General features: G+C 70.5%; 112 protein-coding genes (2 of these 112 running past the window's edge). 49 read left to right on the forward strand and 63 right to left on the reverse strand.

Annotated elements, in window-relative coordinates:
• On the reverse strand, positions 1-1,400 hold the 5' portion of the coding sequence (gene betC / locus LG391_RS29145) for a choline-sulfatase (RefSeq protein WP_225771673.1). The gene continues 190 nt to the left of window position 1, outside the view; the window shows 1,400 of its 1,590 coding nt (coding positions 1-1,400); its start codon is at positions 1,398-1,400; the stop codon falls past the left edge of the window.
• 120 nt (positions 1,401-1,520) lie between these two features.
• Between betC and LG391_RS29150 the strand changes: the two genes are divergently transcribed.
• Positions 1,521-2,441 carry a choline sulfate utilization transcriptional regulator gene (locus LG391_RS29150; protein WP_225771674.1) on the forward strand — a complete coding sequence of 307 codons (921 nt, stop codon included), beginning with the start codon at positions 1,521-1,523 and terminating at the stop codon, positions 2,439-2,441.
• 182 nt (positions 2,442-2,623) lie between these two features.
• Here the strand turns inward: LG391_RS29150 and queC are convergent, their stop codons facing one another.
• From queC to queE, 3 genes are read right to left on the reverse strand one after another with little or no spacing between them, the layout of a single operon-like run.
• Entirely contained in the window at positions 2,624-3,352 is a 729-nt protein-coding gene (queC, locus tag LG391_RS29155; protein WP_225771676.1) for a 7-cyano-7-deazaguanine synthase QueC, read from the reverse strand.
• Positions 3,339-3,695, reverse strand: coding sequence for a 6-carboxytetrahydropterin synthase QueD (queD, locus tag LG391_RS29160; RefSeq protein ID WP_225771678.1), 357 nt, complete (start codon positions 3,693-3,695; stop codon positions 3,339-3,341). The genes queC and queD overlap by 14 nt, the downstream gene beginning before the upstream one ends.
• Positions 3,692-4,324 carry a 7-carboxy-7-deazaguanine synthase gene (queE, locus tag LG391_RS29165; RefSeq protein WP_225772062.1) on the reverse strand — a complete coding sequence of 211 codons (633 nt, stop codon included), beginning with the start codon at positions 4,322-4,324 and terminating at the stop codon, positions 3,692-3,694. The genes queD and queE overlap by 4 nt, the downstream gene beginning before the upstream one ends.
• A 386-nt stretch (positions 4,325-4,710) precedes the next feature.
• Here queE and LG391_RS29170 point away from each other — a divergent pair, with 386 nt between their 5' ends.
• The gene (locus LG391_RS29170) at positions 4,711-5,298 is read left to right on the forward strand and encodes a hypothetical protein (protein WP_225771680.1); all 588 of its coding nucleotides are present in this window, start codon (positions 4,711-4,713) and stop codon (positions 5,296-5,298) included.
• A 75-nt stretch (positions 5,299-5,373) separates the two neighbouring features.
• Here LG391_RS29170 and LG391_RS29175 read toward each other — a convergent pair whose 3' ends face one another.
• The 8 genes from LG391_RS29175 to sucC form a co-directional block, all read right to left on the reverse strand.
• Positions 5,374-7,578, reverse strand: coding sequence for a xanthine dehydrogenase family protein molybdopterin-binding subunit (locus LG391_RS29175; RefSeq protein WP_225771682.1), 2,205 nt, complete (start codon positions 7,576-7,578; stop codon positions 5,374-5,376).
• Between the two features lie 15 nt (positions 7,579-7,593).
• On the reverse strand, positions 7,594-8,049 hold the full coding sequence (locus LG391_RS29180; RefSeq protein WP_225771683.1) for a (2Fe-2S)-binding protein: 456 nt from the start codon (positions 8,047-8,049) through the stop codon (positions 7,594-7,596).
• Between the two features lie 125 nt (positions 8,050-8,174).
• Entirely contained in the window at positions 8,175-8,756 is a 582-nt protein-coding gene (locus LG391_RS29185) for a TetR/AcrR family transcriptional regulator (RefSeq protein ID WP_225771685.1), read from the reverse strand.
• 70 nt (positions 8,757-8,826) lie between these two features.
• Complete coding sequence (locus LG391_RS29190; RefSeq protein WP_225771687.1) at positions 8,827-9,333, reverse strand: hypothetical protein; 507 nt, start codon at positions 9,331-9,333, stop codon at positions 8,827-8,829.
• A gap of 81 nt (positions 9,334-9,414) precedes the next feature.
• Positions 9,415-10,665 carry a 2-oxoglutarate dehydrogenase complex dihydrolipoyllysine-residue succinyltransferase gene (gene odhB / locus LG391_RS29195; protein ID WP_225771689.1) on the reverse strand — a complete coding sequence of 417 codons (1,251 nt, stop codon included), beginning with the start codon at positions 10,663-10,665 and terminating at the stop codon, positions 9,415-9,417.
• A gap of 62 nt (positions 10,666-10,727) precedes the next feature.
• Positions 10,728-13,658, reverse strand: coding sequence for a 2-oxoglutarate dehydrogenase E1 component (locus LG391_RS29200; protein WP_225772064.1), 2,931 nt, complete (start codon positions 13,656-13,658; stop codon positions 10,728-10,730).
• Positions 13,659-13,963: 305 nt separating this feature from the next.
• Complete coding sequence (gene sucD / locus LG391_RS29205) at positions 13,964-14,839, reverse strand: succinate--CoA ligase subunit alpha (protein WP_225771691.1); 876 nt, start codon at positions 14,837-14,839, stop codon at positions 13,964-13,966.
• A complete protein-coding gene (gene sucC, locus LG391_RS29210) occupies positions 14,839-16,035 on the reverse strand; it encodes an ADP-forming succinate--CoA ligase subunit beta (RefSeq protein WP_225771693.1) in 1,197 nt (398 codons plus the stop codon). Before sucC ends, sucD begins: the two co-directional genes overlap by 1 nt.
• 187 nt (positions 16,036-16,222) lie before the next feature.
• Between sucC and LG391_RS29215 the strand changes: the two genes are divergently transcribed.
• The 3 genes from LG391_RS29215 to LG391_RS29225 all read left to right on the forward strand — a co-directional run bounded on the left by LG391_RS29215 (position 16,223) and on the right by LG391_RS29225 (position 20,635).
• Complete coding sequence (locus LG391_RS29215; protein WP_225771695.1) at positions 16,223-16,837, forward strand: glutathione S-transferase family protein; 615 nt, start codon at positions 16,223-16,225, stop codon at positions 16,835-16,837.
• Between the two features lie 272 nt (positions 16,838-17,109).
• On the forward strand, positions 17,110-18,723 hold the full coding sequence (locus LG391_RS29220; RefSeq protein ID WP_225771697.1) for a M20/M25/M40 family metallo-hydrolase: 1,614 nt from the start codon (positions 17,110-17,112) through the stop codon (positions 18,721-18,723).
• A 313-nt stretch (positions 18,724-19,036) separates the two neighbouring features.
• On the forward strand, positions 19,037-20,635 hold the full coding sequence (locus LG391_RS29225) for a M28 family metallopeptidase (RefSeq protein ID WP_225771699.1): 1,599 nt from the start codon (positions 19,037-19,039) through the stop codon (positions 20,633-20,635).
• Between the two features lie 47 nt (positions 20,636-20,682).
• On the opposite strand, the gene ugpC is transcribed toward LG391_RS29225, so the two are convergent.
• From ugpC to LG391_RS29255, 6 genes are all read right to left on the reverse strand, one after another.
• Positions 20,683-21,765 carry a sn-glycerol-3-phosphate ABC transporter ATP-binding protein UgpC gene (gene ugpC / locus LG391_RS29230; protein WP_225771701.1) on the reverse strand — a complete coding sequence of 361 codons (1,083 nt, stop codon included), beginning with the start codon at positions 21,763-21,765 and terminating at the stop codon, positions 20,683-20,685.
• Entirely contained in the window at positions 21,765-22,613 is an 849-nt protein-coding gene (gene ugpE / locus LG391_RS29235; protein ID WP_225771703.1) for a sn-glycerol-3-phosphate ABC transporter permease UgpE, read from the reverse strand. The genes ugpC and ugpE overlap by 1 nt, the downstream gene beginning before the upstream one ends.
• Positions 22,610-23,494: a sn-glycerol-3-phosphate ABC transporter permease UgpA gene (gene ugpA, locus LG391_RS29240; RefSeq protein WP_225771705.1), complete on the reverse strand. Its 885-nt coding sequence runs from the start codon at positions 23,492-23,494 to the stop codon at positions 22,610-22,612. The genes ugpE and ugpA overlap by 4 nt, the downstream gene beginning before the upstream one ends.
• A 7-nt stretch (positions 23,495-23,501) precedes the next feature.
• On the reverse strand, positions 23,502-24,803 hold the full coding sequence (gene ugpB / locus LG391_RS29245) for a sn-glycerol-3-phosphate ABC transporter substrate-binding protein UgpB (protein ID WP_225771706.1): 1,302 nt from the start codon (positions 24,801-24,803) through the stop codon (positions 23,502-23,504).
• 148 nt (positions 24,804-24,951) lie between these two features.
• Positions 24,952-26,448 carry a glycerol kinase GlpK gene (gene glpK, locus LG391_RS29250; RefSeq protein WP_225771708.1) on the reverse strand — a complete coding sequence of 499 codons (1,497 nt, stop codon included), beginning with the start codon at positions 26,446-26,448 and terminating at the stop codon, positions 24,952-24,954.
• Between the two features lie 94 nt (positions 26,449-26,542).
• Positions 26,543-27,106, reverse strand: coding sequence for a RecX family transcriptional regulator (locus tag LG391_RS29255; protein ID WP_225771710.1), 564 nt, complete (start codon positions 27,104-27,106; stop codon positions 26,543-26,545).
• A gap of 335 nt (positions 27,107-27,441) precedes the next feature.
• Here LG391_RS29255 and nhaA point away from each other — a divergent pair, with 335 nt between their 5' ends.
• A complete protein-coding gene (gene nhaA / locus LG391_RS29260; protein WP_225771712.1) occupies positions 27,442-28,662 on the forward strand; it encodes a Na+/H+ antiporter NhaA in 1,221 nt (406 codons plus the stop codon).
• Here nhaA and LG391_RS29265 read toward each other — a convergent pair.
• The 3 genes from LG391_RS29265 to LG391_RS29275 form a co-directional block, all read right to left on the reverse strand.
• A complete protein-coding gene (locus tag LG391_RS29265; RefSeq protein WP_255646921.1) occupies positions 28,628-29,545 on the reverse strand; it encodes a lipid kinase in 918 nt (305 codons plus the stop codon). The genes nhaA and LG391_RS29265 overlap by 35 nt on opposite strands.
• Before the next feature lie 264 nt (positions 29,546-29,809).
• Positions 29,810-30,229 (reverse strand): Cu(I)-responsive transcriptional regulator, encoded by a 420-nt coding sequence (gene cueR / locus LG391_RS29270; protein WP_225771714.1) that lies wholly within the window; start codon positions 30,227-30,229, stop codon positions 29,810-29,812.
• A 129-nt stretch (positions 30,230-30,358) separates the two neighbouring features.
• Positions 30,359-30,910, reverse strand: a complete 552-nt coding sequence (locus LG391_RS29275; protein ID WP_225771715.1) for a MarR family winged helix-turn-helix transcriptional regulator — start codon at positions 30,908-30,910, stop codon at positions 30,359-30,361.
• 148 nt (positions 30,911-31,058) lie between these two features.
• Here LG391_RS29275 and LG391_RS29280 point away from each other — a divergent pair, with 148 nt between their 5' ends.
• The 3 genes from LG391_RS29280 to LG391_RS29290 all read left to right on the forward strand — a co-directional run bounded on the left by LG391_RS29280 (position 31,059) and on the right by LG391_RS29290 (position 32,738).
• Positions 31,059-31,394 (forward strand): cupin domain-containing protein, encoded by a 336-nt coding sequence (locus tag LG391_RS29280; protein ID WP_225771717.1) that lies wholly within the window; start codon positions 31,059-31,061, stop codon positions 31,392-31,394.
• A gap of 30 nt (positions 31,395-31,424) precedes the next feature.
• On the forward strand, positions 31,425-31,835 hold the full coding sequence (locus LG391_RS29285) for a VOC family protein (protein ID WP_225771719.1): 411 nt from the start codon (positions 31,425-31,427) through the stop codon (positions 31,833-31,835).
• A 120-nt stretch (positions 31,836-31,955) separates the two neighbouring features.
• Complete coding sequence (locus tag LG391_RS29290; protein ID WP_225771721.1) at positions 31,956-32,738, forward strand: thioredoxin family protein; 783 nt, start codon at positions 31,956-31,958, stop codon at positions 32,736-32,738.
• A gap of 78 nt (positions 32,739-32,816) precedes the next feature.
• Here the strand turns inward: LG391_RS29290 and LG391_RS29295 are convergent, their stop codons facing one another.
• Both LG391_RS29295 and LG391_RS29300 read right to left on the reverse strand, forming a co-directional pair.
• Positions 32,817-33,137 (reverse strand): hypothetical protein, encoded by a 321-nt coding sequence (locus LG391_RS29295; protein ID WP_225771723.1) that lies wholly within the window; start codon positions 33,135-33,137, stop codon positions 32,817-32,819.
• Positions 33,138-33,398: 261 nt separating this feature from the next.
• Positions 33,399-34,274: a LysR substrate-binding domain-containing protein gene (locus LG391_RS29300; protein WP_225771725.1), complete on the reverse strand. Its 876-nt coding sequence runs from the start codon at positions 34,272-34,274 to the stop codon at positions 33,399-33,401.
• A gap of 115 nt (positions 34,275-34,389) precedes the next feature.
• Between LG391_RS29300 and LG391_RS29305 the strand changes: the two genes are divergently transcribed.
• Positions 34,390-35,298 (forward strand): PhzF family phenazine biosynthesis protein, encoded by a 909-nt coding sequence (locus LG391_RS29305; protein ID WP_225771727.1) that lies wholly within the window; start codon positions 34,390-34,392, stop codon positions 35,296-35,298.
• Between the two features lie 21 nt (positions 35,299-35,319).
• Positions 35,320-35,712, forward strand: a complete 393-nt coding sequence (locus tag LG391_RS29310; protein ID WP_225771729.1) for a RidA family protein — start codon at positions 35,320-35,322, stop codon at positions 35,710-35,712.
• Positions 35,713-35,748: 36 nt separating this feature from the next.
• Here LG391_RS29310 and LG391_RS29315 read toward each other — a convergent pair whose 3' ends face one another.
• Both LG391_RS29315 and LG391_RS29320 read right to left on the reverse strand, forming a co-directional pair.
• A complete protein-coding gene (locus LG391_RS29315) occupies positions 35,749-36,336 on the reverse strand; it encodes an ActR/PrrA/RegA family redox response regulator transcription factor (RefSeq protein ID WP_225771731.1) in 588 nt (195 codons plus the stop codon).
• Positions 36,333-37,730 (reverse strand): ActS/PrrB/RegB family redox-sensitive histidine kinase, encoded by a 1,398-nt coding sequence (locus LG391_RS29320; RefSeq protein WP_225771733.1) that lies wholly within the window; start codon positions 37,728-37,730, stop codon positions 36,333-36,335. Before LG391_RS29320 ends, LG391_RS29315 begins: the two co-directional genes overlap by 4 nt.
• On the opposite strand from LG391_RS29320, the gene LG391_RS29325 reads away from it, so the two are divergent.
• Together LG391_RS29325 and LG391_RS29330 are read left to right on the forward strand one after the other, a co-directional pair.
• Positions 37,719-38,501 carry an ABC transporter ATP-binding protein gene (locus LG391_RS29325; RefSeq protein WP_225771734.1) on the forward strand — a complete coding sequence of 261 codons (783 nt, stop codon included), beginning with the start codon at positions 37,719-37,721 and terminating at the stop codon, positions 38,499-38,501. The two genes, LG391_RS29320 and LG391_RS29325, sit on opposite strands and share 12 nt — an antisense overlap.
• An 11-nt stretch (positions 38,502-38,512) precedes the next feature.
• The gene (locus LG391_RS29330; protein ID WP_225771736.1) at positions 38,513-39,343 is read left to right on the forward strand and encodes an ABC transporter permease; all 831 of its coding nucleotides are present in this window, start codon (positions 38,513-38,515) and stop codon (positions 39,341-39,343) included.
• A gap of 10 nt (positions 39,344-39,353) precedes the next feature.
• On the opposite strand, the gene LG391_RS29335 is transcribed toward LG391_RS29330, so the two are convergent.
• From LG391_RS29335 to LG391_RS29345, 3 genes are all read right to left on the reverse strand, one after another.
• The gene (locus LG391_RS29335) at positions 39,354-39,947 is read right to left on the reverse strand and encodes an exopolysaccharide biosynthesis protein (protein WP_225771738.1); all 594 of its coding nucleotides are present in this window, start codon (positions 39,945-39,947) and stop codon (positions 39,354-39,356) included.
• A gap of 145 nt (positions 39,948-40,092) precedes the next feature.
• Positions 40,093-40,392, reverse strand: a complete 300-nt coding sequence (locus tag LG391_RS29340; RefSeq protein ID WP_225771740.1) for a YkgJ family cysteine cluster protein — start codon at positions 40,390-40,392, stop codon at positions 40,093-40,095.
• A 23-nt stretch (positions 40,393-40,415) separates the two neighbouring features.
• Positions 40,416-40,661, reverse strand: coding sequence for a hypothetical protein (locus tag LG391_RS29345; protein ID WP_225771742.1), 246 nt, complete (start codon positions 40,659-40,661; stop codon positions 40,416-40,418).
• 371 nt (positions 40,662-41,032) lie between these two features.
• On the opposite strand from LG391_RS29345, the gene LG391_RS29350 reads away from it, so the two are divergent.
• Positions 41,033-41,248: a hypothetical protein gene (locus LG391_RS29350; protein ID WP_225771744.1), complete on the forward strand. Its 216-nt coding sequence runs from the start codon at positions 41,033-41,035 to the stop codon at positions 41,246-41,248.
• Between the two features lie 35 nt (positions 41,249-41,283).
• Complete coding sequence (locus tag LG391_RS29355) at positions 41,284-41,541, forward strand: hypothetical protein (RefSeq protein WP_225771746.1); 258 nt, start codon at positions 41,284-41,286, stop codon at positions 41,539-41,541.
• Positions 41,542-41,551: 10 nt separating this feature from the next.
• Here the strand turns inward: LG391_RS29355 and LG391_RS29360 are convergent, their stop codons facing one another.
• Positions 41,552-42,508 (reverse strand): threonine dehydratase, encoded by a 957-nt coding sequence (locus LG391_RS29360; protein ID WP_225771748.1) that lies wholly within the window; start codon positions 42,506-42,508, stop codon positions 41,552-41,554.
• An 86-nt stretch (positions 42,509-42,594) separates the two neighbouring features.
• Here LG391_RS29360 and LG391_RS29365 point away from each other — a divergent pair, with 86 nt between their 5' ends.
• Complete coding sequence (locus tag LG391_RS29365) at positions 42,595-43,962, forward strand: PLP-dependent aminotransferase family protein (RefSeq protein ID WP_225771750.1); 1,368 nt, start codon at positions 42,595-42,597, stop codon at positions 43,960-43,962.
• Positions 43,963-44,074: 112 nt separating this feature from the next.
• On the opposite strand, the gene LG391_RS29370 is transcribed toward LG391_RS29365, so the two are convergent.
• The gene (locus LG391_RS29370; RefSeq protein WP_225771751.1) at positions 44,075-44,572 is read right to left on the reverse strand and encodes an LEA type 2 family protein; all 498 of its coding nucleotides are present in this window, start codon (positions 44,570-44,572) and stop codon (positions 44,075-44,077) included.
• Positions 44,573-44,672: 100 nt separating this feature from the next.
• Between LG391_RS29370 and LG391_RS29375 the strand changes: the two genes are divergently transcribed.
• Positions 44,673-45,194: a cupin domain-containing protein gene (locus LG391_RS29375; protein ID WP_225771753.1), complete on the forward strand. Its 522-nt coding sequence runs from the start codon at positions 44,673-44,675 to the stop codon at positions 45,192-45,194.
• Between the two features lie 9 nt (positions 45,195-45,203).
• On the opposite strand, the gene LG391_RS29380 is transcribed toward LG391_RS29375, so the two are convergent.
• Positions 45,204-45,557, reverse strand: coding sequence for a YciI family protein (locus LG391_RS29380; RefSeq protein ID WP_225771755.1), 354 nt, complete (start codon positions 45,555-45,557; stop codon positions 45,204-45,206).
• 351 nt (positions 45,558-45,908) lie between these two features.
• On the opposite strand from LG391_RS29380, the gene LG391_RS29385 reads away from it, so the two are divergent.
• A complete protein-coding gene (locus LG391_RS29385) occupies positions 45,909-47,027 on the forward strand; it encodes an efflux RND transporter periplasmic adaptor subunit (protein WP_374200800.1) in 1,119 nt (372 codons plus the stop codon).
• A 5-nt stretch (positions 47,028-47,032) separates the two neighbouring features.
• Positions 47,033-48,991, forward strand: coding sequence for a MacB family efflux pump subunit (locus LG391_RS29390; RefSeq protein WP_225771759.1), 1,959 nt, complete (start codon positions 47,033-47,035; stop codon positions 48,989-48,991).
• A gap of 6 nt (positions 48,992-48,997) precedes the next feature.
• Here the strand turns inward: LG391_RS29390 and LG391_RS29395 are convergent, their stop codons facing one another.
• From LG391_RS29395 to LG391_RS29410, 4 genes are all read right to left on the reverse strand, one after another.
• Complete coding sequence (locus LG391_RS29395) at positions 48,998-50,761, reverse strand: adenylate/guanylate cyclase domain-containing protein (protein WP_225771761.1); 1,764 nt, start codon at positions 50,759-50,761, stop codon at positions 48,998-49,000.
• A 49-nt stretch (positions 50,762-50,810) separates the two neighbouring features.
• Positions 50,811-51,266, reverse strand: coding sequence for a PaaI family thioesterase (locus tag LG391_RS29400; RefSeq protein WP_225771763.1), 456 nt, complete (start codon positions 51,264-51,266; stop codon positions 50,811-50,813).
• Between the two features lie 3 nt (positions 51,267-51,269).
• Positions 51,270-52,304 carry a nicotinate-nucleotide--dimethylbenzimidazole phosphoribosyltransferase gene (gene cobT, locus LG391_RS29405; protein ID WP_225771765.1) on the reverse strand — a complete coding sequence of 345 codons (1,035 nt, stop codon included), beginning with the start codon at positions 52,302-52,304 and terminating at the stop codon, positions 51,270-51,272.
• Between the two features lie 77 nt (positions 52,305-52,381).
• The gene (locus LG391_RS29410; protein ID WP_225771767.1) at positions 52,382-52,834 is read right to left on the reverse strand and encodes an NUDIX hydrolase; all 453 of its coding nucleotides are present in this window, start codon (positions 52,832-52,834) and stop codon (positions 52,382-52,384) included.
• A 150-nt stretch (positions 52,835-52,984) separates the two neighbouring features.
• Between LG391_RS29410 and LG391_RS29415 the strand changes: the two genes are divergently transcribed.
• Positions 52,985-54,649: a Na/Pi cotransporter family protein gene (locus LG391_RS29415; RefSeq protein WP_225771769.1), complete on the forward strand. Its 1,665-nt coding sequence runs from the start codon at positions 52,985-52,987 to the stop codon at positions 54,647-54,649.
• Position 54,650: 1 nt separating this feature from the next.
• Positions 54,651-55,490 (forward strand): carbon-nitrogen hydrolase family protein, encoded by an 840-nt coding sequence (locus LG391_RS29420; RefSeq protein WP_225771771.1) that lies wholly within the window; start codon positions 54,651-54,653, stop codon positions 55,488-55,490.
• Here LG391_RS29420 and LG391_RS29425 read toward each other — a convergent pair.
• The 3 genes from LG391_RS29425 to LG391_RS29435 form a co-directional block, all read right to left on the reverse strand.
• Entirely contained in the window at positions 55,436-56,056 is a 621-nt protein-coding gene (locus LG391_RS29425; RefSeq protein WP_225771773.1) for a TetR/AcrR family transcriptional regulator, read from the reverse strand. The genes LG391_RS29420 and LG391_RS29425 overlap by 55 nt on opposite strands.
• Positions 56,057-56,136: 80 nt before the next feature.
• Positions 56,137-56,637, reverse strand: a complete 501-nt coding sequence (locus LG391_RS29430; protein ID WP_225771775.1) for a helix-turn-helix transcriptional regulator — start codon at positions 56,635-56,637, stop codon at positions 56,137-56,139.
• A 417-nt stretch (positions 56,638-57,054) separates the two neighbouring features.
• Positions 57,055-59,289, reverse strand: coding sequence for a calcium-binding protein (locus tag LG391_RS29435; protein WP_225771777.1), 2,235 nt, complete (start codon positions 59,287-59,289; stop codon positions 57,055-57,057).
• Between the two features lie 571 nt (positions 59,290-59,860).
• Here LG391_RS29435 and LG391_RS29440 point away from each other — a divergent pair.
• The 4 genes from LG391_RS29440 to LG391_RS29455 are packed head-to-tail and all read left to right on the forward strand — an operon-like array spanning position 59,861 to position 63,411.
• Positions 59,861-61,246 carry an MATE family efflux transporter gene (locus LG391_RS29440; RefSeq protein ID WP_225771778.1) on the forward strand — a complete coding sequence of 462 codons (1,386 nt, stop codon included), beginning with the start codon at positions 59,861-59,863 and terminating at the stop codon, positions 61,244-61,246.
• Positions 61,247-61,286: 40 nt separating this feature from the next.
• Positions 61,287-62,036 (forward strand): adenosylcobinamide-GDP ribazoletransferase, encoded by a 750-nt coding sequence (gene cobS / locus LG391_RS29445; RefSeq protein WP_225771780.1) that lies wholly within the window; start codon positions 61,287-61,289, stop codon positions 62,034-62,036.
• A complete protein-coding gene (locus LG391_RS29450; RefSeq protein WP_225771782.1) occupies positions 62,033-62,662 on the forward strand; it encodes a histidine phosphatase family protein in 630 nt (209 codons plus the stop codon). Before cobS ends, LG391_RS29450 begins: the two co-directional genes overlap by 4 nt.
• A 53-nt stretch (positions 62,663-62,715) precedes the next feature.
• Positions 62,716-63,411 carry a lipid-binding SYLF domain-containing protein gene (locus LG391_RS29455; protein ID WP_225771784.1) on the forward strand — a complete coding sequence of 232 codons (696 nt, stop codon included), beginning with the start codon at positions 62,716-62,718 and terminating at the stop codon, positions 63,409-63,411.
• 133 nt (positions 63,412-63,544) lie between these two features.
• On the opposite strand, the gene LG391_RS29460 is transcribed toward LG391_RS29455, so the two are convergent.
• Positions 63,545-64,201, reverse strand: coding sequence for a sulfite oxidase-like oxidoreductase (locus tag LG391_RS29460; protein ID WP_225771786.1), 657 nt, complete (start codon positions 64,199-64,201; stop codon positions 63,545-63,547).
• A gap of 134 nt (positions 64,202-64,335) precedes the next feature.
• On the opposite strand from LG391_RS29460, the gene LG391_RS29465 reads away from it, so the two are divergent.
• Positions 64,336-66,576: a mechanosensitive ion channel domain-containing protein gene (locus LG391_RS29465; RefSeq protein WP_225771788.1), complete on the forward strand. Its 2,241-nt coding sequence runs from the start codon at positions 64,336-64,338 to the stop codon at positions 66,574-66,576.
• Here the strand turns inward: LG391_RS29465 and LG391_RS34790 are convergent.
• A complete protein-coding gene (locus LG391_RS34790; protein WP_255646924.1) occupies positions 66,549-66,677 on the reverse strand; it encodes a hypothetical protein in 129 nt (42 codons plus the stop codon). The two genes, LG391_RS29465 and LG391_RS34790, sit on opposite strands and share 28 nt — an antisense overlap.
• A 400-nt stretch (positions 66,678-67,077) precedes the next feature.
• Between LG391_RS34790 and LG391_RS29470 the strand changes: the two genes are divergently transcribed.
• From LG391_RS29470 to LG391_RS29480, 3 genes are all read left to right on the forward strand, one after another.
• Positions 67,078-67,479 (forward strand): Fur family transcriptional regulator, encoded by a 402-nt coding sequence (locus tag LG391_RS29470; protein ID WP_225771789.1) that lies wholly within the window; start codon positions 67,078-67,080, stop codon positions 67,477-67,479.
• Entirely contained in the window at positions 67,457-67,702 is a 246-nt protein-coding gene (locus LG391_RS29475; protein WP_225771791.1) for a hypothetical protein, read from the forward strand. The genes LG391_RS29470 and LG391_RS29475 overlap by 23 nt, the downstream gene beginning before the upstream one ends.
• 143 nt (positions 67,703-67,845) lie before the next feature.
• Positions 67,846-69,396 (forward strand): adenylate/guanylate cyclase domain-containing protein, encoded by a 1,551-nt coding sequence (locus tag LG391_RS29480; protein ID WP_225771793.1) that lies wholly within the window; start codon positions 67,846-67,848, stop codon positions 69,394-69,396.
• A gap of 3 nt (positions 69,397-69,399) precedes the next feature.
• Here LG391_RS29480 and LG391_RS29485 read toward each other — a convergent pair whose 3' ends face one another.
• The 4 genes from LG391_RS29485 to LG391_RS29500 form a co-directional block, all read right to left on the reverse strand.
• Positions 69,400-70,080 carry an exopolysaccharide biosynthesis protein gene (locus LG391_RS29485; protein ID WP_225771795.1) on the reverse strand — a complete coding sequence of 227 codons (681 nt, stop codon included), beginning with the start codon at positions 70,078-70,080 and terminating at the stop codon, positions 69,400-69,402.
• 76 nt (positions 70,081-70,156) lie between these two features.
• A complete protein-coding gene (locus LG391_RS29490; RefSeq protein ID WP_225771797.1) occupies positions 70,157-70,807 on the reverse strand; it encodes a ThuA domain-containing protein in 651 nt (216 codons plus the stop codon).
• A gap of 23 nt (positions 70,808-70,830) precedes the next feature.
• Positions 70,831-71,934: a Gfo/Idh/MocA family protein gene (locus LG391_RS29495; protein ID WP_225771799.1), complete on the reverse strand. Its 1,104-nt coding sequence runs from the start codon at positions 71,932-71,934 to the stop codon at positions 70,831-70,833.
• An 11-nt stretch (positions 71,935-71,945) separates the two neighbouring features.
• The gene (locus LG391_RS29500) at positions 71,946-73,169 is read right to left on the reverse strand and encodes an ROK family protein (protein WP_225771801.1); all 1,224 of its coding nucleotides are present in this window, start codon (positions 73,167-73,169) and stop codon (positions 71,946-71,948) included.
• A 228-nt stretch (positions 73,170-73,397) separates the two neighbouring features.
• On the opposite strand from LG391_RS29500, the gene LG391_RS29505 reads away from it, so the two are divergent.
• From LG391_RS29505 to LG391_RS29535, 7 genes are read left to right on the forward strand one after another with little or no spacing between them, the layout of a single operon-like run.
• Positions 73,398-74,669, forward strand: coding sequence for an ABC transporter substrate-binding protein (locus LG391_RS29505; RefSeq protein WP_225771803.1), 1,272 nt, complete (start codon positions 73,398-73,400; stop codon positions 74,667-74,669).
• Positions 74,666-75,598 carry a carbohydrate ABC transporter permease gene (locus LG391_RS29510; RefSeq protein ID WP_225771805.1) on the forward strand — a complete coding sequence of 311 codons (933 nt, stop codon included), beginning with the start codon at positions 74,666-74,668 and terminating at the stop codon, positions 75,596-75,598. The genes LG391_RS29505 and LG391_RS29510 overlap by 4 nt, the downstream gene beginning before the upstream one ends.
• Positions 75,598-76,449, forward strand: a complete 852-nt coding sequence (locus tag LG391_RS29515; protein ID WP_225771807.1) for a carbohydrate ABC transporter permease — start codon at positions 75,598-75,600, stop codon at positions 76,447-76,449. Before LG391_RS29510 ends, LG391_RS29515 begins: the two co-directional genes overlap by 1 nt.
• Before the next feature lie 29 nt (positions 76,450-76,478).
• Positions 76,479-78,467: an aldo/keto reductase gene (locus LG391_RS29520; protein WP_225771809.1), complete on the forward strand. Its 1,989-nt coding sequence runs from the start codon at positions 76,479-76,481 to the stop codon at positions 78,465-78,467.
• Positions 78,468-78,525: 58 nt separating this feature from the next.
• Positions 78,526-79,785 (forward strand): ABC transporter substrate-binding protein, encoded by a 1,260-nt coding sequence (locus LG391_RS29525; protein WP_225771810.1) that lies wholly within the window; start codon positions 78,526-78,528, stop codon positions 79,783-79,785.
• A 40-nt stretch (positions 79,786-79,825) separates the two neighbouring features.
• Positions 79,826-80,758 carry a carbohydrate ABC transporter permease gene (locus tag LG391_RS29530; RefSeq protein ID WP_225771813.1) on the forward strand — a complete coding sequence of 311 codons (933 nt, stop codon included), beginning with the start codon at positions 79,826-79,828 and terminating at the stop codon, positions 80,756-80,758.
• A gap of 8 nt (positions 80,759-80,766) precedes the next feature.
• Positions 80,767-81,600, forward strand: coding sequence for a carbohydrate ABC transporter permease (locus LG391_RS29535; RefSeq protein WP_225771815.1), 834 nt, complete (start codon positions 80,767-80,769; stop codon positions 81,598-81,600).
• Positions 81,601-81,624: 24 nt separating this feature from the next.
• Here LG391_RS29535 and LG391_RS29540 read toward each other — a convergent pair whose 3' ends face one another.
• The 5 genes from LG391_RS29540 to tauA all read right to left on the reverse strand — a co-directional run bounded on the left by LG391_RS29540 (position 81,625) and on the right by tauA (position 85,818).
• On the reverse strand, positions 81,625-82,149 hold the full coding sequence (locus LG391_RS29540) for a hypothetical protein (RefSeq protein WP_225771817.1): 525 nt from the start codon (positions 82,147-82,149) through the stop codon (positions 81,625-81,627).
• A gap of 134 nt (positions 82,150-82,283) precedes the next feature.
• Positions 82,284-83,132: a taurine dioxygenase gene (tauD, locus tag LG391_RS29545; RefSeq protein ID WP_374200803.1), complete on the reverse strand. Its 849-nt coding sequence runs from the start codon at positions 83,130-83,132 to the stop codon at positions 82,284-82,286.
• A 43-nt stretch (positions 83,133-83,175) separates the two neighbouring features.
• The gene (gene tauC / locus LG391_RS29550; RefSeq protein WP_255646926.1) at positions 83,176-83,925 is read right to left on the reverse strand and encodes a taurine ABC transporter permease TauC; all 750 of its coding nucleotides are present in this window, start codon (positions 83,923-83,925) and stop codon (positions 83,176-83,178) included.
• 88 nt (positions 83,926-84,013) lie between these two features.
• Positions 84,014-84,793, reverse strand: a complete 780-nt coding sequence (gene tauB / locus LG391_RS29555) for a taurine ABC transporter ATP-binding subunit (RefSeq protein WP_225771821.1) — start codon at positions 84,791-84,793, stop codon at positions 84,014-84,016.
• Positions 84,794-84,813: 20 nt separating this feature from the next.
• Positions 84,814-85,818 carry a taurine ABC transporter substrate-binding protein gene (gene tauA, locus LG391_RS29560; RefSeq protein WP_225771823.1) on the reverse strand — a complete coding sequence of 335 codons (1,005 nt, stop codon included), beginning with the start codon at positions 85,816-85,818 and terminating at the stop codon, positions 84,814-84,816.
• A 412-nt stretch (positions 85,819-86,230) separates the two neighbouring features.
• On the opposite strand from tauA, the gene LG391_RS29565 reads away from it, so the two are divergent.
• Both LG391_RS29565 and LG391_RS29570 read left to right on the forward strand, forming a co-directional pair.
• Positions 86,231-86,941, forward strand: a complete 711-nt coding sequence (locus tag LG391_RS29565) for a M48 family metallopeptidase (protein ID WP_225771825.1) — start codon at positions 86,231-86,233, stop codon at positions 86,939-86,941.
• A gap of 22 nt (positions 86,942-86,963) precedes the next feature.
• Positions 86,964-88,163 (forward strand): multidrug effflux MFS transporter, encoded by a 1,200-nt coding sequence (locus tag LG391_RS29570; protein ID WP_225771827.1) that lies wholly within the window; start codon positions 86,964-86,966, stop codon positions 88,161-88,163.
• On the opposite strand, the gene LG391_RS29575 is transcribed toward LG391_RS29570, so the two are convergent.
• Positions 88,126-88,422, reverse strand: a complete 297-nt coding sequence (locus LG391_RS29575; protein ID WP_225771829.1) for a YciI family protein — start codon at positions 88,420-88,422, stop codon at positions 88,126-88,128. The genes LG391_RS29570 and LG391_RS29575 overlap by 38 nt on opposite strands.
• A 118-nt stretch (positions 88,423-88,540) precedes the next feature.
• Between LG391_RS29575 and LG391_RS29580 the strand changes: the two genes are divergently transcribed.
• Entirely contained in the window at positions 88,541-89,317 is a 777-nt protein-coding gene (locus tag LG391_RS29580; protein ID WP_225771831.1) for an SDR family NAD(P)-dependent oxidoreductase, read from the forward strand.
• Positions 89,314-89,733, forward strand: a complete 420-nt coding sequence (locus tag LG391_RS29585; protein WP_225771833.1) for a metallopeptidase family protein — start codon at positions 89,314-89,316, stop codon at positions 89,731-89,733. Before LG391_RS29580 ends, LG391_RS29585 begins: the two co-directional genes overlap by 4 nt.
• Before the next feature lie 4 nt (positions 89,734-89,737).
• On the opposite strand, the gene LG391_RS29590 is transcribed toward LG391_RS29585, so the two are convergent.
• The 3 genes from LG391_RS29590 to LG391_RS29600 are packed head-to-tail and all read right to left on the reverse strand — an operon-like array spanning position 89,738 to position 92,234.
• Positions 89,738-90,850 (reverse strand): AI-2E family transporter, encoded by a 1,113-nt coding sequence (locus LG391_RS29590; protein WP_225771834.1) that lies wholly within the window; start codon positions 90,848-90,850, stop codon positions 89,738-89,740.
• A gap of 44 nt (positions 90,851-90,894) precedes the next feature.
• Entirely contained in the window at positions 90,895-91,491 is a 597-nt protein-coding gene (locus LG391_RS29595) for a uracil-DNA glycosylase family protein (protein ID WP_225771836.1), read from the reverse strand.
• Positions 91,488-92,234 carry an NAD-dependent deacylase gene (locus LG391_RS29600; protein WP_225771838.1) on the reverse strand — a complete coding sequence of 249 codons (747 nt, stop codon included), beginning with the start codon at positions 92,232-92,234 and terminating at the stop codon, positions 91,488-91,490. Before LG391_RS29600 ends, LG391_RS29595 begins: the two co-directional genes overlap by 4 nt.
• Positions 92,235-92,309: 75 nt before the next feature.
• Here LG391_RS29600 and LG391_RS29605 point away from each other — a divergent pair, with 75 nt between their 5' ends.
• The 3 genes from LG391_RS29605 to LG391_RS29615 all read left to right on the forward strand — a co-directional run bounded on the left by LG391_RS29605 (position 92,310) and on the right by LG391_RS29615 (position 95,133).
• Positions 92,310-93,137 (forward strand): EcsC family protein, encoded by an 828-nt coding sequence (locus tag LG391_RS29605; protein WP_225771840.1) that lies wholly within the window; start codon positions 92,310-92,312, stop codon positions 93,135-93,137.
• Positions 93,138-93,249: 112 nt separating this feature from the next.
• Positions 93,250-94,281, forward strand: coding sequence for an isopenicillin N synthase family oxygenase (locus tag LG391_RS29610; protein ID WP_225771842.1), 1,032 nt, complete (start codon positions 93,250-93,252; stop codon positions 94,279-94,281).
• A 33-nt stretch (positions 94,282-94,314) separates the two neighbouring features.
• Positions 94,315-95,133, forward strand: a complete 819-nt coding sequence (locus LG391_RS29615) for a MetQ/NlpA family ABC transporter substrate-binding protein (protein WP_225771844.1) — start codon at positions 94,315-94,317, stop codon at positions 95,131-95,133.
• Here LG391_RS29615 and LG391_RS34970 read toward each other — a convergent pair.
• Together LG391_RS34970 and LG391_RS34975 are read right to left on the reverse strand one after the other, a co-directional pair.
• Complete coding sequence (locus LG391_RS34970; RefSeq protein ID WP_308013074.1) at positions 95,114-95,674, reverse strand: LysR substrate-binding domain-containing protein; 561 nt, start codon at positions 95,672-95,674, stop codon at positions 95,114-95,116. The two genes, LG391_RS29615 and LG391_RS34970, sit on opposite strands and share 20 nt — an antisense overlap.
• A complete protein-coding gene (locus tag LG391_RS34975; protein WP_308013073.1) occupies positions 95,671-96,021 on the reverse strand; it encodes a LysR family transcriptional regulator in 351 nt (116 codons plus the stop codon). Before LG391_RS34975 ends, LG391_RS34970 begins: the two co-directional genes overlap by 4 nt.
• A gap of 126 nt (positions 96,022-96,147) precedes the next feature.
• On the opposite strand from LG391_RS34975, the gene LG391_RS29625 reads away from it, so the two are divergent.
• Complete coding sequence (locus tag LG391_RS29625; RefSeq protein WP_225771846.1) at positions 96,148-97,134, forward strand: aldo/keto reductase; 987 nt, start codon at positions 96,148-96,150, stop codon at positions 97,132-97,134.
• Positions 97,135-97,181: 47 nt separating this feature from the next.
• Complete coding sequence (locus tag LG391_RS29630) at positions 97,182-97,646, forward strand: low molecular weight protein-tyrosine-phosphatase (RefSeq protein WP_225771847.1); 465 nt, start codon at positions 97,182-97,184, stop codon at positions 97,644-97,646.
• Here the strand turns inward: LG391_RS29630 and LG391_RS29635 are convergent.
• Entirely contained in the window at positions 97,643-99,193 is a 1,551-nt protein-coding gene (locus LG391_RS29635; RefSeq protein ID WP_225771849.1) for an MFS transporter, read from the reverse strand. The two genes, LG391_RS29630 and LG391_RS29635, sit on opposite strands and share 4 nt — an antisense overlap.
• Before the next feature lie 181 nt (positions 99,194-99,374).
• On the opposite strand from LG391_RS29635, the gene LG391_RS29640 reads away from it, so the two are divergent.
• Positions 99,375-100,247 (forward strand): LysR family transcriptional regulator, encoded by an 873-nt coding sequence (locus LG391_RS29640; RefSeq protein ID WP_225771851.1) that lies wholly within the window; start codon positions 99,375-99,377, stop codon positions 100,245-100,247.
• Here LG391_RS29640 and LG391_RS29645 read toward each other — a convergent pair.
• The gene (locus tag LG391_RS29645) at positions 100,244-101,179 is read right to left on the reverse strand and encodes a LysR family transcriptional regulator (RefSeq protein WP_225771853.1); all 936 of its coding nucleotides are present in this window, start codon (positions 101,177-101,179) and stop codon (positions 100,244-100,246) included. The genes LG391_RS29640 and LG391_RS29645 overlap by 4 nt on opposite strands.
• Positions 101,180-101,283: 104 nt before the next feature.
• On the opposite strand from LG391_RS29645, the gene LG391_RS29650 reads away from it, so the two are divergent.
• On the forward strand, positions 101,284-102,147 hold the full coding sequence (locus LG391_RS29650) for an NmrA family NAD(P)-binding protein (protein WP_225771855.1): 864 nt from the start codon (positions 101,284-101,286) through the stop codon (positions 102,145-102,147).
• A gap of 21 nt (positions 102,148-102,168) precedes the next feature.
• Here LG391_RS29650 and LG391_RS29655 read toward each other — a convergent pair whose 3' ends face one another.
• From LG391_RS29655 to LG391_RS29680, 6 genes are all read right to left on the reverse strand, one after another.
• Positions 102,169-102,513: a hypothetical protein gene (locus tag LG391_RS29655; RefSeq protein ID WP_225771857.1), complete on the reverse strand. Its 345-nt coding sequence runs from the start codon at positions 102,511-102,513 to the stop codon at positions 102,169-102,171.
• A gap of 76 nt (positions 102,514-102,589) precedes the next feature.
• A complete protein-coding gene (locus LG391_RS29660; RefSeq protein WP_225771859.1) occupies positions 102,590-103,471 on the reverse strand; it encodes a carbohydrate ABC transporter permease in 882 nt (293 codons plus the stop codon).
• On the reverse strand, positions 103,468-104,358 hold the full coding sequence (locus LG391_RS29665) for a carbohydrate ABC transporter permease (RefSeq protein ID WP_225771861.1): 891 nt from the start codon (positions 104,356-104,358) through the stop codon (positions 103,468-103,470). The genes LG391_RS29660 and LG391_RS29665 overlap by 4 nt, the downstream gene beginning before the upstream one ends.
• 152 nt (positions 104,359-104,510) lie before the next feature.
• On the reverse strand, positions 104,511-105,785 hold the full coding sequence (locus tag LG391_RS29670) for an ABC transporter substrate-binding protein (protein WP_225771863.1): 1,275 nt from the start codon (positions 105,783-105,785) through the stop codon (positions 104,511-104,513).
• Between the two features lie 66 nt (positions 105,786-105,851).
• Entirely contained in the window at positions 105,852-106,796 is a 945-nt protein-coding gene (locus tag LG391_RS29675; protein WP_225771865.1) for a carbohydrate kinase family protein, read from the reverse strand.
• Positions 106,793-108,178: a 6-phospho-beta-glucosidase gene (locus tag LG391_RS29680; protein ID WP_225771867.1), complete on the reverse strand. Its 1,386-nt coding sequence runs from the start codon at positions 108,176-108,178 to the stop codon at positions 106,793-106,795. The genes LG391_RS29675 and LG391_RS29680 overlap by 4 nt, the downstream gene beginning before the upstream one ends.
• 129 nt (positions 108,179-108,307) lie before the next feature.
• On the opposite strand from LG391_RS29680, the gene LG391_RS29685 reads away from it, so the two are divergent.
• Together LG391_RS29685 and LG391_RS29690 are read left to right on the forward strand one after the other, a co-directional pair.
• Positions 108,308-109,078 (forward strand): GntR family transcriptional regulator, encoded by a 771-nt coding sequence (locus LG391_RS29685; protein ID WP_225771869.1) that lies wholly within the window; start codon positions 108,308-108,310, stop codon positions 109,076-109,078.
• Between the two features lie 117 nt (positions 109,079-109,195).
• On the forward strand, positions 109,196-109,686 hold the 5' portion of the coding sequence (locus LG391_RS29690; RefSeq protein WP_225771871.1) for a peroxidase family protein. It continues 1,285 nt past the right edge of the window; only the first 491 of its 1,776 coding nucleotides appear in the window; it begins with the start codon at positions 109,196-109,198; its stop codon lies beyond the right edge, outside the window.

The raw sequence follows: 109,686 nt of genomic DNA on the forward strand, positions 1-109,686 counted from the left end.
CGGCGCAGCGCCGCATCCACGAAGCGCCGCCGCCTCTGGCTTTCCAGCACCTGCTCGCGCAGGCGCGGCAGGTCCCAGCGCGCCGCCACCTCCGCCCGGAAGGCCGCGACCCGCGCGGCCTCGGCCGGGTCGGCGGCGCGGTTCACCCGCTCGCCCGGATCGGTGGTCAGGTCGAAAAGCTGGTCGGGATCGGCCGGGCTGTGGATGAACTTCCAGCCTTCGCGCCGGATCATCACGATCGGCGCCACCGCGCCTTCGGCCAGGTATTCGCCCAGGACCAGGTCATGCCCGCCGGCGCCGGCCAGATGCGGCAGCAGGCTGCGCCCGTCCAGCGGCGTCGGGGGCGGCGGCGCGCCCTCCGGCGTTGCGAGGTCGACCAGGGTCGGCAGCAGGTCGGCGGAGGACACGGCGGCGCCGACCCGGTGCGGCATGAAGCGGCCGGGGGCATGCACGATCAGCGGGATGCGGCAGCCGCCCTCCAGGAAGCTCATCTTGTACCAGAGGCCGCGCTCGCCCAGGAACTCGCCGTGGTCGGACAGCAGGATGGTGACCGTGTCCTCGGCCAGGCCGGTACGGCGCAGCGCCTCCATCACCCGGCCGAACTGCTCGTCGACATAGGCGATGGCGCCGTAATAGGCGCGCCGGGCGCGGCGGGTCTGCTCGGCGGTGATCGGCGTCCGGTCCAGCTCGCACACCGCGCGCAGCCGGCGCGAATGCGGGTCGTCGGCCGGCGCGTCCTCGGGCAGCGGGATGTCCTCGTCGCGATGCAGGGTCCAGTACCTCTCCGGCACGGCGAAGGGATCGTGCGGATGGGTCAGCGACACGGTCAGGCAGAAGGGCCGGCCGTCGCCGTTCCGCGCCAGGTCGTAGAGGCGGCGCTCGGCCGCGAACACCACCTCGTCGTCGAAATCCAGCTGGTTGGTGCGGATGCAGGGGCCGGCGTCGATCACCGACGACATGTTGTGATACCAGCTCGGCCGCGCCTCCGGCCGGTCCCAGTCCGGCGTCCAGCCGAAATCGGCGGGGTAGATGTCGGTGGTCAGCCGCTCCTCGAAGCCGTGCAGCTGGTCGGCGCCGCAGAAATGCATCTTGCCCGACAGGATGGTGCGGTAGCCGAGCGCCCGCAGCGCATGGGCGAAGGTCGGGATGTCGGAGGGGAACTCGGCGGCGTTGTCATAGGCACCGATCGCCGAGGGCAGCCGGCCGGACATGAACACCGCGCGGGAAGGCCCGCAGAGCGGGCTGTTGCAGTAGGCGGCGTCGAACACTACCCCGTCGCGGGCCAGCGCCGCCATCACCGGCGCCTGCACCACGGGGTTGCCATAGGCCGGCAGGGCGAAGGGGGTGAGCTGGTCCGCCATCAGGATCAGGATGTTCGGTCGCCGCGCCTCTGTCCCCACGATCCGCCTCTCCATGCCTATGCAACGCCGGGGACCGCGCCCCGGTTCAGCCGACAGGATGGGGTGCGGCCGAAAGGATCGTGAAGACCGCGGCCGTTCATGGAGGTATTATCCCGCTTTATGGCAACCCGCCGTCGCGACCTGCCGCCGATGCCGGCGCTCCTGGCCTTCGAGGCCGCGGGGCGGCTGTCGAATTTCAGCGCCGCCGCGCGCGAGCTCGGGGCCACCCAGCCGGCCGTCTCCCATCAGATCGCCGCATTGGAGGCGCGGCTGGGCACGGCCCTGTTCCGGCGGCTGCACCGCGGCGTGGCTCTGACCGCGGAGGGCGAGCGGCTGCTGCAGGTGGTGACCCGGTCGCTCGACGCCATCGCCGACACGGCGGCGGAGATCCGCCAGGCGCGAGACCCGGGCGGGTTGACCGTCGCCACCGATTTCGGCTTCGCGACCTACTGGCTGCTGCCGCGGCTGGAGCGGCTGCGGGCGGCGCTGGGCGGGGTCGAGATCCGCATCCTGGCCAGCCAGGACGTGCTCGACCCGCGCGACCGCGCCGTCGATGCGGTGATCGCCTTCGGGTCGGGACGCTGGCCCGGCTGCACGGTCGACCGGCTGTTCCCGGAAAGCGTGGTGCCGATCTGCAGCCCCGGGATGATGGCCCGGCTGCCGCGCCTCACGGCGCCGGCCGACCTGCTGGACCAGCCGCTCCTGCATCTCGATAGCCCGGACCCGGCGCGCTGGCTCGACTGGGCCGGCTGGTTCCGGGGGCAGGGGGTGGAGGGCGCGCCGCGCGGCCGGTCCGTGCGCCTCAACAATTACCCGCTGGTGCTGCAGGCGGCGCTGGCCGGGCAGGGGGTGGCGCTGGGCTGGCGGCCACTGGTCGACGACCTGCTGGCCGCGGGCCAGCTCGTCGCCTGCCTGCCTTCGCCGTACCGCACCCAGCGCGGCTACTTCCTGGCCCAGCCCCTGGCCGACCGGCCGGACCCGCTGCGCGCCGCCTTCCGCGACTGGCTGGTGGCCGAGGCGGCGGGCCGTGCCCGTGGTTGATCTCAGAGAGGCAGATGGGCCGGAGCCGCCCCCTCACCCGAAATCGCTATGCGATTTCGACCTCTCCCCTGGGGAGAGGTGAAGCGGGCTCGGTTTAAAAATCCCTCTCCTCGGGGAGAGGGAGGGGCCCGGCGCGTAGCGACGGGAGGGTGAGGGGGATCGGACCACGCCGTCGAGCGAGCCTAGGGAGTGGCCCGGAACCGGCGCCAGCCTTCGGCGCGCAGATGGCAGGCCGGGCATTCGCCGCAGCCGTAGCCCCAATCGTGCTTCAGGCTGCGGTCGCCGCGATAGCAGCTGTGGGTCTCGTCGCGGATCAGCCCGACCAGCGCCTCGCCGCCCAGCGATTCGGCCAGGCGCCAGGTCTCGGCCTTGTCGATCCACATCAGGGGCGTGTGCAGGACGAAGCGGCTCTCCATGCCCAGGTTCAGCGCCAGCTGCATCGCCTTCATGGTGTCGTCGCGGCAGTCCGGATAGCCGGAATAGTCGGTCTCGCACACCCCGGCGACCAGGTGGCGGAGGCCGCGGCGATAGGCCAGGGCGGCGGCGAAGGTCACGAACACCAGGTTGCGGCCGGGCACGAAGGTGTTGGGCAGGCCGTTGTCCTGCATCGCGATCTCGACGTCGCGGGTCAGCGCCGTGTCGCTGACCTGGCCGAGGACGGACAGGTCCAGCATGTGGTCTTCGCCCAGCCGCCTGGCCCAGTCCGGGAAGCGGTGGCGCATCGCCTCCAGCACGACGGGCCGGACGTCGAGCTCGACCCGGTGCCGCTGGCCGTAGTCGAAGCCGACCGTCTCGACCCGGCCGAAGCGCGCCAGGGCCCAGGCCAGGCAGGTGGCGGAATCCTGCCCGCCGGAGAACAGCACCAGCGCGCCTTCGGCGGCGCCCCTGTCGCCCTGGTCAGCGTCCATCATATTCCGCCCAGCAGTTCGGGGTCTCGTAGACGGCGACGGCGGCCAGCAGCGGCAGGGCCGGCCGGACCCGGTCCCAGATCCAGATGGCGATGTGCTCGGCCGTCGGGTTCTCCAGCCCCTCGATCTCGTTCAGGCAGTAATGGTCCAGCCGGGCCAGGATCGGCGCGAAGGCAGCCTCGACGTCGAAGAAGTCGACGACGAAGCCGGTCTCGGGATCGACCGGCCCCTCCAGTCGCAGCTCGACCCGGTAGGAGTGGCCGTGCATCCGGTGGCAGCGATGCGTCGCCGGCACGTTCGGCAGCCGGTGCGCCGCCTCGAAGGTGAAGGCCTGGGTGATCCTCATGGAATCCCGATCAGCTTGTGGGTCTGCAGGCTCAGCCGCCATTGCGGGTGCGACAGGCAATAGGCGACCGCCGCCTCGGTGTTGGCGATGCGGTCGGGCCCGTCCATCGGCTGCAGCCAGAAATGGGTGAAGTCGAGATCCGCCACCGCCTCGGGCGGCAGGTCCGGCTGGGGATAAACCAGCTTCAGCTCGTCGCCGCGGCGCGCGGCCAAAGGCGCGCCGGCCTTGGGGCTGACGCAGACCCAGTCCAGCTCCGCCGGCGGGTCGATGGTGCCGTTGGTCTCGACCGCGGCGCTGAAGCCGCGGGCATGGATGGCGTCCAGCAGGGCGCGGTCCAGCTGCAGCAGCGGCTCGCCGCCGGTGAAGACGACGAAGCGCTCCGCCTCCGGCCCGTCCCAGCAGGCCTCGATCGCCGCGGCCAGCGCCTCGGCGCTGTCGAAGCGGTCGCCGCCCGGCCCGTCGGTGCCCAGGAAATCGGTATCGCAGAAGCGGCACACCGCCTCGGCCCGGTCCTGCTCGCGGCCGGTCCACAGGTTGCAGCCGACGAAGCGGCAGAACACCGAGGCGCGCCCGGCATGGCGGCCTTCGCCCTGCAGGGTCTTGAAGATCTCTTTGACGACGTAGCCCATCATGCTGGTCCAGCGCGGCTCCCGGGCGGTCCGCACCTGGGACCGTTGCCGCGCGGCGCGGTTTTAGACGTTTTCGCCGCGCCGGTCAGGTGCGAATTGCCGCGGGCGGACATTGCCCCGGTCCTCGGCCAGGGCGGCACGACTCCACTGGCACCGAAAGGGCCGAGGGTCGCCATAAGGATCAATTGACCAATAAATATAATTCAATATGAATGTAAGTGGTTCTGAAAACAGATATCGTCAATGCTTAAGGAATTTTCCGATAAAGGAATGTTTTATTTTCTGAATCAAAGGGTTGTCGTGCCTGCCATATCGGGTTATGCGATATTACGTCTGCATTGCTCCGAATGCAGATCTTGTTGAAAGCGATATGGGAGATCCACGATATGGCACTCGATCTTCTCGGCGGCCTGCTTGGCGCTGTGGGGCAGCTCCTGGGCGGCGACAGCGGCAATCCGGTCGACGGTCTGGGCGATGGCCTGGGAGTCGGCCTCGACAAGGGAACGGAGGCCGGGAACAACGGCCTCCTGGGGGTTGTCGGCGGGGCGGCCGGCGGCATTGTCGGCCTGCTGATCGGTGCGGCCGACAATCTCGGGGATTCGCTCGACAAGATCCCGGTGCTCGGCGAAGTGCTCGGCGGTGTGTTGCATCTCGGGAGCGATCTCGTCAACGGGCTGGCCGTCACCGCGGTCGCGATCGTGGACGGCGCCCTCAGCCTCGGCGATGCCCTCGACCTCGGCCCGATCAGCCAGGTGCTGAACGGCGACACCGGAGGGCTGGCCGGCGGGCTCGGGACCGGCCTGCAGCTCGGGGTGGAATACGGGGCCGAGGTCAGCGGGGCCGGCCTGGCCGGGAGTGTCGGCGGGATCGTCGGCGGCCTGCTCGGCTTCGCCAACGGCACTCTCGAGAACATCGGCATCGACCTGGGGCTGGGCGGCGACGACCTGCCGTCGCAGGGCGACTATCTGCTGTAAGCCGGGCGCCTGAAACACATCGAGGCCCGCGCCGGGCGCGGGCCTCGATTCCGATGGTCGGCCGGACCCGGCCGTTCAGCTGCTGGTCAGCTTCGACAGGTCGAAGGGCAGCGAGCGCAGGCGCTGGCCGGTCGCGGCGAAGACCGCGTTGCCGATCGCCGGCGCCAGCCCGGGCACGCCCGGCTCGCCGATGCCGGTCGGCGCCTCGGCCGACGGCACGATATGCACCTCGACCTTCGGCATCTCCGACATCCGGGTCGGCTCGTAGGTGTCGAAATTGGCCTGCTCCACCTCGCCGTCCTTGAGCGTGATCCTGTTGCGCAGGACGACCGAGAGGGCGAAGCCGACCGACCCCTCGACCTGGGCCCGGATCACGTCGGGGTTGACCGCGATGCCGCAATCGACCGCCGCCACCACCCGGTCGACCTTCAGCGCGCCGCCCTCGACCGAGACCTCGGCCACGGTGGCGACATAGGTCTCGAACGACTTGTGCACGGCGACGCCGCGGCCCTTGCCGGCCGGCAGGGGCCGGCCCCAGCCCGCCTTCTCCGCCACCAGCGACAGCACGCCGGCATGCCGCGGCTGGTCGCGCAGCAGCGCCAGGCGGAAGGCGACCGGGTCCTGGCCCGCGGCATGGGCCAGCTCGTCGATCACCGTCTCCATCGCGTGGGCGGTGTGGGTGTGGCCGACCGAGCGCCACCACAGCACCGGCACGCCCTCCTTGGCGTTGTGCACCGTCGCGGTCAGGTCCGGCACCGCATAATGGGTGTCCGACGCGCCTTCGACGCTGGTGGCATCGATGCCGTCCTTCACCGCGAAGGCTTCGAAGGAGGTGCCGATCATGATCGACTTCCCGACGATCACGTGCTCCCAGCCGCTGATCTTGCCGTCCGCGTCCAGCCCGGCCCGGACCTTGTGGTAGACCATCGGCCGGTAGTAGCCGGCCCTCATGTCGTCCTCGCGGGTCCGCATCAGGTGGATCGGCGCCTTCATGCCAGTGGCCTTGAGGATCATCGCCGCCTCGGCCGCATAGTCCGCGGTCGGGGTGGCGCGCCGGCCGAAGGAGCCGCCGGTGTAGGCGGAGTTGATCGTCACCTGCTCCGGCTTCAGCCCCAGGATCGCGGCGATGGTCGCCTGCTCGACGGTTTGGAACTGGGACCCGGCCCACCAGATCGCGCCATCCTTGGTCGGCTCCAGCACGCCGTTCAGCGGCTCCATCGGCGCATGGGCGAGGTAGGGGAATTCGAACTCCGCCTCCACCAGCTTGGCCGCCTTCTTCAGAGCGGCCTCGGCGTCGCCGCGCTTGGCCGCGGGTAAGCCCGGCGTCTGCGCCAGGGCCTTGTAATCGGCCATGATCGCGTCGGTCGAGCGGCCCTCGGCCTGGGCAAAGTCCCAGTCGATCTTCAGCGCCTCGCGGCCCTTCATCGCCGCCCAGCTGTCCTTGGCGACGACCGCGACGCCGGTCGGGATGGTGACGACGTCGACCACGCCCGGCACCTGCTTCGCCGCCGTCGAATCGACGCTCTTGGCCGTGCCGCCGAAGCGCGGCGGATGGGCGACCAGCGCGGTCAGCTGGCCGGGGCGGCGGACGTCGATCGAGAAGCCGGCCTTGCCGGTGATCTTGGCCGGCGTGTCCAGCCGCGGCACATGCCCGCCGACCAGGGTGAAGGCCTTCGGGTCCTTCAGCGTGACGTCCGCCGGCGGGGTCAGCGCCGCCGCCTTGCCGGCGAGCTCGCCGAAACGGGCGGATCTGCCGGAGGCGTGCGCGACGACGCCCTTCTGCACGGTGATCTCGCCGGCCGGGACCTGCCACTCGGCGGCGGCGGCCTGCACCAGCAGGGCGCGGGCCGCGGCGCCGGCCTTCCGCAGCTGGTCCCAGGAATTGGCGATCGAGGTCGACCCGCCGGTGCCCTGGATCGGGCCGAAGGCGAGGTTGTTGTAGAGCTTGGCGTCGGCCGGGGCGAATTCGAAGCGCATCTGGCCCCAGTCGGCATCGATCTCCTCGGCCACGATGGTGACGAGGCCGGTGGTGACGCCCTGGCCCATCTCGCAGTGCTTGATCAGCACGGTGACGGTGTCGTCGGGGGCGACCCGGACGAAGGCGTTGGGGGCGAGGTCGCCGGTCGCGGCCATGGCGCGGCGGGCGAGCGGCAGATGGGCCGCGATCACCAAGGCGCCGCCCAGGGCGCTTGCGCCCTTCAGGAAGGATCGGCGGTTCGGCCTGGCGAGATCGTCAGCGGCCCCGGATGCGGCCGGGGCGACGATTGGCTGAGCAAACATGGGATCCTCTCCGGTTCAGGCCAGCTGCGCCGCGGCGTCGTGGATCGCGGCGCGGATGCGCTGATAGGTGCCGCAACGGCAGATGTTGCCGTCCATCGCGGCGACGATGTCGTCGTCGGTCGGCTTCGGCGTCTGGCTCAGCAGGCCGATCGCCGACATGATCTGGCCGGACTGGCAGTAGCCGCACTGCACCACGTCCAGCTTGGTCCAGGCGGCGCGCACGGCCTCGGCGACCTTGCCCGACACGCCTTCGATGGTCGTGATCTTGCTTTCGCCGACGTCGCCGACGAAGGTCTGGCACGACCGCACCGGCTGGCCGTCGAGATGCACGGTGCAGGCGCCGCACAGGGCCTGGCCGCAGCCGAACTTGGTGCCGGTCATGTCGAGGTGGTCGCGAAGGGCCCAGAGCAGCGGCATCTGCGGATCGATGTCGAGCTCGTGGTCCGCGCCGTTGATGTTCAGCTTCACCATGGTCGATGTCCCAATGTGGATGCGGTGCGGGGAACCGGGCACCGCGCCGGGCATGACGTCCGCGTTGGCCGCGGATCTAGGGTGTCTGCGCTAGATCGAACGTTCGATCTAATTCGATCAAAAATTTACGGGTGGCGGGCGACGGCGCGCCAGCACCCTTCCGCGATGTCGTCCAGCGTCGCATCGTCCAGCGGCGCGTCCGGGGCCCGCCGCGCCAGCCGCGCGGCCACGCCGAAGGACAGGTCGTAGACGATCTCCGACGGCAGCGGCTTGAACGGGCTGCCACCGTCGACGAAGCCCAGCCGCCGGGCCAGGACGGCGAAGTTCTCGTCCTCCTTGGCCAGCTCCTGCAGGTCGGTCGGGCAGTGATAGGGCGAGTTCTCGTACTGCTCGAGGAACCGGGCCTCCAGCCGGTGGGTGCGGTAGAAGTCGTAGGCGTTGCGCCAGGTCCGCTTGAACGCCTCCTTGGGGGAGACGCCGTCGACGCCGCCCTGCAGCATGGCCCGGGCCTTCACCGCCTTGACCTCGCGGTAGAGGTCGCGGATCAGCTCGTCCTTGCTGGCGAAGTAGTGGTAGATCACGCCGGGACTCGCGCCCGACCGCTTGGCGACCTGGGACATCGGCGTGTCGTGGAAGCCACGCTCCGCCACCAGCTCCAGCGTCGCCTTCAGGATCGCTTCCCGCTTGCTGTCGGTATCGGGGAACACGGAACCACACTCGATCGAACGTTCGTTCTAGTTGGTTAGCCGGTCCGTCCAGGTCAAGTCAAGGCACGCCTCAGCGTTTGGCGCAGTCGAAGATGGCCTCCAGCGCGGCGCCGGAGCCGGCGAGGGTGAAGGGCTCCGTGATCTCCGGCTCCGCCAGGCCGACGGTCAGCGCCTTGCCGCGGCGCAGGGTCTCGACCAGGGCCTTCATCTGGTCGGTGGTGAAGGCCTTGGACGGGCTCCAGTCGAAGCTGGTCGCAACCTCTTCGACCGTGACGGCCATCGGCACCGCCGTGGCCTTGCCGTCGACGGTGAAGGTCACCGGCACCGACTTCGCCTCGAGCGCCAGCTTGCGCGGCAGCGAGAACACGACATAGGCGCCGATACGGCTGGCCTGGCTGCCCTGCGGCGCGATGTCGTCGGCGCAATAGACGCCGAGATGGGCGCCGCCGGCATTGGTCAGCCCGGCATAGGCCGTGCCCATGTGTACGCCGGTGCCCCAGCCCTCGGCCTCCTGGGCCGAGGCCGGCGCTGCGATGGTGAGCAGGACGGGCAAGGCGAAGAGAGAAGCGCGGATCAAGCCGGGGCTCCCGAAACGAAGAAGGGCACGTTGCCTTCTAGCATGACGCGCAGGAGCGCGTCGGCGTGCCCTTCCGGTCGATCACATGTCGAGCAGGATGCGCTGCGGATCCTCCAGGCACTCCTTGACCCGGACCAGGAAGGTCACGGCCTCGCGCCCGTCGATGATGCGGTGGTCGTAGGACAGGGCCAGATACATCATCGGCCGGATCTCGACCTTGCCGCCGATCGCCATCGGCCGCTCCTGGATCTTATGCATGCCCAGGATGCCGGACTGCGGCGGGTTCAGGATCGGCGTCGACATCAGCGAGCCGTAGACGCCGCCGTTCGAGATGGTGAAGGTGCCGCCGGTCAGCTCGGCCATCGACAGCTTGCCGTCGCGCGCCTTGCGGCCCAGCTCGCCGATCGTCTTCTCGACCTCGGCGAAGGACAGGGCGTCGGCGTCGCGCACCACCGGAACCACCAAGCCGTTCGGCGTGCCGACGGCGACGCCGATGTCGTAGTAGTTCTTGTAGACCAGATCGTCGCCGTCGATCTCGGCGTTGACCGCCGGCAGCTCCTTCAGCGCCACGATGCAGGCCTTCACGAAGAAGGACATGAAGCCCAGCTTCACGCCGTGCTTCTTCTCGAAGCTGTCCTTGTACTGGTTGCGCAGCGCCATCAGCGCCGTCATGTCGACCTCGTTGAAGGTCGTCAGCATGGCGGCGTTGTTCTGCGCCTGCTTCAGCCGGGTGGCGATGGTCTTGCGCAGCTTGGTCATGCGCACCCGCTCCTCCCGGTCCTTCTGCGGCCGCGGGCCGCTCTCCGGACGGGTGAAGGCGGGGACCTCGATCACGGTGCCCGAGGCGGCAGCGGCCGGCTTGGCGCCGCCGGAAGCCGCGGCCTGCGCGTCCTCCTTCAGGATGCGCCCGCCCTTGCCGCTGCCGGCGATGGCGCCGGCGTCGAGGTTGTTCTCGGCGATGATCTTGGCCGCCGACGGCATGGCGATCGGCGCATCGCCGCCATTGGTCTTGGCCGGGGCCGGCGCGGCCGCGGGAGCGGCGGCGGGGTTGGCCGCCTCGGCCTTGGCCGCCGGCTTGGCGGCCGGGGCGCCCGAGCCCTCGCCGATGCTGCCCAGGAGGGCGCCGACCTCGACATTGGCGCCTTCCTCGGCGGCCACCGATTCCAGCACGCCGGCCGCGGTCGCGTTGACCTCGAGCGTCACCTTGTCGGTCTCGAGCTCGACCAGCGGCTCATCCATGGCCACGGCCTCGCCCGGCTTCTTCAGCCAGCGGGCGACGGTGGCCTCGGTCACCGACTCGCCCAGGGCGGGCACCTTGATCTCGACGCTCATAGAGTCTCCATTCCTTCCGGTCCGTTCGGGCACACGGGCCATTTGGACTAAGTTGGCCGGGATCAGCCGACCGACAGGGCTTCGTCGACCAGCTTGGCCTGTTCCTGGTTGTGGCGGCGCAGCAGGCCGGTGGCCGGGGCCGCGGCCTCAGGCCGGCCGGCATAGCGCGGCCGGGCGCTGCGATGGCCGATCTCGGCCAGCGCGGCCTCGATCTTGCGGTCGACGAAGTACCAGGCGCCCTGGTTCTCGGGCTCCTCCTGGCACCACACCACCTCGGCGTTCGGATACTTCGCCAGCTCCGCCCCCAGCGTCTTGCGCGGGAACGGGAACATCTGCTCCAGCCGGATGATGGCGACGTCCTTCAGGCCGCGCTCCTCGCGCTCCTTCTTCAGGTCGTAATAGACCTTGCCGGAGCAGATCACGACCCGCCGCACCTTGTCGCCGGCCACCAGCTCCGCCGTCTCGCCCAGCACGCGGTGGAAGGTCGAGCCGTTGGTGAAGTCGTCCAGGGTCGAGACGCAGTCCTTGTGGCGCAGCAGCGACTTCGGCGTGAACACCACCAGCGGCTTGCGGAAGTCGCGGTGGATCTGCCGTCGCAGCGCGTGGAAGTAGTTGGCCGGGGTGGTCAGGTTCACCACCTGCCAGTTGTCCTCGGCCGACTGCTGCAGGTAGCGCTCGATGCGGGCCGAGGAATGCTCCGGCCCCTGGCCCTCATAGCCGTGCGGCAGCAGCATCACCAGGCCGGACATGCGCAGCCACTTCTGCTCGCCGGAGGAGATGAACTGGTCGATGATGGTCTGGGCGCCGTTGGCGAAGTCGCCGAACTGCGCCTCCCACAGCGTCAGGGCCCGCGGCTCGGCCAGCGAGAAGCCGTATTCGAAGCCCAGCACCGCGAATTCCGACAGCGGGCTGTCGTGCACCTCGAAGGCGGCCTGGCCCTCGCGGATGTGGTTCAGCGGGACGTAGCGCTCCTCGGTCTCCTGGTCGACCAGCACCGAATGGCGCTGGCTGAAGGTGCCGCGGCCGGAATCCTGGCCGGACAGGCGCACCGGGATGCCCTCGGCCACCAGCGTGCCGAAGGCCAGCGCCTCCGCCGTGGCCCAGTCGATGTCGCGGCCGGTCTCGATCATCTGCGCCTTGGCCTTGAGCTGGCGCACGACCTTGGAGTTGACGTTGATGCCGGGCGGAACCGTGCTGATCGCCTTGCCGACCTCGCGCAGCAGCGCGTCCGGCGCGGCGGTGGTGCCGCGGCGATCATCGCCCACGGCCGCGGTCAGGCCCGACCAGGCGCCGCCCAGCCAGTCCGCCTTGTTGGGCTTGTAGGTGGTCGAGCCCTCGAACGCTTCCTCCAGATGCTTCTGGAAGTCGCGCACGACCGCCTCGGCGCTCTCGGCCGTCAGCAGGCCTTCCTCGATCAGCTGCCGGGCGTACAGTTCGCGCACCGGCGGGTGCTTGGCGATGGTCTTGTACATCAGCGGCTGGGTGAAGGCCGGCTCGTCGCCCTCATTGTGGCCGAAGCGGCGGTAGCAGAACATGTCCACCACCACGTCGTGGCCGAACTTCTGCCGGAACTCGATGGCGATGCGCGAGGCATGCACCACCGCCTCGGCATCGTCGCCGTTGACGTGGAAGATCGGCGCCTGGACGGTCCGCGCCACGTCGGTGCAGTAGGGCCCCGACCGGGAATAGACCGGCGCGGTGGTGAAGCCGATCTGGTTGTTGATGACGAAATGGACGGTGCCGCCGACGCGATAGCCCTTGAGGTCGGACATCATCAGCGTCTCGGCCACCACGCCCTGGCCGGCGAAGGCGGCGTCGCCGTGGATCAGCAGCGGCAGCACCGCGGTGCGGTCCTCGTCGCGGCGCTGGGTCTGCTTGGCGCGGACCTTGCCGATCACGACCGGGTTGACGCATTCCAGATGCGACGGGTTGGCGGTCAGCGACAGGTGCACGGTGTGGCCGTCGAAGTCGCGGTCCGACGAGGTGCCCAGATGGTACTTCACGTCGGCCGAGCCCTGGACGTCGTCCGGGTTGGCCGGGTTGCCCTGGAACTCCGAGAAGATCGCGGCGAAGGGCTTGCCCAGGAAGTTGGCCAGCGTGTTCAGGCGGCCGCGATGGGCCATGCCGATCACGATCTCCTCGAGGCCCAGCTGGCCGCCGCGCTTCAGCACCTGCTCCAGCGCCGGGATCATCGCCTCGCCGCCGTCCAGGCCGAAGCGCTTGGTGCCGGTGTACTTGACGTTGAGGAAGCGCTCGAAGGTCTCGGCCGCGGTCAGGCGCTCATAGATGGCGCGCTTGCCCTCGGGGGTGAACTCGGTGCGGTTCTCGATGGTCTCGATCCGCTCCTGGATCCAGGCGCGCACCGCCGGATCCTGGATGTGCATGTACTCGACGCCGATATGGCCGCAATAGGTGGCGCGCAGCCGGGTCACGATCTGGCGCAGCGTCGGCGTGTCCAGGCCCAGCTGCCCGGCGACGTAGATCGGCCGCTCCATGTCGGCTTCGGTGAAGCCGTAGGTGGCGGGGTCCAGGTCCGGGTGCGGCTTGTTGTGCACGGTCAGGCCGAGCGGGTCGAGATCGGCCAGCAGGTGCCCGCGGACGCGATAGGCGCGGATCAGCTGCATCGCGCGCAGCGTGTCGTGCGCGGCGCGGCGGATGGCATCGGCATCCGGGGCCGCGGCAGGTGCCGCCGCCGGCGCCTTGCCGGGCTTCGCACCCCCCTTGGTCGAACCGGGGGCCGGCGCTTCAGTCGGCGGCTCCAGTGCGAAGGCCTCGCCCAGGCCGTTCAGCTTGACCGCGGGGACGGCGCCGTTCTGCGGGCTCCAGGACGGTCCGGTGTCGACCTCCGCCTCGCCCTCGCCGAGGCCGGCGAAGAAGGCGCGCCAGCTCTCGTCCACCGAGGCCGGATCGGCCCGGTAGCGCTCGTGCAGCTCGGCGATGAAATCGGCATTCGGGGCGAACAGGAAGGAGCTTTGCTCCGACGGGCTACCCATCATTTCCAACGGCCGGTCTCCGGCCGTTTCCCTGGCGGTCGGTGGCCGCGTTGACGCCGCGGCCGGGCGGTCCCTGGCGGGACGGGGCTCCAAGTGGCGCGCAACCTACGCCGAAAGTCCAAGAGATGAAAGATATGTCGGGCGCGGAATGAGCAATTTCCGGCGTCATTACGACAGATCACCCACGCAAAGAACGCAAACGCGACATCTGGACCGACACGACTGGTCCGAATCGGCAGAGTCCGGACATGAAAAGGCCCCGACCGGCAGGACCGGTCGGGGCCGAATCCCGGCTGCGAAGGGGATCAGCCCTTCATCGCCGCAAGCATGGTCTTGCCGAGTGCGGCCGGTGAGTCGGCGACGGCGATGCCGGCGGCCTTCAGCGCCTCGATCTTGTGGTCGGCGGTGTCGTGGCCGCCGGAGATGACGGCGCCGGCATGGCCCATGCGGCGGCCCGGGGGCGCGGTACGGCCGGCGATGAAGCCGACCACCGGCTTCTTGGTGCCGCTGTCCTTCAGGAACTCGGCGCCCATCACCTCGGCGTCGCCGCCGATCTCGCCGATCATGATGATGCCCTCGGTCTCCGGGTCGCCGAGGAACAGCTCCAGCGCGTCGACGAAGTTGGTGCCGTTCACCGGGTCGCCGCCGATGCCGATGCAGGTGGTCTGGCCGAGGCCGGCCGCCGTGGTCTGCGCCACCGCCTCATAGGTCAGCGTGCCCGACCGGCTGACGATGCCGATCTTGCCGCGCTTGTGGATGTGGCCCGGCATGATGCCGATCTTGCACTCGCCCGGCGTGATCACGCCCGGGCAGTTCGGCCCGATCAGCCGGGTGGCCGAGCCCGCCAGCGCCCGCTTGACCTTGACCATGTCCAGGACCGGGATGCCCTCGGTGATGCACACCACCAGCGGGATCCCGGCGTCGATCGCCTCCAGGATCGCGTCCGCGGCGAAGGGCGGCGGCACGTAGATCACGGATGCGTTGGCGCCGGTCTGGTCCACCGCCTGGGCCACGGTGTCGAACACCGGCAGGTCGAGGTGCCGGGTGCCGCCCTTGCCCGGGGTGACGCCGCCGACCATGCGGGTGCCGTAGGCGATCGCCTGCTCGGAATGGAAGGTGCCCTGGGCCCCGGTGAAGCCCTGGCAGATCACCTTGGTGTTCTTGTCGACGAGAACGGCCATCACGCGGCCTCCTTCACGGCACGGACGATCTTCACTGCGGCGTCGCCGAGGTCGTCGGCCGACAGGATCGGCAGACCGCTCTCGGCCAGGATCTGCTTGCCGCGCTCGACATTGGTGCCCTCCAGCCGCACCACCAGCGGCACGTGCAGCGACACCTCGCGCGCGGCCTCGACCACGCCCTCGGCGATCACGTCGCAGCGCATGATGCCGCATAAGATGTTGGCCAGGCTGCCTTCGGCCGTGGCGTCGGACACGATCAGCCTGCAGGCTGTCGTCGCCCGCTCGCCCGTGGCGCCGTGGCCGACATCCAGGAAGTTGGCGGGCTCCCCGCCCTCCAGCATGATGATGTCTATGGTCGCCATGGCGAGGCCGTCACCGTTGTCCATGCAGCCGATGTTGCCGTCGAGCTTGACGTAATTCAGCGACGCCTTCTCCGCCTCGGTCTCGGTCGGGTCCTGCTCGCTCTCGTCGCGCAGTTCCTCGACCTCCTTGTGGCGGAACAGGGCGTTGTCGTCGAAGCCCATCTTGGCGTCGAGCGCGATCAGCTGCCCCGCACCCGTCACCACCAGCGGGTTGATCTCCACCAGCGACGCGTCGAGCTCGGTGAAGGCGCGGTACAGCGCCTTCAGGAAGCCGACCGCGGCATTGACCTGCTTGCCCTCGAGGCCGAGGCCGAAGGCCACCTTGCGGGCATGGAAGTCCGACAGCCCCGTCGCCGGGTCGATGGCGATGGTCAGGATCTTCTCCGGCGTGGCCTCCGCCACCTCCTCGATCGCCATGCCGCCCTCGGTCGAGGCGATGATCGTCACCCGGCCGCTCTTGCGGTCGACCAAGAGCGACAGATACAGCTCGCGGGCGATGTCGCAGCCTTCCTCGACATAGATCCGGCCGACCTCCTTGCCCGCCGGCCCGGTCTGCACCGTCACCAGCGTCCGGCCCAGCATCGCCCCGGCATTCGCCGCGACGTCCTCGACCGACTTCACCACCCGGACACCGCCCTTGCCCTGCGGATCCTCCTGGAAGTGGCCCTTGCCCCGGCCGCCCGCATGGATCTGCGCCTTGACGACGTAAACCCCGCCGCCGAGACCCTCCGCCACACGCACCGCCTCCTCCGGCGTGTACGCCACCCCGCCGCGCGGCACCGGCACGCCATAGCGCCCCAGCAGCCCCTTCGCCTGATATTCGTGGATGTTCATGGACCGTCCGTCCTGGGTGAGAGCGCGGCGCCTGAGGCCGCCCGCGAAACGGGCCGCACAATAGCATCTGAATCTCAGGGGGCAACCGAGTCGCTGCAATGCAGCAAACCGCGGGATGCAAGCCGTTGATCCCCGCCGGTTTCGCGCCATCATGGTTGCGATGGTCCGGATGCGGGAGGATGCGGCGATGTACAGGCTGTACTGGAACAAGGACACCGGCGCCTTCGCCCCCGACATCGTGCTGCGGCTGGCCGGCGCGCCCTGCGAGCGGATCCGCGTCGACCACAAGGCCGGCGAGCACCGCCATCCCGACTATCTGCGCCTGAACCCGATGGGCGAGATCCCGACACTGGTGCTGCCGGACGGCACGGTGCTGACCGAATCGGCGGCGATGATCCTGCATCTGGTCGACGCCCATCCCGGGGCCGGGCTGGCGCCGTCGCCCGGCAGCGCCGACCGCGCCCGGTTCGACCGCTGGCTGGTGTTCATGGCGGTGAACCTGTATGGCGCCGTGCTGCGCCAGGCCTATCCCGAGCGCTTCACCACCGACCCCGCCGGCGCGCCGGGGGTGCGGGAGGCGGCGGACCGCGCCGTCGACCGCTACTGGGCCCTGATCGCCGATGCGCTGGTGCCGGGCCCCTTCCTGCTCGGCGAGCGCAGGACGGCCGCCGACCTTTACCTGCTGCTGCTGCTGACCTGGTACGATTTCCGCGAGGAGATGACGCCGCTCAGCACCCTCTGGGACCGGCTGCTGGCCGATCCCGCCGTGGCGGAGACCTGGTCCGACTACTTCTCCGGCTGAGTGGTTGTGGCAGTCATCGGATATCGGTCCAAGATTTTGTCTGGCAAATGGTCGAGTTGATGTCGGCAAGTTCAAGATCTGAAATGGCTGTTAATGTATAACATCAAGTGATTGAAGGACATTCCAAGCAAATTGATCTAAATCTGTAATGTTGACGACTGTCCCGGCGCTGCCGGACAGTGCTGCAACGTGGGGGGCTGGCCGGACCGAGGCCATTTGTTTGCGATCCGGGCGGCCACAAGCCCCACCGCAACACACAAGGGGGACCCATCGTGAGACTGCGTCATCTGGCGGCCGCCGCACTGGCGTCCGTCGTCGCCCTTCCCGTGTCTTCCGCCCTGGCCCAATCGGGGGCCGCGATCACCAAGGCCTCCGCCAGCACTCTGTCGCTGGGCAACCCGCTCGGCGACCTGATCACGGCGCTGATGAGCGCGGACCTGCAGCGGGCGGTCACCGTCAACGGCATCCGCCAGCACCTCGCCGCGCTGCAGCGGATCGCCGACGCCCATGATGGCAACCGTGCCGCCGGCACCTCCGGCAGCATCGCCACGGTCAACTACCTCAAGCAGCGGCTGCAGCGCGCCGGCTACCGGGTGACCGTGCAGAACTTCGACATCCCGTTCTACCAGGAGCTCAATCCGGGCACCTTCGCCGAGCTGACGCCGACCCCGAAGACCTTCGTCGACCTCACCGATTTCACCACGATGCCATTCTCGGGATCGGGCGACGTCACCGGCCGGCTGGTGCCGACCAACGACATCGAGATCCCGCCTGCGCCGGCGCCGAACTCGACCAGCGGCTGCGAGCCGGCGGACTTTCCGGCCGCGGTGTCCGGCCAGATCGCGCTGGTGCAGCGCGGCACCTGCGACTTCAGCGTCAAGGCGGCCAACGCCAAGGCGGCCGGCGCCAAGGCCGTGGTGATCTTCAACGAAGGCCAGCCCGGCCGGACCGATCTCTACCCGACGGCCGCCATGGACGTGCCGATCGATATCCCGGTGCTGAAGGCTACCTTCGACGTCGGCGCCGACCTCTATGCCCAGACCCAGGCCGGCCCGGTGACGGTGCACATCACCACGGACACGCTGTCCGAGATCCGGCCCACCTCGAACGTCATCGGCGAGACCTGGTTCGGACGGCCGGACACGGTCGTGGTGGTCGGGGCGCATCTCGATTCGGTGCAGGCGGGCCCGGGCATCAACGACAACGGCAGCGGCACCGCCGCCAATCTCGAGGTCGCCGAGCAGCTGGGCCGCCGGCAGCTGCTGCTGCGCAACAAGGTGCGGTTCATCTTCTTCGGCGCCGAGGAGCTCGGCCTGCTCGGCTCCGAGCACTATGTCGCCTCGCTCAGCGACACCGAGCGCGCGAAGATCAAGGCGATGCTGAACTTCGACATGGTCGGCTCGCCGAACTATGTGCGCTTCGTCTATGACGGCAACGGCTCCGACACGCCGGATCCGGGCCCGAACGGCTCGGGGCTGATCGAGAACGTCTTCCTGGCGCATTTCGCTCAGAAGAACCTGGCCACCGCTCCCACCGCCTTCGACGGCCGGTCCGACTACGGCCCGTTCATCGACGCCGGCATCCCGGCCGGCGGCCTGTTCAGCGGCGCGGAAGGGATCAAGACGGCGGCCGAAGCGCGGATCTATGGCGGCACTGCGGGCCAGCCCTATGATTCCTGCTATCACGAGGTCTGCGACACCATCGCCAATATCAGCAACGCGGCGTTGGACCAGTTCAGCGACGCCATTGCCAACTCGGTCGTGGTGTTCGCCCAGCGGCGCGACCCCGTGGTCGACCCGGCCGGGCCGGCCGCCTCGGCCGCCAAGCGGATCGCCCGGACGGCGACGAAGGGCGCGCTGTACAAGGGCCCGCTGATGATCCGCTGACGCAAGGCGGCAGAAAGATGGGTTCGGGGTCCGGACGGCGACGTCCGGACCCCGTTCTATTTTAACGGAGATAGTAATTTGTCAGGCAAAATCTCGACTGAGACCCGAAACCTGCAGATTTGTCAGGCTAAATTTCGACTCCATCAAATTTCTGCAAATACAGTCTAAAAGAAGATTCAACAATTCCATTGACGTGTTTCCGGAGGATGCTGGACAGTGCTGACCCAAGTGGGGAGGCTGGCCGGAACACGGCCATTCGATTGCGATCCGGGCGGCCATAAGCCCCACCGCAACGACTTGAAGGGGGACCATCGTGAAACTGCCTCATCTGGCGGCCGCCTTGCTGGCGGCCGCCATCGCGATCCCTGCGTCTTCGACCCTGGCCGCAACCACCAGTGCCGCCCCGTCGGCCGCCGCCCAGCGCGGCCTGATCGGCGACCTGATCACCGCGCTGATCAGCGCCGACCTGCAGCGGGCGGTCACCGTCACCGGCATCCGCCAGCACCTGACCGCGCTGCAGGCCATCGCCACCGCCCATGGCGGCAACCGCGCCGCCGGCCTGCCGGGCTACAAGGCCTCGGTCGACTATGTGAAGCAGCGGCTGCAGCGCGCCGGCTACCGGGTCACCGTCCAGCCGTTCCAGTTCGATTTCTTCCAGGAGACCGGCACGCCGGAGTTCGCGCGGGTGTCGCCGTCGCCGCGGACCTATGCGCACCACACCGACTTCGCGACCGCGCTCTACTCCCTCTCGGGCGAGGTCACCGCCCGGGTGGTGCCGACCAACAACATCGTCCTGCCGCCCACGCCGGAGCCGAGCTCGGCCAGCGGCTGCGAAGCCGCCGACTATCCGCCGGAGACAGCCGGGGCGATCGCGCTGATCCAGCGCGGCACCTGCACCTTCGCCCAGAAGGCGGAGATGGCGGAGGCGGCCGGCGCCGTCGGGGTCATCTTCTTCAACGAAGGCCAGCCGGGCCGGACCGAGGTGGTCGAGGGCGTGGGCCTCGGCGCGCCCCGGCCGTATCCGGGGGTCTTCGCCAGCTTCGAGGTCGGCAACGAGCTGTACACCCAGGCCCAGTCCGGCCCGGTCACCGTCCGCATCAAGGTCGAGGCCATCAACGAGCCGCGGACGACCTGGAACGTCATCGCCGACACCTGGTTCGGCAACCCGAACAGGATCGTCACGGTCGGCGCGCATCTCGATTCGGTGCAGGTCGGCCCGGGCATCAACGACAACGGCAGCGGCACCGCCGCCAACCTGGAAGTCGCCGAGCAGGTCGGCCGCCGCCAGCTGCTGCTGCGCAACAAGGTGCGCTTCGCCTTCTGGGGCGCCGAGGAGCTCGGGCTGCTCGGCTCGACCCACTATGTCGAGACGCTGAGCGACGCCGAGAAAGCGAAGATCCTGCTGAACCTGAACTTCGACATGGTCGGATCGCCGAACTTCGTGCGCTTCGTCTATGACGGCAACGGCTCCGACACGCCCGATGCGGGCCCGGACGGCTCGGGCCTGATCGAGAACGTGTTCCTGGCGCATTTCGCGCAGAAGAACCTCGCCACCAGCCCCACCGCCTTCGACGGCCGGTCCGACTATGGCCCGTTCATCGAGGTCGGCATTCCGGCCGGCGGCCTGTTCAGCGGCGCCGAGAACGTCAAGAGCGAGGCCGAGGCGCGGATCTATGGCGGCACCGCCGGCCAGCCCTACGACGCCTGCTACCACGCGCCCTGCGACGGCATCGCCAACATCAGCAACACGGCGCTGGACCAGTTCAGCGACGCGATCGCGAACTCGGTCATCGTGTTCGGGATGCGGCGCGACCCGGTGGTCGACACCGGGGAGTTCGCGGCCTCGGCCGCCAAGCGCGCCGCCTCGGCCAGGCGCAGCCCGCTGTTCAAGGGCGCGCTGACCATCCGCTGAGGGCAGCGGTTTGATGATCGGGGTCGGGCTGCATGCCCGGCCCCTTTTTATCCGAGGGCGCGCCCGGTGTCGGGGTCGAACAGGTGCAACTGGTCCTCGGGCACGGCGAAGGCCAGGCGGTCGCCGCCGCGCACCGGCACCACGCCGGGCAGCCGGGCCAGCAGCGTCGCGCCGTCGCTGAACCAGCCATGCACCACCGTATCGGCGCCCAGCGCCTCGACCAGCCCGACCGCGACCTCCAGCCGGTGCTCCGGGTCGGACGCGCCGTCGAGGTCCAGATGCTCCGGCCGGATGCCGGCCAGGACCTTCCGCCCGCCCAGCCCCGCCGCCCGCTGGGTGGCGACGCGCTGGCCGCCGGGCAGCACCACGCCGCGTCCGTCCGCCGCGACCTCGGCCGGCAGGAAGTTCATCGAGGGCGAGCCGATGAAGCCGGCGACGAAGACCGAGGCCGGCTTCAGATAGATGTCGAGCGGCGGGGCGACCTGCTCGGCCGCGCCGCCATTCATCACCATGATCCGGTCGGCAAGGGTCATGGCCTCGACCTGGTCGTGGGTGACGTACAGGCTGGTGACGCCGAGCCGCGACTGCAGCCGCTTGATCTCGATCCGCATCTGGGTGCGCAGCTTGGCGTCCAGGTTGGACAGCGGCTCGTCGAACAGGAACACGGCGGGCTCGCGCACGATGGCGCGGCCCACGGCGACGCGCCGGCGCTGGCCGCCGGACAGCTGCCGCGGCTTGCGCTCCAGCAGGGCCGACAACTCGAGCGTCTGTGCCGCCTCCCGCACCCGCCGGTCGATCTCGGCCTTCGGCAGGCCCTGGATGCGCAGCCCGTAGGCCATGTTGTCGTAGACCGACATGTGCGGGTACAGGGCGTAGTTCTGGAACACCATGGCGATGTTCCGGTCCTTGGGCTCTAGCCTGTTCACCACCCGGCCGCCGATCGCGATCTCGCCGCCGCCGATGCTCTCCAGCCCCGCCACCATGCGCAGCAGGGTGGACTTGCCGCAGCCGGACGGGCCCAGCATGACCAGGAACTCGCCGTCGGCGATGGCGCAGTCGATGCCCTTGATCGTCTCCTGCGCGGCGCCGGGATAGGTCTTGCGGACCTGGCGGATCTCGACGGTGGCCATTATTTCTCGCTCTCGATCAGGCCCTTCACGAACCATCTCTGCATCAGCAGAACGATCACCACCGGCGGGATGATGGCCAGGATGGTGGTCGCCATCACCAGGTTCCATTCGGTGTCGGCGTCGGTGAAGGAGATCATCTTTCGCAGGGCGATGATGATCGTGTTCATGGCGTTGTCGTTGGTCACCAGCAGCGGCCAGAGATACTGGGTCCAGCCGTAGATGAAGGTGATCACGAACAGCGCCGCGATGTTGGTGCGCGACAGCGGCAGCAGGATGTCGCGCAGGAAGCGCAGGGCCCCGGCGCCGTCGATCCGCGCCGCCTCCACCAACTCGTCCGGCACGGTCAGGAAGAACTGGCGGAACAGGAAGGTGGCGGTGGCCGAGGCCATCAGCGGCACGGTCAGCCCGGCATAGGTGTCGAGCAGGCCGAGATTCACGATGACCTGGTAGGTCGGCACGATGCGCACCTCGACCGGCAGCATCAGCGTGACGAAGATCATCCAGAAGAACACCAGCCGCAGCGGGAAGCGGAAGAACACGATGGCGTAGGCCGACAAGAGCGAGATGGTGATCTTGCCGACCGCGATCGCCAGCGCGACCACCGTGGTGTTCCACAGCACCCGGACCATGTCGACGCCGCCGATCCGCCCCGATCCGCCGAACAGCGCGCCGCCGTAATTGGCCAGGAACTCGCCGCCCGGCACCAGCGGCAGCGGCGGCGACAGGATCGCCCGGGTCGGGTAGGTCGAGGCGATGAAGGTGTAGTAGACCGGGAAGGCGACCAGCGCGATCCCGACGATCAGGACGAAATGGGCCAGCAGGGTGCCGAGCGGGCGGTTCTCGATCATGCGTAATGCACCCGGCGCTCGACATAGCGGAACTGGACGAAGGTCAGCGCGATCACCAGCGCCATCAGGATCACCGACTGCGCGGCCGAGACACCCATCTGTTGATTCACGAACCCGTCGTTGTAGACCTTGTAGACCAGGATCTCGGTCGACTTGCCCGGGCCGCCCGAGGTCACGGCGTGGATGATGCCGAAGGTGTCGAAGAAGGCGTAGACGGTGTTGACCACCAAGAGGAAGAACGACACCGGCGAGATCAGCGGGAAGACGATGGTGCGGAAGCGGTGGGCCGGCCCGGCGCCGTCGATCGCCGCGGCCTCGATCAGGCTCTTCGGGATCGCCTGCAGCCCGGCCAGGAAGAACAGGAAGTTGTAGCTGATCTGCTTCCAGGCGGCCGCGGCCACCACCAGCGTCATCGCCTGGCCGCCGTTCAGCAGCGGGTTCCAGTCGAAGCCGGCCTGGCGCAGCAGCACCGCCAGCGTGCCCATCGACGGGTTGAACAGAAACAGCCACAGCATGCCGGCGATGGCCGGGGCGATGGCGTAGGGCGACAGCAGCAGGGTGCGGTACAGGCCCTGGCCGCGCACCACCCGGTCGGCCATCACCGCCAGCAGCAGCGCCACCACCAGGGCCGAGACCGCGACCGCCAGCGAGAACACGACGGTGACCTGCAGCGAGTTCAGATAGGCCGGGTCGGCCAGCACCCGGCCGAAATTGTCCAGCCCGACGAAGCGGGTCCGGAGGCCGAAGGGATCCTCGCGCAGCATCGACTGGCGGATCGCCTGGGCGGCCGGCCAGAAGAAGAACACCAGCGTGATCGCGATCTGCGGCGCCACCAGAAGATAGGGCAGGACCCTGTTCGGAAAGATCGCGCGGCGGTTCATGCGCGGCTTACAGGTCCGCGGCTTCCTTGATCGCGGCGTTGGCGCGCTCGACCGCCTTGTCCAGCGCGGTCTTGGCGTCCTGCTGGCCGTTCAGCATCAGCTCCAGCTCCTCGTTGATGATGTCGCGGACCTGCGGCAGGTTGATCACCCGCACGCCCTTGGAGTTGTCGGTCGGCGCCTTGCCCATCATCTGCAGGATCGGGATCTCGCGGCCCGGGTTCTTGTCGTAGAAGCCGGACTTCTTGGTCTCCTCATAGGCCGCCATGGTGATCGGCAGGTAGCCGGACTTCTGGTGCAGCCGGGCCTGGATCGGGGTCTGCGACAGGAACTCGAAGAACTTGGCCACGCCCTTGTATTCGGCCTCGGGATGGCCGGCCAGGACCCACAGGCTGGCGCCGCCCGGGATGGTGTTCTGCGGCGCGCCCGCCGCCTCCGGATAATAGGGCAGGGTGCCGGTGCCGAAGTTGATGCCGGACTTCACCACGTCGCCCAGCCCGCCCGAGGATTCGGTCAGCATGGCGCATTCGCCGCTGGTGAACTTGGTCTTCGCCTCGGAGGTGCGGCCGCCATAGGAGAAGACGCCGGCCTTCTGCAGGTCGGCGATGGTCTGGAAGTGGCGGACATTGAGGTCGCTGTTGATCAGCAGCTGCGGGTCCAGCCCCGCCAGGCCGTTCTGCAGGGTGGCGTAGGGGATGTTGTTCCAAGCGGCGAAGTTCTCGAGCTGGATCCAGGTCAGCCAGGTCGAGGTGAAGCCGCAGGCCCAGCCTGCCGCCTTGATCTTCTTCGCCGCATCGAACAGCTCGGGCCAGGTCTTGGGCGGCGCGTTCTCGTCCAGCCCCGCCTTCTTGAAGGCGTCCTTGTTGTAGTAGAGGATCGGCGAGGAGCTGTTGTAGGGGAAGGACAGCAGCTCGCCGTCGGCGGTGCTGTAGTAGCTGACCACGCCGCCGAGATACTGCGACTTGTCGAAGGTCACGCCGTCGGCCTGCAGCACCTTGGCCACGGGGACCACGGCGCTGGACGCCGCCATCATGGTGCCGGTGCCAGCGTCGAACACCTGCAGGATGTGCGGCGGCTGGCCGGCACGATAGGCGGCGATGCCGGCGTTCAGCGTCTCCGGATAGGTGCCCTTGAACACCGGCACGACCTTGTAATCGGCCTGGCTGTCGTTGAACTCCTTGGCCAGGGTCTCGACCACCTCGTTGTTCGCCCCGGTCATGGCGTGCCACCACTGGATCTCGGTGGCGGCGAGGGCGGGCAGGCTGAGGGTCAGGGCCGCGGCGGCGGCGGCCGTGGCAAGGCGCAGTTTCATGGCGACTCTCTCCCCGTGTGTTTGGCCGAATATTGTGGCCCGGCGCTCTCAGGGGCGCCGCATTCCCGCACCATGCCAGCGCGCCGGGTCTTTTGCGACTATTTTCGTATCCGCGCATCGGGACGCGCAAACGCGCCCCGTCGGACCGTCAGCGCGGGGCCCCCCGGGCCCGCCGCACGGCCTTCTGCCAGCCTTCGTACAGCCGGCTGCGGGTGCCGGCCGGCATCGACGGCTCGAACAGCCGGTCGCGCTGCCAGGCCTCGGCGACGGCCTCGACCGAGGGGTAGACCCCGGCGGTCAGGCCGGCGAGATAGGCCGCGCCCAGCGCCGTGGTCTCGATCACCTTCGGCCGCTCGACCGGGGTGTCCAGCATGTCGGCCAGCATCTGGCACAGCCAGTCGTTCGCCACCATGCCGCCGTCGACGCGCAGCGCCTGCGGCCGGGCGCCGCCGTCCGCCGTCATCGCCTCCATCAGGTCGCGGGTCTGGAAGGCCACGGCCTCCAGCGCCGCGCGGGCGATATGGGCCGAGGTCGAATCCCGGGTCAGCCCCAGGATCGTGCCGCGCGCATCGGGGTCCCAATGCGGCGCGCCGAGGCCGGTGAAGGCCGGCACCAGATACACCCCGGCGGAATCCTCGACCGACCGGGCCAGGGTCTCGCTCTCGGCCGCGCTCTTGATGATCTTCAGCCCGTCGCGCAGCCACTGGATGGTGGCGCCGGCGCTGAAGATCGCGCCCTCGATCGCATAGGTCGGGCGGCCGTTCACCCGGTAGGCGGTGGTGGTCAGCAGGCGGTGCTTCGAGATCTTCGGCTTGTCGCCGATGTTGAGCAGGGCGAAGCAGCCGGTGCCGTAGGTCGACTTGATCATGCCCGGCTTGAAGCAGGCCTGGCCGAAGGTCGCGGCCTGCTGGTCGCCGGCCATGCCGGTGATCGGGATCGCGGCGCCGAACAGGATCTTGTCGGTGGTGCCGAAATGATGCGCGTTGTCGTGCACCTCCGGCAGGATCGCGCGCGGGATCCGGAACAGGGCCAGGAGGTCGTCGTCCCAGTCCTGGGTCCGGATGTTGAACAGCATGGTGCGGCTGGCGTTGGTGGCGTCGGTCGCATGCACCCGGCCGCCGGTCAGCCGCCACAGCAGGAAGCTGTCGACCGTGCCGAAGGCCAGCTCCCCGGCCTCGGCCCGCCGCCGCGCATCGGGCACGGTGTCGAGCAGCCAGGTCAGCTTGGTGGCGGAGAAGTAGGAATCGATGATCAGCCCGGTCTTGGCCTGCACCGCGGTCTCGTGCCCGGCCGCCGCCAGCTCGCGGCAGAATCCCGCGGTGCGCCGGTCCTGCCAGACGATGGCGTAGTGCAGCGCCCGGCCGGTCTGGCGGTCCCACAGCACCGCCGTTTCGCGCTGGTTGGTGATGCCGATCGCGGCGATGTGGTCGGCGGTCAGCCGGGCCCGGGCGACGGCGTCGCGGCAGGCCGAGACGGTGTCGGCCCAGATCCCCTCCGGATCGTGCTCGACCCAGCCGTCGGCCGGATAGATCTGGCGCAGCTCCCGCTGCGCGCTGGCCACCGGCCGGCCCTGGGCGTCGAACACGATCGCCCGGGTCGATGTCGTCCCCTGGTCGATCGCCAGGACATATGTGCGTCGCCGCATCCGTCTTCCCCTGCCCCGACCATGTTCGGAATGCACTATCCGAAGCGCGTTTCCGAACGTCAATGCACCACCATGGCCCCTTGCGACGGCGGACTCAGTCCTCCGCCGTCTCCAGCGCCGCCGCGTCCGGCGCGTCGACCACCGCCCGGCACAGGCCGGGCGCGAAGCCGGCCCGGGCCAGCGCCGCCAGGTCGCGCATCCGGTGCGCGGCCCTTTCGGCCTCGGCCCGGAACGGCCCCAGCCGGCGCCGGCGCGCCAGCCGGATCGCCGCCGCCCGGTCCGGATCGTCCCCGGGCGCGCCGCCATACAGGGACAGGGCCGCGTCCGCAACTGTCTCGTCGATGCCGGCCTCGCGCAGCTTGACCCGGATGGCGCGGGTGGACCGGCCGCGCCGGGCCAGGCCGGCGATCCGCATCTCGGCGAATTGCGCGTCGTCCAGCAGCTTCGACCGGGCCATGCGGTCGAGCAGGGCCGCGATCCGGGCCTGCACGGCCTCGACATCGACCTCGGCCCCGGCCTGCAGGGCGCGCCGGATCCGGCGCTGCAGCACCCGGCGCAGCTGGCCGGTCGAGGCGGCGTAGCGGCCGAGATAGTCCAGCGCCGCCCGCTCCAGGGCGGCGTCGTCGAGCGCGGGCGGGCGGCGGGGAGGGCGGGCCATGCGCGACACTGCCGTGTCGGGGGCGGTGATGCCAAGGACGGTGTGAGCTGATCTGGCCTTTTACTCTCCCCCTCCCCTCGCGGGAGGGGGCGGGGGGGTGTCGATGAGGAGAGCCGGCGCGAGGTGATAAGGGCCGCTGCCGGACTGGGCTGGTCCTTCGACATCGGTCCGACGGTGCCAAACCCCTCCCCCTACCCCCTCCCGCAAGGGGAGGGGGAGGATAAAAATGGCACAATCCGATCCTGCGGATAGGTGAGCTTCACCCCGATTCCGGTTGAGCCAGCTCTGGCTATCGCCCAATTTGTCGTCCTCGACACGACGCCGGATAGGAGCCGATGCCCGAGACCGTGAAGACCTGGCTGGTCCGCAAGCCGATCTCGGCGATCCGCTCCTTCCTCGAGATCGAGGCGGCGGGCGGCATCGTGCTGATGGCGGTGGCGGTGCTGGCCCTGATCGCCGCCAACTCGCCGCTGGCCGGCGCCTATGACGGCCTGCTGCACCTGCCGATGGGGCTGCGCATCGGCGACCTGGCGCTCGAGAAGACGCTGCTGCACTGGGTCAATGACGGGCTGATGGCGGTGTTCTTCCTGCTGGTCGGGCTCGAGATCAAGCGCGAGATCCTGCAGGGCGAGCTGTCGTCGCGCGAGACGCTGATGCTGCCCGGCATCGCCGCGCTCGGCGGCGTCGTCCTGCCGGCCCTGATCTACGCCGTGATCAATGTCGGCGACCCTGTGGCGCTGCGCGGCTGGGCGATCCCGGCCGCGACCGACATCGCCTTCGCCCTCGGCGTGCTGTCGCTGCTGGGCAGCCGGGTGCCGGTGTCGCTGAAGGTGTTCCTGACCGCGCTGGCGATCATCGACGACGTCGCCGCGGTGGTGATCATCGCCCTGTTCTACACCGGCGACATCTCGCTGCCCTTCCTGGCCTGGGCCGTGGCCGGCGTGGCCGTGCTGGGCCTGTTCAACTGGCTCAGGGTGCAGGCGCTGTGGCCCTATCTGGTGGTCGGCGCCGTGGTCTGGCTGTTCGTGCTGAAATCCGGCCTGCACGCCACGCTGGCCGGGGTGGTGCTGGCGTTCCTGGTGCCGCTCGACCGCACCGCGGAGGACGAGGACGAGCCGCCGCTGCTGCGGCTCGAGCACAGCCTGCACGATGTCGTCGCTTTTCTGGTGGTGCCAGTCTTCGGCTTCGCCAATGCCGGCGTCTCCTTCGCCGGCGCCAGCCTGTCGAGCTTCCTCGAGCCGGTGCCGCTCGGCATCGCCGCCGGGCTGGTGCTGGGCAAGTCGCTGGGCGTCGGCGTCGCCGCCTGGGCGTCGATCCGCCTCGGCGTCGCGGCGCTGCCGGCCGGGGCGACCACGGCCCAGCTCGGCGGCGTCTCGGTGCTGGCCGGCATCGGCTTCACCATGAGCCTGTTCATCGGCGCCCTGGCCTTCGAAGACCCGGCGCTGCAGGCGGCGACCAAGATGGGCGTGCTGGCCGGGTCGCTGGTCGCGGCCATCCTCGGCAGCCTGTGGCTGCTCGCGGTCAGCCGGCCGCGGCCGGTGCCGGCGGAGGAGTGACGGCCGGGGCGATCAGCAGCGGGGTGTAGACCCGCACCGCCCTGGGCAGCACCCGGAACCGGGCCGGGGTCTGGGTCGTCACCTCGCCGTCGGTGTTGACGTCGCGCGGCCGACGGGTGCGGATCTCGACCGACCGGCAGCGGAAGGCGTGCACCTCGTCCCAGCGGCCGTGCCGCCCGGCGCGGAAGGACGGGTACATCAGCGCCAGCCACATCCAGTGGTCGACCTCGATCGAATAGACGTCGAGCATGCCGTCATCCGGCGCCGCGTCCTCGGCGATGCTCATGCCGCCGCCGTAGAAGCGGCCGTTGCCGACCGCGATCTGGATGCTCTTGCCGCGGATCACCCGCCCGTCATCGGCCCGGATCTCGGCCGAGAAGCGCTTCAGCCGCCGCACCAGCCGCAGCGCGGCCAAGGCATAGCCGAAGCGGCCCCAGCGCTTCTTGGTGCCGCCGTCCAGCGACTTCGCCAGCTCGACGCTCATGCCCAGGCTGGCGACGTTGAAGAAGGGCCGGCCATTGACCTCGCCCAGATCGATGCTGCGCATCCGGCCGTCGACGATGACCTGCGCGGCGGCCACCGGGTCGGCCGGCAGCTCCAGCGTCCGCGCCAGGTCGTTGGCGGTGCCCAGCGGCAGGATGCCGAGCGGCAGCCCGGTCTCGATCAGGGCCGGGGCGGCATGGTTCAGCGTGCCGTCGCCGCCGCCGATGATGACGCATTCGACCGCGGCGGCATGGCGCCGGATCAGCGTGTCGACATCGTCGTGCAGCGGCCGCACCGGCTCGACCCCGCCATCGGTCAGGGTCCTGATCACGGCATCCAGGCCGGTCTCGGCCCGGCTGGCCTTCGGGTTGACGAGGAACAGCGCCCGCCTAGCCTGCATTTCCCAAACTCCTTGGGTCCTGCGCCGCCGTCCCATGCCCGCAGGGCAGGAGCCGCGCGCCGCGCGATGCAGCACATCGGGCAAGCGTGGCGACGCACCCTGCGGACATGGGGCGACGGCCCGCAGGGTCGCCTTGCGGCGGCCGCCTGCGGGCGCGGGCCACTCGACCGTATATCCCGATACGCTCTTCGTGGCCCGCGCCCTCATTCGACTCACCGCAAGGCGACGCAGGGCCCAAGGGGTTTGGGAAATACAGGCTTTCGATCATCGCATTGCGGCGATCGCCACCGGGCCTTCCGGCGCGCCGGCCAGCTCGTCGATGATCGGGCAGCCGGGGTCGGCGTCGTCGGGGCATCGGCGCACCAGCCGGCCCAGGCTCTCCCGCAGCGCCTCCAGCTCGCGGATCTTCTCGTCGATCTCGACCATCCGGGCCGAGGCCAGGGCCTTCACCTGCGACGAGCAGCGCGTCGGGTCCTCGTACAGGGACAGGAGGGCGCGGCACTGCTCGATGGAGAAGCCGAACTCGCGCGACCGGCGCAGGAAGCGCAGCACCTCCAGCGTATGGGCCCCGTAGTCGCGGTAGTTGTTGTCGCGCCGGTCCGGCCGGACCAGCCCGATCTCCTCGTAATAGCGGATCGTCTTCGCCGGCAGGCCCGAACGCCGCGCCGCCTCGCCGATGTTCATCGCCGTCGTCTCTCCCTCGCCCCGCGCAGTGGATCAAATCGGGCGCCCGCTGCCAAGCGCCGATGCGGCGCCGTAGCGGGCGAAGGTGAGAACGAATTCCGCTGCCGCTTGTTCCGGGGCCGTCCCGGATCAGCGCGGCTCGTCGCCGCGCGGCGGATCGCGCTCGATCCCGGCGATCAGCTTGCGCAGCAGGGCCGCGAGTGCCGCGCGGTCCTGCGGGTCCAGGGCCTGCAGGAAGGCGGCTTCCTTGGCCATGTCCGCGCGGAAGGCCGCCTCGGCCCGCGCCGCGCCCGCCTCGGTCAGCACCACCAGCACGCTGCGCCCGTCCTGCGGAGACTTCTCGCGCCGGATCAGCCCCGCCTTCTCCAGCCGGTCCAGCCTGTGGGTGAGGCCGCCCGACGAGATCATCAGCGCGGTGTACAGCTCCGTCGGCGTCAGCCGATAGGGCGGCCCGGACCGGCGCAGGGTCCCGATCACGTCGAACTCGCCGCGGTCGAGGCCGAAGCCGGCGAAGGTGGCCTCGATGCTGCCGCGCACCAGGTTCGACAGCCGGTAGGCCCGCCCAAGGATCGCCATCGGCCCGGTGTCCAGATCGGGCAGCTCCCGTGCCCATTGCCGGCGCAGCCGGTCGACATGATCGCCATCCGCCTGGCCGTCGGTCTCTTCAGCTCCGTCGGTCATCCGTCCCTCTCCCGCGGCGCACCGCCGGGCGAGACATACGCCTTCCCGGGCGGTCAGCCAATATATCTTGACGAGAAGATATATTGTCTCATATATCTTCTCACGAAGATAACCTTGCCGCTGTGGCGGCGCACGAGGGAGGAGCCCGATGTTCCAGGTTCGTCGCCATCAGGAGCCGCAGCCGGGCCAGAGCCGGACCGTCCGCTTCGAGGGCCGTGATTTCGGCAGCCAGGTGTCGTTCTTCCTGGTCGACGCCGCGCCGGGCCAGGGATCGGCGCTGCATGTGCACCCCTATCCGGAGACCTGGGTGGTCCGGACGGGCAAGGCCGAGTTCACCGTGGGCGGCGAGACGACGAGAGCCTATCCGGGCGACATCGTCGTGGCCGCCGCCAATGTGCCGCATCGCTTCGAGAACACCGGCGCCGGTCGGCTCGAGCTGATCGGCATCCATCCCAGCGACACGATCGTTCAGGCGCTGGTCTAGGGCGAAACCGCGGACACAAGGAGAGTTGCCATGCCGAAGATGATCTTCGTGAACCTGCCGGTGGCGGATCTCGCGGCCTCGATCCGCTTCTACCAGGCGATCGGCTGCGAGAAGAACGAGCAGTTCAGCGACGACCGGGCCGCGTCGATGGTGTGGTCCGACGCCATCACCTTCCAGCTGCTGACGCAGGACTATTTCCAGACCTTCGCGCCGCGGCCGCTGGCGAAGCCGCGGGAGGCGATCGGCATGCTGATCGCCCTGTCGCGCGACAGCCGGGCGGAGGTGGACGCCATCACCGAGGCCGCGGCAGCCGCCGGCGGCAGGGCCGACATCCGCGAGCGCCAGGATCTGGGCTTCATGTATGGCCGCAGCTTCGAGGACCCCGACGGCCATGTCTTCGAGCCGATCTGGATGGATATGCAGGCCGCGGCGGGCGAATAGCGGACTCGCGCCACACTTGTCACTCCCGCTGTCCGGCACCCGGACCCAAGCTATCTCACGATCAACACCGGGCGATGCGCCTCGGCACGAGGCATCCGCCCGAATTCGGAGGAGATAGCCATGACCGCATCAGCCGGGACCGGACAGCCCGTCCTGCGCACGCCGCCGGTGGTGTCGCCGGAGGCATGGGAGGCGGCGCGCCAGCAGCTGCTGGTGAAGGAGAAGGCCCACACCCGCGCCCGCGACGCCCTGGCCGCGGAGCGCCGGCGGATGCCGTGGATGGAGGTGAGGACGGACTACGTGTTCGAGGGGCCTGCCGGCAAGGCCGGCCTGCTCGACCTGTTCGACGGAAGGCGCCAGCTGATCGTCTACCGCGCCTTCTTCGAGCCGGGCGTGTTCGGCTGGCCGGACCATGCCTGCCGCGGCTGCTCCATGGTGGCCGACCAGGTCGCCCACCTGGCCCATCTGAACGCCCGCGACACCACCCTGGTCTTCGTCTCGCGCGCGCCGCAGGCCGACATCGCGCGGCTGAAGGCGCGGATGGGCTGGACCATGCCGTGGTTCACCATCACCGACGGCTTCGACGCCGATTTCGGCGTGGACGAGTGGCACGGCACCAACGTGTTCTTCCGCGACGCCGGCCGCGTGTTCCGCACCTACTTCATCAACAACCGCGGCGACGAACAGATGGGGGGCACCTGGAACTACCTCGACATCACGCCGCTGGGCCGGCAGGAGGTGTGGGAGGATTCGCCCGAAGGCTATCCCCAGACTCCGACCTACAAATGGTGGAACTGGCACGACAGCTACGTCGAGGGCGCGGCGCCCGACAAGCGGTGGGTCGAGGTGTCGGACGCCGGCGAGGCGGCGTTCCGGAACCGGGAGGCGGGAGAGAAGCCGTAAGCCTGGGCGGGCGGATCCGGCAGGCGGCGACGGTCCGCCGGAGAGGACGTCACCGATGTCCCGGGTGGCGCCCGTCGATCAATCGAACGGGATCGTGACGGTGATCCCCGGCGGGGGTGTCGGGGCGACCACGACGGGCGGGCGCTCATAGTAGTAGGCGGGCGGGCGCTCGTAATAGCCCCGCGGCCGATACCGGCGCGGCCCGTCGCATTTCACCTCTTCCTTGTACTCGCCGTCATCCCATTTGCGCTCGTACTTGCAGCGGCCGTCGCGCCATTCCTGCTTGTAGTCTCCGCCGCGCCAGCCGTGGCCGCTCTCGTCCTTCCAGGGATCGGCCATGGCGGCGGCCGGCGCCAGGAGGAGGGCGGCCGCGACGGCATATTCCAACACTTTGAACATCCTGATCTCGCCTCTCGGCATCGGGTCCAGCCCGCTCCCGCTCCTGCATGAAACAAATGCCCTGAGGCAACGTTCCGGGACACTGTCGACTGAGGGAGCCCTCACGCGCCTTGATCATGATGATGCTCGGGCGCCTTCTATTCCAGGAATCTCGGACGATCACCCTGCAGCCGAATTCAGTCGGGCAGCATCCCGTGCGAGATGGTCGGGTCCCGTTGTCCGCCCCTCTGCCGCCGTTCCCGGCTTCAGCCGGATCGCGCATCAGCCGCCGAGCGCGCCCGTGAGCCAGGTCCGGAACCGGGCGACCTCGGGGCGGCGCCAGCGGGCGGGGGTGGAGACCAGCCAGTAGCCGAGGCCGGCGTCGATGCTGTCGGGAAAGGCGCGGACCAGGCGGCCGGACGCCAGCGCCTCCTCGACCAGCAGCGGCCAGGCCAGCCAGAGCCCGTGGCCGGCCAAAGCCGCCTCGACCGCCAACGACGCGTCGGGGAAGCGCCGGCGCGGATGGGCGGCGAGGGCGGCGGGGCCGCCGGCCGCCAGCCAGGCGTCCCAGCCGAACAGGCTCTGCTCGTCCTCGATCAGCGCCACCGCCCGCGCCGGCCCGGCCGCCGGGTCGGCCAGGGCGGCGGCGACCGCCGGGGCCGCGACCGGGATCAGCGGCTGCGGCGCCACCAGCTCGGCCTTCAGGCCGGGCCAGCGGCCGCGGCCGAAGCGGATGCCCAGATCGATGTCCTCGCGGTCGAACCCGACCAGCCGGCTGGTGGTGACCAGCCGCACCTCCAGCTCCGGATGGCGCGCGGCGAGGCCGACCAGCCGCGGCACCAGCCATTTCGCCGCGAAGGCCAGGCCGCAGGTGACGGTCACGGCGCCGCGCTCCTGCGCCGTCGCCTCGGCCACCGCCGCGGCGATGCGCTGGAAGCCCTCGCCCAGCCCCGGCAGCAGGCGCCGCCCGGCCGCGGTCGGAACCAGCCCGGCCTCGGTCCGCTCGAACAGGCCGAGGCCTAGCTGCTGCTCCAGCCCGCGCAACCTGTGGCTGACCGCGCTCGGGGTCACACCCAGCGCCGCCGCGGCGCGGGAGAGCGAGCCGAGCCGGCCCACAGCCTCGGCGGCCTGCAGCGCGTTCAGGGAGGGCAGGGCCATCGCGGTCTCCTGAGATTTTCTCAACAGCAATTGAAGACATCTCGATTGGATCGGGCCGGCTTGCAACCGAATTATGGATCGAGGCCGCTGAAGCCAGCTCAACCGGATGTCGCCGATGACCGTCCCGCGCACCCTCCCGTTCTTTCTGGTCGACGTCTTCGCCGACGAGCCGCTGGCGGGCAATCCGCTGGCCGTGGTGCCGGAGGCGGACGGGCTGGAGGACGACCTGCTGCGCCGGATCGCGCGCGAGCTGAACCAGTCCGAGACCACCTTCCTGCTGGCGCCGACCGAGCCCGACGCGGCAGCCCGGCTGCGGTCCTTCACCCCGGCCGGGGCCGAGGTCTCGGGCGCCGGCCACAACGCGCTCGGCGCCTGGTGGTGGCTGGCGGAATCGGGGCGGCTCGGCCCGCTCGGCGAGGGCCTGGCGCTGCGGCAGCAGCTCGGCGGCCGGCTGCTGCCGGTCGCGGTCGAGGCGCGGGGCGGCAGGCTGGCCGCGATCGGCCTGACCCAGGGGGAGCCGCAGGCCCTGGCGGAGCATCCCGAACCGGCCGCGCTGGCGGCGGCGCTGGGCCTGCGGGGCGACGACCTGCTGCCCGGTCCCCGCACGGTCTCGACCGGCGCGCCGCATCTCCTGGTCCAGGCCCGCGACCGCGCCGCGGTCGCCGCGGCCGGTCCGGACGCGGCCCGCCTGCTGGCAGAGCTCCACCGGGCCGGGGCGCAGGGCTGCTACCTGTACAGCCTCGACCCGGCCGACCCTGAGGCTGCGGCCCATGCCCGCTTCTTCAACCCGACCGTCGGGCTGTGGGAGGATCCGGCGACCGGCAGCGCCGCCGGCCCGCTGGCCTGGCACCTCGCCTCACGCGGCTTGGTGCCGGCGTCCGGCGAGCTCGTGATCGAACAGGGCCACGCGCTCGGCCGCCCCAGCCGCATCGCGGTGCGGCTTGAATCCAACCCGGATGGTTCCAGCCGGGTCGAGCTGCGCGGCCGCTGCGTCACCGTCGCCGGCGGCACGCTCCATCTCTGACGCTTACCGAAAGGACAGACCATGATCGGAACCCGCATCTTCACCGGCTCGCCCTATGAGGACCGGGCCGGCTACGCCCGGGCCGTGGTGGCCGACGGCTGGGTCTTCGTCTCCGGCACCACCGGCTTCGATCCGCAGGACTTCTCCTTTCCGGAGGATGTCGAGAGCCAGTGCGAGAACTGCTTCCGCAACATCGCCTGGGCGCTCGGCCAGGCCGGGGCGGGGCTGGAGCACCTGGTGCGGGTGGTGATCTATGTCACGAGCCAGGCGGAGTTCGAGCGCATCGTGCCGATCATCCGCCGCCATTGCGACGCGGCGCGGCCGGCCAACACCACGATCTTCGCCCAGCTGGTGCAGCCGCATATGCGGGTCGAGATCGAGGCGACGGCCCGGCTGCCGCAGGCGGCGGGCTGATCGTCGGGGGCTGGTCCGAAACCAGAGTGCCAGCCCCTACCCGCGCGGGGCGTGCTTGTTCAGGATCCGCTGCAGGGTGCGGCGGTGCATCTTCAGCCGGCGCGCCGTCTCCGACACGTTGCGGTCGCACTGCTCGAACACGCGCTGGATGTGCTCCCACCGCACCCGGTCGGCCGACATCGGGTTCTCCGGCGGCGGCGGCAGCTTCTCGTCCGGGTTCAGCAGCGCCGCCTCGATCTGGTCGGCATCGGTCGGCTTGGCCAGGTAGTCGACGGCGCCGGCCTTCACCGCGGCCACCGCCGTGGCGATGTTGCCGTAGCCGGTCAGCATGATCACCCGGCTGTCCGGCCGCGCCTCGTGCAGCACCGGCACGATGTCGAGCCCGTTGCCATCGCCCAGCCGCAGGTCCAGCACGGCGAAGGCGGGGGCGACGCGGCGGGCCAGGTCGATGCCGGTGGCCAGGCCGTCGGCGGTCACCACCTCGAAGCCCCGCTTCTCCATGGCGCGGGCCAGGCGGGTGCGGAAGGCAACGTCGTCGTCGACGATCAGCAGGCTCTTGGCCGCGTCGCGCGCCGGCAGCGGCGCCGGCTGGTCGGGGGTCAGGGTGGCAGGGGTGATGGTCATGCCCAGGTCCTTTCTTTCCTCTCAAATTTGTGTCGCGGCCACGCAACTGCAATAACCGCGCCCCCTTGCGGGCCATTCGAGAAGGACAATTGGGCCCCGCTGTGCTCGAGCAGCGTGGCCGCGATGAAGATGCCGAGACCCATATGGTCGCTGTCCTCGCCGCGGCCGGAGACATAGGGTTCGCCCAGCCGGCCCAGCAGGGCCAGCGGGAAGCCCGGTCCGTCGTCGACGATCTTCAGCACCACGGTCTTCGGTCCATATTCGGCGCTGATCTCGACCCGGTTTCGGGCGAATTGCAGCGCGTTCTGGATCAGGTTGCCCAGGCCGTGGATCAGCTCCGGCGTCCGCCGCAGCACCAGCGTCTGGCCCGGCGGGCCGTCGGCGGCGGTGATGGACAGGCGCCGGTTCTCGGAATGCAGGTAGGTCTCGGCCGCCGCCCCGGCCAGCGCCGGCAGGCTCATCAGCCGGAACGGATCCTCGTCGTCCGGCTCCGGCCGCCGCGCCAGCTCGGTCAGGATGTCGCGGCAGCGGTTGACCTCCTGCTCCAGGAGGGCGATGTCCTCGGCCATCGGGCTGTCGGCCGGCACGTCGCGCCGCATCTCGCGCGCGATCAGGGTGATGGTGCCGAGCGGCGTGCCCAGCTGGTGCGCCGCCGCCGCCGCCAGGCCGCCCAGCAGCGAGATCCGCTGCTCGCGCTCCAGCGCCAGCTGGGTGGCGCCGAGCGCGTCCGACACCTGGCGGGCATCGGCCGCCACCTGCCAGACGTAGTTCGAGACGAACAGGATGGCGATGCCCATCGCCAGCCCGACGCCGAGATGGTAGGGCGACCCGCTGGAGGGCATGCCGCCCGGCAGCGGGTAGTGCCAGAAGGCCAGCAGCACGACGCCGGCGAGGGCCAGGCCGGTCAGCGTCGTCGTGCTGCGGTAGCTGAGCAGCGTGGCCGAGACCGTCAGCGGCGCCAGCATCAGCACCACGAAGGGGTTCAGAAGGCCGCCGGTGAGGAACAGCAGCGCCACCAGCTGGCACATGTCGTAGCCGAGATAGAGGGCCGCATCCCGTTCCACCAGCCGCAGTCGCCACTTGCCCTGGACGACGGCGGCGACGTTCAGCGCCACCGAGATGCCGACGATGGCCAGCGCCGGCCACAGCGGCAGCTCGTAGCCCAGCCAGTAATGCACGAACAGGATGGTGGCGGCCTGGCCGGCGACGGCGACCCAGCGGATCTTGATCAGGGTGATCTGGCTGATCCGCGCCCGCATGCGCCGGCCGGGCACCGCGTCGGACGCCTCCGGCAGCGGCCGCAGCGCCGGGTTGCGCCCGGCCTCCGCCGCCGGATCGACCCCGGCCCCCTGGTCATTCTCGGGCCTCTGGTCATTTTTGGAATGGCCGTCCATTCTCGCTCCATGCTCTCCGACGGCGTCATCATAGCGGAGCGCCTGTCCAAGCGCTTCCATCCCGGCGCCGCGCCCGCGGTCGACGGCATCTCCTTCGTGGTGCCGCGCGGCTCGACCGTCGCCCTCCTGGGCGGCAACGGCGCCGGCAAGACCACCACGATCTCGATGCTGCTCGGCCTGCTGCTGCCGTCCGGCGGCCGCATCACCGTGCTCGGCCACGACATGGCGCGGGACCGCTGGGCCGTCCTGCCCCGGATGAACTTCTCCAGTCCCTATGTCGATCTGCCGCACCGGCTGACGGTGCGCGAGAACCTGGCGGTCTACGCCCGGCTCTACGGCGTGCGCGACCGCCGCCGCCGCATCGCCGAGCTGGCCGAGCTGCTGGACCTGACCGGATTCCTCGACCGGGCGTCCGGCAAATTGTCGGCCGGGCAAAAGACCCGGGTGGCGCTGGCCAAGGCGCTGGTCAACGCGCCGGAGCTGCTGCTGCTGGACGAGCCGACCGCCTCGCTCGACCCCGACACCGGCGACTGGGTGCGCGGCATGCTGGAGCGCTACCGGGCCGAGCGCGGGGCGACCATCCTCCTGGCCAGCCACAACATGGACGAGGTCGAGCGGCTGAGCGACCAGGTGCTGATGATGAAGGCCGGCAGGATCGTCGACCAGGGCTCGCCCGACCACCTCATCGCCAAATACGGCCGCAGCGACCTCGAGGAGGTGTTCCTCGACATCGCCCGCAGCCGCGGCGCGCTGGGCCAGGCGGCGCAATGACCGGCGGCGCCATGAGCGGGACCCACGCTTCTCCGCCCGCCCTGCGCGGCTCCGCCGGCGGCCGGATCGCCGCGGTGATGCTGCGCCACCTCTACATCCTGCGCGGCTCGATCCCGCGGCTGATCGAGCTCGCCTACTGGCCCACCGTGCAGATGGTGGTCTGGGGCCTGATCACCGAGAGCCTGGCGCCGGCGATGAACTGGCAGGCCCAGGCCGCGGGCGTGCTGATCTCGGCGGTGCTGCTGTGGGACCTGCTGTTCCGGGCCCAGCTCGGCATGTCGATCTCCTTCCTCGAGGAGATGTGGAGCCGCAATCTCGGCCATCTCTTCGTCAGCCCGCTGCGGCCCTGGGAATGGGTGGCGTCGCTGATGGCGATGAGCCTGATCCGCACCCTGGTCGGGGTGGTGCCGGCGGCGCTGCTGGCGATCCTGCTGTACCACTGGAACATCTTCTCGCTCGGCCTGCCGCTGCTGGCCTTCTTCGTCAACCTGATCGTCACCGGCTGGGCCGTGGCGCTGGTCGTGCTGGCGCTGATCCTGCGCTACGGCATGGGGGCGGAGGGGCTGGCCTGGGCCATCGTCTTCGCCATCTCGCCGATCAGCGCGATCTACTATCCGGTCTCGGTGCTGCCCGGCTGGCTGCAATGGGTGGCCCTGGCGCTGCCGCCGGCCCATGTGTTCGAGGGCATGCGCGGCCTGCTGCACGGCCAGGGCTTCGCCATGGCCCATTTCCTCGCCGCGGCCGGCCTCAACGTGATCTGGCTCGGCCTCGGCTGCGCCGCCTTCCTCCGGGGCTTCCGCACCGCGCGCAACCGCGGCTCGCTGCTGCAGCAGGGGGAGTAGGCGCGCCCTGCTAGAAGAATCCCCGCACCCAGCCCAGCTCACCCATCGTCTGCCAGACGGCGCCGGCGGCGATGGCGAGCAGCAGGGCGGAGGCCGCGAGGGCGACGCAGAGCAGGATCCCGTCCTCCTCCAGATAGGCGATGGCGAGCAGGGCGATCGCCAGGGCGGGAGGGATGTTGCTCAGGGGGACCGGGGCCAGCAGCAGCACGCCGAGCAGCAGCACCACGAGGCCGACGCCGCGCTTGGTCGCCTCGAACGGCGTCGGCCAGCGCGGATGGATGAAGCCTTCGAGGGTGCGCAGCACCGTCGAGGCACGGCGGAGGGTGCGCGTCAGCCCCTCGGTCCGCACGCTGCGCCCGGCGACGCGGCGGGGAAAGGCCGGTCCGGCATGGCCCAGCATCATCTGCACCGCCAGGATGGCCAGCAGCGGGGCGACGACGGCGGATGCGCCCGGCATTGCCCCGAGCAGCGCCAGCAGCAGCATGACCAAGCCGAAAGAGCGGTCGCCCAGCCGGTCCACCAGCCAGCCCAAGGTCACGCGCTCGGTATCGGCATCGCGCAGCAGGTCGTCGAGCAGGGCGGAGGTCGGGACTCGGGTCGTCATCTCGCCGGCAGGATAGCCGAAGGCTCTGTTGCCGGCAGCCGATCCTGGCCCGGGTCTGCCCGCGGCCGGCAGCAGCCAGCGCAGCGCCTTCAGATCAGTGGTCGCCGGGGCAGGCGGGTCGGCGCCGCGCGATCGGCCGGCGCGCTCACGCCGCCAGCCCCAGCCCGGCCCGCGCGATCCGGCAGGCGTCGTCGCCCGGCACGCAGTCGCGGCAGACCACCGGCCGGTCGGCATAGACCGCGCAGCGGGGGGAGCGGCCGATCTCGCCCTCCAAGGCGGCGCAGCGGTCGCCGTCGCAGCGCATCACGTCATCGTCGCGATAGCGGCGGGGAACACGCTCGATCTCGGCCTCACTCTCGGTCCAGAATCGCGGCCAGTCGCGAGAGAAGGCGCAACAGGCGCCGCAGGCCTGGCAGTCGAACGCCGCGGCCCCGGCGCGGGACATCTCGTAGCCCATCCCGGCCCCGGTCAGGCGCTGCGCCGCTTGCGCGGGGTGCGCTCCAGGGTGTCGGCGCCGCGCGGCACGTCGGAGAGATCGGTTTCGGGCACCATGCGCTCCTCGGTCCCGAGCACGCTGCGCACCCGGTAGAGCCGGCCGGAGGATTCGCTCGGGTAGTGGGCCACCACCGTGTAGGCGCCGGCGATGGCGGTGCTGGGGCTGGGTCGCCGCCAGATATAGACGGTGCTGCCCACGGCATATCGGTTGTCGGTCATTCCAGCATTTCTGCGCCCGGCGGGGAGCGCGGTGAGGGGGCGGCCCGTCCATCGCGTCGCGGCCGGAACCGGCGGGACGCGCGTGATCGCAGGGGCGCTCCGTCGCCACGGGCACTCTGCGCATCGAGCCTCAATAAATCCTGAGAAAAAGCAGTTTAGAATGAATCCAGGATCGTGTCTGCAAAAATCGCCCGATACGGCGTTTCCAGATACATTTCAAGATGTCGTGGTGCCTGTCGCGGTTTGATTTTTCCGCGATCCTCTGGAAATTTGAAGGTTGCACGACCATGGCCGGTCATCTCGCAATATTATCTGGCCAAGACGGGGCCGCCGGGCCATGCTGGCCGGCGAACCGACAAGGACATCCGGATATGACGGCAGGTGACATCCGCCTCTCGGCGCTGGGCAAGGACGTTGGATCCGCGAAGACGGCCGAGCGCCAGGCCCGCGAGGCGCGCCAGGACGCCGAACGCTATGCGCGGCGCGGCAACATGACCATGCATGCGATCTCGCTGCAGGCCGCCCGGGACCTCGAGGCCGCGGTCGCCGCCCATCGCGACGCCCCGGCGCCGAAGGAGCGCCGTTGACCGCCAGGGCCGGCGCGGCGGGCCGGAGGAGACCGATGGCGTTCTACAAGCTGTATCCCCGGGACTGGAACGACGAGAGCTGGCGCGGCGAGACCCGGTCCGTGCTGATCGTCCGGGCCGGGAGCGAGACGGAGGCGCGGGCCACGGCCAGCGCCTGGGACAGGCCCTCCGACCATGCCGAGCAGGCGCGGTGGTCGCAGCGCTGGACCTCGCCCGAGGTGACCCGCTGCAAGGAGCTGGCCGGGGACGGCGAGCCGGAGGTCCTCCTGGCCGGGCGGCGGCGCCGGCCGTGACCTCGCGTCTCTAACCCTCCGCCAGAATCCGCCGCGCCACCGCCAGGTCGATGTTGCCGCCGGTCAGGATCAGGCCGACGCGCCGGCCCTGCATCCGCCCGCGCTCCTGCAGCAGCGCCGCCAGGGCGGCTGCGCCCGCGCCCTCGGCCAGGTTGTGGGTGTCGGTCCAGTACGCGCGCAGGGCGGCGGCGACCTCGTCGTCGGTGACCCGGACGATGCGGTCCGCGCCGGCCCGCACGATGGCGAAGGCCTCCGGGTCCGGCACCCGGCAGGCCATGCCGTCGGCGAAGGTGCGGGCGGTCTCGGTCGTCACCACGCGCCCGGCCTCGACCGATAGCGCCATCGCCGGTGCCTCGGTCGAGACCACGCCGACGATCCGGGTTTTCAGGCCCAAGAGGTCCCGGGTGCGGATCAGGCCGCTGATGCCCGACCCCATGCCGATCGGCACGTAGACGGTGTCGAGATCCTTGACCGCCCGGAACAGCTCCAGCGCATAGGTGGCGGCGCCGCGCATCAGGTCGGGGTGGAAGGCCGGCGCCATCTCCAGCCCGCGCGCCTCGGACAGATGCCTGGCATGGGCATAGGCCTCGTCGAAGTCGCTTCCATGCTCCACCAGATCGGCCCCGAAGGCGCGCATGGCGGCGTTCTTCTCCACCGAATTGCCGTGCGGCACCACCACGGTGACGGCCAGGCCGGTGCCACGGGCGGCGAAGGGCAGGCTCTGGCCGTGATTGCCGCGCGTCGCCGTGACGATGCCGCGGACATCCGGCCGGCGGCGGCGCAGCGCATCGATGAAGACCAGGCCGTTGCGCGCCTTGTAGGCGCCGATCGGGGTGTGGTTCTCGTGCTTGACCCAGACCTCGCAGCCGGTGCGCGCGGCCAAGAGCGGCCAGGCGAATTGCGGGGTCGGCGGCATGGTTGCATGCACCAGCCGGGCGGCATCCTCGAGGGCGGTCAGGTCGAACATGGGTCGGCGTTCCGATGGCGGGATTGACCCCAGCATCGGCGGAGCGGATTGTGTGGGTCAACGAAGACATTGTCTGGCAGACAAGAATGTGGGTGCCGAGCCTGGCGGGGCGCAGCCCGGTGCGCTATCTCGCCATCGTCGAGGCGCTGGCCGACGCCATCGCCGCCGGCGAGCTGCGGCCCGGCGAGCGCCTGCCGACCCATCGCGATCTGGCCTGGAAGCTCGGTCTGAACGTCAGCACCGTGACCCAGGCGTATCGCGAGGCGGCGCGGCGCCACCTCGTATCGGGCGAGGTCGGGCGCGGCACCTATGTGCTGGCGGCCAGCCGCGAGGCGGTGCTGTTCGGCCTCAAGGCGGCGGTGCCGGGCGCGCCGGCGCCGATCGACCTGTCGACCAACGTCCCGGCGGTCGACCCGGACAGCGCCGACCTCGCCGCCGTCCTGGCCGCGGTCGCCGCCGAGGGCCGGATCGACGCCGCCCTGGCCTATCACCCGCCGGCGCTGCTGCAGCGGGCCGGGATCGCCGGCGCCGCCTGGCTGGCCGCCCGCGGGCTGCATCTCAGGCCCGCCGATGTGGTGCCCTGCGCCGGGGCCCAGGCGGCGCTGACCGCGGTGCTGCTGCAGCTCTGCGCCCCCGGCGACCCGGTGCTGGTCGAGGAGCTGGCCTTCCCGGGCCTGAAGGCGGCGGCGCGCTGGCTGCGCCTGCCGCTGCACGGCGTCGCCATGGATGGCGAGGGCGTGCTGCCCGAGGCGTTGGACCGCGCCGTCCGCGCCACCGGCGCCCGGGTCGCGGTGCTGGTGCCGAACCTGCAGAACCCGACCGGCGCGGTGATGGGGCCGGCGCGGCAGGCCGAGATCGCATCGGTCGCCCGCCGCCGCGGGCTGTGGCTGGTCGAGGACGACGCCTATGGCGCGCTGACCGACCGGCCGCCGCTGGTGGCGCTGGCGCCGGAGCGCGGCGTGCTGGTCACCAGCCTGTCCAAGACCGTGGCGGCCGGGCTGCGCTTTGGCCTGGTCGCCGGGGCCTGCGCCCCGGTGCGGGATCTGGCCGGGCAGATCCACGCCACCAGCTGGCCGCTGGCGCCGCTGATGGGCGAGGTCGCCTGCCGCTGGATCGAGGACGGCACCGCCGCCCGGCGCCTGGCCTGGCAGCGGGCGGAGATCGCGGCCCGGCACGCCCAGGCCCGCCGCGCCCTGCCCGGGCTGGTGCCGCCGGGCCGGGCTGCCAGCCCGCATCTCTGGCTGCCGCGGGACGGCGATGCCGCCGCGGCCCGCTGCCTCGCCGCCGGGGTCGAGGTGGTGGCCGCCGATGTCTTCGCGGTGACGCGCGAAGCGCCGCAGGGCCTGCGGCTCAGCCTTGCCGCCGCAGGCAGCCGGGCCGAGCTGGCGGAGGCGCTGGCGCGCGTGCAAGGCGTTCTGAGCGATCCGAGCCTGTCCGAGACCGCGCTGGCGTGAGTCGGCTGGTGGTGGTTTCGAGAACCGGCGCGCAGCGCACGTTTGGTGCGTGAGCACCGGAAGCTTCGAGTCCGCCATCAGACGGCCGCGCCAGTAGCGGTATCGGACAGGCTCAGAACGGCAGCAGCGAATCCCTCAGCGTGTCGCGCAGCGAGAACACCGTGCCCTCGTCGCGGTAGGGGATCTGGCGGCCGGCGCTCAGGAACACGCCTTCGACCTGCCATTTCAGCTCGCCGCGGCGGCCGATCGTGGCCAGCTGGTCGACCAGGCCGAGGCCGGAGCCGCGCATCGGCACCGATACCTCGCGCTCGCCATGCGCCGGCAGCAGGAAGGCCCGGTCGGTCCGGCCGCTGCCGAACTCTCGCCCGTTCATCTCGATCGCCGCGGTCATGGCGTCGACCTGCAACCCGGTGCCGGCCTGTTCCTCGACCCGCAGCAGCGCCTCCCAGCGCTGCTCGAACATGGTCGCGTCCAGGGGCCGCAGGTCGATGATGCGGACCCGCGGCGGCGGCGGCCCGGCGAAGGGCGCCCCGCAGGCGGCGAGGGCGCCTGCCGGCAGGAGGGCGAGGAGGGCGCGGCGGTCGATCGGTCGGCGTGTGGGTCGGCTCATGGTCCTCGAGGCTCGGCGGCGAATCTGTCAGCGACATGGCATCGGCGCCGACGCTCGGCTAGCCTCGCACCATCGCGTCACGCTGCTCGGGGGAGGCATCATGGCACCGACCGACCGTCCGTCCTGCATCGCGCATTGGACCGAGATCGAAGGGCCGGACGACCACCATTATCGCGGCGACGACGAGCTGCTCAGCATCGGCGCGCCCTTCGGCCGGCATTTCGGCCTGACCCGCATCGGCATCCATCACGAGCGGCTGCCGCCCGGCCGCCGCACCTCCTACCCGCATGCCGAGAGCCATGAGGAGGAGTTCGTCTACGTCCTCGAGGGCACGCCGGACGCTTGGCTCGACGGCGTGCTGCACCGTCTCGGGCCCGGGGACGCGGTCGGCTTCCCGGCCGGCACCGGCCAGTGCCACACCTTCATCAACAACACCGAGGCCGAGGTGCGCCTGCTGGTGGTCGGCGAGGCGCCGAAGCCGGAGAACCGCATCATCTATCCGCGTAACCCGGAGCGGAAGCCGATGCGCTCCGACTGGTGGGACGACGCGCCGGCCCGCCCGATGGGCGACCATGACGGCCTGCCGGACAAGGTCCGGGCCCGGCGGGCGGGGAAGGGATAAGGGCAGGCCCTACTCCCCCATCGTCGGCTGCTCGCGCACCTCGATGCTGCCCATGGCCGCCATCGGCGAGGTCGACGCGATGGCGACCGCCTCGTCCATGTCGCGGGCCTCGATCAGCATGAAGCCGCCGACATGCTCCTTGGTCTCGGCATAGGGGCCGTCGGTGACCGAGGGCCTGTCGCCGCGGCGCCGCACGATCCGGGCGGTCTCCGGCTCGGCCAGCGGGCCGCAGTCGATGAGATGGCCGCTGCGGCGGAGCTCGTCGTCACCGGCCATGCAGCGGCGCGTCAGGTCGCGGCCTTGCTCGGGCGACAGCCGGCCGATCAGGGCGCGGTCGACATGGACGATCAGCAGGTAGCGCATCCCGGGCCTCCTTCGGTTCCGCTCCTGGTCGTCCGGCAGGGACCGGGATCGACATCGCAGGACCGGAAACCGAAGCAGGATACGCCCGGTTACAATAATTCCTCACTGCGGCAACGCTGGGACATACGCCAGCCCATTTTCCCGGCTATAAAAGCCCGCTCGCCGCCCGGTCAGCACGGGCCCTTCATCCGGACCCGGAGCGGACCCATCGTCACCAGCACCACCACGTCCCCGGCGCGCCCCCGTCGCAAACGGGGGCGGTTCACCGCCGTCGCCGCGATCCTGGCCCTGCTCGCCGTCGGCGGCCTGGCGGCCTGGCACTGGCTGTCGCCGCCCGCCGCCGTGCCCCGGATGACGGCGGTGGCCGCCATCGGCGACGTCGAGGAATCGGTCCTGGCCACCGGAACCCTGAAGCCGAAGCGGCTGGTCGCGGTCGGCGCCCAGGCGTCCGGCCGCATCGTCTCGCTGAAGGTCGCGCTGGGCCAGAAGGTGGCGAAGGGCGACCTGGTGGCCGAGATCGACAGCCTGACCCAGCAGAACGCCCTGCGGAAGGCCCAGGCTTCGCTGGCCAATCTGCGGGCGCAGCGGACCGAGAAGGAAGCGACGCTGACGCTGAACCGGCTGACCCTGGCCCGGCAGAAGGCGATGGCGGCGCAGCGCGCCTCGTCCCAGGCCGATCTGGAATCGGCGCAGGCGAATGTCGACGTCACCGAGGCCCAGATCGAGCAGCTCGACGCCCAGATCGTCGAGGGCCAGGTGGAGATCGAGACGGCGCAGGTCGATCTCGGATACACCCGCATCACCGCCCCGTCGGACGGCACCGTTCTGGCGATCGTCAGCCAGGAGGGGCAGACGGTGAACGCCAGCCAATCCACCCCGACCATCGTCGTCCTCGGCGACCTCGACACCATGACCGTGCGGGCGGAGATCTCGGAGGCCGACGTCGTCGCCGTGCGGCCCGGCCAGCCGGTCTACTTCACCATCCTGGGCGACCGGGACCATCGCTACGATGCAAAGCTGACGTCGATCGAGCCGGCGCCGGAGTCGATCCGCAACGATTCCAGCTTCAGCACCACCTCCACCGCCTCGTCCAGCTCCAGTTCCAGCAGCTCCTCGTCGAGTTCCTCGGCGATCTACTATATCGGCACCTTCGAGGTGCCGAACGCCGACGGCCACCTGCGGACCTACATGACGGCCGAGGTGCACATCGTGCTGGGCCAGGCCCGCGGCGTGGTGACCATCCCCTCCGCCGCCCTGGGCGCCCGCGCCGCCGACGGCAGCTATACCGTCCAGGTCGTCGGCGCCGACGGCGTCACCACCCAGCCGCGCCAGGTCCGGATCGGGCTGAACGACAAGACCATCGCCGAGGTGCGGTCGGGGCTCAGCGCCGGCGAACGGGTGGTGACCGGGGGGCTCGAGGCCCAGGCCACCGCCGCCCCATCCGGCCCTCCCGGCCCCCCAGGGTCGTGACCGCCATGAGCGAACCGCTGATCGTGCTGCGCGGTCTGCGCCGCGAATTCCCGTCGGGCGAGGGCACGATCGCGGCGCTGCGCGACATCGACCTGACCATTGAGGCGGGCGAGATGGTGGCGATCGTCGGCGCCTCGGGCTCCGGCAAATCCACCCTGATGAACATCCTCGGCTGCCTCGACCGGCCCACCGCCGGCAGCTACCGCATCCGCGGGCGGGAGACCGCGGCGCTGGAGGCGGACGAGCTGGCGGCGCTGCGGCGCGAGCATTTCGGCTTCATCTTCCAGCGCTACCACCTGCTGGGCGAGCTGACGGCGCTGGGCAATGTCGCGATCCCCGCGGTCTATGCCGGCCAGAGGGCGGAGGAGCGGCACGCGCGCGCGGCCGCCCTTCTGGGCCGGCTGGGCATGGCGGACCGGGTCGGCCACCGGCCGGGCCAGCTGTCGGGCGGGCAGCAGCAGCGCGTGTCGATCGCCCGGGCGCTGATGAACGGCGCCGACGTGGTGCTGGCCGACGAGCCGACGGGTGCCCTGGACCGGCACAGCGGCGAGGAGGTGCTGCGCATCCTGGCCGAGCTGCAGGCCGAGGGACGGACGGTCATCATCGTCACCCACGACATGGCGGTGGCCAGCCGGGCCCAGCGGATCATCGAGATCAGCGACGGCGCCATCGTTGCCGACCGCCGGGCGCCGACCGGGGACCGTGCCGCCGCGGCGTCCCGGCTGCGGCCGCAGGGCGCGCCGCTGCGTCCATGGCTGGCCTTCCTGAACCGGCTGCGCGAAGCCTTCCGCATGGCGCTGCTGGCGATGAATGCGCACCGCCTGCGCACCGTGCTGACGATGCTCGGCATCATCATCGGCATCGCCTCGGTGGTGTGCATGGTGGCGCTGGGCCAGGGCACCCAGCAGCGGGTGCTGGCCGAGATCGCCGATCTGGGCACCAACACGCTGGAGGTCTTCGCCGGCAAGGATTTCGGCGACGTCCGCTCGGCCAAGGTGACGACGCTGGTGGTGGCCGATGCCGACCAGCTGGCCCGCCAGCCCTATGTCGCCGGCGTCACGCCGACGGTGTCGACCACCAGCACCGTGCGCTACGGCGCGCGCGAATCCAGCGCCCTGGTCAACGGGGTCGGCGCCCAGTACTTCACGGTGCGCGGCACCAAGCTGCTGCGCGGCCGGCTGTTCGACGCCGACGGCGCGCGGTCGCTGTCGCAGGACGTCGTGATCGACGAGGAGACGGCCAAGACCATGTTCCCGGACCCCGGCGAGGATCCGCTCGGCCGGATCCTCCTGGTCGGCAAGGTGCCGTGCCGGGTGATCGGCGTGGTCGAGACCCAGCAGGGCGGCTTCGGCGGCAGCCAGAACCTGTCGCTGTACCTGCCCTACACCACGGTGCAGGCCCGCTTCATGGGCAACACCTCGCTGCGCAGCATCACCGTCCGCGTCGCCGACGACATCAGCACCGATCTCGCGGAGGCGGCGGTGACCCGGTTCCTGACCCAGCGGCACGGCAGCAAGGACTTCTTCATCCTCAACACCGACGACATCCGCCGCACCATCAGCAGCGCCACCCAGCTGCTGACGCTGCTGATCGCGGGCATCGCGGTGATCTCGCTGCTCGTCGGCGGCATCGGGGTGATGAACATCATGCTGGTGTCGGTGTCGGAGCGGGTGTCCGAGATCGGCGTGCGCATGGCGGTGGGCGCCCGGCAGGGGGACATCCTGCAGCAGTTCCTGATCGAGGCCGTGCTGGTGTGCCTGATCGGCGGCGTGCTGGGCATCGGCCTCGCCCTCGGCCTCGGCGCGGTGGTCGGCGCCGCGGTCCCGATGATCGGGCTGATCTACTCCACGGCCTCGATCGTCGCCGCCTTCCTGTGCTCCACCCTGATCGGGGTCGCCTTCGGCTACCTGCCGGCCCGCAACGCCTCCCGCCTCGACCCGGTGGTGGCGCTGTCGCGCGATTAGCGGCCGCTACTCCGGCAGCCCGGCCCGGCGCAGCGCGTCGAGATAGCGGTCCATCACCTCGGCCGGCTTCCACGGCACGCCGGCGCGGGTGTTGGCGATGGTGGCGCCGGGCGCGACAGCCAACAGGCCGGCCAGCGCGGTCTTCGCCTCGTCGGCCCGGCCCAGCGCCGACAGCGCCGCCGCCAGCAGCCGGTGGGCCACCGGGAAGGCCGGGTACAGATGGAGCGCCTGGCGCGCCTCTTCGGCCGCCCGCTCGTCGTCGCCCTCGGCGAAGGCGGCGAGGCCGAGGAAGGCGTGGCACCAGTGGTTGGCAGGGTCGCGCGGGCTCAGCCGCAGCGCCGTGCGCAGCGCCTGCCGTGCCTGCTCCGCCTGGCCCGACAGGGCGTAGTGGCCGCCGCCCAGCATGTAGGCGAAGGCCAGGTTGGGGTTGATCGCCAGCGCCGTCTCCAGCCGCCGTTCGGCCTCGTCGAAGCGGCGCAGGAACAGGGCGACCATGCCCAGAACGGTCTGTGCCTCGGCGTCGCGCGGGTCCAGGTCCACCGCCTGGCGCGCCATCGCTTCGGCCGCCGCCAGCGACCGGCCGGGGTCGGCGCTGCGCCCGAACAGCACGTCCCAGACGTCGCACATGGCATGGACGACGCGGGCGCGGGCCAGGCCGGGGTCCAGCGCGATCGCCTGGGCCGCGAAGGTGCGGGCCTGGGTGCCGTCCTCCGCGGTCAGGCGCCAGGCGTGCCAGCCGGCGCGCATGACGCAGTCCCAGGCATCCATGCCAGCCGGGTCCAGCCGCCGGGCGCGGCGCATCTCGGCGCCGATCAGCTCGGGCGCCACCACGCCGACGATGCTGTCGGTGATCTCGTCCTGCACCGCGAACAGGTCGTCGATCCGGCGGTCGTAGCGCTCGGCCCAGAGATGGGCGCCGGTCGTGGCGTCGATCAGCTGGCCGGTGATCCGCATCCGGTCGCCGCCCTTGCGCACGCTGCCCTCCAGCACGTAGCGGACGCCCAGCTCGGCCCCCACCTGCTTCACGTCGACCGGCCCGCCCTTGTAGGTGAAGGAGGAGTTGCGGGCGATCACCAGGAAGCCGCGGTGCCGCGACAGGCCGGTGATGATGTCCTCGGCGATGCCGTCGGCGAAGTATTCCTGGTCGCGGTCGGCGCTCATGTCCTGGAACGCCAGCACCGCGATGGACGGTCTGGCCGGGGCGCCTGCGGCGCCGGGCGCGACCTCGGCCCCGCCGGCGGGTTCCAGCCGCACCCGGTACACCCGCACCGGCTTCTGGATGTTCTTCAGGTGCTGCTGGCCGAGGTCGTCGAAGGCCAGGTCCAGCTTGCCGATCACCTGGTCGAACACGCTGGCGGTGATGGAGATGCCGCCGGGCTCGGCCATGCCTTCGAGGCGGGCGGCGATGTTGACGCCGTCGCCCAGGATGTCGTCGCCGGCGATGACGATGTCGCCCAGGTTGATGCCGGCGCGGTACTGGATGCGCCGGTCGGGCGGCTGCCCGGCCTCGGCCTCGGCCACCGCGCGCTGGATCCGCACCGCGGCGTCCAGCGCGTCGACGACGCTGCCGAACTCGACCAGCATGCCGTCGCCGGTGGTCTTGACGACACGGCCGCCATGGCTGCGCAGCGCCGGCTCGATCAGCTCGCGGCGATGCGCCTTCTGCCGGGCGATGGTGCCGGCCTCGTCGGCCTCGACATGCCGGGAATAGCCGACCATGTCGATCGCCAGGATCGCGGCAAGCCTGCGGGTCACGCGGTCGGTGCTCAAGACGGGTCCCAGCCTGGTGCGCGCCGCCGGCACCTTACCGCCCGGCTTCCTAATCCGCCACCCCGTCGCGGCCCTCGATGGTCATCAGGGTGGCGGTCAGGAAGGCGATCAGCCGCTCCTTCCCGTCCGCCTCGGCGAAGACCTCGGTCTGCGCCAGGGTCAGGGTGCGTCCGGCCTTGACGACGCGCCCGCGAGCCAGGATGCGCTCGCCGACCGCCGGGGCCAGCAGGTTGATTTTGAACTCGGTGGTCAGCACCCCGGCGCCGGGCGGCATCAGGCTGAGCGCGGCATAGCCCGCGGCGGTGTCCGCGATCGCCGAAACCGCGCCGGCATGGACGAAGCCGTGCTGCTGCGACACCGCCGGGCCTGGCGTCAGCGCGATCTCGACCGCGCCGGGCTCTGCCCGCAGGATCGAGGCGCCGAGCGTCCGCATCAGCCCCTGCCTGTCGAAGCTGGCCTGGACGCGGTCCCGGAAGTCCGGGTCCTTCGGGGTCGGAGGGGTCATGGGTCAGCCCTTGTCGCTCACCCCGGCCTGGGCGAAGGTGGCCATGCCCTCGTGGCAGGCCAGGGCCCCGCGGACCAGGCCGATCGCCAGCGCGGCGCCGGAGCCCTCGCCGAGCCGCATGCCGAGGTCCAGCAGCGCCGTGCGCCCCAGCTTCTCCAGCAGCCGGCGATGCCCCGGCTCGGCCGAGACATGGGCGACCTGGCAATGGTCCAGCGCATGTCGGTCGGCGGCCCACAGCACCGCGGCGGCGGCGGTGCAGGTGTAGCCGTCCAGCAGCACCGGGATGCGCGCCATCCGCGCCGCCAGCACCGCGCCGGCGATCGCCGCCAGCTCCAGCCCGCCGAGGTGGCGCAGCACCTCGAGCGGATCGGTCATGGCCTTGCCGTGGACGGCGACGCCCTTGGCCACGACCTCGGCCTTGCGCTCGAGGCCGGCGGCGTCGACGCCGGTGCCGGGGCCGACCCAGTCGGCCGCCTCGCCGCCGAACAGCGCCGTCGCCAGGGCGGCGCCCGAGGTGGTGTTGCCGATGCCCATCTCGCCCAGGCACAGCAGGTCGATGCCCGGCTCCACCGCCATCATGCCGTAGGCCATGGCACGGACGCATTCGGCCTCGGTCATCGCCGGGGCGATGGTGAAGTCGGCGGTCGGGTGCTCGAGGTCCAGCTCATAGACGCGCAGGTCGCTGTCGGCGGCCTGGCACAACTGGTTCACCGCGGCGCCGCCGGCGACGAAGTTCTTCACCATCTGCGCCGTCACCGCCACCGGATAGGCGGAGACGCCCTGGGCCACGGCGACGCCGTGGTTGCCGGCGAAGACGGCGACGCGAGGCCGGCGCAGCTGCGGCGGGTGCTTGCCCTGCCCCCCCGCCATCCACCCCGCCCGATCTTCCAGCCGCCCCAGCGACCCGGGCGGCTTGGTCAGCTGGCGGTCGCGCTCGCGCACCGCCGTGCCGGCCTCGAGGTCCGGCCCCGGCAGGTGGCGCAGCAGGGCGCGGATCTCGTCGAGGGTGTCGGGCAGGGGCGTCTGGGTCTGGGCCATGGCGGGGGCGTCCGGTTGCGGAAGCGCGGACCCTGCCACCAAAGCGATGCGGCGTCAAAACCCTGGCCGGGCGCCCTTCACTCCGCTGCCTTGCGCGCCTCCAGCCGCCGGACGAAGCCGGCGACCACGTCGCGCAGGCCGGCATCATCCAGCAGGTCCAGCGCCTCCTCGGGGCTGCACCACCGGGTCTCGCGCTCGTGCCGCTCGGGCCAGGTCCTGTGCTGCCGCTCCACCTTCAGCGGGAAGACGCCGACCTCGCAGGGCACGCTCACCCCCTCCTCCAGCCATTTGTCGTAGACGAAGCTGCCGATCGGCTTCGTTCCGATGGTGCCGCGCACCCCGGCCTCCTCATAGGCCTCGCGCGCCGCCGATTTCGACGGCTTCAGCCCCTTGATCGGCCAGCCTTTCGGGATGATCCAGCGCCGCGTCTCGCGCGAGGTGACGAGCAGGATCTCGACCGCGCCGTCCCGCCCCGCCCGGTAGGGCAGGGCGCCGTGCTGCACCCGGACGGCCTTGGTCTTGCCCGGCATCCCCGTCCTCCGCCATCGAGCCCGGCCTTGATCGGCCCCGGCAAATCAGGAACCATCGCGATGTTCCCGCCGTTCCGATCACCCGGCCCGTCCGACACAAAGCCTATGTGAAGACAAGAGCGGAGGCGATTGCCTTTCGAAGGCCCGAGGATGAGCTTTCCCGTCACCCTGATCGACCTGGCTGGCTATATCGCCCTGCTGCTGTGGGGCACGCATATGGTGCAGACCGGCATCCAGCGCACCTTCGGGCCGAAACTGCGCTCGATCCTCGGCAGCGCGCTGAAGAACCGGTTCCGGGCCTTCCTCGCCGGCATCGGCGTCACCGCGGTGCTGCAGAGCAGCACGGCCACCGGGCTGATGGTGGCGGGCTTCGCCGCCGGCGGGCTGGTCGAGCTGGTGCCGGCCCTGGCGGTGATGCTCGGCGCCAATGTCGGCACCACGCTGATCGTGCAGGTGCTGTCCTTCGACGTGGCGGCCGCGGCGCCGGTGCTGATCCTGATCGGCTTCCTCCTGTTCCGGCGCGACACCAGCACCCCGACGCATGATCTCGGCCGGGTGTTCATCGGGCTCGGCCTGATGCTGATGGCGCTGCACCAGCTGCTGCAGCTGATGACGCCCTATGAGGATGCGCCCAGCCTGCGCCTGCTGCTCGGCGCCATCTCGACCGAACCGGTCCTCGACGTGCTGCTGGCCGCGGCCTTCACCTGGGCGGTGCATTCCAGCGTCGCCGTGGTGCTGCTGATCATGTCGCTGGCCGCCAACGGCGTGGTGCCGCCGGAGGCCGCCTTCGCCCTGGTGCTGGGGGCCAATCTCGGCACCGCGATCAACCCGGTGATCGAAGGCGTGTCCAGCGACGATCCCGCCGCCAAGCGGCTGCCGATCGGCAACCTCGCCAACCGGGTGCTCGGCGTCATCGTGGCGCTGGTCCTGCTGCGGTGGATCGGGCCGCTGATGGTGACGATCGATCCCGACGAATCCCGCGCCGTCGCCGATTTCCACACCCTGTTCAACCTGGCGCTCGCGATCGTCTTCTTCCCGCTGCTCACCCCCTATGCCGCGCTGCTGCAGCGCCTGCTGCCGCGCCGCGTCGACCCGGCCGACCCGTCGCGGCCGCTGTATCTCGACGCCGCGGCGCGGGAAACGCCGATCGTCGCCCTCGGCGGCGCCGCGCGCGAGGCGATGCGCCTGTCGGACGTGCTGGAGACGATGCTGCACGGCGCCCGCGACGCGCTGCACAAGGGGGACCGCAAGCTGATCGCCGAGACGCGGCGGATGGACGACGTGCTCGACCACCTCAACACCGCGATCAAGACCTACCTGACCTCGCTGGACCCCGAATCGCTCAGCGACTCCGACCACCGCCGGCTGGGCGAGATCCTGAACTTCGCCATGAACATGGAGCAGGCGGGCGACGTGATCGACCGCAACCTGCTGCCGCACGCGGCCAAGCGGCTGAAGCGCGGCCTGGCGTTCTCGAAAGAAGGGGAGGCCGAGCTGCTGGCGATGATGGACCGCCTCGTCACCAACCTGCGCACCGCCGCGTCGCTGTTCATGACCGACGACCGCCGCGCCGCGCGCCTGCTGGTCGACGAGAAGGTGGCGTTTCGCGACCTCGAGGCGGCGGCCACCCAGTCGCATTTCGACCGGCTGCGCGCCGGCCGCCGCGACACGGCCGAGACCAGCGCCCTGCATCTCGACCTGCTGCGCGACATGAAGCGGGTCAACGGCCATATCGTGGCGGCCGCGGCCTACCCGGTGCTGGAGCGCTCGGGCGAGCTGCTGCCCAGCCGGGTCGCCGACGGCGAGGGCGCCTGAGATGGCCGGCCCGCTGCGGATCGCCATCGCCCAGAGCCGGATTGACCGCGACATCCGCACCAACGGCCGGGAGGTCCGCGGCCTGATGCGCCGCGCCGCCGCCGGCGGGGCCCGGCTGGTGCAGTTCCCCGAGGGCGCCGCCTCCGGCTACGCCAAGTCCGAGATCACCGCCTGGGACCAGGTCGACTGGCCGGCGCTGCGCGAGGAGCTGGCGGAGACGGCGGCCCTGGCCGGCAGCCTGGGCCTCTGGGTGGTGCTCGGCAGCGCCCATCCGCTGCCCCCGCCGCACCGGCCGCACAACAGCCTCTACGTGATCTCGGACGCCGGCGTGCCGGCGGGGCGCTACGACAAGCGGCGCTGCTCGCACACCGAGATCAGCGACTGGTATTCGCCCGGCGCCGCGCCGCTGACCTTCGCGGTGGACGGCTTCACCTTCGGCTGCGCGATCTGCATCGAGAACGTGTTCCCCGAGCTGTTCGCCGAGTACGAGGCGCTGGGCGTCGACGCCGTTCTGGTCTCGGCCTATTCCCGCGACCCCGTCTTCGGCGCCCTGGCGCGCGGCCATGCGGCGGCGACCTGCCTCTGGATCGCCCTCGCCAACCCGGCGCGCTGCAGCCGGGAGCTGCCCGCCGCGCTGATCGGGCCGAACGGCCATGTGCTGGCCGAAGCCGGCCGGGACGGCGAATCCGATCTCGTCTTCGGCACGCTCGACCGCGGCGACCCGGCTTTCGCCGTGGCGCTGGAGAAGGCGCGGCCCTGGCGGCGGGCGGCGCGGCTGGGCGGGATCTACGAGTCGCGCCGGGTCGAGGATCCGCGCAGCCGCGACAGGCTGGGGTTCTGATCGGCCGGGGGGACGACGATCCGGCAGAACGCCTCCAGCTCGGCGGCCACCGCCTGCGGCAGCGACCGCCCGCGCTCGAAGCCCCACCACAGCAGGGCGCCCTGCCACTGCGCCGCCATCAGCCGGCCGAGATCCGGCCGCGGGCCGGCGGCATCGGCCAGGCGCCGGCCCAGCGCCGCGGCCAGGGCTTCGCCCCAGGCGGCGCCGCGGCGCCGCAGCGCCGGATCGCGCAGGTCCTCGCGCAGCACCAGCAGGCCCTCGGCGTAATCGTCCTCGGCGCCGTAGTCGCCGGACAGCGCCACCAGCATCTCGACCGCACCGGCCGGGCCCGGCGGGGCCGCGGCATCGGCCGCTTCGGTGCGGGCGTCCAGCAGGTCCCAGGCGCGCAGCAACGCCGCCTGGACCAGCGCCGCCTTGCTGCCGAAGCGCTGCACCAGCGTCGCCCCGGACAGCCCGGTCTCGGCCGCCACCGCGGCAAAGGTGATGCCGTCCGGCCCGGCCCGGCGCATCACCGCCAGGGCGCCGTCGAGCAGGGCTTCGTCGGGGATGGTGCGCGGGCGGGGCATCGGCTTGGGGGATAAGTAAACAGGTATTTATATACAGAGCATCGCCCCACTCAACCGGAGAGTCGCGCTCCCGGAGGCGCTCACTCGTCGAGCAGGCCGAGGGCGAGCGCGGTGGCGACGGCGCCGGTGCGGCTGGTCGCCTGAAGCTTGCGGATCACGGATTTGATGTGGCCCTCGACGGTGTAGATCGACAAGCCGAGGCGGCGCGCCGCCTCCTTGTTGGAGGCGCCGCGGGCGACCAGCAGCAGACAGTCCCGCTCGCGCCGGGTCAGGGCCGGAGGCGCCGGCGGCAGGGCGCCGGCGGCCCGCTGCGCCGCGGCCAGGCGGCGTTCGATGACGAGGGCAGATTCGAGATGGGGTGCGAGACAGCGCAGGATCGAGAGCTGCCTCTCGCTCCAGCCGGAGCCGCGCGGCGGCCGCCACAGGGTCAGGAGGGCGGCGGATCGGTGCTGGTCGAAGCCAAGCCAGTACAGGCCGTTGAGCAGGCCCCACGGCCTGAGCACCTCATGGTAGAACCCGGTGCCTGCGCCGGGCGTCCCCGGCACCGGCTCGCCGCCGATGAAGACCGATCCGATCGGCAAATGAAGCAGCGGCGGTCGGGGGCGATCGGCCGCGGGCGCCGGCGGGCGATGGGGCGCGGCCGCGGGCGGCGGGCGGGGCGGGTGGAGGCGGGGGAATGCGGTTCTCCGACCGCCGAGGAACTCGGACAGGCGGTCGAACACCGTCTCCCAAGCCTCGTTCCCGATGGCCGCCCCATAAATCCGGCCGATCAGATCAAGAGAAATCGCTTCAACCAAAATTGAAGGCCCAAAGGATGCGGTGATCGCCCGCCGGCGGAGAGCCGGCGGACGATCCTGGCATTATTGTCGCTGTTTGTGGTCTTTCGGCGGCCACAGTCTGATTTTGCTGCCGCATACTATATTGTGACTCATCCTGGACGAGGATGGGAAAGTCTTTAAGGTGATTTCCCATCCTCGAGGGATCCAGGATGTCGTCCGTTACAGCACGAAGTCGGCCGCCACCAGGGCGATGTGGCCGGAGAGAACGATGCGGAAATCGGCGATTCCGTCGCCGTTGACATGACCGGAGATCACCGTGTCGGTGCCGCTGAAGGCATAGGTCAGCGCGCCGGCGCCAGCGCCGCCGAAGGTGAACGCCTGGTTGCCGGCCACGCCGGTGTTGGCATCGATGGCCGAGAGGTCGATCCGGTCGGCCTGGGCGTGGCTGAAGTCGAGGATGCGGTCCGGCGTCGCGACCGCGCTCTCGCTGGGCGCGGAGAAGACGAAGCGGTCAGCCCCGCCGCCTCCGGCAAGCGTATCCCTGCCGGCCCCGCCGGAGAGGATGTCGTTGCCGTCGCCGCCGGAGAGGTAGTCGTTGTCGCTCATGCCATATAGGGTGTCATTTCCGGCGTAGCCATAGAGAGCGTCGTTGCCGCCGTAGCCGGACAGGACGTTGGCGACGGCCGACCCGATCAAGGTGTCGCCATAGCCGCTGGTGCCCTGGACGTTTTCGACATTGAACAGCCGGTCGCCTGCGGCTTCGCCGTAGTAGCCGTAGCCGGTGCTCAGGTTGACATAGACTCCCGCGGCGCCGTTGTAGTCAACGGTGTCGATGCCGGCACCGCCGTCCAGCCAGTCGGCGCCGTTGCCGCCCTGAAGGAAGTCGTTGCCGTCCATCCCGTATAGCGTGTCGTTGCCGTCATTGCCGTAGAGATAGTCGTTGCCGCCGTAGCCGGACAGGACGTTGGCGACGGCCGACCCGACCAGGGTGTCGCCGTAGCCGCCGGTGCCCTGGACGTTCTCGATGTCGTACAGCCGGTCGCCCGCGGCCTCGCCGTAGTAGCCGTAGCCGGTGGCCAGGTTGACATAAACGCCGGCGGCGCCGTTGTAGTCGGCCGTGTCGATGCCGGCGCCGCCATACAGGGTGTCCGCCCCAGCGCCGCCCTGAAGGAAATCGTTACCGCCGTAGCCGGACAGGACGTTGGCGACGGCGGAACCGATGAGGGTATCGCCGTAGCTGGCGCTGCCGTAAACGGTCTCGATGTCGTACAGCCGGTCGCCCGCGGCATCGCCGTAGTAGCCGTAGCCGGTGGCCAGGCTGACATAGACCCCGGCGGTGCTGCCGTAGTAATCGGCCGCGTCGATGCCGCTGCCGCCATTGAGCGTGTCCGCCCCGGCGCCGCCGGAGAGATAGTCGTTCCCGCCGTAGCCGGAGAGCACGTTGGCGACGGCCGACCCGATCAGGGTGTCGCCATAGCCGCCGGTGCCCTGGACGTTCTCGATGCCGAACAGCCGGTCGCCCGCAGCCTCGCCGTAATAGCCGTAGCCGGTGGCGAGATTGACGTAGACCCCGGCGGTGCCGTTGTAGTCCGCGGTGTCGATGCCGGCACCGCCATCCAGCCAGTCGGCGCCGTTGCCGCCCTGGAGGAAGTCGTTGTCGCCCATCCCGTACAGCGTGTCGTTGCCGTCATTGCCGTAGAGATAGTCGTTGCCGCCGTAGCCGGAGAGCACATTGGCGACGGCCGACCCGATCAGGGTGTCGCCATAGCCGCCGGTGCCCTGGACGTTTTCGACATTGAACAGCCGGTCGCCCGCGGCCTCGCCGTAGTAGCCGTAGCCGGTGGCCAGGTTGACGTAGACTCCCGCGGCGCCGTTGTAGTCCGCGGTGTCGATGCCGGCGCCGCCATCCAGCCAGTCGGCGCCGTTGCCGCCCTGGAGGAAGTCGTTGTCGCCCATCCCGTACAGCGTGTCGTTGCCGTCATTGCCGTAGAGATAGTCGTTGCCGCCGTAGCCGGAGAGCACATTGGCGACGGCCGACCCGATCAGGGTGTCGCCATAGCCGCCGGTGCCCTGGACGTTCTCGATGTCATACAGCCGGTCGCCCGCGGCCTCGCCGTAGTAGCCGTAGCCGGTGGCCAGGTTGACGTAGACCCCGGCGGCGCCGTTGTAGTCCACGGTGTCGATGCCGGTGCCGCCGGACAGTATGTCCGCCCCGTCACCACCCTGCAGGAAGTCGTTGTCGGCGCCGCCCCAGAGGTAGTCGTCGCCGGCATGGCCGTAGAGATAGTCGTTGCCGGCATAGCCGTAGAGATAATCGTTGCCGGCATAGCCGTAGAGGACGTCGTTGCCCTCGAAGCCGAAGAGAGAGTCGTTGCCGTCATAGCCGTACATGACGTCGCCATCGACCGATCCGTAGATCACGTCGTTGAAGTTCGTGCCGTAATAGGTACCCATCAAAAATCTCCTATTGGGGCGAACGGCCTGGCCGCGTCGGCGCAGGCGGTCCCCTGTTGCAGTCAGGACGGGTCATTGCTCCGCACAAGCGTGTCGATGCCGTTCAGGATCTGGCCGACAGCTCTTGTCGTTGTCCGGCCGGGCATGCGCCCGCCGATCCCACGATCGCGACGGCGAAGTGTGCGTCGCGCCGTGCGCCTTGCGCGGCGCGCCCCATCTGCAAGGAGCCGTCGCCGCCGGAGGGTCGAGCTCCGCAACAGAGGTGCCTCCGAGAGTCACAGTGTCCGGCGACCAGGGGGTGCCTCTCAACCCCCCGGGATCGGGGGGAACGGGCGGCCGGCCGCCGTGTCGCTGCCGGGCAGCGACATTTTTACCCGGGCATAATTGACGGCGCCGTTTCCGGCGGGGATAAGCCACGGCATCCGTCGCGCTGCGGGGAGGGGCGCCATGACCCTGCAGATTGCCGATCCATCCGTCCCGGCCGGCGCCGCCTTCCAGGGTGTCCGCCGGCCGGCCCGCTGACCGGGGGCGGGCCGGCCGACGCGCCGCATTCGGCCTGAAGGGGACCATCATGTCGAACGCGATCGAGCGCGGCGCCGACGCCGCCCCCGTGCCCGCCCCGTCGCTGTGGAAGGCGTTCCTGCTGTTCCTCGGCCCGATGATGCTCAGCAACGTGCTGCAGGGGCTGTCCGGCACGGTCAACAACATCTATCTCGGCCAGATGATCGGGGTGGGGGCGCTCGCCGCCGTGTCCGCCTTCTTCCCGATCCTGTTCTTCTTCATCTCCTTCATCATCGGCCTGGGCGCCGGCGCCTCGGTGCTGATCGGCCAGGCCTGGGGCGCGCGGGAGCCGGAGAAGGTCAAGGCGGTGGCGGGCACCGCGCTCACCGTCACCATCCTGGCCGGGCTCGTGGTCGCCCTGTTCGGCGGCGCCTTCACCCAGTCGCTGCTGGCCGCGGTCGGCACCCCGGCCGACATCCTGGCCGATTCGACGGAATATGCCCGGATCATGCTGGTCGCCATGCCGGGCCTGTTCGTCTTCATCCTGATGACCTCGATGATGCGAGGCGTCGGCGACACCATGACGCCGCTCCTGGTCCTGGCGCTGCAGACCGCGATCGGCCTGGTGCTGACCCCGGCGCTGATCCGCGGCTGGGCCGGGCTGCCGCAGGTCGGGGTGCTCAGCGGCGCCTATGCCTCGATCGTCTCCTTCCTCGCTGCCCTCGCCTGGCTGGCCTTCCATCTGCGCCGCCGCGGCCATGCGCTGGCGCCGGACGCCGTCCTGCTGCGCCATCTCTGGATCGACCCGAAGATCCTGCGGGCGGTGCTGCGCATCGGCCTGCCCTCGGGCGTGCAGCTGGTGCTGGTGTCGCTGGCCGAGGTCGCGGTGCTGTCCTTCGTCAACGGCTTCGGCTCCGACGCCACCGCCGCCTATGGCGCGGTCAACCAGGTGGTCAGCTACGTCCAGTTCCCGGCGATCTCGATCGCCATCACCGCCTCGATCTTCGGTGCCCAGGCGATCGGCGCCGGCGATGCCGGCCGGCTCGGCGCCATCACCCGCACCGGCCTGCTGCTCAACCTCGCCGTCACCGGCGGGCTGGTGGCGGTCTGCTACCTGTTCTCGCGCACGCTGATGGGCCTGTTCCTGACCAGCCCGCCGGTGATCGACCTGGCCCAGGACCTGCTGCACATCACGCTGTGGAGCTACATCGTCTTCGGCGTCGCCGGCGTGGTCGCCGCGGTGATGCGGGCCAGCGGCACGGTGCTGGCGCCGACGGCGATCTCGCTCTTCGCCATCCTCGGCGTCGAGGTGCCGGTGGCCTGGCTGCTCAGCCGCCAGATCGGCATCGACGGCATCTGGATCGCCTATCCGGTCGCCTTCATCGTCATGGCGCTCGGCCAGATCGCCTTCTACCGGCTGGTGTGGCGCAAGCGGGCGATCCAGCGCTTGATCTGAGCGGCTTGCCGACGAGGGCCGGACCGGCTAACCGGGTGTCATGGACGACCTGCTGCGCGATCTGCGCGTCGCCGCCTGCTTCCTGACCCGGCTGCCGGTCCGCTGGCCGCCGGACGCGCCGGCCGACGCGCTGGCCCGGTCGATGCGGCTCTTCCCCCTGGCCGGGGCCGGCATCGGCGCGGCGGCGGGCCTGGCCTGGGCGCTGGCGCTCTGGCTCGGCGCCCCGCCGCTGGTCGCGGCGCTGCTGGCGCTGGCGGGCCAGGCGCTGCTGACCGGGGCGCTGCACGAGGACGGGCTGGCCGACGTCGCCGACGGCTTCGGCGCCGGCCGCGACCGCGAGCGCACGCTGGAGATCATGCGCGACAGCCGCATCGGCAGCCACGGCACCCTGGCCCTGGTGCTGTCGGTCGGGCTGCGCGCCGCGGCCCTGGCGGCGGCCTTCACGCCCTGGGCCGGGGTTGCTGCGATGGCTGCGGCCGGGGCGGTGTCGCGGGCCACGGCCCCGGCGCTGCTGGCCTGGCTGCCCCCGGCCCGCTCCGACGGGCTCGGCGCCGGCGCCGGCCGGCCGCCCCCGGAGGCCGTCTTCGCTGCCCTCGGCCTGGCTGTCTGCTTCGCCCTGCTGCTGCTCGGGCTGCGGCACGGGCTCGCGGCGGCGGCCCTGGCGGCGCTCGCCGTCTGGGCGCTGGCCGGGCTGGCGCGGCGGCGCATCGGCGGCCAGACCGGCGACGTGCTCGGCGCCGCCCAGCAGCTGGCGGAGGCCGCGGTGCTGTGCGCCGCGGCGGCGGCATGACCACGACCCGCTGGTGGTGGGTCCGCCACGCCCCGGTGGTGAATCCGGACAAGCTGCTCTACGGCCGGCTCGATCTTGCGGCCGACACCGGCGACGCGGCAGCGATCTCCGCTCTTGCCGGCCGGCTGCCGCGCCGGGCGGTCTGGCTGCAATCGCCGCTGCGGCGCACCGCCGAGACCGCGGCGGCATTGCTGTCGGCGATGGGCGAGGCCGCCGTGCCGGCGGTCGAGCCGGCGCCGATCGAGCAGGGTTTCGGCGCCCGGCAGGGCCGGCCGAGCCGCGAGGTCTACGACGCGCTGCCGCGGCACGATCCGTTCTGGTCGCATCCCTCCGCCCATGCCGCGCCCGGCGGCGAGAGCTTCGACGCGGTGCTGCGCCGGGTGCAGCCCGCGATCCTGGCCCTGTCCGACGCCCATGCGAAGCGCGACATCGTCGCCGTCGCCCATGCCGGCACCATCCGCGCCGCGGCGGCGCTGGCGCTGGATCTCGACGGCGAACGCGCGCTCCGCCTCGTTATCGATACCCTGTCGCTGACCCGGATCGACCGGATCCGGTCGTCCTCGGGCGCGGAAAGCTGGCGAGTCGTCGCCTTGAATCTGCCATTCGGAACGGAAAAGATGTATTGATTGTTGTGCGCTACACCACGATTCTTCATGTGGAATCTGAGGAGAGCCCGACCATGATCGACCGCCGCAAGTTTCTCCGCCTGACGGGCGCGTCGACCGCCGGGCTGGCCTTGTCGGGCGCCCTCGCCGCCTGCGGCTCGAACACCTCGACGGCGAGCGACGCGCAGCTGCTGGTCGACGAGAGCCGCGCCGCGCTGCAGGCGCTGCTGTCCTCGCCGGAGCTGACGCAGCTGCCGCGTTATATCCGCGGCGCCAAGGCGGTGCTGATCGCGCCGGAGCTGCTGCGCGGCGGCTTCATCCTCGGCGGCCGCGGCGGCAATGCGGTGATGATGGTCCGGCTGCCGGACGGGAACTGGAGCTACCCGGCCTTCTACGGTGTCGGCGGCGGCACGCTCGGCCTGCAGATCGGCGGCCAGGTCTCGCAGCTGGTGCTGACGATCATGACCGACAAGGGCCTGCGGGCGGTGGAGCAGAGCAGCTTCACCGTCGGCGCCGACCTGTCGGGATCGCTGTTCACCCTGGGCGCCGGCGTCGGCGCCTCGACCGGGCTGAACACCAATGCCGACATGTACGCCTTCTCGCAGAACAAGGGCCTGTTCGCCGGCGGCACGCTGGACGGCACGGTGATCAGCGAGGACCAGGGCAAGAACGACGCCTATTACGGCTTCGGCACCCCGGCCCGCGTGATCTTCCAGGGGCAGAAGAGCAATCCGGGCGCGGAATCGCTGCGCACGCTCCTGCCCCGCTGAGGCTGGCCTGCTCCCTTATCTGCCATGCCCGGGCTTGACCCGGGCATCCAGGGAATGTCGAGGCCGCTCTGAGTGGCCCCCGGATTGCCGGGTCGAGCCCGGCAATGACAACGGAAGGAGTGGTGCGGAAGGCTCACCCGTAGCGCTGCTCCTGCCAGGGGTCGCCCTCGTTGTGGTAGCCGCGCTCCTCCCAGAAGCCGGGGCGGTCGGCGGCGACGAACTCGATCCGCTTCACCCATTTCGCGCTCTTCCAGAAGTACCAGCGCGGCATGATCACGCGCAGCGGCCCGCCATGCTCGACCGGAATCGGCTCGCCGTCGTGATGGGTCGCCAGCAGCACGTCCGCCTCGGCGAAGGCGTCGAGGGCGACGTTGGTGGTGTAGGTGTCGTAGCTGTGGAAGATCACATGCCGGGCCTCGGGCTTCGGCCGCACCAGCGACAGCAGGTGCCGGGCCGAGACGCCGCGCCAGCGGTTGTCGAAGCGCGACCAGGATGTGACGCAGTGGATGTCCGACACGTCCTCGAATTCCGGCTGGGCCAGGATGTCGTCCCAGCGCCACACCGTCGGCGCCTCGACCAGCCCGTCGATGGTCAGCCGCCATTTGTCCAGCGGGATCTCCGGCTGCACGCCGAGATCGAGCACCGGCCAGTGGTCCACCAGGCGCTGGCCCGGCGGCAGCCGGTCCCGCTCCGGATCGGAGCTGGCGCCGGTCAAGAGTCGGCCCTCGCGCGCCCAGCGCTGCTTGCTCTCGACCAGCTTCGGCCGGACCGAGCCGAGATCGTCCGCCATCGTCGCCTTCCCTTGCCGCTTCGCGTCAGGATGCCTCCAAGATGGCGTCGATACGCGGGTTGATCCAGAGGGCCGGGCGGGGAAGGATGGGACGCCGATCCGGAACACCGCCCGTCCACAGCCCGACCGAGCCGATGATCCGACTGCTCCGCCCGCTGCTTCTCCTCCTCGTCCTGCTCGCGCCCGGCCTCGCCGCTGGCCAGGTGCCGGGGACGTCCGGTCCGCCCGCCGCGTCCGACCAGCCGGCCGACCCGGAGCGGGTCAAGGCGCTGATCGCCACGCTGCAGGACGACAAGGCGCGGGCCGATCTGGTGGCCCGGCTGCAACTGCTGCTCCAGGCCCAGGCGCAGCAGCAGGAGGAGCGCAGCGCGCTGGAGACGGTCGGCAGCCAGGCCCTGGTCGTGGTCTCGGACAAGGTGCGCGACGTCACCGGTGCGGTCGCCGAGATCGGGGCCACACTGGCGCGGCTGCCGGAGCTGGCGACCTGGACCAGGGACCAGCTGTCCGACCCGGCGGCGCGGGAGCGCTGGGGGGTGGTGTTCCTCAACGTCGTCGGCGTCGTCCTGGCCGGCATCGCCGCCGGCTGGCTGGTCCGGCTGCTGCTGCGACGGCCCTTCGCGGCGCTGGACGGCAAGGCCCCGGCCACGCTCTGGGGCAAGATCCCGCTGCTGCTGGCCCAGGCGGTGCTCGACTTCCTGCCGCTGATCGCCTTCGTGTTCGGGGCCTATGCCATGGCGGTGGTGCTGGACCCGCCCTGGTTCGTCCGCACCATCGTGCTGGCGCTGGTCAACGCCGCGATCATCAGCGGGGTGGCGCTAATGCTGATCCGGCTGGTGCTGACGCCGGAACACCCGCATTTGCGGCTGGTACCGGTCGGCGACGAGACCGCCGGCTATCTCTATGTCTGGGCCAAGCGGCTGATCTACCTGCTGGTGTTCGGCTATCTCGCCGTCTCCACCGCCGTGGTGCTGGGCCTGCCCTATGGCAGCCTGACCGCTCTGAAATACTTGATCGGCCTGGCCGTCGCGGCGATGCTGGTGGTGCTGATCCTGCAGAACCGGCAGCCGGTCGCCGACTGGCTGCGCGGCCGCCGGCGCCGCGCCGCGGAGGGCGAGGAGGCCGGCGTCACCCGCGCCGTCGGCTCCGCCCGGCGGCGGCTGGCCGATGTCTGGCACCTGATCGCCATCGCCTATGTCGTGGTCACCTTCGCGATCTGGGCGCTCGGCATCAATGGCGGCTTCGCCTTCGTCATCCGGGCCACGCTCCTGACCGTGCTGGTCCTGGTGGCGGCGCGGCTGGTCTCCGCCTACGGGCCGCGGCTGATCCACCGCGCCTTCTCGATCGGGCCGGAGCTGAAGGCCCGCTTCCCCGGGCTGGAGCACCGCGCCAACCGCTACCTGCCGGTGCTGGACACCGCGCTCAAGGTCGTCGTCGCCATCGTCAGCGTCCTGGTGCTGCTCGAGGTCTGGCAGCTCGGCGGCATCGCCTGGATGGAGACCCAGACCGGCCGGTCCGTGCTGGCCAGCGCCGGCGCCATCCTGCTGGTGATCGTGGCGGCGCTGGTGGCGTGGGAGGCGGTCAGCCAGCTGATCGAATACCACCTGAACCGGCACGACGCCTCGGGCAACCTGGTGCAGCGCAGCGCCCGGGCCCGCACCCTGCTGCCGCTCCTGCGCAATGCCTTCCTGGTGCTGCTGATCACCGTCGTGGTGCTGATGGTGCTGTCCGAGGTCGGGCTGAACATCGCGCCGCTGCTGGCCGGCGCCGGCGTGGTCGGCCTGGCCATCGGCTTCGGCGCGCAGACTCTGGTCAAGGACGTCATCACCGGCGTCTTCATCCTGTTCGAGGACACGCTGTCGGTCGGCGACGTGGTCCAGATCGGCTCGGACAGCGGCGTGGTCGAGAGCATCACCATCCGCACCATCCGCCTGCGCGACGAGACCGGGGCGGTGCACACGCTGCCGTTCAGCTCCGTCACCTCCATCATCAACATGACCAAGGACTTCTCCTTCGCCGTGTTCAACATCGGCATCGGCTACGAGCAGGATGTCGACCGCGTGATCGAGGTGCTGCGCGACCTCGGCCGCGAGATGCAGCTCGATCCGGAATGGGCGCCGAACATCCTGGCGCCGATCGAGATCATCGGCCTCGACAAGTTCGGCGACAGCGCCGTGACCATCAAGGCGCGGATCAAGACGCCGGCGGCCAAGCAATGGGGCGTGATGCGGGAGTTCAACCGCCGGATGAAGCGGCGCTTCGACGAGGTCGGCATCGACATCCCGTTCCCGCACCGGATGGTGCTGACCCGCAGCCTCGACCGGCCGGGGGACGCCGCCGCGGCCGCCGCTCAGGGGGCGTCGTCGTCGGGGTCGTAATGGGAATCGTGCTTCTTGCGGGCCAGGTGCATCAGCCCGAGGTTCAGGGCGACGATGCCGATCACGGCGATGCCCAGCGCGATCCAGCCGTGGATGCTCATTTCAACCCCCATACCCCGCCCTCCGTGCGGCCTGCGTTGCCTTGCGGCGAGGTGAATGCGGTTCCGGGCGGCGAAGAGCGTATCGAGACATACGGTCGAGCCGCCCGGGGCCGCAGGCGCCCGCCGCAAGGCAACCCTTCGGGCCGGTTGAAGACGCCGGCAGGGGGCGTCGCCGCGCTTGCCCGATGCGCTGCATCGCGCCGCGCGCGGCTCCTGCCCTGCCGGCGTCTTGAACCGGCGCAGGCCGCACGGAGGGCGGGGTATGGGGGTTTAGCGCGAACAGGTCGCCCATGGCCGTCCTCCCGGTGGGCTGCGGCGCATTTTCGGATGCCAAGCGCCGCTGCGATCTGTAATCTCTCTAAATCCGCCAGCAGTTCCGCGGCTAAAGAGGGTTTGAGCCATGACGCTCGAGGAGAGATGTGTCTCCGCCGGCCTGAAGATGACCGATCAGCGTCGTGTCATTCTGCAGGTGCTGACCGAGTCTCTCGACCATCCGTCGGTCGAAACCGTCTATCACCGGGCCCGCGAGATCGATCCGTCGATCAGCATCGCGACCGTATACCGCACCCTGCATCTGCTCGACGAGCTGAACCTGGTGCAGCGGCACGACTTCAACGAGAACTATTCCCGCTTCGAGGTCAATCTCGAGCATCACCACCACCTGATCGATCTTGAAACCGGTGAGGTCATCGAGTTCAAGGACCAGGAGCTGGAGGCGCTGAAGGAGAAGATCGCCCGGCGGCTCGGCTTCGAACTCGTCGATCACAGGCTGGAACTCTATGGCCGGAAAAAGAAGTCCTGAGGGCTGCGGCTTCGGCGACCAGCCCTTTCCGGACGGCTCGGCGGATTGCCGCTGCCAACAGGCGGTGACCCGCGCCTACAGCGAGCTCGTGGCCCGCGGCGCGCCGCGCTCGGTGGCGCTCGAGGCGGCGATCCGCGTCTTCGTCTATCACCACCCCGAGGTCCCGGCTTTCCGCGCCCATGACACGGTGGAGACCTGGGTCTATTCCGGTCCGCTGAACTGAGCGACCTTCACGGTGCCGAGTCCCCCGGATCGCGGGCCGGGGCGTGGCTGCAGAGGCTGCGGCTGCCGAGCGGGCTGGTCCTTTTCGTCTTCCTCGCGACCCATCTGATCAACCATGCGGCCGGGCTGATATCGCTGGATGCGATGGAGCGCGGCCTCGGGCTGTTCATCCTGGTGTGGGAGAGGCAGCCCGGCCTGACGGTGCTCGCGGCCGCCTTCCTGATCCATATCGCCAACGCGCTGGTGTCGATCTGGCAGCGGCACAGCTTCCGGCTGAAGCCCTGGCAGGCGGTGCAGCTCGGCCTCGGCCTGGCCGTGCCGCTGCTGCTGGCCGCGCACGTCTTCGGCACCGTCGTCGCCTTCGAGCGGTTCGGCGTCGGCACGCCCTATCGCTACGTGCTGTCGGCGATGTGGGGCGGCAACGCGCTGGTCGCGCTGCAGCAGGCGGTGGTGGTTCTGGTCGCCTGGGGCCATGGCTGCATCGGCGTGCATTACTGGCTGCGGCTGAAGCCCTGGTATCCGAAGGCGCTGCCCTATCTCTACGCCGCCGCCCTACTGATCCCGGCGTTCGGCCTGGCCGGCTTCGTCTCGGCCGGGCTGCAGGTCCGGGATCTCGCGGCCCAGCCGGGCTGGCTCGAGGACCTGCACCGCTCGATCAAGCTGACGCCGGAGGCGCAGGCCTTCGCCGCCCAGGGGGCACTGTGGACCCGGATCGCCATCCTGGCGCTCGTCCTGGCCGCCTTCGCCGGGCCGGTCCTGCGCGCGATCCGGGCCCGCCGCGGCGGGCCCAAGCTGTACTACCGCGACACCCGCGTGCTCGACATCATCCCGGGCGCCACCGCGCTCGAGATCATCCGCGCCGCCGGCATTCCCCAGGCGATGGTCTGCGGCGGCCGTGGCCGCTGCTCGACCTGCCGGGTGCGGGTCGGGCTGGGCGGCGAGCACCTGCCGCCGCCGGGTCCGGAGGAGGCGCGGGTGCTGCAGCGGATCGGTGCGCCCGAAGGGGTGCGGCTGGCCTGCCAGATCCGACCGGTGCAGGATCTCGAGGTGACGCCGCTCTTGCCGCCGACGGCAACGGCGCGCGACGGCTTCCAGGGCCCCGGCCACCGCCACGGGCAGGAGCGCGAGATCGCGGTGCTGTTCGCCGACCTGCGCGGCTTCACCCGGCTGTCGGAGCACCGCCTGCCCTATGACGTCGTGTTCCTGCTGAACCGGTACTTCGCCGCCATGGGCCAGGCGATCGAGGCGGCGGGCGGGCAGGTGGACAAGTTCATCGGCGACGGGGTGATGGCGCTGTTCGGGGTCGAGGCCGGGCGCGACGCCGGCAGCCGGCAGGCGCTCGACGCCGCCCGGCGGATGGCGGCGCGGCTGGCCGAGCTGAACGAGGCCCTGGCCTCTGACCTGAAGGAGCCGCTGCGCATGGGCATCGGCCTGCATGTCGGCCCGGCCATCGTCGGCGAGATGGGCTATGGCGGGGTCAAGGGCCTGACCGCGGTCGGCGACACGGTCAACACCGCCAGCCGGCTGGAAGGGCTGTGCAAGGGCTACGCGGCGGAGTTGGTGGTGTCCCAGACCCTGCTCGACCACGCCGGCGCCGACCTGTCGGCCTTCCGCGCCGAGCAGGTGGCGATCCGCGGCCGGCGCGAGCCGTTGTGCATCCGCGTGGTCACCCGGATCGCCGACCTGCCCGCCTGACGTTCAGATCGACACGCCCAGCAGCGATTGCAGGAAGGCGCGCAGCGCGGCCCACAAGGCGGCGGAGACGGCGGCGAGGATCCCGACCGCCACGGCGCTGACCGCCCACCCGGCCGAGACGGCGATGCCGTCGCGCTCGACCAGGCCGATGGCGAAGGCCGAGATCGCCAGCGCCGGCACCATGTTGCCGAGCGGGATCGGCATGAACAGGATGATGGCCAGCAGCAGGCAGGCGGCGCCGATGAAGCGGTCCGGCACCGGGCCGATCAGGATCGACAGCCGCGGCCGCAGCAGCCGCTCGGCCTTGACCAGCCAGGGCACCATGCGGCCGACCAGCCGGGCGAAATCGGCCCGCGCCACCGACCGCTGGGTGATCAGCCGCGGCAGCCACAGCACCGGGCGGCCGATCATCAGCTGGAAGGTGATGAACAAGAGCGGCGCGCCGAGCACCGAGGAGGTGCCGGGCGGCGTCGGCAGGATATTCGGCGCGGCGAAGACCAGCATCAGCGCGCCGAACGCCCGGTCGCCGAAGGCGGTCAGGATGTCGGCGATGGCGATGCGCTCGCCGCCCTCCGCGGCCAGATCCTGCAGCACCTCCGAGAAACGCCGACGACGCTTCGCCTCGGCGGGCGCCGGCGCGCCGGGGTCGTCGTGCTGGATCTCGGGCTGGCGGGCGTCGGGCAAGCGGCTGGTCCGGCGTGATGGGTCCAGCCCCTGGTGTTACCGACTCTGCCGTGACAGGCGCAAGCGCGCGGTTGTCTCAGGCTTCCCGCGCCGCCCACAGCAGCCCGCGATGCAGGATGGTCTTCATCGACCGGTTCTCGAACTCCTCCACCCGGTGGCCGAGCGAGCTGTAGAACACCCGGCCGGCGCCGTGCCGGCGCTTCCACACCACCGGCATGGTGTGGCCGGCGATCCAGGGCGCGTGCTCGCCGCCGAAGGTGGTCTCGGCCAGCACCTCGTTGTTCGGGTCGACATGCATGTAGTACTGCTCGGACCGGTAGGCGAAATCCTCGATCCCCTGCATCACCGGGTCGTCCGGCCGGGTCACCCGCACCCGGTAGTCGATGATGTTGCCGGGATGGGCCACCCACTGGCCGCCGGTCATGAACTGGTAGGCGACCTCGTTGCGGAAGGCGTCGCACATGCCGCCGTGGAAGCCGGCGAGGCCGACCCCGCTCTCGACCGCGGCGGTCAGGTTGGTGACCTCCTCCTTCTCCATCGTCGACATGGTGTAGATCGGCACGATCAGGTGCATGTCCTTCAGCGCCGGGTCGGCGAAGGCCTCCGTGGTGTCCTCGATGAACACCTCGAAGCCGTCTCCGCGCAGCATCCCGGCCACCACATCCGCGCATTCCTGGGGGGTATGGCCGTTCCAGCCGCCCCAGACGATCAGCGCCTGCCTCGTCATCGCTCCATCTCCCTTTCGCAACCTCAGGCGGCCCGGCCGAAGGCGGGCTCCACCGGCATCGGGTCCGGCCGCTCGCAGCGGCTCTCGATCTCGATCGGCCGGCCCTCGCGGCCGGACCGCTCCACCGCTTCCATCACCTCAAGCACATGGAAGGCCAGCTCGGCATTGGCGCGGTGCGGCCGGCCGGTGCGGATGGCATGGGCCAGGTCGGCGACGCCGATGATCCGGTAGTTGCCGTCGCCGTAGGCGTGGCCGGTCGCCTCGGCCTTCCACTCGGTGCGGTCGACCGAGACCAGCACCTCGCCGCCGAAGGTGTTCGGGTCCGGCACGCTCAGTGACGCGGTCTCGCCATAGATCTCGATCGGCGCGTGGCGGTGGGCCGGGATGTCGAAGCTCATCACCATGGTGACCACCGCGCCGGAGGCGAAGGCCAGCGTGCCGGTGATGTGCGTCGGGGTGCCGACCGGCACCATCTGGCCGGCGCGCGGCCCGCTGGCGATGCGGCGCTCGGTGTAGGCCGCGGCGACCGTGCCGGTCACCCGCGCCACCGGGCCCAGCATGTTGACCAGCGTGGTCAGGTAGTAGGGGCCCATGTCGAACAGCGGGCCGCCGCCCTTGGCGTAATAGAAGTCCGGATTCGGGTGCCAGCGCTCATGCCCCGGCACCATCATGAAGGCGGTGCCGGCGACCGGCCGGCCGATCCGCCCGGCGTCGATCAGGGCGCGCGCCGTCTGCTGCCCGGCGCCGAGGAAGGTGTCGGGGGCGCTGCCGACGCGCACGCCCCTGGCCCTGGCGGCCTCCAGCAGGGTGCGGCCCTCGGCGACGCTGACCGCCAGCGGCTTCTCCGCATGCACATGCTTGCCGGCGGCGATCGCCTGCAGCCCGACCGGCACATGCGCCTGCGGCGTGGTCAGGTTCAATACGATCTCGATCTCGGGGTCGGCCAGCAGCTGCTCGATGCTCTGCGCCGCGATGCCGAACTCGGCCGCCTTGGCCTGCGCCGCCTCGGGGTTCAGGTCGGCGCAGGCCTTGACCCGCAGGATCGGGAAGTTCGGCGCCGCCTTCAGATAGGCGCCGCTGATCACGCCGCAGCCGATGATGCCGACGCCGACCGGTCTGTCGCTCATGGTCCTCTCCGCTATCGGGGCATGCCCTGGCCGTTCCAGGGCGCTTCGTAGAGCTGCCGCAGCACCAGGCTGGCCGCGCCGCGGGCCCAGGCGTCGTCGCTCCATTCATGCAGGATGATCTCGGTGCCGCGCCGGAGCGGCGGCGGCACGACGCGGTCGATGGCGGCCAGCAACGCCGGCTCCATCAGGTCGCGGGCCTGGATGGCGCTGCCGGCCACGATCACCTTGGGCGGGCTGTGCAGCGTGATCAGGTTGCCGACGGCGAAGCCCAGGATGGCGCCGGCCTGCTCGAACAGCGCGCGGATCTCGGCCCGCCCCGCCCGCGCCATCTCGCGCAGCCGGCCGATGGCGCGCGGGTCGTCGGGGGTGATCGCCCCGGCCTCGGCGCCCAGCAGGGCGCGGGCGCGGGTGACGATGCCGTGGTCGGAGACATAGGCGTCGATGCAGCCGCGCTGGCCGCAGCGGCAGGGCAGCCCGTCGTCGGGCGCGTATTTGGTGTGGCCGAACTCCGTCCCCATCCCGGCCGCGCCGCGATGCACGTCGCCGTTCAGGAACAGGCCGAGGCCGACCGAATCCTCGACCGCCACCACGGCGAAGCTGTCGCTGTCCCGGCCGTGGCCGAACCAGTGCTCGGCCAGGGTGACGAGGTGGACGTCGTTCTCGACGGTCGTGGGCACGCCGAGGCGCCCGCGCACCATCTCCGCCAGCGGCACGTCCGGCGCCCCCAGGATCGGGGTCCAGACGCACAGGCCGTTGCGGCCGTCGATGAAGCCGGGCAGGCCGATGCCGATGCCGCCCAACCGGTCGAGGGCCAGGTCGGCGTCGCCGACGCAGCGGCGGATGCCGTCCTCCAGGATGTCGGCCACCACCTCCGGCGCCTGGCGGGCGACGCGGATCGGCAGCGACAGCGTCTTCACGACATCGGCCTTGTAGTCGGTGACGGCGATGCTGATCTGGTGCGGCGCCAGCTTGACGCCGCAGACGAAGGCGGCCTCGCGGTTCAGCTCCAGCATCACCCGCGGCCGGCCACGCGCCGCGGTGCCGACGCCCTCGACCGCCCGGGCCAGGATCAGGTTCTCCTCGATCAGCCCGCCGGTGATGGCCGAGATGGTGGCCGGCGCCAGCTCGGTCCGCTGCACGATCTCGACCCGCGAGATCGGCCCGTAGCGCCGCACCACGTCCAGCACGTGGAAGCGGTTGATCGCCCGCATCAGCTCCGGATCGGCGGTCTTCATTCGGTCATGATCCGAATTTTATGGTGCGGCGCACCATGGCCCGATCTCGATGCATCGCGGGGGCGAACGGCTTCGCCTGGTCTCGATTCAGCGCTTCCATCCCACCGTCCGGGCCATATTGTTTCGAATTCTCGGCAATGGTCCGATTTTTCGATCTTGACAGGGCCCACCCTAGCCGGTCTGATAAATTCGTAAAACGAAAAAATTAAACGGCGAGGGAGAAGCCGCATGGAGAGGCTTCGTTCCGTCACCCGCAGCGACCGCCGTACCCTCCTGAAATCCATGGCCGCGGGGGCGGGCGCCCCGGCCGCCGGCCCGCTGCTGGCGCGGCCGGCGATCGCCCAGGCGCGCGAGATCACCATGATCAGCGATGCCACCAACAACCGGCCCGCCGTCGACCGCATCGCCGCCGATTTCGAGCGCGACACCGGGGTCAAGGTCACGATCAACGGCATCGACCATGAATCGAACAAGACCGCGATCCGCAACTATCTGGTCACCAGCCCGCCCGACGTCTGCTTCTGGTTCAGCGGCAACCGCATGCGCGCCTTCGTCAAGCGCGGGCTGTTCGACGACATCACCGACCTGTTCCAGCGCGAGAAGTACTACGACCTGCTCGGGGTGATGACCCGGACCGTCAGCGTCGACGACCGGCAATACGGGCTGCCGACCGGCGGCTCCGCCTGGGGGATGCTGTACCGGAAGGACGTTTTCGCCCAGCACGGGCTGACGCCGCCGAAGACCTGGGACGAGCTGATCGCCACCTGCGACAAGGCGGCCGCCGCCGGGCTGGTGCCGCTCGGCATCGGCACCAAGGAGCTGTGGCCCGCCGCCGGCTGGTTCGACTACCTGAACCTGCGGGTCAACGGCCTCGACTACCACATGCGGCTGATGGACGGTCAGGCGACCTACCTGGACCCGGAGCTGACCGCCGTGTTCGACCGGTGGGAGGAGCTGATCAAGCGCAACTATTACCTGCCGAACCACACCTCCTATTCCTGGCAGCAGGCGGCCTCGTTCCTGATTCAGGGCAAGGCGGCGATGTTCTTCCTCGGCAACTTCGTGCGCCGGGTGTTCCCGGAGGACCAGGTGGGGCAGCTGGCCTTCATCCCCTTCCCGCAGATCCAGCCGGGCGTCGGGCCGTTCGAAGAGTTCTCGGTCAACTCGATCCACATCCCGGCCCGGGCCAAGAACAAGGAGCTGGCGCGCGACTTCCTGGCCTATTTCTACCGGCCGGAGAATCTCGGCGCCTATCTGCAGCCGGATGGCAACATCCCGGCGCGCAAGGACGTGAAGATGCAGGTCGACCCGCTGATGCAGTCGGTGATCGACACGCTGCAGGCGGCCAAGGGCACTTCGCAGTTCTACGACCGCGACACCGACCCGGACATGGCCCAGGCCGGGCTGAACGCGTTCCAGGAGTTCATGGTCGCGCCGCAGCGACGCCAGGCGATCCTCCAGCGGCTCGAGAACACCCGCAAGCGGGTGTTCAAGGCATGAGCCTGGCCGCGCCGATTACCGCGCAGGGGGCGGGCAGCGGGACGCTGCGGCGGCGCTGGCGGCGCCATCGCGACTGGATCTGGCCGGTCCTGTTCCTCCTCCCCGGCGGCGTGCTGTTCGGCGTGGTGATCGTGCAGTCCACGGCCGAGAGCCTGTGGATCAGCCTGCACGACTGGGACGGCATGGGCGAGAAGGTCTGGATCGGCCTGGCCAATTACCGCGAGCTGATCGACGACCCGCAATTCTATGTCTCGCTGCAGAACAACCTGATCTGGCTGGTGCTGTTCCTGCTGGCGCCGGCCGCCGGGCTGGGCCTCGCCATCTTCCTCAACCAGAAGATCCGGGGCATGCGGCTGGTCAAGTCGCTGTTCTTCGTGCCGCTGGTGCTGGCGCCGGTCACGGTCGGCGTCGTCTTCACCTGGTTCTACGACCCGACCTTCGGCCTGCTGGCCCTGATCTTCCAGGCGGTGGGAGCGGAGGCGCCGGCCCTGCTGTCGGACGAGCGCTTCGTCACCTTCGCCGTGGTCGCCGCCGCGCTGTGGCCGCAGATCACCTTCTGCATGGTGCTGTTCCTGGCCGGCCTCAACAACCTCGACGAGGACGTGCTGGGCGCCGGGCGGGTCGACGGCGCCCGCGGCTGGCCGATGTTCTGGAACGTGGTGCTGCCGCAGCTGCGCCAGGTCTCCTTCATCGCCATCGCCGTCACCGTGATCGGCGCGCTGCGCAGCTTCGACTTGGTGGCGGTGATGACCCAGGGCGGGCCGTTCGGCTCCTCCTCCGTCCTCGCCTACCAGATGTACGAGCAGGCGATCTTCAGCTACCGCTTCGGCTACGGCGCGGCCATCGCCTCGGTGCTGTTCGTGATCATGTCGGTGTTCATCGCCTGGTATCTGCGCCGCATGGTGCGGGTCGAGGCGGGGGGCGGCTGATGTATCCGCTGCCGATCGACCGCGCCGGTCCCGGCGCCCGCATCGCCTATCGCGGCTCCGTCGGCCTGGTGCTGCTGCTGTGGCTGCTGCCCCTGCTGGCGATCCTGCTGACCTCGGTGCGCAACCTGGACGACCTGGCGGTCGGCAACTACTGGGGCTGGCCCAGCCGGATCGACCTGCTGGAGAACTACCGCGCCGTCTTCGCCGACACGCCGGTGCTGCGCTTCATGCTGAACAGCCTGATCATCACCGTGCCCTCGGTGATCGGCGTGCTGATCCTCAGCACCTTCGCCGGCTACGTGCTGTCGCGGCACCGCTTTCCGGGCCACATGCTGGTCTTCGCGATCTTCGTCGGCGGCAATTTCGTGCCGCACCAGATCCTGATGATCCCGGTGCGCGACCTGATGGTGCAGCTGGGTCTCTACGACACATTCGCCGCGCTGATTCTGTTCCACATCGCGTTCCAGACCGGCTTCGCCACGCTGTTCATGCGCAACTTCATCGCCCGGCTGCCGCACGAGCTGTTCGAGGCGGCGCGGGCGGAGGGCGCGTCGCCGGCGCAGATCCTCGGCCTGGTGGTGGTGCCGCTGCTGCGCCCGGCCCTGGCGGCGCTGGCGATCCTGACCTTCACCTTCGTCTGGAACGACTATTTCTGGGCGCTGGTGCTGACCCAGAGCGACGCGGTCAAGCCGGTCACCTTCGGCCTCGCCACGCTGCGCGGCCAGTATGTTTCGGTCTGGAACCTGATTTCGGCCGCGACGGTGGTTGTGGCGATCCCCCCGGTGGTGATGTTCTTCCTGATGCAGCGCCACTTCATCGCCGGCCTGACCATGGGGGCGGTGAAGGGCTGATGACACTCTCGACAGACGGAAAGACGGGCATGGGCACGGAAGCGAAGCTGCGTTGGGGCATTCTCGGGCCGGGGCGGATCGCCCAGGCCTTCGCCGGGGGCGTGGCCCGGTCGCGCACCGGGCGGCTGGTGGCGATCGGCACGCGCGACGCGGCGAAGCCGGGGCTGGCCGAGGCCTTCCCCGGCGCCCGGATCCACGCCGGATACGAGGCCCTGCTGGCCGACCCCGAGGTCGACGCGATCTACATCGCCACACCGCATCCGGGCCATGTGCACTGGGGCATCCGCGCCGCCGAGGCCGGCAAGCACGTGCTGTGCGAGAAGCCGATCGCGGTGAACGCCTACGACGCCATGGCGCTGGTCGACGCGGCCAAGCGCGCCGGCGTGTTCCTGGCCGAGGCCTACATGTACCGCGCCCATCCGCAGACCAGGCGACTGGCCGAACTGGTGGCGGGCGGCGCCATCGGCGAGGTGCGGATGATCCAGGCCAGCTTCGGCTTCGCCGCCAAGTTCAACCCCGACCACCGCCTGTTCGCCAACGACCTGGCCGGCGGCGGCATCCTCGATGTCGGCGGCTATCCGGTGTCGATGGCGCGGCTGGTCGCCGGCGTCGCCTCGGGCAAGCCGTTCGTCGACCCGGTCAAGGTCACCGCGGCCGGCCATCTCGGCCGCAGCGGAGTCGACGAATGGACCGCGGCGGTGCTGGAGTTCCCGGGCGGCATCGTCGCCCAGGTGGCGACCGGCGTGTCGCTGGCGCTGGAGAACACGGTGCGGATCTTCGGCACCGAAGGGCGGATCGAGGTCGCCTCGCCCTGGTTCTGCAGCGGCAAGGAGGGCGGCAGCAGCGCCATCGTCATCACCCGGGCCAACGGCACGGCCGAGACCGTGGCGATCGAGGAGCCGGGCTGGCTCTACGCCTTCGAGGCCGATGCGGTCGGCGACGCGGTGGCGGCGGGGCAGCGCGAGGCGGCCTTCATGAGCCAGGCCGACAGCCTCGGCAACCTGAAGACCATGGATGCCTGGCGCGCCGCGATCGGCCTGGAATACGCGCTGGAGACGCCGGCCCGGCGCACCGGCCCGGTCGACGGCCGGCCGCTGCGCGCCGGCGCCATGCGCCGGATCGACCTGCCCGGCGCGTCCCGCCCGGCCTCGGCCCTGGCGATCGGCGCCGTCGGGATCGAGAACATCAGCCAGGCTGGCATGCTGTTCGACCGCTTCTTCGAGCGCGGCGGCAACACCTTCGACACCGCCTGGATCTATCGCGCCGGCGGCTCCGACCGGGTGCTCGGCCACTGGCTCTCCAGCCGCGGCGTGCGAGACGAGATCGTGCTGATCGGCAAGGGCGCGCATGCGCCGCTGTGCTACCCCGACGTGATCCCGCGCCAGCTGACGGAATCGCTCGACCGGCTGCACACCGGCCGGCTCGACCTCTATTTGATGCATCGCGACAACCCGGACATCCCGGTCGGCGAGTTCGTCGATGTGCTGGATGCCGAGATCCGGGCCGGCCGCATCGGCTCCTGGGGCGGGTCGAACTGGACGCGGCAGCGGCTGGACGAGGCGATCGCCTATGCTCGGGCCAACGGCAAGGCGGCGCCCACCACGGTCAGCAACAACTTCAGCTTGGCGGAGATGATCCAGCCGGTCTGGCCCGGCTGCATCGCCGCGGCGGATGCGGAGTGGAAGGCCTGGCTGCGGCAGCGGCGCATGCCGCTCCTGGCCTGGTCCAGCCAGGCCCGCGGCTTCTTCACCGACCGCGCCGGCCGCGACAAGCACCAGGACCCGGAGCTGGAGCGCTGCTGGTACGGCGAGGCGAATTTCCGCCGCCGCGACCGGGCGGCGGAACTCGGCGCTAGGCACGGCCGCTCGGCGAACCAGGTGGCCCTGGCCTGGTGCCTGCACCAGGACTTCCCGGTCCTGCCGCTGATCGGCCCGCTGACGCTGGAGGAGCTGGAGGATTCGCTGCAGGCGCTCGACATCGCGCTGACGCCCGAGGAGGTGCGCTGGCTCGAAGGGTAGGTCGTCATTCGGTTCAACCCGCCGCCGGCGACGGCGGCGGGACGGGGAGGAGACAAGCATGAACAGGATCCTGTCGGGCCTCGCGGCCCTCGCCACCGCCGGCCTTCTGTCCGGCGCCGCCATGGCCGACGTCACGGTCAAATGGTTGCACATCGAGAACACGCCGGACACGGTGGCCTGGATGGAGAGCGTCGCCCGCGCCTATGAGGCGGCGCATCCCGGCGTCACCATCCAGATGCAGTATCTGGAGAACGAGGCCTACAAGGCCAAGCTGCCGACCACGCTGCAATCATCCGACCGCCCCCACATCATCTACAGCTGGGGCGGCGGCGTGCTGCGCGATCAGATCAAGGCCGGGGTGATCGAGGACCTGACCGATGCGGTGAAGGGCGAATGGGCCGACCGGATCAGCCCGGCCGCGCTCGAGGCCTTCACCGTCGACGGTCATGTCTGGGGCGTGCCGGTGCTGGCCTCGCAGGTCGGCTTCTGGTTCAACAAGCCGCTCCTGGCCAAGGCCGTGGTCAAGGCCGAGGACATCAAGAGCTGGGACGACCTGCTCGCGGCGGTGAAGACGATCAAGGCCGCCGGCATCGTGCCGCTGGCGACCGGCGGCGCCGACAAATGGCCGATCCATTTCTACTGGACGCTGCTGGCCATGCGGATCGGCGGCAAGGACGCGTTCCAGGCCGCCTACAACCAGTCCGGCGACGGCTTCGACGGTCCGGTCTTCGTCAAGGCCGGCGAGCATCTGAAGGAGCTGGCGGCGCTGGACCCGTTCGAGCCCGGCTATCTCGGCCTGACCAACCCGCAGGCCGCGGGATATTTCGGCGACGGCAAGGCCGCGATGCACCTGATGGGCAACTGGGACTACCTGAACGCCAAGAAGAACAGCGCCTCCGGCAAGGGTATTCCGGATTCGGATCTCGGCTGGTTCCCGTTCCCGACCGTGGCGGGCGGCGCCGGCGCGCCGACCGACGTGCTGGGCGGCGTCAACGGCTGGCTGGTGACCAAGGGGTCGCCGCCGGAGGCGATCGACTTCCTGAAGTTCCTGACCAACAAGGAGAACCAGGAGAAGGCGGCGGAGCTCGGCGTCTACATCCCGGTGAACAAGGGCACGGCCGAGAAGCTGAAGAACCCGTATTTCCGGCAGATGGCGGAGAACATCGCCAAGGCCGGCTACTTCCAGGTGTTCTACGACCAGATGCTGGGCGCCAATGTCGGCCGGGTGGTGAACGACGTCACCACCGACATCGCCTCCGGCGCGACCGATCCGGAAGATGCGGCCGCCCAGGTCCAGGAAGCCTGGGAGATGCGGTGAGCGAGGAGGGGCCGGTGCAGCTTCGCAGGAATCCGTCGCCATGACCGTCGCCGCGACCGCCGCGGATCTCGATCGCGTCGCCGCCCGGCGGCGGCGCGACACGGCGCTGCGCACGCGGGTGGCGCCGGTGGTGCTGATGCTGGTGCCGGCCGTCGCCCTGTTCACGATCTTCGTGATCCTGCCGATGGGCGAGGCCGGATTCTACAGCCTGTTCAAATGGAACGGCTACGGCAGCCCGGAGGATTTCGTCGGGCTCCGGAACTTCGAGCTGCTGCTGCGCAACCGCACCTTCTGGTCGGCGCTGACCAACACCGGGCTGATCATCGCCGTGTCGGTGGCGATCCAACTGCCGCTGGCCCTGGCCATGGCGCTGCTGCTGGCCGAGAAGCTGCGCGGCCGGGTGGCGTTCCGCATGGTGTTCTTCCTGCCCTACATCCTGGCCGAGGTCGCGACCGGGCTGATCTGGCAGTTCCTCTACGATGGCCGCTACGGCGCCGTGGCGCTGATCTGGGGCTGGTTCGGGGCCGGCAGCGAGGCGCCTTTCATCCTGGCCGACCGCACCTTGGCGATGGCGGCGGTGCTGGTGCTGGTGGTGTGGAAGTATTTCGGCTTCCACATGATGATCTACATCGCCGGGCTGCAGAGCATCCCGTCCGAGATCATCGACGCGGCCCGGATCGACGGCGCCACGCCCTGGCAGATCGCGCGCCGGATCAAGATCCCGATGCTGTTCCCGACCATCCGCCTGTCGGTGTTCTTCTCAGTGGTGGGGGCGCTGCAGCTGTTCGACATGGTGATGGCGCTGACCCGCGGCGGCCCGTCCAACGCCACCCACTCGCTGGTCACCTATCTCTACACCTTCGGGCAGATGCGGATGGAGATCGGCTTCGGCAGCGCCGTCGGCGTGGTGCTGTTCCTGATCTGCGTCACCTTCTCGATCGTCTATCGCCGCACCCTAATGCGCGGGGACTAGGAAGACCCATGGCTGCGCCCACGCTCCGCCCCTCCCTGCTGCCGCAATACCTGGTCCTGCTCGCCGTCGCCGGCATCGTGCTGGTGCCGCTGGTCGCGGCGGCGCTGGGCGGCTTCAAGTCGCTGGGCGAGCTGCGGGTCAACCCGCTCGGCCTGCCGGACAGCTGGGCCGGCCCGGTCTATTGGGAGATCCTGGGCTCGGCCCGGCTGTGGCGGATGCTGTTCAACTCCGCCGTCATCGCCGGCCTCACCGTCGGCCTCGTGCTGATCGTCGGGTCGATGGCGGCCTTCGTCTTCGCCCATGTCGTGTTCTTCGGCAGCCGCATGCTGCTGAACTACATGCTGCTGGGGCTGATGTTCCCGGCGGCGACGGCGATGCTGCCGCTGTTCATCCGGGTCCGCGACCTCGGCCTGCTCGACACCTATTGGGGCGTGGTGCTGCCGCAGGTCGCCTTCGGCCTGGGCATGGCGATCCTGATGCTGCGCGGCTTCTTCCGCCAGCTGCCGCACGAGCTGTGGGAGGCGGCGCGGGTCGACGGCTGCGGCTATTTCCAGTTCTACCTGCGGATCACCCTGCCGCTGTCGCGCCCGATCCTGGCGACCGTGGCGGTCTTCTCCCTGGTCGCCAGCTGGAACAGCTACCTGCTGCCGCTGATCATGTTCAACACGCCGGAGATGTATCCCTGGCCGCTCGGGATCATGAACTACCAGGGCGAGTATTCCACCGAGTGGAACAAGATCCTGGCCTTCGTCACGCTGACCCTGGCGCCGGCGATCGTGTTCTTCCTCCTGGCCCAGCGCCACATCGTCGCCGGCCTGGCCAAGGGCGCGGTCAAGGGATAGGGCGCGACCGCGCCGCCGCTCCTCCTATCGGCCGCTGCTTTCGACGTAAAAGGGCGTGACGGACCGGCAATACTGTTCGATCGCCGCCAGCGGCGCCTTCAGGATCCGCCTCGTTTCATCGCTCTCGTCCTTCCAGTCGTCTCCCCAGCTTCCGGTATAGTCCTCGAGGCTCTGCACATAGAATTCGGCCATCTTCCGCATCCGCTCGCGGTTCTCGTTTTCGTTTCTCTTTCCTTTCCCGAGCTTCGATAGCCCGCCCGAGAGATTGTGCCTAAAATAGGTGCCGAACAAAGTTTCGATCTTGGATTTGAGGGCCAAGCCCTTTTGCGGGTCGTGCCACTGAAGCTCCTCGGCGTAATGGAGGATGTCCTTCTTGGCTGCCCGCCAATTCTCGACCAGATCCTTCGGCGTGGCCGGCCGGGCCGACTCTCTCGCCGACGCGGCCAGCCTTTCATCGCTGATCCGTCCCGGCGGCATGCGGGTGAGCGCTTCGACCCAGGCATCCGTGCGCGGCTCCGGTAGATCCTGCTCAGGCCGATCCGTAGGCATCCATTGCTCCTGCCAGACTGTTCAGCCGTCCGACCGTCCGGACAGGCCGTTGTCTTCAGGGCATTTAGGACGAACGCCATCGATCTCGAAATGCAGCCGCGGCATGCCGCCATGCCGCGGCGGAGCGACGCCGGTCACACCGGCCGGTCGCCCAGGATGGTGGCCCGGTGCATCACCCGCCGGTTCGGCAGGTAGTCGGCCAGGGCGTAATGCTGGGTGCAGCGGTTGTCCCAGAAGGCGACGTCGCCCGCCTTCCAGCGCCAGCGCACGGTGAACTCCGGCTTGGCCACGTGCTCGAACAGGAAGCGCAGCACCGCGTCGCTCTCCTTGGCCGAGAAGCCGGTGATCCGGGTGGTGAAGCCCTCGTTGACGAACAGGCCCTTGCGGCCGGTCACCGGATGGGTGCGCACCACCGGGTGGATCACCGGCGGGTTCTTGTCGCGCGCGATCTGCCAGCGCTCGCGCTCCTCCGGCGCGGTGAAGCGCTCCGGCGGGAAGGATTTGGCGAAGTCGTGCAGCGCGGTCAGGCCGGTGAGGAAGGCCTGCCAGGGCGGCGACAGCGCCTCGAAGGCGGCGATGCTGCTGGACCAGCTGGTGTCGCCGCCGAAGGGCGGCAGCTGCTTCGCCGCCAGCACCGCGCCGAGCGGCGGCGTCTCGATGAAGGTGACGTCGGTGTGCCAGTTGTCGTTGTCCGGCTGGTTGTCCGGATGGGTGTCAAGGATGATGATCTCCGGCACCTCCGCCACATGCGGGTAGACCGGGTGGACGTGCAGCGCGCCGAAGCGGGCGGCGAAGTCGCGCTGGGCTGCCGGGTTCAGCTCCTGGTCCTCGAAGAACAGGACATGGTGCTGCAGCAGGGCGCGGTTGATCGCGGCGATGGTGGCGTCGCCCAGCGGCTGCGCCAGGTCGACGCCGCGCACCACCGCGCCGATGGCGGGATTCAGGGGCTGGACGGAGAGGAGGGTCGACAGGCTGTCGGGCATGGCGGGACCTCTCTGTTTTCGGTTGTTTCGGTCGGAACGGGTGTCAGCCGCGCCCGTGCCAGGGCGTCAGCCGGCGCTGCAGCAGGCGCAGCAGGACTTCCAGCAGGAAGGCGACGGCGGCGATCACCAGGATGCCCAGCACCACCACGTCGGTGACCAGGAACTGCGCCGCGCTCTGGATCATGAAGCCGAGGCCGCTGGTGGCGGCGACCAGCTCGGCCGCGACCAGGGTCGACCAGCCGACGCCGAGGCCGATGCGCACCCCGGTCAGGATCTCCGGCAGCGCGTTCGGCAGGATGACGTGGCGCAGCAGCTGCGCCCGCGTGGCGCCCAGCGAGCGGGCGGCGCGCAGCCGGTCCGGCGGCACGGCGCGCACCCCGGAAGCGGTCGCGATCGCGATCGGTGCGAAGATGGCCAGGAAGATCACCAGGACCTTCGAGGTCTCGCCGATGCCGAACCAGATCACGATCAGCGGCAGATAGGCCAGGGGCGGGATCGGCCGGTAGAACTCGATCAGCGGGTCGAGGACGCCCTGCGCCAACCGGCTGGTGCCGATGGCGATGCCGACCGGGATCGCGACCACCAGCGCCAGCGCCACTGCCGCGAAGACACGGCCCAGGCTGGCGGCCAAGTGCTGCAGCAGCGTCGCGTCGGCGAAGCCGGTGGAGATGGTGGTGACGAGCTTGCCGAGCACCGCCTGCGGCGTCGGCAGGAACAGGGGCGGGACGAGGCCGAGATTGGAGACGAGCCCCCATATGAGGAGGAGGACCGCCACCGTGGCGAGGCTGATCAACCTCGTCCCGCGCCGGCGCCGCCGCCGCGGGATCGGCCCCCTGCGAACAGGGGAAGGCGCCGGTTTCTGGAGCGCGACATCCGCCACGTCAGGCCGCCTCGCGCTCAAAGATCAGATCCATCACCTGCTCGCGCAGGGCGATGAAGCCGGGGTCGGACTTTATCCGGCGCGCCGGCTCGCCGGTACAGTATCGGCGGCCGAAATCCAGCCGCAGCTCCTCCACGATGCGGCCGGGCCGCGGTGACATCACGATCAGCCGGGTCGCCAGAAACAGGGCTTCCTCGATACTGTGGGTGATCAGGAACAGGCTCTTGCCGGTCCGGTGCCACAGGTCCAGCAGCAGCTCCTGCATCCGTTCCCGCGTCAGCGCGTCGAGCGCGCCCAGCGGCTCGTCCAGCAGCAGCACCTCGGGGTCGGCGGCCAGCGCGCGGGCCAGGCCGACCCGCTGCCTCATGCCGCCCGACAGCTCCCACAGCTTCTGCCGCTCGAAGCCCTCCAGCCCGACCAGCCGCAGGATGCGCCGGGCCCGGTCGTCGCGCTCGGCCGGCGGAGTGCCGCGCAGCCGCAGCGCAAAGCCGACATTGCCCAGCACGTCAAGCCAGGGGAACAGGGCGTCGTCCTGGAAGACGACGCCCCGCTCCACCCCAGGTCCGGTCACACGAACGCCGCCGAGTGTGACCGTCCCTGCCTCCGGCGCCAGGAAGCCCGCCATGAGGTTCAACAGCGTGGTCTTGCCGCATCCCGACCGGCCGAGGGCGACGACGAACTCGCCCGGCTCGATCGCGAGGGTGAGCCGATCCAGCGCGCGGATATCGCCTTCCGCCGAAGGATAGGTCACCGAGACGGCATTCACCGCCAGAACCGACATGGGCCTCTCCTGCGCCCGGTTCAGTTCGTCGCCGTGGTGGTGGCGACGAAGCGGGCGTCGACATAGGGCGCGTAATCCTCCAGCGCCTGGTCGATCTTGCCCTGCTCCTTCAGAAAAGTCGCGGTGTCCGCGATCGCCTTGGCCGTACCGCCGCCCAGCAGCGCGGGGCCGGCCTGCTCCGCCTTCACCGGGAAGACGCTGCCTTGCAGCAGGGCCGGGATCTCCTCCGGCTTCGCCCCGGTCAGCCTGGCAATCTTGGCGACCTCCGCCGACTCCGCGCTCCACGCCTTCGGGTCGGCGCGATAGGCCGCGTATTCCTTCAAGGTCACGTCGGCGAAGGCCTGCACCGCCTTGGGGTCCGCCGCGATCAGGTCGGCGCGGGCGATCCAGGCGTCGAAGGTCGGCGCGCCCCAGCTGGCGACCTCGGTCGAGGTGACCAGGACCTTGCCGCTCTCCTTGATCTTGCCCAGCGCCGGGTCCCAGACATAGGCGGCATCGATGTCGCCGCGCTGCCAGGCGGCCGCGATCTCCGGCGGCCGCAGGTTCAGGATCCGGACCGAGGCGGGATCGATGCCCCAGTGCTTCAGCGCCGCCAGCAGGCTGTAATGGGTGGTCGAGACGAAGGGCACGGCCACGGTCTTGCCGGCCAGGTCGGCCGGCGTGTCGATGCCGGCGCCGTTGCGCACCACCAGCGCCTCGGCGTCGCCGATCCCGATCGCGACCAGGATGGTGCGGATCGGCAGCTCGCGGCTGGCCGCGGCGGCCAGCGGGCTGGACCCGACATAGCCGATCTGGACCCCGCCGGAGGCGATGGCGGCGATGACCTCGGCGCCGCTGTCGAACTTGCGCCATTCGAGCGGACGGCCGATCGCCTTCTCGTACAGGCCGTCGGCCTGCGCCACCTTCGCCGGCTCGACCGTGCTCTGGTAGCCGATGGTCAGCGGCTCTTCGGCCCGGGCGTAGTTGCCGATGACGATGGCGGCCGCACCGGCCAACAGGGACCATCGCAGGATCTGGACGAACATTCGGGGTAGTCCTCGAACGGGCAGACGCACACGCGGGGCCGGTCGCGCATCGATACCGATGGGGGAGCGCGGATCAGTCGGCCGGGGCGCCGTTATGGAATGGGGGAACGGGCGGGGCTCAGGCTTGGCCGCGACAGCCGGGATCGCAGAAGAGAGACATGGACTTCGACTCCTCGAGACCACGAACCCGGTCGTGGCGCTTAGCGTTTGGTGACGCGGCGCAAGCTTCACCGAAAATTGCCGCGGCGCGATCCACGACAGGACCGACGAGAGTGAGGTTTTCACAGCTCGTGGAGCGAAGTCAACACAATTAACTATCAACAGAGGTTGTTAGTTGAATAAACAACACAATATCATTGCATTTATCGCAAGCGCGATTCCCCTGCGGCTCTGGCCCGTCTATGGTCCGGCCATGCCCAGCCGGACCGAAGCTCCTCCCGCCCTTCTCGCCGTGACCGGGCTCGACCGGCCGGTGGCGCTGCGCCGCAATGCCCGGGCGCGGCGCCTGTCGCTGCGGCTCGACCCCGCGCTGGGCGAGGTGATCGTGGTGGCGCCGCCCCGGGTGCCGGCGCAGGTGATCGCGGATTTCGTCAACCGCCACGCCGACTGGGTGCGCCGCCGCCGGGCCGCCATGCCCGGCCGAACCCCGTTCCTGCCGGGCGCCGAGGTCCCGATCCTCGGCGCCCTGCATAAAATCATACACGACCCCGCCGCTGGCCGCACGGTGCGACTCGGGGCCGGCGAGATTCGCATCGGCGGCCCGGCCGAGCATGTCGGCGCCCGCCTGGCCGCCTGGCTGCGGGCGGAAGCGCGACGGCAGTTGCTGGTCCGCAGCCGCGCGGCGGCGCTGAAGCTGGGCGTCACCGTCGCCGCGGTGACGGTGCGCGACACCCGCAGCCGCTGGGGCAGCTGCGCCTCCAGCGGGCGGCTCAGCTATTCCTGGCGGCTGCTTCTGGCGCCCGAGGCAGTGCTCGACTACGTGGTGGCGCATGAGGTCGCGCATCTGGTCGAGATGAACCATTCCGCGCGCTTCTGGGCCGTGGTCGACCGGCTGCACCCGGACGCCGACCGCTGCCGCGCCTGGCTGAAGGCCAAGGGACAGGACCTGCATCTCTATGGCTGACCGGGTTGTCGGAACGGGGGGCATGCAGCCCTCGGCGATCATCGCCGTCGTCCTGACCCTGCTGACCGGCTTCGGGCCGATGTCGACGGATGTCTACCTGCCGTCGCTGCCGGCCTTGGTCACGGCCTTCGACACCGACGTCGCCACCGTGCAGCTGACGCTCAGCGTCTTCCTGGTCGGCTTCGCCGTGGCGCAGCTGGTCTACGGCCCGGTCTCCGACCGGTTCGGCCGGCGCCCGGCGATCCTGGCCGGGGTGTCGATCTTCACCGCCGCCAGCGTCGCCTGCGCGCTGGCCACTTCGATCGAGATGCTGATCCTGTGCCGCTTGCTGCAGGCGCTCGGCGCCTGCTGCGGGCCGGTGCTGGGCCGGGCCGTGGTGCGCGACCTGTACGGGCCGGAACGCTCGGCCCGCATCCTGGCCTATATGTCGATGTCGATGGCGCTGGCGCCGGCGATCGGGCCGATCATCGGCGGCGTGCTGCAGCAGGCCTTCGGCTGGCAGGCGACCTTCTGGCTGCTGGTCGGCTTCGGCGCCCTGATGCTGGCCTCGGTGCTCGGGCTGCTCGGGGAGAGCAACCGCCACCGCGACCCGCTGGCCACCAGCCCGACCCGTCTGGCCCGCAACTATGCCAGCCTGCTGCGCCATCGCCGCTATCTCGGCTATGTCGCGATCGTCGCCTGCAGCTACAGCGCGATCTTCACCTTCATCTCCGGCTCCTCCTTCGTGCTGTCCGGCATGCTCGGCCTGTCGCCGCCGGTCTACGGCGCCTGCTTCGGCATCGTCTGCGTCGGCTATATCTGCGGCACCTTCAGCTCCGGCCGCCTGACGCTCAGCCTCGGCATCGACCGGATGATCGCGATGGGCACCCTGGTGATGCTGGCCGGCGCCGCGGCGATGGCGGGGCTGGCCGCGGCCGGCGTGTTCACCGTCTGGGCGGTGGTCGGCCCGTTCTTCGTGGTGATGATCGGCGTCGGCCTGACGCTGCCCAACGCCATCGCCGGGGCGATCGCGCCGTTCCCAGCCATGGCCGGCACGGCCTCGGCGCTGATGGGCTTCCTGCAGATGACGCTGGCGGCCCTGGTCGGCATCGCCATCGGCCACGCCACCGGCACCGACGGGCTGCCGATGGCGCTGGCCGTGCTGCTGACGACGCTCGGCGCCCTGGCGGCCTTCCGGCTGCTGGTCAGCCCTTCGAGCGGACGGCCAGCCGGAACGGCCTGATCTCGATGTCCCGCCACACCCCGCCGGTGACATAGGGGTCGACGGCGAGCAAGGCGTCCAGCGCCGCCCGGTCCGGCACCTCGTAGATCACGCTGGAGCCGATCATCCGGCCTTCGTCGTCCAGGATCGCGCCGCCGGCGACGATGACGCCCTCCTCGGCCTGCCGGCGGGCGCCGACCAGATGCTGCTCGCGCACCGCCAGGCGCCGGGCCGGGGCCTCGGCATCGGTGCCGTCCTTCGCGATCACCAGGAACTGCATGGCTCTCCTCCCTCGTCGATCCGGCGAGCATAGCGGCGTTCGGCCCGGTCGCAACCGGGGCGGCGATCTGCTACCCAGGGGCAGGGCATCCGGGTGCCAATTCTGGTGGAGAGACGGCATGAAGGTCGAGGGTCTGGCGGCGGTGGTCACCGGGGCGGGGTCGGGCATGGGGGCGGCGACCGCCCGCGCCCTGGCCGCGGCGGGCGCGAAGGTGGCGCTGCTCGACCTCAACCGCGACGCGGCCGAGGCGGTGGCGCGCGAGATCGGCGGCCTGGCCATGGCCTGCGACGTCGGCGACGGCGAGTCCGTGGCCGCGGCGCTGGAGCAGGCGCGGGCGGCGCACGGCACGGCGCGGATCGCCGTCGCCTGTGCCGGCATCGCCCCGGGCGCCCGGCTGGTCGGTCGCGACGGGCCGCACGACCCGGCGCTGTTCGAGCGGGTGATCCGGGTCAACCTGCTCGGCACCTTCCATCTGCTGCGCCTGGCCGCAGCGGCCATGGCGGCGGAGGAGCCGCTGCCGGAGGCGGCCAGCGCCTCGGGCGAGCGCGGCCTGTTCGTCGCCACCGCCTCGGTCGCCGCCACCGAGGGCCAGGTCGGCCAGGTCGCCTATTCCGCCTCCAAGGGCGGGGTGGTCGGGCTGACCCTGCCGGCGGCGCGCGAGCTGGCCAGGAGCGGCATCCGGGTGATGACCGTGGCGCCGGGGCTGATCGGCACGCCGATGATCGAGGCGATGCCGCAGCAGGTGCAGGACAGCCTGATCGCCACCACCCTGTTCCCGCAGCGCCTGGGCCGGCCGGAGGAGTTCGCGCAGCTGGTCCTCCACATCGCCGCCAACGAGATGCTGAACGGTTCGGTGATCCGCCTCGACGGCGCCGTGCGGCTGGCGCCGCGATGAGCACGTTCCGGAAACCCGGCTTCACTGAGCCGCCGTCGACCGACGACCTGATCGAGCTGGCGGAGGAGGGGTTCGAGCGGATCCCGGCGCGGCTGCGCGCCATGGTCCGCGGCGTCGCCATCCAGGTGGTAGACTTCCCGGACGACGAGGTGCTGGACGAGATGGGGCTGGAAAGCCCGTTCGACCTGCTCGGCCTCTACACCGGCACGCCGTTCGGGCAGAAGACCTTCGCGATCGCGACCAGGCCCGACATGATCTTCCTCTACCGCCGGCCGATCCTCGACTACTGGTGCGAGACCGGCGAGGATCTCGGCCATGTCGTCCGCCATGTCCTGATCCACGAGATCGGCCATCATTTCGGCTTCTCCGACGACGACATGGAGGCGCTGGAGCGGGAGGCGGATCAGGAGGGCTGAGGCGCTACCCCTCCAGCAGGTGCCCGAAGGCGCGCAGGGGCCGCACGCGGTCGCAGATGATCTTGATGATCGCCAGCATCGGCACGGCGAGGATCGCGCCTGGCACGCCCCACATCCAGTACCAGAAGATCAGGGCCAGGATCACCGCCACCGGGTTGATGGTGAAGCGCCGCGCCAGCACCGTCGGGGTGATCCATTCGCCCTCGGCGATATGGATGCCGAGATACAGCAGGGCGGGCAGCGCCGCGGTCCAGGCCGGCCCCTCGGCCACCAGCCCGACCGCCAGGAACAGCACCATGCCGCAGATCGGGCCCAGGATGGGCACGAAGTTCAGGCAGAAGGCGACGGCGCCCCACAGCACCGCTGCGGGGATGCCGCAGGCCCACATCACCAGCCCGGTGGCGACGCCGACCAGCGCGTTGATCACGGTGACGGTCAGGAGGTAGGAGGACAGGTCGCGTTCGATCTGCAGCGAGATCGACACCGCCTCCCGCTTCTCCACGAAGGTCGGCAGGATCTCGACGAAGCGGCGCAGGAAGGTCTCGCCGAACACCAGCAGGTAGAACAGGACCAGCAGCGTCTCGAACAGGTGCGAGGCGATCAGCCCGGTGCCGGCGAAGACCGCGGTGACGATGTCGGTCGGGTGCGCCAGCAGCGTGCCGGCGTCGCCGAAGCGCACGCCGATCTGCTCCAGCCGCGCCACGAAGGTCTGCAGCGGCTGGGCCAGGAAGGCGAACTTCGCCTGCAGCGCCGGCCATTCGTTCGGCAGGTTGCCGGCCCATTCTGCGGCCGGGCTGGTCAGCAGCGTGCCGACGCCGATGGCGATGACCAGCAGCAGCGCGATCGCGGCCAGCGCGGCGATGGCCCGGGGCACGCTGACCCGCTCCAGCAGGCGCACCAGCGGCTGCAGCAGCAGCTTCAGCACCACCGCGAGCACCACCGGCAGCACGATGTCGCGCGCGAACAGCAGCGCCCCGAGCACGGCCAGGAGGCACAGGACGCCGAGGAACACCGTCTTCGGGTCGTCCGGCAGCGGCATCTCCGGGATATGGCCGTTGCCGTTGCGGCTGTTGGGCGCCGGAAGCTCGGCGGGAACCTTCGGCTGTTCGATCTTCATCCGGGTCGGTCCTGAGGGCAAATCCGAGAACGGCGGAAGGGTCGTCACCGTTCCCCCGCCAGCGCCGCCGCGGCTCTAACCCGCAGCACCGGCAGAAGTTCTGCCTTGAACCAGGGATTGCGCCGCAGCCAGGCGGTGTTGCGCCAGCTCGGGTGCGGCAGGGGCAGGAACTCCGGCAGATAGTCGCGCCAGGCGGCGACCGTTTCCGCCACGCTCGGCCGGCGGCGGGGGCCGAGATAGAAGGCCTGGGCCATGCTGCCGACCAGCAGAGTCAGCCGGATGCCGGGCATCAGCGGCCGCAGCCGCGGGTGCCAGGTATCGCCGCAGATCCGCGGCGGCGGATGGTCGCCGCCCTTCGGGTTGGTGCCGGGGAAGCACAGCCCCATCGACACCAGCGCGACGCGGTCCTCGTCGTAGAAGGCGTCGCGGTCGAGGCCGAGCCACTGCCGCAGCCGGTCGCCGCTGGCATCGGTCCAGGACAGGCCGGAGGCGTGCACCCGCGCGCCCGGTGCCTGGCCGACGATGAGCAGCCGGGCGGTCGTGGTGGCGCGCAGCACCGGGCGCGGCGCATGCGGCCACCGGCCGGCGCAGATCCGGCAGGCCCGGGCCGCCGCCAGGGCCTCGGTCAGGGTCTCGGTCATCGCTCTGCGAGCGGCCGGCCGGAGAGCAGCGCGTCGACGAACGCCGGCACCAGCCGTGTCGCCGGGCCGTGGCGGCGGATCTCGAAGAGGTCGGAGACCTGGCCGGGCTCCAGGTTCAGCTCGACCGTCAGCGCCCCGGCGTCCAGGGCCTGGTGGACGAAGGCGGCGGCCGGGTAGACCGTGCCGGAGGTGCCGATCGACACGAACAGCCGGCAGCCGGCCAGCGCCGCCTCGATCTGCTCCATCGCCCGCGGCATCTCGCCGAACCAGACCACGTCCGGCCGCATCCCGCCGGCCTCGCCGCAGCCGGGGCAGGGCGTGTCGACCGACAGGTCGCCGGCCCAGGCGCGGCCGGTATCGCAGGACAGGCAGCGGACGCGGCCGAGCTCGCCATGCATGTGGATCAGGCGGCGGCTGCCGGCGCGCTCATGCAGGTCGTCGACATTCTGGGTGATCAGCAGCACCGGGCCCGGCCATTCGCGCTCCAGCCGCACCAGCGCCGCATGCGCCGCATTGGGCTGCACCGCGGGATCGGCCAGGGTGCGGCGCCGGGCATTGTAGAAGCCGTGCACCCGGTCCGGGTCGCGGGCGAAGGCCTCGGGCGTGGCCACATCCTCCAGCCGCACGCGGGTCCACACCCCGCCGGCGTCGCGGAAGGTGTCGAGGCCGCTCTCCTTCGAGATGCCGGCCCCGGTCAGGATCACGACCGGATCGCCGGTCCCAATGGGCTTTGCGCGCGTCATGCGCCGATCATGGCGAGGCCGCCGCCGAGGCTCAACGGCTCTTGTCGCCGCGCCGCGGCCCCCAATCTTTGCGCTATGACCACCGCCGCACTCCCCGCCCCGCTGCCCCTGCCGCCCGATGCCCTGGCCGAGCTGGCCGCGGCGAAGGCGGTGCTCGACCACGACACGCTGGTGGCGCGCCTGTCGGCCATGGCGGGCACTCCGGTCGAGGCGCTGAAGCGCAACCTGCCGTCCGGCGTGCAGAAGGTCCTGGACGCGGCCGTCCGCCGCGCCCTGGCCACGGCGCTCAGGGCGGCCTTGCACAGCGGCCCCGGCCGCCGGATGCCGCGCGGACCGGAGGCCTGGCTGCATCGCGGCCTGGCCGCGGCCAGCGGCGCCGCGGGGGGCGGCTTCGGCCTGCCCGGCACGCTCCTGGAGCTGCCGGTCTCGACCGCCCTGCTGCTGCGGCAGATCGCGGCCGAGGCGAAGGCGGCGGGCGAGGATCCGTCCACCCCGGAAACGGCGATCGAATGCCTGAAGGTCTTCGCCATGGGCCGGCCCGACCCGGCCGACGACGCGGTCGAGACCGGCTATCTCGCCACCCGGATCGCCCTGGCCCGGGTGGTGCCGAACGCCACGGCCTCGGTGATGCCGCGGCTGGTCTCGATGGTCGCCGCCCGCTTCAGCGGCCCGGTGCTGCTGAAGCTGTCGGCGCAGGCCGCCCCGGTGCTGGGCGCCGCCGCCGGCGCCGCGGTCAACCTGGCCTTCCTGGAGCATTTCCGGCGCCTGGCGAAGGCCCATTTCACCGTCCGGCGGCTGGAGCGCACCCACGGCGCCGCAGCGGTGCGGCTGGCCTATGAGACCCTCCGGCCCGTGCCGCCGCCTGAGCTGGCGGCGCTGACGGAACGGCGCGGCCGTTCCTGATTCGGCATGCCGAATAAACAAATAAATATTGTTATATTAATCTACATGCTGTCGAGATATGTAAATTGACGGATCGCGCGACGGCGCGCCGCTCTTTCTGCCCGAGGCTGCCATGACCACCGCCACCCTAGCCCTCCCGCTGCTCGACCTGTCCCGGCTCGATGCCGGTCCGGAAGCGCGCCAGGCCTTCCTGGACCAGCTGCGCGCGGCTGCCCGGGACGTCGGCTTCTTCTACCTCGGCGGGCACGGCGTGCCGGAGTCGCTGGTGGCGCAGGTGAAGGCCGAGGCCCGCCGCTTCTTCGCCCTGCCCGAGGCCGACAAGCTGGCGATCGAGATGGTGCATTCGCCGCATTTCCGCGGCTACACCCGCGCGGCGTGGGAGCGGACGCGCGGCGAGCCGGACTGGCGCGAGCAGTTCGACATCGGGGCCGAACGGCCGGCGATCCCGCAGGGTCCGGGCGTGCCGCCCTGGCTGCGGCTGCAGGGCCCGAACCAGTGGCCGGCGGCGCAGCCGGAGCTGAAGGCCGTGCTGCTGCGCTGGCAGGCGGAGCTGACGCGGGTGGCGATCCGCCTGCTCGAAGCCTTCGCCGCGGCGCTGGGCCAGCGGGAGGACGCGCTGGAATCGATCTATGGCGACACGCCGAACCAGCACATCAAGATCATCCGCTACCCCGGCCGCGAGGCCACCGGCAGCAGCCAGGGCGTCGGCGCGCACAAGGATTCGGGGTTCCTGACCCTGCTGTTGCAGGATACCCAGCGCGGCCTGCAGGTCGAGGGCGAGGACGGGCGCTGGATCGACGCCGAGCCGGTGCCGGGCACCTTCGTGGTCAATATCGGCGAGCTGCTGGAGCTCGCCACCAACGGCTATCTCCGCGCCACGGTGCACCGGGTGATCACGCCGCCGGCCGGCACCGACCGGCTGTCGGTCGCCTTCTTCCTCGGCGCCCGGCTCGATGCCACCGTGCCGCTGCTCGACCTGCCGCCGGCCCTGGCGGCGGAGGCGCGCGGCCCGGCCAGCGACCCGCAGAACCCGCTGTTCCACGATGTCGGGCCGAACTACCTGAAGGGCCGGCTGCGCTCCCACCCCGACGTGGCGCAGCGCCACTACGCCGATGTGCTGGCGGCCCAAGCCGTCACCGCCTGAACACGCCGCGCCACCTAAACTCACAGGTCCATCATGATCCGTACTCTGACCGCCCGCCTGGCGCGGGCGGCGATCGCTGCCGCCTTGCCCTTCGCCCTGGCCGGCGCCGCCCTGGCGCAGGACGCGCCGCTGAAGGTCGCGGCCGACGCCGTGCCGCATGCCGAGATCCTGGCCTTCGTGCAGAGCCAGGCGCCCGAGCTGAAGCTGGAGATCGTCGAGCTGTCGACGGCGGTGAACCCGAACGAGCTGCTGGCGCATGGCGATGTCGACGCCAACTACTTCCAGCACCTGCCCTATCTGCGCTCGCAGGAGGAGGCGCTGGACGAGACCTTCGCCGTCGCCGCGTCGGTGCATATCGAGCCGCTCGGCGTCTATTCCCGCAAGGCCAAGAGCTTCGCCGAGGTGAAGGACGGCGGCACGGTGGCGGTGCCGAACAACGTCACCAATCTCAGCCGCGCCCTCTATCTGCTGCAGGACCAGAAGCTGATCCGGCTGAAGGACGGCTTCGCCGAGCCGGACAAGCAGCTGGCGACGCCGAACGACATCGCCGAGAATCCGAAGCACCTGAAGGTGCTGGAGGTCGAAGCGGCGCTGCTGCCGCGGGCGCTGGACGATGTCGACCTGGCGGTGATCAACGGCAACTACGCGCTCGAGGCCGGCCTCAGCCCGGCCAAGGACGCGCTGGGGCTGGAGAAGGCCGAGGGCAACCCCTACGCCAACATCCTGGTGACCACGCCGAAGCTGGCGGACGATCCGCGGGTCAGGCGGCTGGCGCAGGTGCTGACCTCGCCGGCGGTGGCGAAGTTCATCCGCGACCGCTACCAGGGCTCGGTCATTCCCGTGAACGACTGACGTTGTCGGCGCGCACGAAGTCGACGAAGGCGCGCAGCGTCGCCGGCATCTGGCGCTGGCGCGGATAGTACAGGAAGAAGCCCGGGAAGGGCGGCGACCAGTCCAGCAGCAGCGGGACCAGCCGCCCTTCCGCCAGCTCTGCCTTGACCATCCCCTCGAACACGAAGGCCAGGCCGGCGCCGTCCAGCGCCGAGCGGATGATCAGCCACTGCTCGTCGACGATCAGCGGCCCGGCGGGCGGCACCGTCAGCTCCCGCCCGTCCTTCTCGAACTCCCAGGCATAGACCTGGCCGCTCGGGAAGCGGTAGCCGATGCAGCGATGCTCGGCCAGATCGCGCGGCGTCTGCGGCGGCGCCCGGCCGGCGAGATAGGACGGGGCGGCGACCACGATCATCCGTTGCTCGCCGCCGAAGCGCACCGCCACCATGTCGCGCTCCAGCTGCTCGCCCAGGCGGATGCCGGCATCGAAGCCGCTGGCGACGACGTCGACCAGCGCGCTGTCGACCGCGATCTCCAGCCGGATGTCGGGATAGGCCGTCAGGAATCGTCCACCATCGGCGCCAGCACCAGCGCTGCCGCCGGGATCGAGGCGTTGATCTTCAGCGTGCCGACCGGGCTGTGGCGGAACTGGTTCACCTCCTCCACCGCCTCGACGATGTCGCGGAAGGCGGGCTGCAGCCGGGCCAGCAGCCGCTCCCCGGCCTCGGTCGGGTTGACGCTGCGGGTGGTGCGGTTCAGCAGGCGCACGCCCAGCCGCTCCTCCAGCCCGCGGATCGCATGGCTGACGGCGGAGGCGGAGACGCCCAGCTCGACCGCCGCGCGGCGGAAGCTGCGATGCCGCGCCACCACGGCGAAGGCGGCCAGCTCGGGCAGGTCGAGGCGAGTCATTGCTGAGTCTCATTCATCGGCTCATGCACATCTCTACGGATTATCGCATGATCGCCCAATCCCCATTCTCCGTTCGTGCCGCAGCGGTCCGCGCGACCGGCGGCCTCCGAAGCAAGGAGAAGGACCATGGACAGACGCTCTCTCGGCCAGGACGGCACCACCGTCTCCGCCATCGGTCTCGGCTGCATGGGCATGTCCGAATTCTACGGGCTGCGCGATGACGCGCAGTCGCTCGACACCCTCGCCGCGGCGCTGGAGCACGGCATCGACTTCCTCGACACCGCCGACATGTACGGGTCGGGGCATAATGAGGAGCTGGTCGGCCGCTTCCTCAAGGGCCGGCGCGACCAGGTGGTGCTGGCGACGAAGTTCGGCATCGTGCGCGAGCCCGGCCGCTACGAGCGCCGGATCGACAACTCCCCGGCCTATATCCGCGCCGCCTGCGAGGCCTCGCTGAAGCGTCTCGGCACCGACGTCATCGACCTCTACTACATGCATCGCCGCAACCCCGAGGTGCCGATCGAGGAAGCGGTCGGCGCGATGGCGGAGCTGGTGCGGACCGGCAAGGTGCGCCAGATCGGCCTGTCCGAGATCTCGGTCGACACGCTGCGCCGGGCCCATGCGGTCCACCCTATCGCGGCGGTGCAGAGCGAGTATTCGCTGTGGAGCCGCGAGCCGGAGGAAGGGATACTGCAGGCCTGCCGCGAGCTGGGCACGACCTTCGTCGCCTATTCGCCGCTCGGCCGCGCCTTCCTGACCGGGGCGGTCACCGACACCTCGTCCCTGGCGCCGGACGATTTCCGCCGCCGCACCCCACGCTTTGCCGGGGAGGCGCTGGCGCAGAACCGGCGTCTGGCCGAGGCGCTGACGGATTTCGCCTTCGACCTCGGCGCCAAGCCGGCCCAGGTGGCGCTGGCCTGGCTCCTGTCCAGGCACCGCCACGTCGTGCCGATCCCGGGCACCAAGCGCCGCGCCTATCTGGCCGAGAACGCCGCGGCCGCCTCGATCCGGCTGACCCCGGACCAGGTGGCGGCGCTCGACGCCCTGTTCGCGCCCGGCGCCGTTGCCGGCGAGCGCTATACCGAGGAAGGGATGAAGGAAGTCGGCCTCTGACCATTGGTCGCCTTGCCGCCTGGGTTCGCCCCGACTATCCAGGCGGCATGCGTATCCTGTTCGTCTGCACCGGCAACATCTGCCGTTCGCCGACCGCCGAGGCGGTGATGCGGGCCAAGCCCGCCGCCGCCCGCCTGGACCACGCGGTCGATAGCGCCGGCACTCACGGCTTCCATGCCGGCGAGCCGCCGCATCCGCCGGCGATCCGGGCGGCGGCGGCCCGCGGCTACGACCTGCTGCCGTTGCGCGCCCGCAAGCTGGAGCGCGCGGATTTCCGCCGCTTCGACCTGCTGTTGGCGATGGACCATACGCATCTCGACCGGATGCGCCGCCTCGCGGTCGCCGGTCCCGGCCGGGTCGGCCTGTTCCTCGACCACGCGCCGGGGCTGGAGGGGCGGGACGTGCCCGACCCCTATTACGGCGGCAGCGCCGATTTCGAGCATGTGCTGGACTTGGTCGAGGCCGGCTGCGACGCGCTGGTCGCGGCGCTGCGCGAGGGGACCATCAGCTAATCTGCCGCGGCGCCGGCCGTCGCGTGGCTGCGGGCCGTCTGTGCCGGGCCGAAGATCGCGAAGCTGACCGCGGCCAGGGCCCAGGCGCCGATGCCGCCATACAGCATCACCCAGCCGAAGCCCTCGACCAGCGCCTCGTGGACGGCCGCTCCCGACGGGTCCAGCGTCGCCAGCGCCGGATAGGCCTGCGGCAGCGCGCCGAGATTGCCGGCGGCGACGGAAGCGGTCAGTGCCTGCAGCTGCGCCGCGTCGAAGGCGCCGGCCACGGCGTCCGGCAGCGACCAGCGGATCCCTTCCACCAGGATCAGCCCCATCACCGCGATGTTGATGGCCAGCGTGATCAGCCGGGCGCTGATGTCGATGCCGGACGCCATGCCTGCCCGGTTGCTGGGAACCGAGCCGGTGGTGGTGTTGGTCACCGGCGTGCTGGTCAGGCCGAGGCCGATGCCGGCCAGCAGCGTGCCGGGCAGCACGGTCAGCCAGCCCGCCTGCTCGACGCCGCTGCCGAGCCACATCAGCAGGAAGCCGGTCCCCATCACGGCCATGCCGAACGGGATGATCATGCGCGGGCCGCGGCGCTGCAGCAGGCGGTCGGCCAGCGGCGGCGTGACCAGGAACGGGATGGTGTAGGCGAGGAGCAGAAGGCCGACGGTCCGGCTGTCGAGGCCGAGCCCGCCCTGGAAGTAGATCGGCAGGTAGATCATGAACGGCCAGTAGCAGCAGTTCATGCCGATGCAGCCGATGATCGCGCCGCTGAACCGGCGGATCCGGAACACCGAGAAGTCGAACATCGGGTGCGGGCTGACCCGTTCCGCCACCACGAAGGCGGCGAAGCTGGCGACGGTCAGGACGGCGAGCCCGATCGCCGTGGCGCGGCCCAGCTCCGCCCCCTGGGTGATCAGATAGGCCAGGCCGAACACCGCCAGCGTCAGGGTGGCGATGCCGGCGACGTCCAGCCTCTGCGCATGCGGGTCGCGCGATTCGCGGATGCCGGCCACGGCCGGGATCAGGGCGAGGATCGTCAGCGGCACATGGATCAGGAACACCCATTGCCAGTTCGACCAGGTGACGATCAGCCCGCCGATGATGGGGCCGAAGCCGAGACCGACGCCGCTGATCACGCCCCAGGTGGTGAAGGCGCGGCCGCGCTCGCGTCCGTCCTGGAACTGGTGCGAGATGATCGCGACCACGCAGGTGAACATGGCGCCGCCGGCCAGCCCCTGCAGGAAGCGGGCGACGATCAGCAGCGATGCGCTGCCGGCCAGGCCGCACATCAGCGAGGTGGCGCCGAAGGCGACTGTGGTGATCACGAAGACGCGCTTGCGGCCGTAACGGTCGGCCAGGGTGCCGGTCGCCATCAGCACCGTGGTGCAGGCGATGGTGTAGGCGTTCATGATCCATTGCAGCCCGCGGAAATCGGCGGGCAGCGCGGTTTCCAGGGTCGGCAGGATCACCGGCACGCTGGAGATCTCGAGGCCGAACATCAGCGACGCCAGGCAGACGCCGACCAGCGCGGCCATGTTCCGGGCGGAGGGGGACAGAGCCATGATCCTTCTCTCGAAGCGACGGGCCGCGCCGCCGCGCAATCGCTTGCGCGGACCGGTGCCGGCGCGGAGGGTATCGGTGGGGTGCTCGATCGGGCCTGGACGTGAATCTGGTCAATCGGCTTTCATGATGGAAATGAATTAATTTTGTGGCGTCCATTTTCCGCCATCATATATTTAGCGAATGGACTTCGATCCCGCCCTGCTGCGCGCCTTCGTGGCCGTCCATGATTCCGGCGGCTTCACCCGCGCGGCCGAACGGCTGCACCTGACCCAGTCGGCCGTTAGCCACCAGATCCGGCGGCTGGAGGAGCAGATCGGCCGGCCGCTGCTGCAACGCACCACGCGCAAGCTGCTGCTGACCGAGGACGGCCAGGAGTTCCTGCGCCATGCCGAGCAGATCCTGCAGGCGCAGGAGGCGCTGACCCGGCGCTTCCTGCCCTCCGCGGTCTCCGGCGTCGTCCGCTTCGGCGTGCCGGAGAATTTTCTGGGCGACCGGTTGCCGCAGCTCCTGCGCCGCTATGCCCGCGATTTTCCCCAGGTGCGGCTGGAGGTGGCGGTCAGCGTCTGCCTCGACCTGCGCGCCAAGGTCGAGGCCGGCGAGCTCGATCTCGCCGTGGTGATGTCGCGCCCGGGCGAGACCGGCGGCACGGTGCTGAAGCGGACGCAGTTCGTCTGGGCCGCGGCCGACAGCTTCGACTGGGCGCCGGGGACGTCGCTGCCGCTCGCGCTCGCCCCGCCGCCCTGCCCCTGCCGCGCCATCGCGGTCGACGCCATCACCGCGTCGGGCGTCGAGTGGCACATCGGCTTCACCTCGGGAAACCAGCATGGGCTGCGGGCGGCGGTGCTGGCGGGGCTGGCCGCCTCGATGATCGCCCGCGACGAGATCGAGCCCGGGATGAAGATCCTCGACCGCCACGGCCTGCCGCCGCTGCCGGAGGTGGAGTTCGCCCTGATCTGGCGGCCCGGCGCCACCCTGCCCTGCGCGCGCGAGCTCGGCCGGCTGATCGTGGAATCGGCGGATGCTGTTCCGGCGCCCCTCGCCCGGGCGGTCTAGGCGGCGTCCTGCGTTTCGGCCGCGGCGCCCGATCCCAGGCGCGACTGCACGAAGTCGATGAAGGCCCGCACCTTGGCCGGGGGCAGATGGCGCGACGGGTACAGCGCGGTGAGCGGGAAGCTCTCGCCGGTCCAGTCCGGCAGCAGCTCGACCAGCTCGCCGCGGTCGATCAGGCGCCGCACGCCGATCGCCTTGACCCGGGCGATGCCGACGCCCTCGAGGCAGGCGCCGAGCATGGTGCCGAACTCCGCCACCATCAGCCGGCCGGTCGCCCGCACCTCCGCCACCTCGGCGCCGCGGCGATACGACCAGGTGTCGATCGGCCGGCCGGAGGCGGAGTCGCGCACCTGGATGCAGGCGTGGCGGGCCAGGTCGGCCGGGGCCAGCGGCCGGCCATGCGCCGCGACATAGGCCGGCGAGGCCACGGTGATCGTCCGCGTCTCCAGCAGCTTGCGCGACACCAGGGCGGAATCCGGCGGGTGGCCGAAGCGCACCGCGATGTCGAAGCCCTCGCCCACCAGGTCGCCGATCTGGTCCTTGGCCACCAGCTCCAGCGTCAGCTCGGGATACAGCGACAGGAACTCCGGGATGTGCGGTGTGAACAGCAGGCGCGAGAAGAAGGCGTCGACATTCACCCGCAGCCGGCCGCACACGGCGACGGCGGAGCCGGAGGTGACGGTCACGGCATCCTCGATCCCGGCCAGCAGCGGCGCGATCTCGGAATAGAGCCGGCGGCCTTCGTCGGTCAGGGCGACGGCCCGTGTGGTGCGGTCCAGCAGCCGCACCCCGACCCGCGCCTCCAGCCGCGCCACGGCCCGGCTGACGCCGGAACGGGACAGGCCCAGCGCCTCGGCCGCGCGGGCGAAACTGCCGCCTTCCACCACCGCGGCCAGCACGCCGATGGTCGAGATCACGCGACCGTCGAAGGCCATCGCGCCCTCCGTTGAATCCGGGTCACCAGTCTTATGACTCAATGGCGCTCACGGCAACAGCGCAGCAGGCCCAGATCTTCGGCATCCGCTGAAGGAGGTTGAGGATGTACGCGATCACGGGAATCACCGGCCAGGTGGGCGGGACGCTCGCCCGGCATCTGCTGGCCGCCGGCGAGCCGGTGCGCGCCGTGCTGCGCGATGCGCGCAAGGGCGAGGCCTGGGCGGCGCAGGGCTGCGAGGTCGCCGTCGCCGGCATGGACGATGCGGCGGCCCTGACCACGGCCTTCACCGGCGCCACCGCCGTCTTCGTCCTGCCGCCGCCGGTGTTCGACCCGGAGCCCGGCTATCCCGAGGCGCGCCGGCTGGGTGACGCCCTGGTGCGGGCGCTGACGGCCGCGCGGCCGGGCCGGGTGCTGCAGCTGTCGACCATCGGCGCCGACGCCGTCCACGACAACCTGCTGTCGCAGCACACGCTGCTGGAGGCGGCGCTGCGCGACCTGCCGCTGCCGCTGACGGTCCTGCGGCCGGCCTGGTTCGTCGAGAACGCGGCGTGGGACGTGGCCTCGGCGCGCGACGAGGGCGTGATCCGCAGCTTCCTGGCTCCGACGAGCCGGCCGGTGCCGATGGTGGCAACCGCGGACATCGGGCGCATCGCGGCCGATCTGATCCGCGAGGGCTGGGCCGGCCGGCGCGTGGTCGAGCTGGAGGGGCCGCGCCGGGTCTCGCCGGACGACCTGGCCGCCGCCTTCGCCGCCGCGCTCGGCCGGCCGGTGCGGGCCGAGCCGGTGGCGCGCGAGAGCTGGGAGGGCTTGTTCCGTTCCCAGGGCATGACGAACCCGGTGCCGCGCATCCGCATGCTCGACGGCTTCAACGAAGGCTGGATCGAGTTCCGCGACGGCGGGCGCCACGCGCTGAAGGGCCGGGTCGAGGCGGCGGAGGTGATCGCCGGGCTGGTCGCCCGCGGCTGAGAGCGACGCGGCGACGCGGCTTCAGTCGGGCGCCATCTGACAGTTCGGGCCGACCCACTTGTTCATCGAGGTGTCGAGCTCGTTGTCCATCTGGGCGGCGTCGCAGACCGGATAGCGATCGTCGCCGCGCCGTTCCATGCTGAGCGACCGGTAGCGCTTCACCAGCGTGTCGTGATCCGGCGGCTGCCTGTCCTGCCGCCGGGTCGAGAGCTTCATCATGCAGTTGGCGAAGGCGTCGGTGCCGTCCTGAAAGCCGAACTCGGAGCATTTCTGCCGGTCGTCGGCCAGCTGCTCGGCGTGGTCCGGGCCGCTGATGCACCCGGACAAGGACAGGAGAAGAAGGGCAGACCAAGCCGAGCGATGCATTTCCCCCTCGCGGCGTCGTGAGACCTCGGGCATCAGCGCATCTGGAGATGTCCTGGTCAAGGAGAGGGCCGGGGGCCTATCCCTTGATCGCGCCCGCGGTCAGCCCGGCGACGATCTTGCGCTGGAAGATCAGCACCAGGGCGATCAGGGGCAGGGTCACCACCACCGACGCCGCCATGATCGGGCCGAACGGGTATTCGTAGCGGCTGCCGCCGGAGATGGTGGCGATCGCCACCGGCACGGTGCGGTTCTCGTCCGACAGGATGAAGGTCAGGGCGAACAGGAATTCGTTCCAGGCCTGGATGAAGGCCAAGAGGCCGGTCGAGGCCAGGGCCGGGCCCATCAGCGGCAGCAGCACGCTGGCCAGCACCCGGCCGCGGCTGGCGCCGTCCATCAGCGCCGCCTCCTCCAGCTCGCGCGGGATGTCCTGGATGAACCCGGTCAGCACCCAGACGGTGAAGGGCAGGGTGAAGATCAGATAGGCGAAGGTCAGCGACCCGACTCGGTTGTACAGGCCGAACCAGCGCACCAGCTCGAACATCCCGGACAGCACCACGATCTGCGGGAAGATCGAGATCATCAGGATCACCAGCAGCACCGTCCGCCGCAGCGGGAAGTCCAGCCGGCCGAGCGCGTAGGCGGCGCCGATGGCCAGCAGCAGCGAGATCCCGGTGGCCGATCCGGCGACGATCAGCGAGTTGACGATCGAGCCGAGGAACACCGGGTCCTGCAGCAGCGCCTTGTAGTAGACCAGCTCGAAGGCCGGCAGCAGCGTCGCCTCGAACAGCGAGGCCCCGGTCTTCAGAGAGGACACGATCGCCCAGTAGTAGGGGAACAGGGTGTAGACCAGCACCAGGACGACGGCGACGCCCAACCCGGCGGTCTTCAGCACCCGGCGCCGGCGGTACCGGGCGGCGGCCCGGGCCAGGGCGGTATCGGGCGCGGCGGCGACGGTCATCGGATGCTGGTCCGGTCCAGGCGGATCGCGCCGATGATGACGATGGCGATCAGCGCGATCAGCAGGAACACCCAGGTCGAGGCGGCGGAGCCGTAGCCCAGCTCCTGGAAGCTGACCAGGTGGTTGCGGGCGTAGATCGTCATGGTCATGGTCGGGTCGCCATTGCCGCCGAGCACGTAGCTCAGGTCGAACATGCGCAGCGCGTCCAGGGTGCGGAACAGCACGGCGACGCCGATCGGCACCCGCAGCATCGGCAGGGTGATCGAGGTCAGCCGCTTCCACCAGGAGATGCCGTCGACCCGTGCCGCCTCGTGGATCTCGGCCGGGATCAGCTGCAGCCCGGCCAGGATCAGCAGCACCATGAAGGGCGTGGTGATCCAGACATCGACGAAGATGACGACACCCAGCGCCAGCGACGGGTCGGCGGTCCAGGCCACGCCCTTGTCGATCAGGTGCAGGTCGATCAGCAGGCGGTTGATGATGCCGAACTGGTCGTGCAGCAGCCATTCCCAGATCTTGGCCGAGACCACGACCGGGATCGACCAGGGCACCAGGATGGCGGCGCGCAGCACGCCGCGGCCGGGGATCGCCTCGTTCAGCAGCAGCGCGATGGCGAGGCCCAGCAGCGTCTCCAGTGCCACCGAGACGATGGTGAAGACCAGCGTGTTCTCGACCGCCCGCCACCATTGCGGGTCCCGCGCGACGTCGATGAAGTTGTCGAGCCAGACGAAGCCGTAATTGGCCGGGTCGTCTAGGAAGGCGTCGGTGGTGGAGAAGAACAGCGTCCGCAGCAGCGGCCACAGCGCCACCAGCACCAGCGCCGCCAGGGTCGGTGCCAGGAACAGCCATCCGGCCCGGCGGTGGGACCGCGCGACGCGGCCGGTCATGCGATCCCTCCCGTGCTTCCCCCTTCTGTCATGCCCGGGCTTGACCCGGGCATCCAGGGGCGGCCAGAGCAGCTCTTCGCGGCCCTGGATTGCCGGATCAAGCCCGGCAATGACAAGAAAAGGGAAGCGCTCATGGACTCAGGGACAGCTTGTCACCACTTCGCCCGCTGGCGCAGGCGCTCCAGCTCCTTGGCCAGGGCGGCGACGGCGGCGTCTGGCTTCTCGTCGCCGGTCAGCACCGCATGCACGGACTTGGAGAAGGCCTGCGACACCCGGTTGTAGCTGGCGCCGGTGACCGCCGAGGGGCGGGCGATGCTGTCGGCGAAGGCGGCCTGCGTGTCCTTCAGGAAGGGCAGCTTGGCCAGCACCTCCGGGTCCTCGTACAGCGCCGAGACAGTCGGGTTGTAGGCGCCCTGGATGGCCCGGCGCTTCTGGTCGGCGGCGCCCGTCATGTAGAGGATCAGGCTGACCGCCGCCTCCTTGTTCTCGGAGTATTTCGATACGCCGAGATAGGCGGGGCCCAGGCAGCCGCTCGACTTCTCGCCCGCGGCGCCGACCGGCAGCGCCGCCACCCCGACCTTGCCGACCAGCGCGCCGCCCGCGGCCTGCGAGGTGCCCCAGACATAGGGCCAGTTGCGCAGGAACACGGCCTTGCCGCTCTCGAACACGGCGCGGGAGCTCTCCTCGTCGTAGTTCAGCACGCCCTGCGGGCTGATCGTGTCGATCCAGCTGTGCGCCAGGGCCAGCGCCTGGGCCGCCTTCGGATTGTCGATGGTGATGTCGCCCTTGGCGTCGATGATGGTGCCGCCGCCGGTGCTGGCGACCCATTCGATGGCGTCGCAGGTCAGCCCCTCATAGGACTTGCCCTGCCAGACGAAGCCCCACATGTCGGCATTGCCGGCCTTGCGCTCGCCGTCCTGCACCGCCTTGGCGGTCTCCGTCAGCTCGGACCAGGTCTTCGGCACCGGCTTGCCGTATTTCTCCAGCAGGTCCTTGCGGTAGAAGATCAGGCCGGTGTCCATGTACCAGGGCAGGGCCAGCAGCTGGCCATCGATGGTCGCGGCATCGATCGTGGTCGGGAAATGCGCCGCCACCTCCTCCTTCGGCACCATGGCGCCGAGGTCGAGCAGGTGGTTCTTCAGCATGCCCATCCAGATCACGTCGATCACCAGCACGTCGACATCGGTCGACTTCGCCGCCAGCATCTGCTGGTAGAGGGGCACGGCGTCGTCCCAGACCGCCGGCATCTTGTTGATCGAGACGCTGTTGCCGCTCTGCTTGGCCCAGGCCTCGGCGGCGCTGCTGCACAGGTCGTAGTCGGTGGCGCCGCAGAACAGCTTCACCGTCGCGGCCTCGGCCCCGCCGGCGGCGCCACCAGCGGCGAAAGCGGCCAGCGCGGCGGTCAGGGATAGGGTGGCAATCTTCACGGGTCCCTCCGTTCAAAGCCCCTGTTTGAGAAATCTTGTCGTTGCCGGGCGGGTTGGTCCCGCCACTCAGGTGGAGGCCGGGGCCTCTTGCCGGATCATCGCCAGCAGCTCGGCCTCGCGCGGCAGCGCCCGCCCGCCGTAATCGGTGGTGGCGAGCGCGCCGCAGCTTGCGGCCAGGGCCAGGCTGTCGCGGAAGTCGAAGCCGCGCAGCCGGCCATAGAGGAAGCCGGCGTTGAAGCTGTCGCCGGCGCCGGTGGTGTCGACCACGGTCACCGCCGGGGCCGGCACGGCGCAGCGCTCGCCCCGGCTGACGCCGATGGCGCCGGCGGCCCCTCGCTTGACCAGCACGGTCGGCACCATCGCGGACAGCCGCTCCAGCGCCGCGCTGACATCCGGCGCGCCGGTGAAGGCCAGGGCCTCGGATTCGTTCGGGGCGAAGACGTCGATCTCGCGGAACAGCTCGGCCACGCCGGGCGAATCGATCCGGTGCGGCACATGTTGGCAGTCGAGATAGACCAGCACCCCCTGCCGCTTCGCCGCCCGGGCCAGGGCCAGCAGCTCCGGCTGCAGCCGGAAGCTCTGCAGCAGCAGGGCCTTCGGCGCGACGTCGGCCAGAGCCTCCGGCGTCGGCGGCAGGTCGTCCCGCACGGCATAGCTGACGAAGCCGCGGTCATGGGCGAAGGAGAAGGCGGCGCTGACCCGCTCCAGCGGCTGGTCCAACCGGCGGAACAGACGGTCGTCCAGCCCCTCCGTCCGCGCCGCCTCCAGCGCCAGCCGGCTGAACAGGTCGGTGCCGAAATCGGCCGCCCAGGCGGTGCGCAGCCCCAGCCGGTGCGCCGCCGCGGCGGTGGTGAAGCTGGCGCCGGGCAGGGTGGCGAAGCCGCGGGCGAACAGGTCGGCGCCCAGCCGCGGCACCTCCGGCAAGCCGGTGAAGATCAGGTCCCAGTAGTATTCGCCGACCACGACGACGTCGCAGCCGCTGGGGTCGAGTCCGGGGCCGGGCCCGGTCATTGCCAGTTGCCGACATAGGGGGCGTGGGCGGCGAGATACTCGTCGACCAGCGCCTCGGCCCGGGAATAGGACAGCACCAGCGGATGCGCCACCAGCGCCTCGACAGCCAGGTCGCGGTCGCGCTCGCGGATCGCCTGCACCGCCAGCCGCTCGTATCGCTTGATGCTGTGCACCAGCTGGGCCTGCGCCTCGGGCATCGGGCCGATCGGCAGCGGCCGCACCCCGTCGCGGTCGACCACGCAGCTGACCTCGACCACGTCCTCGTCGCGCAGGCCCTCGATGGCGCCCCGGTTCGGCACGTTCAGCCCGCTGTACAGCGGCTTGCCGGTCTCCAGCGCATCCACGAGGTCGAGCGCGACGCCGGCATAGCCCTCGCCCTCGTCGCCCGGCGGCGCATGGGCGCCGGCAGCCAGGGCCCGGTCGGCCTCCTCCATGCTCGGCGCCCCCTCCTGGGCATAGTGCATGTAGGTGGCGTTGCGGCGATGGGCGTAGGCGTAATAGGCCTCCAGCGCCTTGTCCGGGTTGCGGCGCCAGTCCAGCGCCGTCAGCTGCTCGATCAGGCCGTGATTCAGGTCGCGCACCTCCTCGCCGCGGGTGCGGGCGTCCGACCGGATCGCCTCCACCGCCTTCTCCGCATAGTAGAAGTAATAGAGGTACTCGTTGATCCACATCCCGTGGCGGCGCACCACCCGCGGGCTGAACACCTTCTGGGCCGAGGCGGCCAGGAAGGCGTCGTCGGCCAGCAGGCGCGGCAGCACGTCCTCGCCGCCGATCTCGGCGCGGCGGGTGAAGGACAGGTGGTTCAGGCCGAACACCTCGGTGCGCACCGCCTTCTCCGGCACGTCGAACCAGCGCGCCACGGCCGACTGGGCGGCGTTGGCGCCGTCGCAGATGCCGATGGTCCGGTCGTGGCCGGCGTCGCGCAGCGCCTGGGTGACCAGGCCGGCCGGGTTGGTGAAGTTGAACAGCCAGGCGTCCGGGCTGACCCGCTTCAGGAGGTCGGCATAGCCCAGGATGGTCGGGATGCTGCGCAGCGCCATGGCGAAGCCGCCCGGCCCGGTCGTCTCCTGCCCCAGCACGCCATGCGCCAGGGCGATCCGCTCATCCTTGATCCGGCCTTCCTCCAGCCCCGGCCGGACCGTGGTCACGACATAGGCGGCGCCGTCCAGGGCGCGCTCCGGATCCAGGCTGGTGGTGATCTTGACCGGGGAGTTGGTGCGCCGGGCGATCTCGGCCCCGAGGCCGCCGAACAGCTCCAGCCGAGGCCCGTCGATGTCGAGCAGGCACAGCTCGGTCAGGTTGCTCCACTCCGCCCGGCGCAGCGCCGATTCGATGAACAGAGGGGCGCGGACGCCGCCGCCGCCGACCAGGGTCAGTTTCATGGTGCCTCCCGCGAACTGGCATCGTTATGACTGGTTATAACCAGTCATGTCAATTGTGGCTGGCTCCCCGATTTGCGTGTATGCAGCGAGGGTGATCTCCGTTCCTGCCGAGAGGCCTCCCGCCACGCCATGACCGACGGCCCCCTCAGCGACGGCCCCGCCGGCGACGGGCTGCGGCGCGACGATCCGCAGCCCCTCTACCGCCAGATCAAGCAGCGGCTGCGCGAGCAGATCGAGAGCGGCGAGCTCGGCACAGATGCGAAGCTGGCGTCGGAGCGCGAGCTGGAGAAGCAGTACGGCGTCAGCCGCATCACCGTGCGCCAGGCGGTGCGCGAGCTGGTGCAGGAAGGCTGGCTGCACAGCCATCCCGGCCGCGGCTTCTTCGTGGCGCGGCGGGAGGAGACCTACGAGCTGCACCTGCTGCGCAGCTTCACCGCCATCGCCGAGGCGCATGGCCGGACGCCGACCAGCCGGTTGATCGAGGGCACCGTCTGCCGCGCGCCGGCGGAGGTGGCGCGGCCGCTGTTCCTGCCGCCCGGCGCCGATGTGGTGATGCTGAAGCGGCTGCGCTGCCTGGACGGCCAGCCGGTGGTGCTGACCCAGGACTGGTTCGCCGCCCGGCTGGTGCCGGGGATCCTCGAGCTCGACTGGTCGACCGGCAACCGCTCGCTCTATGCCGAGGTGCGCGACCGCTACCGGCTGCGCCCGGACCGCGGCCGCACCACGATGAGCGCCCGGCTGGCGAATGCGGAGGAGGCGGAGCTGCTGGAGTTGACTCCGCCGGCCGCGGTGCTGACGATCGAGCAGATCGCCTACGATCCGCAGGGCCGGCCGGTGAACATGACCTTCTCCAGCCATCATCCGCTGCGCTATCCGCTCAGCCTGGACCAGAGGGGATGATCCGGCGTCGGACGGCCGCGGAAATGCCGCCGGGGAATCACGATCCGATCACGATCCGGCTCCTAAATGCTCCGGCGACGACGGATCGCGGTGCATCGAGCAAGGGAGGGGACGATCGTGCATGGCTCAGGTTTCACGGGGCCCGGCCAGCGTAGCGCCGCACTGACCCACGGGCTCGAACAGCCCGAGACCTATTTCGAAGGCAGCCATCCGCCGCCCGAAGGCGTGTTCGGCTGGCGGCTGGCGAAGGAGGCCGGGCGGCTGGGCCTGCATCCGCAGGCGCTGGTCATGGACGTGCTGCAGCGCCTGGCCCGCAAGATGTATCTGGACGGTCTCGTCGCCGGGCCGGAGACGTTCAATCCGGATATCCCCGCCGGCTACACCTATCTCGGCCAGCTGATCGCGCACGACCTCACCTTCACCGATCTCGGCACCCTCTCGCGGTCGGCGGCGGCGGGGCCGCTCTGGGCCAGCCCGGCGCTCGATCTCGACTGCCTCTATCGCGGCGGGCCGTTCCGGTCGCCGATGCTGTACCAGCAGCGCCCGGGCGGGCCCGACGCGCTGCGGATGAAGCTTCGCGTCGGCTACACCGGCGGCCGGACCTGGGA

Origin of the sequence: Inquilinus sp. Marseille-Q2685 (assembly GCF_916619195.1) — a bacterium.
Classification (GTDB): Bacteria; Pseudomonadota; Alphaproteobacteria; order DSM-16000; family Inquilinaceae; genus Inquilinus.

Coding starts and splice junctions, on each gene's coding strand:
- LG391_RS29150 (WP_225771674.1), top strand. CDS start 1,521: ATGGCAACCCGCCGTCGCGACCTGCCGCCGATGCCGGCGCTCCTGGCC.
- queC (WP_225771676.1), bottom strand. CDS start 3,352: ATGATGGACGCTGACCAGGGCGACAGGGGCGCCGCCGAAGGCGCGCTG.
- queD (WP_225771678.1), bottom strand. CDS start 3,695: ATGAGGATCACCCAGGCCTTCACCTTCGAGGCGGCGCACCGGCTGCCG.
- queE (WP_225772062.1), bottom strand. CDS start 4,324: ATGGGCTACGTCGTCAAAGAGATCTTCAAGACCCTGCAGGGCGAAGGC.
- LG391_RS29170 (WP_225771680.1), top strand. CDS start 4,711: ATGGCACTCGATCTTCTCGGCGGCCTGCTTGGCGCTGTGGGGCAGCTC.
- LG391_RS29175 (WP_225771682.1), bottom strand. CDS start 7,578: ATGTTTGCTCAGCCAATCGTCGCCCCGGCCGCATCCGGGGCCGCTGAC.
- LG391_RS29180 (WP_225771683.1), bottom strand. CDS start 8,049: ATGGTGAAGCTGAACATCAACGGCGCGGACCACGAGCTCGACATCGAT.
- odhB (WP_225771689.1), bottom strand. CDS start 10,665: ATGAGCGTCGAGATCAAGGTGCCCGCCCTGGGCGAGTCGGTGACCGAG.
- LG391_RS29200 (WP_225772064.1), bottom strand. CDS start 13,658: ATGGGTAGCCCGTCGGAGCAAAGCTCCTTCCTGTTCGCCCCGAATGCC.
- sucD (WP_225771691.1), bottom strand. CDS start 14,839: ATGGCCGTTCTCGTCGACAAGAACACCAAGGTGATCTGCCAGGGCTTC.
- sucC (WP_225771693.1), bottom strand. CDS start 16,035: ATGAACATCCACGAATATCAGGCGAAGGGGCTGCTGGGGCGCTATGGC.
- LG391_RS29215 (WP_225771695.1), top strand. CDS start 16,223: ATGTACAGGCTGTACTGGAACAAGGACACCGGCGCCTTCGCCCCCGAC.
- ugpC (WP_225771701.1), bottom strand. CDS start 21,765: ATGGCCACCGTCGAGATCCGCCAGGTCCGCAAGACCTATCCCGGCGCC.
- ugpE (WP_225771703.1), bottom strand. CDS start 22,613: ATGATCGAGAACCGCCCGCTCGGCACCCTGCTGGCCCATTTCGTCCTG.
- ugpA (WP_225771705.1), bottom strand. CDS start 23,494: ATGAACCGCCGCGCGATCTTTCCGAACAGGGTCCTGCCCTATCTTCTG.
- ugpB (WP_225771706.1), bottom strand. CDS start 24,803: ATGAAACTGCGCCTTGCCACGGCCGCCGCCGCCGCGGCCCTGACCCTC.
- glpK (WP_225771708.1), bottom strand. CDS start 26,448: ATGCGGCGACGCACATATGTCCTGGCGATCGACCAGGGGACGACATCG.
- LG391_RS29255 (WP_225771710.1), bottom strand. CDS start 27,106: ATGGCCCGCCCTCCCCGCCGCCCGCCCGCGCTCGACGACGCCGCCCTG.
- nhaA (WP_225771712.1), top strand. CDS start 27,442: ATGCCCGAGACCGTGAAGACCTGGCTGGTCCGCAAGCCGATCTCGGCG.
- LG391_RS29265 (WP_255646921.1), bottom strand. CDS start 29,545: ATGCAGGCTAGGCGGGCGCTGTTCCTCGTCAACCCGAAGGCCAGCCGG.
- cueR (WP_225771714.1), bottom strand. CDS start 30,229: ATGAACATCGGCGAGGCGGCGCGGCGTTCGGGCCTGCCGGCGAAGACG.
- LG391_RS29275 (WP_225771715.1), bottom strand. CDS start 30,910: ATGACCGACGGAGCTGAAGAGACCGACGGCCAGGCGGATGGCGATCAT.
- LG391_RS29280 (WP_225771717.1), top strand. CDS start 31,059: ATGTTCCAGGTTCGTCGCCATCAGGAGCCGCAGCCGGGCCAGAGCCGG.
- LG391_RS29285 (WP_225771719.1), top strand. CDS start 31,425: ATGCCGAAGATGATCTTCGTGAACCTGCCGGTGGCGGATCTCGCGGCC.
- LG391_RS29290 (WP_225771721.1), top strand. CDS start 31,956: ATGACCGCATCAGCCGGGACCGGACAGCCCGTCCTGCGCACGCCGCCG.
- LG391_RS29295 (WP_225771723.1), bottom strand. CDS start 33,137: ATGTTCAAAGTGTTGGAATATGCCGTCGCGGCCGCCCTCCTCCTGGCG.
- LG391_RS29300 (WP_225771725.1), bottom strand. CDS start 34,274: ATGGCCCTGCCCTCCCTGAACGCGCTGCAGGCCGCCGAGGCTGTGGGC.
- LG391_RS29305 (WP_225771727.1), top strand. CDS start 34,390: ATGACCGTCCCGCGCACCCTCCCGTTCTTTCTGGTCGACGTCTTCGCC.
- LG391_RS29310 (WP_225771729.1), top strand. CDS start 35,320: ATGATCGGAACCCGCATCTTCACCGGCTCGCCCTATGAGGACCGGGCC.
- LG391_RS29315 (WP_225771731.1), bottom strand. CDS start 36,336: ATGACCATCACCCCTGCCACCCTGACCCCCGACCAGCCGGCGCCGCTG.
- LG391_RS29325 (WP_225771734.1), top strand. CDS start 37,719: ATGGCCGTCCATTCTCGCTCCATGCTCTCCGACGGCGTCATCATAGCG.
- LG391_RS29320 (WP_225771733.1), bottom strand. CDS start 37,730: ATGGACGGCCATTCCAAAAATGACCAGAGGCCCGAGAATGACCAGGGG.
- LG391_RS29330 (WP_225771736.1), top strand. CDS start 38,513: ATGAGCGGGACCCACGCTTCTCCGCCCGCCCTGCGCGGCTCCGCCGGC.
- LG391_RS29335 (WP_225771738.1), bottom strand. CDS start 39,947: ATGACGACCCGAGTCCCGACCTCCGCCCTGCTCGACGACCTGCTGCGC.
- LG391_RS29340 (WP_225771740.1), bottom strand. CDS start 40,392: ATGTCCCGCGCCGGGGCCGCGGCGTTCGACTGCCAGGCCTGCGGCGCC.
- LG391_RS29345 (WP_225771742.1), bottom strand. CDS start 40,661: ATGACCGACAACCGATATGCCGTGGGCAGCACCGTCTATATCTGGCGG.
- LG391_RS29350 (WP_225771744.1), top strand. CDS start 41,033: ATGACGGCAGGTGACATCCGCCTCTCGGCGCTGGGCAAGGACGTTGGA.
- LG391_RS29355 (WP_225771746.1), top strand. CDS start 41,284: ATGGCGTTCTACAAGCTGTATCCCCGGGACTGGAACGACGAGAGCTGG.
- LG391_RS29360 (WP_225771748.1), bottom strand. CDS start 42,508: ATGTTCGACCTGACCGCCCTCGAGGATGCCGCCCGGCTGGTGCATGCA.
- LG391_RS29365 (WP_225771750.1), top strand. CDS start 42,595: ATGTGGGTGCCGAGCCTGGCGGGGCGCAGCCCGGTGCGCTATCTCGCC.
- LG391_RS29370 (WP_225771751.1), bottom strand. CDS start 44,572: ATGAGCCGACCCACACGCCGACCGATCGACCGCCGCGCCCTCCTCGCC.
- LG391_RS29375 (WP_225771753.1), top strand. CDS start 44,673: ATGGCACCGACCGACCGTCCGTCCTGCATCGCGCATTGGACCGAGATC.
- LG391_RS29380 (WP_225771755.1), bottom strand. CDS start 45,557: ATGCGCTACCTGCTGATCGTCCATGTCGACCGCGCCCTGATCGGCCGG.
- LG391_RS29385 (WP_374200800.1), top strand. CDS start 45,909: ATGACGGCGGTGGCCGCCATCGGCGACGTCGAGGAATCGGTCCTGGCC.
- LG391_RS29390 (WP_225771759.1), top strand. CDS start 47,033: ATGAGCGAACCGCTGATCGTGCTGCGCGGTCTGCGCCGCGAATTCCCG.
- LG391_RS29400 (WP_225771763.1), bottom strand. CDS start 51,266: ATGACCCCTCCGACCCCGAAGGACCCGGACTTCCGGGACCGCGTCCAG.
- cobT (WP_225771765.1), bottom strand. CDS start 52,304: ATGGCCCAGACCCAGACGCCCCTGCCCGACACCCTCGACGAGATCCGC.
- LG391_RS29410 (WP_225771767.1), bottom strand. CDS start 52,834: ATGCCGGGCAAGACCAAGGCCGTCCGGGTGCAGCACGGCGCCCTGCCC.
- LG391_RS29415 (WP_225771769.1), top strand. CDS start 52,985: ATGAGCTTTCCCGTCACCCTGATCGACCTGGCTGGCTATATCGCCCTG.
- LG391_RS29420 (WP_225771771.1), top strand. CDS start 54,651: ATGGCCGGCCCGCTGCGGATCGCCATCGCCCAGAGCCGGATTGACCGC.
- LG391_RS29425 (WP_225771773.1), bottom strand. CDS start 56,056: ATGCCCCGCCCGCGCACCATCCCCGACGAAGCCCTGCTCGACGGCGCC.
- LG391_RS29435 (WP_225771777.1), bottom strand. CDS start 59,289: ATGGGTACCTATTACGGCACGAACTTCAACGACGTGATCTACGGATCG.
- LG391_RS29440 (WP_225771778.1), top strand. CDS start 59,861: ATGTCGAACGCGATCGAGCGCGGCGCCGACGCCGCCCCCGTGCCCGCC.
- cobS (WP_225771780.1), top strand. CDS start 61,287: ATGGACGACCTGCTGCGCGATCTGCGCGTCGCCGCCTGCTTCCTGACC.
- LG391_RS29450 (WP_225771782.1), top strand. CDS start 62,033: ATGACCACGACCCGCTGGTGGTGGGTCCGCCACGCCCCGGTGGTGAAT.
- LG391_RS29455 (WP_225771784.1), top strand. CDS start 62,716: ATGATCGACCGCCGCAAGTTTCTCCGCCTGACGGGCGCGTCGACCGCC.
- LG391_RS29460 (WP_225771786.1), bottom strand. CDS start 64,201: ATGGCGGACGATCTCGGCTCGGTCCGGCCGAAGCTGGTCGAGAGCAAG.
- LG391_RS29465 (WP_225771788.1), top strand. CDS start 64,336: ATGATCCGACTGCTCCGCCCGCTGCTTCTCCTCCTCGTCCTGCTCGCG.
- LG391_RS34790 (WP_255646924.1), bottom strand. CDS start 66,677: ATGAGCATCCACGGCTGGATCGCGCTGGGCATCGCCGTGATCGGCATC.
- LG391_RS29470 (WP_225771789.1), top strand. CDS start 67,078: ATGACGCTCGAGGAGAGATGTGTCTCCGCCGGCCTGAAGATGACCGAT.
- LG391_RS29475 (WP_225771791.1), top strand. CDS start 67,457: ATGGCCGGAAAAAGAAGTCCTGAGGGCTGCGGCTTCGGCGACCAGCCC.
- LG391_RS29480 (WP_225771793.1), top strand. CDS start 67,846: ATGGAGCGCGGCCTCGGGCTGTTCATCCTGGTGTGGGAGAGGCAGCCC.
- LG391_RS29490 (WP_225771797.1), bottom strand. CDS start 70,807: ATGACGAGGCAGGCGCTGATCGTCTGGGGCGGCTGGAACGGCCATACC.
- LG391_RS29495 (WP_225771799.1), bottom strand. CDS start 71,934: ATGAGCGACAGACCGGTCGGCGTCGGCATCATCGGCTGCGGCGTGATC.
- LG391_RS29500 (WP_225771801.1), bottom strand. CDS start 73,169: ATGAAGACCGCCGATCCGGAGCTGATGCGGGCGATCAACCGCTTCCAC.
- LG391_RS29505 (WP_225771803.1), top strand. CDS start 73,398: ATGGAGAGGCTTCGTTCCGTCACCCGCAGCGACCGCCGTACCCTCCTG.
- LG391_RS29510 (WP_225771805.1), top strand. CDS start 74,666: ATGAGCCTGGCCGCGCCGATTACCGCGCAGGGGGCGGGCAGCGGGACG.
- LG391_RS29515 (WP_225771807.1), top strand. CDS start 75,598: ATGTATCCGCTGCCGATCGACCGCGCCGGTCCCGGCGCCCGCATCGCC.
- LG391_RS29520 (WP_225771809.1), top strand. CDS start 76,479: ATGGGCACGGAAGCGAAGCTGCGTTGGGGCATTCTCGGGCCGGGGCGG.
- LG391_RS29525 (WP_225771810.1), top strand. CDS start 78,526: ATGAACAGGATCCTGTCGGGCCTCGCGGCCCTCGCCACCGCCGGCCTT.
- LG391_RS29530 (WP_225771813.1), top strand. CDS start 79,826: ATGACCGTCGCCGCGACCGCCGCGGATCTCGATCGCGTCGCCGCCCGG.
- LG391_RS29535 (WP_225771815.1), top strand. CDS start 80,767: ATGGCTGCGCCCACGCTCCGCCCCTCCCTGCTGCCGCAATACCTGGTC.
- LG391_RS29540 (WP_225771817.1), bottom strand. CDS start 82,149: ATGCCTACGGATCGGCCTGAGCAGGATCTACCGGAGCCGCGCACGGAT.
- tauD (WP_374200803.1), bottom strand. CDS start 83,132: ATGCCCGACAGCCTGTCGACCCTCCTCTCCGTCCAGCCCCTGAATCCC.
- tauB (WP_225771821.1), bottom strand. CDS start 84,793: ATGTCGGTTCTGGCGGTGAATGCCGTCTCGGTGACCTATCCTTCGGCG.
- tauA (WP_225771823.1), bottom strand. CDS start 85,818: ATGTTCGTCCAGATCCTGCGATGGTCCCTGTTGGCCGGTGCGGCCGCC.
- LG391_RS29565 (WP_225771825.1), top strand. CDS start 86,231: ATGCCCAGCCGGACCGAAGCTCCTCCCGCCCTTCTCGCCGTGACCGGG.
- LG391_RS29570 (WP_225771827.1), top strand. CDS start 86,964: ATGCAGCCCTCGGCGATCATCGCCGTCGTCCTGACCCTGCTGACCGGC.
- LG391_RS29575 (WP_225771829.1), bottom strand. CDS start 88,422: ATGCAGTTCCTGGTGATCGCGAAGGACGGCACCGATGCCGAGGCCCCG.
- LG391_RS29580 (WP_225771831.1), top strand. CDS start 88,541: ATGAAGGTCGAGGGTCTGGCGGCGGTGGTCACCGGGGCGGGGTCGGGC.
- LG391_RS29585 (WP_225771833.1), top strand. CDS start 89,314: ATGAGCACGTTCCGGAAACCCGGCTTCACTGAGCCGCCGTCGACCGAC.
- LG391_RS29590 (WP_225771834.1), bottom strand. CDS start 90,850: ATGAAGATCGAACAGCCGAAGGTTCCCGCCGAGCTTCCGGCGCCCAAC.
- LG391_RS29595 (WP_225771836.1), bottom strand. CDS start 91,491: ATGACCGAGACCCTGACCGAGGCCCTGGCGGCGGCCCGGGCCTGCCGG.
- LG391_RS29600 (WP_225771838.1), bottom strand. CDS start 92,234: ATGACGCGCGCAAAGCCCATTGGGACCGGCGATCCGGTCGTGATCCTG.
- LG391_RS29605 (WP_225771840.1), top strand. CDS start 92,310: ATGACCACCGCCGCACTCCCCGCCCCGCTGCCCCTGCCGCCCGATGCC.
- LG391_RS29610 (WP_225771842.1), top strand. CDS start 93,250: ATGACCACCGCCACCCTAGCCCTCCCGCTGCTCGACCTGTCCCGGCTC.
- LG391_RS29615 (WP_225771844.1), top strand. CDS start 94,315: ATGATCCGTACTCTGACCGCCCGCCTGGCGCGGGCGGCGATCGCTGCC.
- LG391_RS34975 (WP_308013073.1), bottom strand. CDS start 96,021: ATGACTCGCCTCGACCTGCCCGAGCTGGCCGCCTTCGCCGTGGTGGCG.
- LG391_RS29625 (WP_225771846.1), top strand. CDS start 96,148: ATGGACAGACGCTCTCTCGGCCAGGACGGCACCACCGTCTCCGCCATC.
- LG391_RS29630 (WP_225771847.1), top strand. CDS start 97,182: ATGCGTATCCTGTTCGTCTGCACCGGCAACATCTGCCGTTCGCCGACC.
- LG391_RS29635 (WP_225771849.1), bottom strand. CDS start 99,193: ATGGCTCTGTCCCCCTCCGCCCGGAACATGGCCGCGCTGGTCGGCGTC.
- LG391_RS29640 (WP_225771851.1), top strand. CDS start 99,375: ATGGACTTCGATCCCGCCCTGCTGCGCGCCTTCGTGGCCGTCCATGAT.
- LG391_RS29645 (WP_225771853.1), bottom strand. CDS start 101,179: ATGGCCTTCGACGGTCGCGTGATCTCGACCATCGGCGTGCTGGCCGCG.
- LG391_RS29650 (WP_225771855.1), top strand. CDS start 101,284: ATGTACGCGATCACGGGAATCACCGGCCAGGTGGGCGGGACGCTCGCC.
- LG391_RS29655 (WP_225771857.1), bottom strand. CDS start 102,513: ATGCATCGCTCGGCTTGGTCTGCCCTTCTTCTCCTGTCCTTGTCCGGG.
- LG391_RS29660 (WP_225771859.1), bottom strand. CDS start 103,471: ATGACCGTCGCCGCCGCGCCCGATACCGCCCTGGCCCGGGCCGCCGCC.
- LG391_RS29665 (WP_225771861.1), bottom strand. CDS start 104,358: ATGACCGGCCGCGTCGCGCGGTCCCACCGCCGGGCCGGATGGCTGTTC.
- LG391_RS29675 (WP_225771865.1), bottom strand. CDS start 106,796: ATGACCGGGCCCGGCCCCGGACTCGACCCCAGCGGCTGCGACGTCGTC.
- LG391_RS29680 (WP_225771867.1), bottom strand. CDS start 108,178: ATGAAACTGACCCTGGTCGGCGGCGGCGGCGTCCGCGCCCCTCTGTTC.
- LG391_RS29685 (WP_225771869.1), top strand. CDS start 108,308: ATGACCGACGGCCCCCTCAGCGACGGCCCCGCCGGCGACGGGCTGCGG.